Annotated in this window: 140 protein-coding genes, 1 tRNA gene and 1 pseudogene (2 of these 142 only partly in view); 88 read left to right on the forward strand and 54 right to left on the reverse strand. The window is 64.0% G+C overall.

The genetic code is table 11. The annotated features are described in order from the left end of the window. The 6 genes from AB4061_RS00355 to AB4061_RS00380 all read left to right on the forward strand — a co-directional run. A protein-coding gene (locus tag AB4061_RS00355) for a hypothetical protein (RefSeq protein ID WP_441629892.1) crosses the window boundary here: on the forward strand, nucleotides 1–105 show its 3' portion. It extends 120 nt beyond the left edge of the window; the window shows 105 of its 225 coding nt (coding positions 121–225); its start codon lies off the left edge, out of view; the stop codon is at nucleotides 103–105. Between the two features lie 89 nt (nucleotides 106–194). Then, complete coding sequence (locus AB4061_RS00360) at nucleotides 195–659, forward strand: hypothetical protein (protein WP_441629894.1); 465 nt, start codon at nucleotides 195–197, stop codon at nucleotides 657–659. Next, nucleotides 659–1120, forward strand: coding sequence for a lysozyme (locus AB4061_RS00365; protein WP_441629896.1), 462 nt, complete (start codon nucleotides 659–661; stop codon nucleotides 1118–1120). Before AB4061_RS00360 ends, AB4061_RS00365 begins: the two co-directional genes overlap by 1 nt. 235 nt (nucleotides 1121–1355) lie before the next feature. After that, nucleotides 1356–1820 (forward strand): pilin, encoded by a 465-nt coding sequence (locus AB4061_RS00370; protein WP_441629898.1) that lies wholly within the window; start codon nucleotides 1356–1358, stop codon nucleotides 1818–1820. A gap of 35 nt (nucleotides 1821–1855) precedes the next feature. Then, nucleotides 1856–2326, forward strand: a complete 471-nt coding sequence (locus tag AB4061_RS00375) for a pilin (protein ID WP_441629900.1) — start codon at nucleotides 1856–1858, stop codon at nucleotides 2324–2326. A 99-nt stretch (nucleotides 2327–2425) separates the two neighbouring features. Further along, the gene (locus AB4061_RS00380) at nucleotides 2426–2662 is read left to right on the forward strand and encodes a hypothetical protein (RefSeq protein WP_441629902.1); all 237 of its coding nucleotides are present in this window, start codon (nucleotides 2426–2428) and stop codon (nucleotides 2660–2662) included. A gap of 250 nt (nucleotides 2663–2912) precedes the next feature. Here the strand turns inward: AB4061_RS00380 and AB4061_RS00385 are convergent, their stop codons facing one another. From AB4061_RS00385 to AB4061_RS00415, 7 genes are all read right to left on the reverse strand, one after another. After that, on the reverse strand, nucleotides 2913–3188 hold the full coding sequence (locus AB4061_RS00385) for a hypothetical protein (RefSeq protein WP_441629903.1): 276 nt from the start codon (nucleotides 3186–3188) through the stop codon (nucleotides 2913–2915). Nucleotides 3189–3305: 117 nt separating this feature from the next. After that, the gene (locus tag AB4061_RS00390) at nucleotides 3306–3584 is read right to left on the reverse strand and encodes a hypothetical protein (RefSeq protein WP_441629905.1); all 279 of its coding nucleotides are present in this window, start codon (nucleotides 3582–3584) and stop codon (nucleotides 3306–3308) included. Further along, on the reverse strand, nucleotides 3574–3876 hold the full coding sequence (locus AB4061_RS00395) for a DUF2471 family protein (protein ID WP_441629907.1): 303 nt from the start codon (nucleotides 3874–3876) through the stop codon (nucleotides 3574–3576). Before AB4061_RS00395 ends, AB4061_RS00390 begins: the two co-directional genes overlap by 11 nt. Nucleotides 3877–4302: 426 nt before the next feature. Beyond that, entirely contained in the window at nucleotides 4303–5400 is a 1098-nt protein-coding gene (locus AB4061_RS00400; protein WP_441629909.1) for a hypothetical protein, read from the reverse strand. After that, complete coding sequence (locus AB4061_RS00405) at nucleotides 5397–5630, reverse strand: DUF4224 domain-containing protein (RefSeq protein ID WP_170302025.1); 234 nt, start codon at nucleotides 5628–5630, stop codon at nucleotides 5397–5399. Before AB4061_RS00405 ends, AB4061_RS00400 begins: the two co-directional genes overlap by 4 nt. Before the next feature lie 130 nt (nucleotides 5631–5760). Beyond that, a complete protein-coding gene (locus AB4061_RS00410; RefSeq protein ID WP_441629912.1) occupies nucleotides 5761–6285 on the reverse strand; it encodes a DUF1643 domain-containing protein in 525 nt (174 codons plus the stop codon). 1 nt (nucleotide 6286) lies between these two features. Beyond that, nucleotides 6287–6520 carry a hypothetical protein gene (locus AB4061_RS00415; protein WP_441629914.1) on the reverse strand — a complete coding sequence of 78 codons (234 nt, stop codon included), beginning with the start codon at nucleotides 6518–6520 and terminating at the stop codon, nucleotides 6287–6289. Nucleotides 6521–6603: 83 nt separating this feature from the next. On the opposite strand from AB4061_RS00415, the gene AB4061_RS00420 reads away from it, so the two are divergent. Continuing rightward, nucleotides 6604–6840: a hypothetical protein gene (locus AB4061_RS00420; protein ID WP_441629916.1), complete on the forward strand. Its 237-nt coding sequence runs from the start codon at nucleotides 6604–6606 to the stop codon at nucleotides 6838–6840. A gap of 14 nt (nucleotides 6841–6854) precedes the next feature. On the opposite strand, the gene AB4061_RS00425 is transcribed toward AB4061_RS00420, so the two are convergent. Together AB4061_RS00425 and AB4061_RS00430 are read right to left on the reverse strand one after the other, a co-directional pair. Next, nucleotides 6855–7862 (reverse strand): phage Gp37/Gp68 family protein, encoded by a 1008-nt coding sequence (locus AB4061_RS00425; protein WP_441629918.1) that lies wholly within the window; start codon nucleotides 7860–7862, stop codon nucleotides 6855–6857. Further along, nucleotides 7859–8284 carry a hypothetical protein gene (locus AB4061_RS00430; RefSeq protein WP_441629920.1) on the reverse strand — a complete coding sequence of 142 codons (426 nt, stop codon included), beginning with the start codon at nucleotides 8282–8284 and terminating at the stop codon, nucleotides 7859–7861. Before AB4061_RS00430 ends, AB4061_RS00425 begins: the two co-directional genes overlap by 4 nt. Nucleotides 8285–8340: 56 nt before the next feature. Here AB4061_RS00430 and AB4061_RS00435 point away from each other — a divergent pair, with 56 nt between their 5' ends. Beyond that, nucleotides 8341–8616 (forward strand): hypothetical protein, encoded by a 276-nt coding sequence (locus tag AB4061_RS00435; RefSeq protein WP_441629922.1) that lies wholly within the window; start codon nucleotides 8341–8343, stop codon nucleotides 8614–8616. A gap of 50 nt (nucleotides 8617–8666) precedes the next feature. Further along, nucleotides 8667–8981, forward strand: a complete 315-nt coding sequence (locus AB4061_RS00440; protein WP_441629924.1) for a hypothetical protein — start codon at nucleotides 8667–8669, stop codon at nucleotides 8979–8981. Between the two features lie 158 nt (nucleotides 8982–9139). Here AB4061_RS00440 and AB4061_RS00445 read toward each other — a convergent pair whose 3' ends face one another. From AB4061_RS00445 to AB4061_RS00455, 3 genes and pseudogenes are all read right to left on the reverse strand, one after another. After that, nucleotides 9140–9898 (reverse strand): hypothetical protein, encoded by a 759-nt coding sequence (locus AB4061_RS00445; protein ID WP_441629926.1) that lies wholly within the window; start codon nucleotides 9896–9898, stop codon nucleotides 9140–9142. 13 nt (nucleotides 9899–9911) lie between these two features. Further along, the gene (locus tag AB4061_RS00450; protein ID WP_441630458.1) at nucleotides 9912–10568 is read right to left on the reverse strand and encodes a hypothetical protein; all 657 of its coding nucleotides are present in this window, start codon (nucleotides 10566–10568) and stop codon (nucleotides 9912–9914) included. A gap of 142 nt (nucleotides 10569–10710) precedes the next feature. Then, a pseudogene (locus tag AB4061_RS00455) lies at nucleotides 10711–11157 on the reverse strand (DNA cytosine methyltransferase); the annotation flags it as partial. A 32-nt stretch (nucleotides 11158–11189) separates the two neighbouring features. Between AB4061_RS00455 and AB4061_RS00460 the strand changes: the two are divergent. Next, complete coding sequence (locus AB4061_RS00460) at nucleotides 11190–11780, forward strand: hypothetical protein (RefSeq protein WP_441629927.1); 591 nt, start codon at nucleotides 11190–11192, stop codon at nucleotides 11778–11780. Between the two features lie 230 nt (nucleotides 11781–12010). Here the strand turns inward: AB4061_RS00460 and AB4061_RS00465 are convergent, their stop codons facing one another. From AB4061_RS00465 to AB4061_RS00550, 18 genes are all read right to left on the reverse strand, one after another. Continuing rightward, a complete protein-coding gene (locus tag AB4061_RS00465) occupies nucleotides 12011–12355 on the reverse strand; it encodes a hypothetical protein (protein WP_441629929.1) in 345 nt (114 codons plus the stop codon). Further along, nucleotides 12352–13695: a DUF7181 domain-containing protein gene (locus AB4061_RS00470; protein WP_441629931.1), complete on the reverse strand. Its 1344-nt coding sequence runs from the start codon at nucleotides 13693–13695 to the stop codon at nucleotides 12352–12354. The genes AB4061_RS00465 and AB4061_RS00470 overlap by 4 nt, the downstream gene beginning before the upstream one ends. Then, on the reverse strand, nucleotides 13692–13814 hold the full coding sequence (locus tag AB4061_RS00475; protein WP_441629933.1) for a hypothetical protein: 123 nt from the start codon (nucleotides 13812–13814) through the stop codon (nucleotides 13692–13694). Before AB4061_RS00475 ends, AB4061_RS00470 begins: the two co-directional genes overlap by 4 nt. After that, nucleotides 13811–14428 carry a 3'-5' exonuclease gene (locus tag AB4061_RS00480; protein WP_441629934.1) on the reverse strand — a complete coding sequence of 206 codons (618 nt, stop codon included), beginning with the start codon at nucleotides 14426–14428 and terminating at the stop codon, nucleotides 13811–13813. The genes AB4061_RS00475 and AB4061_RS00480 overlap by 4 nt, the downstream gene beginning before the upstream one ends. 53 nt (nucleotides 14429–14481) lie before the next feature. Beyond that, nucleotides 14482–15003 carry a hypothetical protein gene (locus tag AB4061_RS00485; protein ID WP_441629936.1) on the reverse strand — a complete coding sequence of 174 codons (522 nt, stop codon included), beginning with the start codon at nucleotides 15001–15003 and terminating at the stop codon, nucleotides 14482–14484. Nucleotides 15004–15052: 49 nt separating this feature from the next. Beyond that, complete coding sequence (locus tag AB4061_RS00490) at nucleotides 15053–15367, reverse strand: hypothetical protein (RefSeq protein ID WP_441629938.1); 315 nt, start codon at nucleotides 15365–15367, stop codon at nucleotides 15053–15055. Beyond that, entirely contained in the window at nucleotides 15367–15570 is a 204-nt protein-coding gene (locus tag AB4061_RS00495; protein WP_045239601.1) for a helix-turn-helix transcriptional regulator, read from the reverse strand. The genes AB4061_RS00490 and AB4061_RS00495 overlap by 1 nt, the downstream gene beginning before the upstream one ends. Further along, nucleotides 15567–15749 (reverse strand): hypothetical protein, encoded by a 183-nt coding sequence (locus AB4061_RS00500; RefSeq protein ID WP_416048991.1) that lies wholly within the window; start codon nucleotides 15747–15749, stop codon nucleotides 15567–15569. Before AB4061_RS00500 ends, AB4061_RS00495 begins: the two co-directional genes overlap by 4 nt. Continuing rightward, complete coding sequence (locus tag AB4061_RS00505) at nucleotides 15749–17494, reverse strand: AAA family ATPase (RefSeq protein ID WP_441629941.1); 1746 nt, start codon at nucleotides 17492–17494, stop codon at nucleotides 15749–15751. The genes AB4061_RS00500 and AB4061_RS00505 overlap by 1 nt, the downstream gene beginning before the upstream one ends. A gap of 6 nt (nucleotides 17495–17500) precedes the next feature. Continuing rightward, a complete protein-coding gene (locus AB4061_RS00510; RefSeq protein WP_441629943.1) occupies nucleotides 17501–18388 on the reverse strand; it encodes a DNA translocase FtsK in 888 nt (295 codons plus the stop codon). Nucleotides 18389–18500: 112 nt separating this feature from the next. Next, on the reverse strand, nucleotides 18501–19679 hold the full coding sequence (locus tag AB4061_RS00515; protein ID WP_441629945.1) for a hypothetical protein: 1179 nt from the start codon (nucleotides 19677–19679) through the stop codon (nucleotides 18501–18503). Nucleotides 19680–19706: 27 nt separating this feature from the next. Continuing rightward, entirely contained in the window at nucleotides 19707–20501 is a 795-nt protein-coding gene (locus AB4061_RS00520; protein ID WP_441629947.1) for a RecB family exonuclease, read from the reverse strand. 29 nt (nucleotides 20502–20530) lie between these two features. Then, a complete protein-coding gene (locus AB4061_RS00525) occupies nucleotides 20531–20674 on the reverse strand; it encodes a hypothetical protein (protein WP_253927196.1) in 144 nt (47 codons plus the stop codon). Beyond that, nucleotides 20671–20829 (reverse strand): hypothetical protein, encoded by a 159-nt coding sequence (locus AB4061_RS00530; RefSeq protein ID WP_441629949.1) that lies wholly within the window; start codon nucleotides 20827–20829, stop codon nucleotides 20671–20673. Before AB4061_RS00530 ends, AB4061_RS00525 begins: the two co-directional genes overlap by 4 nt. Beyond that, nucleotides 20826–21089 (reverse strand): hypothetical protein, encoded by a 264-nt coding sequence (locus AB4061_RS00535; protein ID WP_441629951.1) that lies wholly within the window; start codon nucleotides 21087–21089, stop codon nucleotides 20826–20828. Before AB4061_RS00535 ends, AB4061_RS00530 begins: the two co-directional genes overlap by 4 nt. Then, the gene (locus AB4061_RS00540) at nucleotides 21086–21538 is read right to left on the reverse strand and encodes a zinc-finger-containing protein (RefSeq protein ID WP_441629953.1); all 453 of its coding nucleotides are present in this window, start codon (nucleotides 21536–21538) and stop codon (nucleotides 21086–21088) included. Before AB4061_RS00540 ends, AB4061_RS00535 begins: the two co-directional genes overlap by 4 nt. After that, nucleotides 21535–21810 (reverse strand): hypothetical protein, encoded by a 276-nt coding sequence (locus AB4061_RS00545; protein ID WP_441629955.1) that lies wholly within the window; start codon nucleotides 21808–21810, stop codon nucleotides 21535–21537. The genes AB4061_RS00540 and AB4061_RS00545 overlap by 4 nt, the downstream gene beginning before the upstream one ends. Nucleotides 21811–21824: 14 nt before the next feature. Further along, entirely contained in the window at nucleotides 21825–22055 is a 231-nt protein-coding gene (locus AB4061_RS00550; RefSeq protein WP_441629956.1) for a hypothetical protein, read from the reverse strand. Nucleotides 22056–22283: 228 nt separating this feature from the next. On the opposite strand from AB4061_RS00550, the gene AB4061_RS00555 reads away from it, so the two are divergent. Then, nucleotides 22284–22493 (forward strand): hypothetical protein, encoded by a 210-nt coding sequence (locus AB4061_RS00555; RefSeq protein WP_441629958.1) that lies wholly within the window; start codon nucleotides 22284–22286, stop codon nucleotides 22491–22493. A 657-nt stretch (nucleotides 22494–23150) separates the two neighbouring features. Here AB4061_RS00555 and AB4061_RS00560 read toward each other — a convergent pair. From AB4061_RS00560 to AB4061_RS00570, 3 genes are all read right to left on the reverse strand, one after another. Further along, a complete protein-coding gene (locus tag AB4061_RS00560) occupies nucleotides 23151–23486 on the reverse strand; it encodes an STAS-like domain-containing protein (protein WP_441629960.1) in 336 nt (111 codons plus the stop codon). Further along, complete coding sequence (locus tag AB4061_RS00565; protein ID WP_441629962.1) at nucleotides 23483–24265, reverse strand: hypothetical protein; 783 nt, start codon at nucleotides 24263–24265, stop codon at nucleotides 23483–23485. Before AB4061_RS00565 ends, AB4061_RS00560 begins: the two co-directional genes overlap by 4 nt. A gap of 245 nt (nucleotides 24266–24510) precedes the next feature. Then, nucleotides 24511–25557: a S24 family peptidase gene (locus AB4061_RS00570; protein ID WP_441629964.1), complete on the reverse strand. Its 1047-nt coding sequence runs from the start codon at nucleotides 25555–25557 to the stop codon at nucleotides 24511–24513. A 40-nt stretch (nucleotides 25558–25597) separates the two neighbouring features. Here AB4061_RS00570 and AB4061_RS00575 point away from each other — a divergent pair, with 40 nt between their 5' ends. From AB4061_RS00575 to AB4061_RS00610, 8 genes are all read left to right on the forward strand, one after another. Continuing rightward, nucleotides 25598–25897, forward strand: coding sequence for a helix-turn-helix domain-containing protein (locus AB4061_RS00575; RefSeq protein WP_441629965.1), 300 nt, complete (start codon nucleotides 25598–25600; stop codon nucleotides 25895–25897). 280 nt (nucleotides 25898–26177) lie between these two features. Continuing rightward, nucleotides 26178–26444, forward strand: a complete 267-nt coding sequence (locus AB4061_RS00580; protein WP_150990572.1) for a CII family transcriptional regulator — start codon at nucleotides 26178–26180, stop codon at nucleotides 26442–26444. 79 nt (nucleotides 26445–26523) lie between these two features. Beyond that, the gene (locus AB4061_RS00585; protein WP_441629967.1) at nucleotides 26524–27009 is read left to right on the forward strand and encodes an HAD domain-containing protein; all 486 of its coding nucleotides are present in this window, start codon (nucleotides 26524–26526) and stop codon (nucleotides 27007–27009) included. A gap of 91 nt (nucleotides 27010–27100) precedes the next feature. Beyond that, nucleotides 27101–27382 (forward strand): hypothetical protein, encoded by a 282-nt coding sequence (locus AB4061_RS00590; RefSeq protein ID WP_441629969.1) that lies wholly within the window; start codon nucleotides 27101–27103, stop codon nucleotides 27380–27382. Continuing rightward, nucleotides 27379–27504 carry a hypothetical protein gene (locus AB4061_RS00595; RefSeq protein WP_441629971.1) on the forward strand — a complete coding sequence of 42 codons (126 nt, stop codon included), beginning with the start codon at nucleotides 27379–27381 and terminating at the stop codon, nucleotides 27502–27504. The genes AB4061_RS00590 and AB4061_RS00595 overlap by 4 nt, the downstream gene beginning before the upstream one ends. Next, nucleotides 27505–27957, forward strand: coding sequence for a hypothetical protein (locus AB4061_RS00600; RefSeq protein ID WP_441629973.1), 453 nt, complete (start codon nucleotides 27505–27507; stop codon nucleotides 27955–27957). Further along, entirely contained in the window at nucleotides 27954–28349 is a 396-nt protein-coding gene (locus tag AB4061_RS00605; protein WP_441629975.1) for a phage protein NinX family protein, read from the forward strand. The genes AB4061_RS00600 and AB4061_RS00605 overlap by 4 nt, the downstream gene beginning before the upstream one ends. Further along, nucleotides 28346–28627 carry a hypothetical protein gene (locus AB4061_RS00610; protein WP_441629976.1) on the forward strand — a complete coding sequence of 94 codons (282 nt, stop codon included), beginning with the start codon at nucleotides 28346–28348 and terminating at the stop codon, nucleotides 28625–28627. Before AB4061_RS00605 ends, AB4061_RS00610 begins: the two co-directional genes overlap by 4 nt. A gap of 8 nt (nucleotides 28628–28635) precedes the next feature. Here the strand turns inward: AB4061_RS00610 and AB4061_RS00615 are convergent, their stop codons facing one another. Then, nucleotides 28636–28854 (reverse strand): hypothetical protein, encoded by a 219-nt coding sequence (locus AB4061_RS00615; RefSeq protein ID WP_441629978.1) that lies wholly within the window; start codon nucleotides 28852–28854, stop codon nucleotides 28636–28638. 35 nt (nucleotides 28855–28889) lie between these two features. Between AB4061_RS00615 and AB4061_RS00620 the strand changes: the two genes are divergently transcribed. The 6 genes from AB4061_RS00620 to AB4061_RS00645 are packed head-to-tail and all read left to right on the forward strand — an operon-like array spanning nucleotide 28890 to nucleotide 33158. Continuing rightward, the gene (locus AB4061_RS00620) at nucleotides 28890–29858 is read left to right on the forward strand and encodes a DNA-methyltransferase (RefSeq protein WP_441629980.1); all 969 of its coding nucleotides are present in this window, start codon (nucleotides 28890–28892) and stop codon (nucleotides 29856–29858) included. Further along, entirely contained in the window at nucleotides 29855–30709 is an 855-nt protein-coding gene (locus AB4061_RS00625) for a hypothetical protein (RefSeq protein WP_441629981.1), read from the forward strand. Before AB4061_RS00620 ends, AB4061_RS00625 begins: the two co-directional genes overlap by 4 nt. Next, nucleotides 30706–31845, forward strand: a complete 1140-nt coding sequence (locus AB4061_RS00630) for a DUF1376 domain-containing protein (RefSeq protein ID WP_441629983.1) — start codon at nucleotides 30706–30708, stop codon at nucleotides 31843–31845. The genes AB4061_RS00625 and AB4061_RS00630 overlap by 4 nt, the downstream gene beginning before the upstream one ends. Further along, nucleotides 31842–32057: a hypothetical protein gene (locus AB4061_RS00635; protein WP_416048964.1), complete on the forward strand. Its 216-nt coding sequence runs from the start codon at nucleotides 31842–31844 to the stop codon at nucleotides 32055–32057. Before AB4061_RS00630 ends, AB4061_RS00635 begins: the two co-directional genes overlap by 4 nt. Beyond that, nucleotides 32054–32521: a RusA family crossover junction endodeoxyribonuclease gene (locus AB4061_RS00640; RefSeq protein ID WP_441629986.1), complete on the forward strand. Its 468-nt coding sequence runs from the start codon at nucleotides 32054–32056 to the stop codon at nucleotides 32519–32521. Before AB4061_RS00635 ends, AB4061_RS00640 begins: the two co-directional genes overlap by 4 nt. A gap of 25 nt (nucleotides 32522–32546) precedes the next feature. Beyond that, nucleotides 32547–33158, forward strand: coding sequence for a DNA-binding protein (locus tag AB4061_RS00645; protein WP_416048963.1), 612 nt, complete (start codon nucleotides 32547–32549; stop codon nucleotides 33156–33158). 582 nt (nucleotides 33159–33740) lie between these two features. Here the strand turns inward: AB4061_RS00645 and AB4061_RS00650 are convergent. Further along, nucleotides 33741–34172 carry a type II toxin-antitoxin system HicB family antitoxin gene (locus tag AB4061_RS00650; RefSeq protein WP_441629988.1) on the reverse strand — a complete coding sequence of 144 codons (432 nt, stop codon included), beginning with the start codon at nucleotides 34170–34172 and terminating at the stop codon, nucleotides 33741–33743. A 60-nt stretch (nucleotides 34173–34232) separates the two neighbouring features. Continuing rightward, a complete protein-coding gene (locus AB4061_RS00655; RefSeq protein WP_416048961.1) occupies nucleotides 34233–34403 on the reverse strand; it encodes a type II toxin-antitoxin system HicA family toxin in 171 nt (56 codons plus the stop codon). Nucleotides 34404–34744: 341 nt separating this feature from the next. Here AB4061_RS00655 and AB4061_RS00660 point away from each other — a divergent pair, with 341 nt between their 5' ends. Further along, a complete protein-coding gene (locus tag AB4061_RS00660; RefSeq protein ID WP_441629990.1) occupies nucleotides 34745–36130 on the forward strand; it encodes a DNA methyltransferase in 1386 nt (461 codons plus the stop codon). Here AB4061_RS00660 and AB4061_RS00665 read toward each other — a convergent pair. Continuing rightward, entirely contained in the window at nucleotides 36127–36624 is a 498-nt protein-coding gene (locus AB4061_RS00665; protein ID WP_441629992.1) for a hypothetical protein, read from the reverse strand. The genes AB4061_RS00660 and AB4061_RS00665 overlap by 4 nt on opposite strands. An 87-nt stretch (nucleotides 36625–36711) precedes the next feature. Between AB4061_RS00665 and AB4061_RS00670 the strand changes: the two genes are divergently transcribed. The 27 genes from AB4061_RS00670 to AB4061_RS00800 all read left to right on the forward strand — a co-directional run bounded on the left by AB4061_RS00670 (nucleotide 36712) and on the right by AB4061_RS00800 (nucleotide 59273). Beyond that, a complete protein-coding gene (locus tag AB4061_RS00670) occupies nucleotides 36712–37110 on the forward strand; it encodes a hypothetical protein (protein ID WP_441629993.1) in 399 nt (132 codons plus the stop codon). Continuing rightward, entirely contained in the window at nucleotides 37097–38383 is a 1287-nt protein-coding gene (locus AB4061_RS00675; RefSeq protein WP_441629995.1) for a terminase large subunit domain-containing protein, read from the forward strand. The genes AB4061_RS00670 and AB4061_RS00675 overlap by 14 nt, the downstream gene beginning before the upstream one ends. A gap of 27 nt (nucleotides 38384–38410) precedes the next feature. After that, nucleotides 38411–39796 (forward strand): DUF4055 domain-containing protein, encoded by a 1386-nt coding sequence (locus AB4061_RS00680; protein ID WP_441629997.1) that lies wholly within the window; start codon nucleotides 38411–38413, stop codon nucleotides 39794–39796. A gap of 133 nt (nucleotides 39797–39929) precedes the next feature. Beyond that, nucleotides 39930–40727: a DUF6651 domain-containing protein gene (locus AB4061_RS00685; RefSeq protein ID WP_441629999.1), complete on the forward strand. Its 798-nt coding sequence runs from the start codon at nucleotides 39930–39932 to the stop codon at nucleotides 40725–40727. Nucleotides 40728–40862: 135 nt separating this feature from the next. Next, complete coding sequence (locus tag AB4061_RS00690) at nucleotides 40863–42029, forward strand: P22 coat - protein 5 family protein (RefSeq protein WP_416048953.1); 1167 nt, start codon at nucleotides 40863–40865, stop codon at nucleotides 42027–42029. A gap of 51 nt (nucleotides 42030–42080) precedes the next feature. Next, nucleotides 42081–42488, forward strand: a complete 408-nt coding sequence (locus AB4061_RS00695) for a HeH/LEM domain-containing protein (RefSeq protein ID WP_441630001.1) — start codon at nucleotides 42081–42083, stop codon at nucleotides 42486–42488. Nucleotides 42489–42491: 3 nt separating this feature from the next. Continuing rightward, a complete protein-coding gene (locus tag AB4061_RS00700) occupies nucleotides 42492–42887 on the forward strand; it encodes a hypothetical protein (RefSeq protein ID WP_441630003.1) in 396 nt (131 codons plus the stop codon). Nucleotides 42888–42896: 9 nt separating this feature from the next. Continuing rightward, a complete protein-coding gene (locus AB4061_RS00705; protein WP_441630004.1) occupies nucleotides 42897–43340 on the forward strand; it encodes a hypothetical protein in 444 nt (147 codons plus the stop codon). Next, a complete protein-coding gene (locus AB4061_RS00710) occupies nucleotides 43340–43990 on the forward strand; it encodes a hypothetical protein (protein WP_441630005.1) in 651 nt (216 codons plus the stop codon). Before AB4061_RS00705 ends, AB4061_RS00710 begins: the two co-directional genes overlap by 1 nt. After that, nucleotides 43987–44166 (forward strand): hypothetical protein, encoded by a 180-nt coding sequence (locus AB4061_RS00715; protein WP_441630007.1) that lies wholly within the window; start codon nucleotides 43987–43989, stop codon nucleotides 44164–44166. The genes AB4061_RS00710 and AB4061_RS00715 overlap by 4 nt, the downstream gene beginning before the upstream one ends. Next, entirely contained in the window at nucleotides 44159–45064 is a 906-nt protein-coding gene (locus tag AB4061_RS00720) for a hypothetical protein (protein WP_441630009.1), read from the forward strand. The genes AB4061_RS00715 and AB4061_RS00720 overlap by 8 nt, the downstream gene beginning before the upstream one ends. 8 nt (nucleotides 45065–45072) lie before the next feature. After that, nucleotides 45073–45216, forward strand: coding sequence for a hypothetical protein (locus tag AB4061_RS00725; RefSeq protein WP_416048947.1), 144 nt, complete (start codon nucleotides 45073–45075; stop codon nucleotides 45214–45216). Between the two features lie 59 nt (nucleotides 45217–45275). Beyond that, nucleotides 45276–46793: a phage tail protein gene (locus AB4061_RS00730; protein WP_441630011.1), complete on the forward strand. Its 1518-nt coding sequence runs from the start codon at nucleotides 45276–45278 to the stop codon at nucleotides 46791–46793. Nucleotides 46794–46846: 53 nt separating this feature from the next. Then, nucleotides 46847–47278, forward strand: coding sequence for a hypothetical protein (locus AB4061_RS00735; protein WP_441630013.1), 432 nt, complete (start codon nucleotides 46847–46849; stop codon nucleotides 47276–47278). 4 nt (nucleotides 47279–47282) lie between these two features. Next, on the forward strand, nucleotides 47283–47651 hold the full coding sequence (locus tag AB4061_RS00740) for a hypothetical protein (RefSeq protein WP_441630015.1): 369 nt from the start codon (nucleotides 47283–47285) through the stop codon (nucleotides 47649–47651). Nucleotides 47652–47677: 26 nt separating this feature from the next. Continuing rightward, the gene (locus tag AB4061_RS00745) at nucleotides 47678–47821 is read left to right on the forward strand and encodes a hypothetical protein (protein ID WP_441630017.1); all 144 of its coding nucleotides are present in this window, start codon (nucleotides 47678–47680) and stop codon (nucleotides 47819–47821) included. Continuing rightward, nucleotides 47818–48291 (forward strand): hypothetical protein, encoded by a 474-nt coding sequence (locus AB4061_RS00750; RefSeq protein WP_441630019.1) that lies wholly within the window; start codon nucleotides 47818–47820, stop codon nucleotides 48289–48291. Before AB4061_RS00745 ends, AB4061_RS00750 begins: the two co-directional genes overlap by 4 nt. A gap of 239 nt (nucleotides 48292–48530) precedes the next feature. Beyond that, nucleotides 48531–50477 (forward strand): hypothetical protein, encoded by a 1947-nt coding sequence (locus AB4061_RS00755; RefSeq protein ID WP_441630021.1) that lies wholly within the window; start codon nucleotides 48531–48533, stop codon nucleotides 50475–50477. Between the two features lie 3 nt (nucleotides 50478–50480). Continuing rightward, a complete protein-coding gene (locus AB4061_RS00760) occupies nucleotides 50481–51446 on the forward strand; it encodes a hypothetical protein (protein ID WP_441630023.1) in 966 nt (321 codons plus the stop codon). Then, nucleotides 51443–52867, forward strand: a complete 1425-nt coding sequence (locus AB4061_RS00765) for a hypothetical protein (RefSeq protein WP_441630025.1) — start codon at nucleotides 51443–51445, stop codon at nucleotides 52865–52867. The genes AB4061_RS00760 and AB4061_RS00765 overlap by 4 nt, the downstream gene beginning before the upstream one ends. Continuing rightward, nucleotides 52864–53529, forward strand: a complete 666-nt coding sequence (locus AB4061_RS00770) for a phage baseplate assembly protein V (RefSeq protein WP_441630027.1) — start codon at nucleotides 52864–52866, stop codon at nucleotides 53527–53529. The genes AB4061_RS00765 and AB4061_RS00770 overlap by 4 nt, the downstream gene beginning before the upstream one ends. Beyond that, nucleotides 53526–53906, forward strand: a complete 381-nt coding sequence (locus tag AB4061_RS00775) for a phage tail protein (RefSeq protein WP_441630029.1) — start codon at nucleotides 53526–53528, stop codon at nucleotides 53904–53906. The genes AB4061_RS00770 and AB4061_RS00775 overlap by 4 nt, the downstream gene beginning before the upstream one ends. Nucleotide 53907: 1 nt before the next feature. Beyond that, nucleotides 53908–55047: a baseplate J/gp47 family protein gene (locus AB4061_RS00780; protein WP_441630031.1), complete on the forward strand. Its 1140-nt coding sequence runs from the start codon at nucleotides 53908–53910 to the stop codon at nucleotides 55045–55047. Then, nucleotides 55048–55716: a hypothetical protein gene (locus tag AB4061_RS00785; protein WP_441630033.1), complete on the forward strand. Its 669-nt coding sequence runs from the start codon at nucleotides 55048–55050 to the stop codon at nucleotides 55714–55716. A 62-nt stretch (nucleotides 55717–55778) separates the two neighbouring features. Next, entirely contained in the window at nucleotides 55779–57518 is a 1740-nt protein-coding gene (locus AB4061_RS00790) for a hypothetical protein (protein ID WP_441630035.1), read from the forward strand. A 13-nt stretch (nucleotides 57519–57531) separates the two neighbouring features. After that, nucleotides 57532–57720 (forward strand): hypothetical protein, encoded by a 189-nt coding sequence (locus AB4061_RS00795; RefSeq protein WP_416048933.1) that lies wholly within the window; start codon nucleotides 57532–57534, stop codon nucleotides 57718–57720. A 341-nt stretch (nucleotides 57721–58061) separates the two neighbouring features. Next, entirely contained in the window at nucleotides 58062–59273 is a 1212-nt protein-coding gene (locus AB4061_RS00800) for a hypothetical protein (RefSeq protein ID WP_441630037.1), read from the forward strand. Nucleotides 59274–59325: 52 nt separating this feature from the next. On the opposite strand, the gene AB4061_RS00805 is transcribed toward AB4061_RS00800, so the two are convergent. Continuing rightward, nucleotides 59326–61278 (reverse strand): acyltransferase family protein, encoded by a 1953-nt coding sequence (locus AB4061_RS00805; protein ID WP_441630038.1) that lies wholly within the window; start codon nucleotides 61276–61278, stop codon nucleotides 59326–59328. 427 nt (nucleotides 61279–61705) lie between these two features. Here AB4061_RS00805 and AB4061_RS00810 point away from each other — a divergent pair, with 427 nt between their 5' ends. The 8 genes from AB4061_RS00810 to AB4061_RS00845 all read left to right on the forward strand — a co-directional run bounded on the left by AB4061_RS00810 (nucleotide 61706) and on the right by AB4061_RS00845 (nucleotide 66668). Next, nucleotides 61706–62116 (forward strand): hypothetical protein, encoded by a 411-nt coding sequence (locus AB4061_RS00810; protein WP_416048930.1) that lies wholly within the window; start codon nucleotides 61706–61708, stop codon nucleotides 62114–62116. 33 nt (nucleotides 62117–62149) lie between these two features. Continuing rightward, nucleotides 62150–62404 carry a hypothetical protein gene (locus tag AB4061_RS00815; protein ID WP_441630040.1) on the forward strand — a complete coding sequence of 85 codons (255 nt, stop codon included), beginning with the start codon at nucleotides 62150–62152 and terminating at the stop codon, nucleotides 62402–62404. A 451-nt stretch (nucleotides 62405–62855) separates the two neighbouring features. Next, nucleotides 62856–63440: a glycoside hydrolase family 19 protein gene (locus tag AB4061_RS00820; protein ID WP_441630042.1), complete on the forward strand. Its 585-nt coding sequence runs from the start codon at nucleotides 62856–62858 to the stop codon at nucleotides 63438–63440. Next, nucleotides 63437–63823, forward strand: coding sequence for a DUF6527 family protein (locus tag AB4061_RS00825; protein WP_441630044.1), 387 nt, complete (start codon nucleotides 63437–63439; stop codon nucleotides 63821–63823). Before AB4061_RS00820 ends, AB4061_RS00825 begins: the two co-directional genes overlap by 4 nt. An 83-nt stretch (nucleotides 63824–63906) precedes the next feature. Continuing rightward, the gene (locus AB4061_RS00830; RefSeq protein ID WP_441630046.1) at nucleotides 63907–64398 is read left to right on the forward strand and encodes a hypothetical protein; all 492 of its coding nucleotides are present in this window, start codon (nucleotides 63907–63909) and stop codon (nucleotides 64396–64398) included. Continuing rightward, a complete protein-coding gene (locus AB4061_RS00835) occupies nucleotides 64385–64810 on the forward strand; it encodes a hypothetical protein (RefSeq protein WP_441630047.1) in 426 nt (141 codons plus the stop codon). The genes AB4061_RS00830 and AB4061_RS00835 overlap by 14 nt, the downstream gene beginning before the upstream one ends. Further along, nucleotides 64807–65124 carry a hypothetical protein gene (locus AB4061_RS00840; RefSeq protein ID WP_441630049.1) on the forward strand — a complete coding sequence of 106 codons (318 nt, stop codon included), beginning with the start codon at nucleotides 64807–64809 and terminating at the stop codon, nucleotides 65122–65124. The genes AB4061_RS00835 and AB4061_RS00840 overlap by 4 nt, the downstream gene beginning before the upstream one ends. 1349 nt (nucleotides 65125–66473) lie before the next feature. Then, entirely contained in the window at nucleotides 66474–66668 is a 195-nt protein-coding gene (locus tag AB4061_RS00845; protein WP_441630051.1) for a hypothetical protein, read from the forward strand. Nucleotides 66669–67761: 1093 nt separating this feature from the next. On the opposite strand, the gene AB4061_RS00850 is transcribed toward AB4061_RS00845, so the two are convergent. The 8 genes from AB4061_RS00850 to lexA form a co-directional block, all read right to left on the reverse strand. After that, a complete protein-coding gene (locus AB4061_RS00850) occupies nucleotides 67762–68403 on the reverse strand; it encodes an SOS response-associated peptidase (protein WP_441630053.1) in 642 nt (213 codons plus the stop codon). Continuing rightward, a complete protein-coding gene (locus tag AB4061_RS00855; RefSeq protein ID WP_441630055.1) occupies nucleotides 68393–68815 on the reverse strand; it encodes a hypothetical protein in 423 nt (140 codons plus the stop codon). The genes AB4061_RS00850 and AB4061_RS00855 overlap by 11 nt, the downstream gene beginning before the upstream one ends. Nucleotides 68816–68835: 20 nt before the next feature. Continuing rightward, a complete protein-coding gene (locus AB4061_RS00860) occupies nucleotides 68836–69102 on the reverse strand; it encodes a hypothetical protein (RefSeq protein ID WP_441630057.1) in 267 nt (88 codons plus the stop codon). Then, on the reverse strand, nucleotides 69090–69452 hold the full coding sequence (locus AB4061_RS00865; RefSeq protein WP_441630059.1) for a hypothetical protein: 363 nt from the start codon (nucleotides 69450–69452) through the stop codon (nucleotides 69090–69092). Before AB4061_RS00865 ends, AB4061_RS00860 begins: the two co-directional genes overlap by 13 nt. A gap of 560 nt (nucleotides 69453–70012) precedes the next feature. Continuing rightward, nucleotides 70013–70543: a hypothetical protein gene (locus tag AB4061_RS00870; protein ID WP_441630061.1), complete on the reverse strand. Its 531-nt coding sequence runs from the start codon at nucleotides 70541–70543 to the stop codon at nucleotides 70013–70015. Nucleotides 70544–70755: 212 nt separating this feature from the next. Next, a tRNA-His gene (locus tag AB4061_RS00875) sits at nucleotides 70756–70831 on the reverse strand. 105 nt (nucleotides 70832–70936) lie between these two features. Beyond that, nucleotides 70937–71107, reverse strand: a complete 171-nt coding sequence (locus tag AB4061_RS00880) for a hypothetical protein (RefSeq protein ID WP_170301734.1) — start codon at nucleotides 71105–71107, stop codon at nucleotides 70937–70939. A gap of 108 nt (nucleotides 71108–71215) precedes the next feature. Further along, nucleotides 71216–71872, reverse strand: a complete 657-nt coding sequence (lexA, locus tag AB4061_RS00885) for a transcriptional repressor LexA (RefSeq protein WP_441630064.1) — start codon at nucleotides 71870–71872, stop codon at nucleotides 71216–71218. Nucleotides 71873–72106: 234 nt separating this feature from the next. Here lexA and AB4061_RS00890 point away from each other — a divergent pair, with 234 nt between their 5' ends. The 8 genes from AB4061_RS00890 to AB4061_RS00925 all read left to right on the forward strand — a co-directional run bounded on the left by AB4061_RS00890 (nucleotide 72107) and on the right by AB4061_RS00925 (nucleotide 78239). Continuing rightward, nucleotides 72107–73105 carry an asparaginase gene (locus tag AB4061_RS00890; protein ID WP_441630066.1) on the forward strand — a complete coding sequence of 333 codons (999 nt, stop codon included), beginning with the start codon at nucleotides 72107–72109 and terminating at the stop codon, nucleotides 73103–73105. 101 nt (nucleotides 73106–73206) lie between these two features. Further along, entirely contained in the window at nucleotides 73207–73581 is a 375-nt protein-coding gene (gene rpsF, locus AB4061_RS00895) for a 30S ribosomal protein S6 (RefSeq protein ID WP_006163598.1), read from the forward strand. A gap of 74 nt (nucleotides 73582–73655) precedes the next feature. Continuing rightward, a complete protein-coding gene (gene priB, locus AB4061_RS00900; protein ID WP_043352030.1) occupies nucleotides 73656–73955 on the forward strand; it encodes a primosomal replication protein N in 300 nt (99 codons plus the stop codon). A gap of 3 nt (nucleotides 73956–73958) precedes the next feature. Beyond that, complete coding sequence (gene rpsR / locus AB4061_RS00905) at nucleotides 73959–74237, forward strand: 30S ribosomal protein S18 (RefSeq protein WP_006163606.1); 279 nt, start codon at nucleotides 73959–73961, stop codon at nucleotides 74235–74237. A 31-nt stretch (nucleotides 74238–74268) separates the two neighbouring features. Further along, on the forward strand, nucleotides 74269–74721 hold the full coding sequence (rplI, locus tag AB4061_RS00910; RefSeq protein ID WP_150983655.1) for a 50S ribosomal protein L9: 453 nt from the start codon (nucleotides 74269–74271) through the stop codon (nucleotides 74719–74721). 264 nt (nucleotides 74722–74985) lie between these two features. Then, complete coding sequence (locus tag AB4061_RS00915) at nucleotides 74986–76377, forward strand: replicative DNA helicase (protein ID WP_043347242.1); 1392 nt, start codon at nucleotides 74986–74988, stop codon at nucleotides 76375–76377. 211 nt (nucleotides 76378–76588) lie between these two features. Beyond that, nucleotides 76589–77215 (forward strand): DUF47 domain-containing protein, encoded by a 627-nt coding sequence (locus AB4061_RS00920; protein WP_043347240.1) that lies wholly within the window; start codon nucleotides 76589–76591, stop codon nucleotides 77213–77215. A 13-nt stretch (nucleotides 77216–77228) separates the two neighbouring features. Beyond that, entirely contained in the window at nucleotides 77229–78239 is a 1011-nt protein-coding gene (locus tag AB4061_RS00925) for an inorganic phosphate transporter (RefSeq protein ID WP_416048916.1), read from the forward strand. A gap of 93 nt (nucleotides 78240–78332) precedes the next feature. Here AB4061_RS00925 and AB4061_RS00930 read toward each other — a convergent pair whose 3' ends face one another. The 5 genes from AB4061_RS00930 to AB4061_RS00950 form a co-directional block, all read right to left on the reverse strand. Then, the gene (locus tag AB4061_RS00930) at nucleotides 78333–78992 is read right to left on the reverse strand and encodes a C40 family peptidase (RefSeq protein ID WP_441630070.1); all 660 of its coding nucleotides are present in this window, start codon (nucleotides 78990–78992) and stop codon (nucleotides 78333–78335) included. 71 nt (nucleotides 78993–79063) lie between these two features. Continuing rightward, nucleotides 79064–79486, reverse strand: a complete 423-nt coding sequence (locus AB4061_RS00935; protein WP_441630072.1) for a hypothetical protein — start codon at nucleotides 79484–79486, stop codon at nucleotides 79064–79066. 203 nt (nucleotides 79487–79689) lie between these two features. Beyond that, a complete protein-coding gene (locus tag AB4061_RS00940) occupies nucleotides 79690–81411 on the reverse strand; it encodes a PhoH family protein (RefSeq protein WP_441630074.1) in 1722 nt (573 codons plus the stop codon). A gap of 371 nt (nucleotides 81412–81782) precedes the next feature. Continuing rightward, entirely contained in the window at nucleotides 81783–82247 is a 465-nt protein-coding gene (locus AB4061_RS00945) for a peroxiredoxin (protein ID WP_441630076.1), read from the reverse strand. A gap of 145 nt (nucleotides 82248–82392) precedes the next feature. Continuing rightward, the gene (locus tag AB4061_RS00950) at nucleotides 82393–82773 is read right to left on the reverse strand and encodes an Mth938-like domain-containing protein (protein WP_441630077.1); all 381 of its coding nucleotides are present in this window, start codon (nucleotides 82771–82773) and stop codon (nucleotides 82393–82395) included. A 318-nt stretch (nucleotides 82774–83091) separates the two neighbouring features. On the opposite strand from AB4061_RS00950, the gene AB4061_RS00955 reads away from it, so the two are divergent. The 7 genes from AB4061_RS00955 to crcB all read left to right on the forward strand — a co-directional run bounded on the left by AB4061_RS00955 (nucleotide 83092) and on the right by crcB (nucleotide 89768). Next, on the forward strand, nucleotides 83092–84324 hold the full coding sequence (locus AB4061_RS00955) for a pyridoxal phosphate-dependent aminotransferase (RefSeq protein WP_441630079.1): 1233 nt from the start codon (nucleotides 83092–83094) through the stop codon (nucleotides 84322–84324). A gap of 54 nt (nucleotides 84325–84378) precedes the next feature. Further along, nucleotides 84379–85689: a homoserine dehydrogenase gene (locus AB4061_RS00960; protein ID WP_267603511.1), complete on the forward strand. Its 1311-nt coding sequence runs from the start codon at nucleotides 84379–84381 to the stop codon at nucleotides 85687–85689. Between the two features lie 8 nt (nucleotides 85690–85697). Continuing rightward, nucleotides 85698–87146: a threonine synthase gene (gene thrC / locus AB4061_RS00965; RefSeq protein WP_441630082.1), complete on the forward strand. Its 1449-nt coding sequence runs from the start codon at nucleotides 85698–85700 to the stop codon at nucleotides 87144–87146. 217 nt (nucleotides 87147–87363) lie between these two features. Continuing rightward, complete coding sequence (locus AB4061_RS00970; RefSeq protein ID WP_441630084.1) at nucleotides 87364–88605, forward strand: molybdopterin molybdotransferase MoeA; 1242 nt, start codon at nucleotides 87364–87366, stop codon at nucleotides 88603–88605. A 14-nt stretch (nucleotides 88606–88619) separates the two neighbouring features. Beyond that, complete coding sequence (gene moaD, locus AB4061_RS00975) at nucleotides 88620–88877, forward strand: molybdopterin converting factor subunit 1 (protein WP_441630086.1); 258 nt, start codon at nucleotides 88620–88622, stop codon at nucleotides 88875–88877. A gap of 1 nt (nucleotide 88878) precedes the next feature. Beyond that, complete coding sequence (gene moaE, locus AB4061_RS00980; protein ID WP_441630088.1) at nucleotides 88879–89388, forward strand: molybdopterin synthase catalytic subunit MoaE; 510 nt, start codon at nucleotides 88879–88881, stop codon at nucleotides 89386–89388. Next, the gene (crcB, locus tag AB4061_RS00985) at nucleotides 89388–89768 is read left to right on the forward strand and encodes a fluoride efflux transporter CrcB (protein WP_441630090.1); all 381 of its coding nucleotides are present in this window, start codon (nucleotides 89388–89390) and stop codon (nucleotides 89766–89768) included. Before moaE ends, crcB begins: the two co-directional genes overlap by 1 nt. Here the strand turns inward: crcB and AB4061_RS00990 are convergent. Further along, nucleotides 89750–90637 carry an alpha/beta fold hydrolase gene (locus AB4061_RS00990; protein ID WP_441630092.1) on the reverse strand — a complete coding sequence of 296 codons (888 nt, stop codon included), beginning with the start codon at nucleotides 90635–90637 and terminating at the stop codon, nucleotides 89750–89752. The two genes, crcB and AB4061_RS00990, sit on opposite strands and share 19 nt — an antisense overlap. 229 nt (nucleotides 90638–90866) lie before the next feature. Between AB4061_RS00990 and AB4061_RS00995 the strand changes: the two genes are divergently transcribed. From AB4061_RS00995 to clpB, 11 genes are all read left to right on the forward strand, one after another. Further along, on the forward strand, nucleotides 90867–91472 hold the full coding sequence (locus AB4061_RS00995; RefSeq protein WP_441630094.1) for a TetR/AcrR family transcriptional regulator: 606 nt from the start codon (nucleotides 90867–90869) through the stop codon (nucleotides 91470–91472). After that, nucleotides 91469–92245 (forward strand): enoyl-CoA hydratase/isomerase family protein, encoded by a 777-nt coding sequence (locus tag AB4061_RS01000; RefSeq protein ID WP_441630096.1) that lies wholly within the window; start codon nucleotides 91469–91471, stop codon nucleotides 92243–92245. The genes AB4061_RS00995 and AB4061_RS01000 overlap by 4 nt, the downstream gene beginning before the upstream one ends. Before the next feature lie 124 nt (nucleotides 92246–92369). After that, nucleotides 92370–93554, forward strand: a complete 1185-nt coding sequence (locus AB4061_RS01005) for a substrate-binding domain-containing protein (protein ID WP_441630098.1) — start codon at nucleotides 92370–92372, stop codon at nucleotides 93552–93554. A gap of 20 nt (nucleotides 93555–93574) precedes the next feature. After that, nucleotides 93575–94399 carry an ABC transporter ATP-binding protein gene (locus AB4061_RS01010; protein ID WP_441630438.1) on the forward strand — a complete coding sequence of 275 codons (825 nt, stop codon included), beginning with the start codon at nucleotides 93575–93577 and terminating at the stop codon, nucleotides 94397–94399. After that, entirely contained in the window at nucleotides 94392–95138 is a 747-nt protein-coding gene (locus tag AB4061_RS01015) for an ABC transporter ATP-binding protein (RefSeq protein ID WP_441630100.1), read from the forward strand. Before AB4061_RS01010 ends, AB4061_RS01015 begins: the two co-directional genes overlap by 8 nt. Before the next feature lie 76 nt (nucleotides 95139–95214). Continuing rightward, complete coding sequence (locus AB4061_RS01020) at nucleotides 95215–96246, forward strand: branched-chain amino acid ABC transporter permease (RefSeq protein ID WP_441630102.1); 1032 nt, start codon at nucleotides 95215–95217, stop codon at nucleotides 96244–96246. Nucleotides 96247–96263: 17 nt separating this feature from the next. Beyond that, nucleotides 96264–97340 (forward strand): branched-chain amino acid ABC transporter permease, encoded by a 1077-nt coding sequence (locus tag AB4061_RS01025; RefSeq protein ID WP_043347191.1) that lies wholly within the window; start codon nucleotides 96264–96266, stop codon nucleotides 97338–97340. Between the two features lie 62 nt (nucleotides 97341–97402). Next, nucleotides 97403–98950 carry an acyl-CoA synthetase gene (locus tag AB4061_RS01030; RefSeq protein ID WP_441630104.1) on the forward strand — a complete coding sequence of 516 codons (1548 nt, stop codon included), beginning with the start codon at nucleotides 97403–97405 and terminating at the stop codon, nucleotides 98948–98950. A gap of 88 nt (nucleotides 98951–99038) precedes the next feature. Beyond that, nucleotides 99039–101237 (forward strand): D-(-)-3-hydroxybutyrate oligomer hydrolase, encoded by a 2199-nt coding sequence (locus AB4061_RS01035; protein WP_441630106.1) that lies wholly within the window; start codon nucleotides 99039–99041, stop codon nucleotides 101235–101237. After that, the gene (locus tag AB4061_RS01040) at nucleotides 101237–102166 is read left to right on the forward strand and encodes a MaoC/PaaZ C-terminal domain-containing protein (protein WP_441630108.1); all 930 of its coding nucleotides are present in this window, start codon (nucleotides 101237–101239) and stop codon (nucleotides 102164–102166) included. Before AB4061_RS01035 ends, AB4061_RS01040 begins: the two co-directional genes overlap by 1 nt. Nucleotides 102167–102362: 196 nt before the next feature. Then, nucleotides 102363–104951, forward strand: a complete 2589-nt coding sequence (gene clpB, locus AB4061_RS01045; protein ID WP_441630110.1) for an ATP-dependent chaperone ClpB — start codon at nucleotides 102363–102365, stop codon at nucleotides 104949–104951. A 213-nt stretch (nucleotides 104952–105164) separates the two neighbouring features. On the opposite strand, the gene AB4061_RS01050 is transcribed toward clpB, so the two are convergent. Both AB4061_RS01050 and AB4061_RS01055 read right to left on the reverse strand, forming a co-directional pair. Further along, the gene (locus tag AB4061_RS01050; RefSeq protein ID WP_441630112.1) at nucleotides 105165–105479 is read right to left on the reverse strand and encodes a hypothetical protein; all 315 of its coding nucleotides are present in this window, start codon (nucleotides 105477–105479) and stop codon (nucleotides 105165–105167) included. A gap of 108 nt (nucleotides 105480–105587) precedes the next feature. Continuing rightward, nucleotides 105588–106229 (reverse strand): hypothetical protein, encoded by a 642-nt coding sequence (locus tag AB4061_RS01055; RefSeq protein WP_441630114.1) that lies wholly within the window; start codon nucleotides 106227–106229, stop codon nucleotides 105588–105590. Nucleotides 106230–106782: 553 nt separating this feature from the next. Between AB4061_RS01055 and AB4061_RS01060 the strand changes: the two genes are divergently transcribed. Beyond that, nucleotides 106783–106900, forward strand: the start of a protein-coding gene (locus tag AB4061_RS01060; RefSeq protein WP_441630116.1) for an RNA ligase family protein. Its footprint extends 587 nt past the window's final position; the window shows 118 of its 705 coding nt (coding positions 1–118); the start codon lies at nucleotides 106783–106785; the stop codon falls past the right edge of the window.

Consider the following 106900-nt stretch of genomic DNA (forward strand, 5'->3'; position numbering starts at 1 on the left):
GCGCAGGCCCGCGGCAACGCGGCAGTCAACGACCATGTGTTCTTTCGCAACGGGGTCATTGAGGGGCCCGCCCCAAGCCTCCCCATCACACTCATTGATGTCTGAGGCGATAGCGCAATTGCCCCGCAGGCGAGGTAATACCGGGAGGCGGTACGGTGCACTCCGGAAAGACCTGAAACCTGAAAGGAGGGCACATGCTATCGGCAATCGTATCGTTTCTCGGCGGATCGGTATTCCGCATGATTTGGGGCGAGGTGAGCTCATGGCTTACCGCGCGACAGGAACACCAGCAGGAGCTCGATCGCATGCGCCTGCAGGGCGAGCTAGACGCGGCGCAGCACGCACGCAACATGGAGGCGATCAAAGTTCAGGCGGATCTCGGTGTGAAGACGATCGCGGTGCAGGCGGAAGCCGATCTAGGGAAGATCGAAGCTAACGGCTGGCTCGAAGCGGTCAAATCAACCGGGCGCGCGATCGGCGTGGCCTGGGTTGATGCGTGGAACGCCTGCATCCGGCCGGCGGTGGCCACCTGGTCGGTTCTCATGATCTCGGGCAATTACTTCGAGTGGTGGAAGCTGGACGAGAACGGCTGGTCGGTGTGCGGCGCAGCGCTCGGTATCTACCTGGCCGACCGCGCGCTGTTCAAGCGGGGCAAGTGATGACGGGCGCCGAGTTCCGCGCGCTGGCAGTCAAGGTCGCCGCGGCGCTCGCCCGGCGCTTCGAGGGACTGTACCTGCGCCCCTACCTGTGCCCGGCCGGCGTGCCGACGATCGGGTACGGGGCGACCTACTACCTGGACGGGCGCCGGGTGACGCTCAGCGACCCCGCGATCACGCGGGCCACCGCCGAGGTGATGCTGCTGGACATGGTGCGGCGCGTCTACCTGCCGGCCGTGCTGAAACTGTGCCAGGGGGTCGATACGCCGGAGCGCCTGGCCGCGCTCATCGACTTCGCCTTCAACCTCGGCGCCGGCAACCTGCGCGCGAGCACGCTCCGCAGGCGGGTCAACGCGGGACGGTGGGACGATGTGCCGGCTGAGTTCCGCAAGTGGGTCCGCGGCGGCGGGCGCGTGCTGCGGGGCCTAGTGCGGCGGCGGGAGGCCGAGGTCGCTCTGATCTAGCTCGGCCAGGGCGCGATATTAAACCAGATACTATCTGACATAAAAGTGCCTTACTGCGCATGCCGGAATTCGTCACCAGGCTGACAAATTCTGTCACGCACACGGCGACACATTTGGTTACAGGTGACAAGATCTGTCACATATTCCATTGAATGTGGCACTTTGCGCACTGGCACGCAGCTTGCGTATTGGTTCAGTACAGCACATACGCTGTCCAAACATAAAGGGGTCAATCATGAAAGCAGCGCGGATGGGAATGAAAAAACGGGTACAGAAGGGCTTCACGCTGATCGAACTGATGATCGTGGTCGCGATCATCGGTATCTTGGCCGCAATCGCAATTCCTCAGTATCAGGACTATACGCAACGAAGCAAGGCTAATGGCGCTCTAGCCGGGTTGGAAAGTTTCAAAATGGCCATCGCGATGTGCTCACAGGAGATCGGTACGGTTACGGGGTGCAATGCCGGAACGAACAACATTCCTGCGATTCCGGCCGGCACTGCGGCGGACCCGCTGCCTAAGTATGTCACGGCCATTGCATCGGTGACCAATGGCGTCATCACGGCTACGCTGGAGGCTACCGATTCTGCTGGTGYTGCGGACGGCCTGGTTTTGACCCCTACGGTTTCTGCGACTAACGTAACTTGGGTCGCAACCGGAACTGCGTGCGACACAGGCAAGCGCGGTCTTAAGTGCTGATCCTGCTCTGAGCTAGATAGTACCGGGAGCGCGACATGCAACTAATACGTCATCATGCATTCACGCAATCCAGTAAGGGCTTCACGCTGATCGAGTTAATGATCGTGGTGGCAATTATCGGGATTCTGACGGCGATCGCGCTCCCCCAATATCAAGATTATTCGCAGCGAAGCAAAGCTCAAGGCGCCTTCAGTGCACTTGGTAGTTTCACGGCCGCCATCGCGATGTGCTCTCAGGAACTCGGTACGGTTACGGGATGCAGTGCTGGTACGAACAACATTCCCGCGATTCCAGCGGGTACCGCGGCGGACCCGCTTCCGAAGTATGTTACGGCCATTGCGTCGATTACCAACGGTGTCATCACTGCGACGCTAGAGGCAACGGATTCCACTGGCACGGCAGAGGCTTTGGTTCTGACCCCCGTTTCTGGTGCAAGCGGGAGCAATTTAACTTGGGTTGGAAGCGGCACCGCTTGCGATGGCGGTCTTCGTGGGCTCAAATGCTGAACCGGTGTTAAGTGCCCAAGAAATCACGATTGATTTTTTGGCGCACAATTGGTGCTAGAGTGGCAACATTGGTTGCCACATTTTATTTTGAGGTGATAGTTGTCCCTGCCCACCACCACAGAGATGATCGCATCGCTTGATGCAGAACTGGTGGATTTGCTTGGCGAGCGCATGCGGCTCGCAGCAACGCTGGCGACTGCACGCACGCAGGATGAGATAGAACAGGAAGTGCAACGGATGCGAACCCTATCGACGATCTACCGTGCGCCCCCCGATCTCGTGGAACAGATCGCTCGATTGCTCTTCGCGGCGGAGGCGCCGGCAGGCAAGGGCTGAATGCAAAAAGGCCCGCCATTGCATCACATACCTTCGAGGGGTTACGTTTTGCGGCGAGCCGCCGACGAATCGGCGCATGAAGTATCTCAAATGCGCGACAACCAGGCAAGCGTCAACCGGTCGATTGTGGCGCGGCGCACACAAGGTTAGGCGCAACAGGCGCGCTGGGAGGCGCCGGTTCCGCATCCATCAGCTCGGCCGGGTAGGGCCGCATGAAGCTGCGCGCCATAGACATCGCGCAGCAGCTCTCCTATCCGTTACGCCGGCGGCGCGCCTCGCGCTTCGACATCGGTGGCGCTCTGTCGAAGATCTCTTCCTGCCTGGCCGCGTCGTCCACCAGCCACGATTCCTTTTCCAGATCCCGACGCAGCGCAGCAAGGATGATGTGGAAGGCTGTCGCGGTCAGTTGGCTATCGTACAGCGGGAAGCAAGAGGCGAACTGGTTGGCGCGCCGGGCCAGCGCCTGCAGTCGCGCCACTTCCCACAATAGCCGACGGACCTCAGGCGTCCGGTTGCTCTCGTACATGGCGCGCATCTCCGCTTCGGTGAGCGCCGGCGGGTATCGAGGGTTGGCCTGCCGCGGTGCAGGATCGTTGAGGCCTCGTGCCCAGTCCCGGGGGACGTCTCGGGGATGCATGGCGCATCAGACCCGGGGGAAGCGAGCCCGCAGTGGAGGCTTCGTGACCGGCCGGGCCACTCTGAACCGATGGTGCTGCCCATCGGCGTCGAACGACAAGTACTCCGCGAGCCAGACCATTGCCTGGATGTGCCGCGTCTCAATGCCTTGGACGGTCACAGCGTCAGGTGTTACGGTAACGCTCTCGCAGTGCAGGCGCATCTCGGCGACGTCACCAGGCAGAAACTCGGATTCCAGGAAGATGGTTTCCGGCTGGTAGCCGGCCGGGGATGGCTTAGTGGACATGTTGCCATGCGGCCATGACAGCACTGAAAGCTACCGGGCACACCTCATGTTTGCTGACGTCGGCGATCCTATCGTCCTTCGGGTATCCCATGGAGGGTGACGATTTGAGCATTCGGAGAATCATTGGATCGTAGCGCCCGCTTACCCCTATCGCGGCGAACACTTCTTCTTCGATTTGATGCAGGAGGCGCCAGGTCAGGAGTCCTGCTTCGCGATGGCGGGAAACGATTGGCGGCAATGCATCGACGATGGCTTTTTCAATGGCGGCGAAGGGGAGCATATCGGCTTTCATGGGACTGTATGGATATCCAGTATAAGAGCCGTTCTAAGCCGAGCGTGGGTAGTTGAGTTAACTGTATGGATATACAGTGCGTTGGCGATCGGTTGACGTGATGTATTCGACGCGGTGCAGCGTGAGCGCGTGGGAGGACTGACGGTGCGGGCGTGAGGACGAGGATGCAGAGTATTCCCACCGTGGGAATATGGTGGGAATAGAACGCCGCTTTGGGGCGCACAAACAAAAACAGCGACTTGGCTAAGTCGCTGTTTTGTAAAGCAAATTCTTGGGGTGGCTGATGGGACTCGAACCCACGACGACAGGAATCACAATCCTTGTTCAATTTTCATTGAAATCAATGGGTTAGGTTGTTTCATTGGAATTTGACCCACCCTGAAACCCGCGTCGCTTCGTGGTCATTTTCGTCAAGTTCCAACAAATTCAGGCTGTCGGCCGCACTTTTCTGACCCGCCGCCGGTCGTAGATTTTGGCCACCATCTTGCCGTCGGCGTGGCCGGTGGCATCCGTAATCCGGTCGTCGCCTTCCTCCATCCGATCGGTCACCGCGCTGGGTCGCATGTCCGCCAGCGTGAAGCTGCTGAACATGACACCACGCTCTTCCGCGGCCTTTCCACAGTACCCCATCAGGCGTTTCCAGATCGTGTTCCAGCCGCTGCGGCTGTACACCTGGCCGGAGGTGTTGCCGAACACGTAGACGCTCGCCGTGCGCTGGAGCGCCAGGGCTTCGTCGACTGCATGGCGCAAAGCCGGGGACCAGCGTACGACCTTGGTCCGTTGCATCTGCCCGGCCTTGCGCTTGCCTACGGGCACCAGCAGGCCGTCAGGCGTGATGGCCTGGCGCACAAGGCTGCGCATCTCCTCCGGCCGGCTGACCGTCAGGTAGGCCGTCTGCACGCACAGGGCGAGGATCAGGTAGCTGCCGCCGCGCACCCGCGCGATCTCGACGGCCAGCGCCACTTCTTCTGGCCTCACGTACTTCTGCCGCGGCTTGGTCGGGTTGTACTTGATGCCGGTGCACGGGTTCCTCTCCAGTTCGCCTAGCCGGCGCCCATACTCGAGCGTGGCCGACAGCAGAGCGACTTCCTTGTTGGCTTTGGCCGGTGCCCCCTGTTTCGCCCGCAGGTCCAGGTATCGGTAGATGTGATGCGGCTTGATCGCCGCCGGCTTCACCTTGCCGAACACCTTGCAAACGGTCTTGGCCTCGACCCGGTTCTCGGTCAGCGTTACCGCGGCCTTCTTCCTTTCGTCCGCCTCGGGCAGCCCTTCTTGCCAGCTGAAGTAGGCATCGAAAAGAGCCTGAGTGGTGCCCGCCAAGACAGCATCACCGTTCAGCTCGTCTGCGCGCCGGCGCGCCTCGCGATCGATCTCGGCCACGGCCTCGGCGTTGTTCCTCTGCGCGGACAGGCGGAAGGCCCATTTCCCGTCGGGCAGCTTGTAGCCATAGCTGACCTTGAACTTGCCCTCGCGGCGGTAGAGCCGGAAGGGCAGGCCGTCAGGTGTCTTGCGTCTCGAAATCATGCGGCTAGCGCTTCAAAGTTGGGTTCTTGTTCAGGTTCGTCGGTGCCGGTGGCCGACGCAAGGCCGGAGAGGCGCGCCTGGAAATATGCGCGGCTCACCTGCGGCACGCCGGCGATGTTCACCGCGAACGGCCAGCCGTGTTTCTTGAGCCAGCGCTTCATGCAGGTGTGGCTGCGAGGCTGGCAGCCAACGAGTTCGGCGAGTTCATTCACCGTGAGATACGTGCTCACCTCGGTCTCCAATCCGCCAAGCCTGGCGGGTCAATTCGATGATTCGTTTTGCGGCGACTTCCACTGCTTTCCTATTTCTACTCATCACATGGGTAAATGCGATTTACCCATGTGGTTGGTGTTTGATGGTCTATGGCATGAATGGCTGCGGCCGGACCCTGGCCGCGATATAGAGGGGATGCTTTGGACTGCCGTCCTGATTTAGCCCGAGCTGGTAGAGCAAGGGGCCGCGCCCACACATGCGGATGATGCGCAGCACCTCCGCCGCGCGTACCGGCGCCGCCTTGTGTGCGCCCCAGGCGCAGATCACGAGCGAGCAGCGATCAAGCGCGTCCATGATCGCGCCGTCGTTCCGGTCAGCCCGGTCGCCCAGCGGTGCCGGATGGGCCAGCAGGCCGTCCGGGTCAGTCGAGCGCAGCGGGAACAGATTCACCACTTCCAGGCGGCCATAGCGCCCGGCCAGCGCGCGCTGCAGGCAGCGGGTGATCGTCGGGTCGTTGACCTGGTGGTCTGCGGTCGACGGGTTGAGCATGATGAAGCCTAGGGCCGACCGGCTGCGATCCCACTCGCGCCAGAGGCGGTAGCGGTACTGCTCACAGTCGGAGAGGATGCAGCCTGCTTCGCCGTCGAGGGTCTGGGTGGTCAGGTGCTTCATGCTAGTTCCTCCCGGATTGCTCTAACGCGTGCGCCAGGTGGCGGGCGTAGGTGGAGACGGCGCGCCAATAGGCCGCCATCGGGCCTTTGCGACGACGCCAGGCCTGTTCGGCTTCCATGTTTGCCTCTTCGCGAAGTTCCCGGAAGACCGCGCTAACCGCGCGCCGCTGTTCCGGAGGAAGGCTCATGAGCTTCTTCGCTGCGGGGAGTTTCAGCAGCGGGTTGAGGTAGCCCATTACGCAACCCCCGTCGCGCTGGTAAAGAGGGCGGGGCGTCGTTTGGCCATGCTAGGATTTAGAAAGACCAACCGGAGTTGCGCATGGCTGCTAAACCGAGTCTCACGCGAGTTGAATATATCGAGATGGTGAACGAACGCATGCGAGAGCATCCGGAGTACACCAAAGAGATGTACGTCCACTTTTATCCGCCGGGGGTCGAACCTGAGAAGGCCAGCGGAATTTATATTGCTGGGCCCATCGCTGCGAGAGGGGTTGTGGCGGCAACGGACGCGAAGATCTTTGCCGAGTTCGATTTCGAGGGACTGCCGGCTCAGTAGCGCGGTTCTCGTTTTCACGACGCGCTCCCCGGGTAACCATCGTGCTGCACGCCGTCGAGCAGGCGGCCGGCGGCCTTCTTGCCGATCCTCTCGGCATAGTGAACGCGCTCGCCGTGGAAGCCGTGGCCGCCGGCTAGGTTGATCCAGCGACCCGTCTTCCGGTCCATCTCCGCGCAGCGCCGCCAATCAGGGTCGTCTCGGTCGCGGTCGTAGTTCATCGCGTGCTCGCCCCATTGCTTGAATAGGAACGGCACGCCAGCCGCCGTGCACTGATCGCGCAGGCTCCGCGCCCAATCCGGATGCATCGGGCGCGCGCCGGGGCCGCTCTCGCCGCCGACGATCACCCAGTCGACTCCCGGATAGCGTTCGTTGCGGCTGCAGTGCGGCTGGTGGTGCCACCGCAGCGCGTCGCCGAAGTAGCCGGGACTCGTCGTGTACTGGACTGCGGTCAGATCCACTGGCCCCAGCAGCGGCTCCATGCTGAGGAATCGTACGCGCGCCGGCACCGCCAGCAGCTTCGGGATGTCGCGGTCGGCCTCCTCCTGGTTGCAGACCGTGGCGCCGATCCAGACGTTGGGCAGGTAGTTGTCGCGCCATCCCTCGCGGCCAACTGTGAGCGCGCGCATGGCCTGCTCCAGCATCTCCGCAGCGTTGCCGATGCGCTTCGTCAGCAGCAGCCAATCCAAGTTGGGCGTCTCGATGATCAACCGGAGCAGGTCAAAGCGCCATTGCGCACTGACGGCGTTATCGAACACATCTGCCAGGCTGGCGCAGAAGACGCGCCGGCGGCGCCCATGCGCGGCGAAGAACTCGTCGTGCTGCGCATTCCAGCGTAGCGGCAGCTTCCAGTTGGCGGCGGACGTGCGGTGCCGGTCTTCTTTGGCGCCCCAGGTCACGCCCAGCGCACGGGCCGGCGTCGACACCTCCGCATAGCAGTGGTCGCATGCGGGCGAGACCTTGGCGCAGCCGATCCATGGATTGAAGGTGGCATCGGTCCACTCAATTTTGGTGTTTTCGCTCACGTCCTGGCCCTCCATGTTGATACCCCGCTAAAGAGGGTGTGGTAAGAACGGCGCACGGTCAGCGCGACATGGCGTTGCATACTAGGCTTGATATGGCAGCCGTTGAATTGCAGCGCACTCAGGTTTCGATAGGAGAAGAATTCCCCATGTCCATCGAAAAGTACCGTGGTTACGTAGTTGAGGGTTTTGCAAAGCCTGTGGAAGGCGGAATGTTTGAATCCCTGGGCCGGGTGAGTAGGGGCGACAACGTGATTGCCGAGTCCGACGTGCTTGAGTCTTGCGCGAGGTATGGGGACGCTCAGGCGCGGGCCATCCAATGGGCTCAAGAGTACGTCGATCGCCTGGAAGACCCGCGTTGAGTTCACGGCGGCGCTGCTTCGCACTATGGTGGCGCTGAAGAGGATGGGGCGTTCCTTGGTCATACTGTTTCCTCGAATTTGATTTGCCCAAACATGGTTAATGCGAGGCGACAGTGCTTATGGAAAAATTCGCCAATCTTTGGGAGGCGCGCATGTCGAACGAATGGGATTTCGAAGAGAATCACCACCGGTTTTGGACCGAAGCAAAGCAAGAAGCCGACGGCACTTTCACGGGGCGTGTGCATCTGGTCGAGATAGCGGATCTCAAGCGCCGGTTTGATCCGGCATGGACGATTCCTTTGCCCAGTACGACAGCACGTGCTGAAGATGCACTGGCGCAGGCGAAGGATTTCGCCATTCTGTTGGCGAAGTCCGGGGCGTTGCGGTTCTTGTAGGCGATTCACGTCGATACCTCCAGCATTCCTCCACCATTCAAGGAGACGCGATGACACCCGCCACCATTTTCTCCATCATTGAGCAGCCAGAAGACGGTTTCGACGGTATACGCTTTGTTGTTCGCGTTACCCAGCCTCTCGTTAAACAACGAACCTACCGTGGCATGGCCACGCGAAATGCTCTTCTTGAACTCGGCAAGGGCAACAGCGAAATTGCTGGCAACTACCAAGCAATCTTCGCCTTTCACAAGAAGAAATTTGAGCAACGGGCTGAAGAGCTTTGGAATAATCAGGAAGAGACCGTTGAATACGTCATTGATCAGACGAATGCCTCTGACGGCGGTGGATTCGTGAACAACGGCTAGGCTCATGGTGCCACCTCCGGCTGGACCACAGACAACGCCACTGCCACCGGCCGCACCCACACCGGCGTGGCCGACAGCCTGAACGTCTTCCCGGTCTCTGCTAGCAGCAGCGTGGTGTCCATCACCTAGGTTATGGCGCCATGGTGTCTTGGGAGCGCTCATGCCGCTTCTCCAAATAGTGATTCCTGAATGGGATGTGCCTTCCGTTCCCAGAAGACCAACGACTGGCGTGACTCGATCCGCTCGCGCATGACCTGCGCACGGGATTCCTTGCTGGCCGGTGTATAGGTGCCACGCCAGGCGCTATCGATGCCCACGTTCTGCGCGATGTTCGTGCTGTCGGCGCTGGCGAACGGGAAGCGGCTGAACACCTCGGGATCGAGCATACGCAGGCCGTGGAGCTTGCAGACCGGTCGGCCGCTGCGATCGCAGACCACGTCCATGGCCTCAGCCATGCGTGTCCACCACCGCGGTGTTCCGATCGTCGCGAACTCGCCCGAACTACCGAGGCAGACGCGCGGCCACTCGAGCGCGATGCGCTCTAGGCGGTCTAGGCTTTCATGCAGGTGCCAGACAGGCGCGCCCACGCCCGGCGCACGATCGCGCCAAGGCCACTCGGCCAGCAGCGCGTCGTTTGCGGGCTCGTCGCCATCGATCACATCCGGGATCACCGCGAAGTCGAACGAAGGATAGCGATGCAACTCGGCCACCCATTCGTAATAGGGCTGCCAGTCCGTAACCGGCGCGCCAGAGCGCCAGGCCGAGAAGGCGCCGTTGTCCACCGCGAACGATTGGGCCACGTCCAGGACTATGCCGAGTTGCTCCGGGTACCGAAACGACACGAAGGCATGGCCGGAGAAGATGGCCTTGGCCGCCGCGGTCGTCGGGGTGATGGGCATGCCATGGTAGTGGATCATCGGATGCTTTCCATCACGCTTTCGATGAAGACGCGCGCCGCTTCAGCATTGATGGCGTTTCCATAGGCGCGCAGTCGTCCCACTCGGCTGGCAGCCCCATGAGCCAGCGGCTGTGTGCCGGGTTCAACTGGCCGCCACTTTCCATCTCGGCACAGGAGCCAGTCAGCATCTCGCCAGAGGCCGTTAGTCGGGCCGGGCAGTCCTTGAGGAAATAGCCGGCCTGCATGCCAAGGTCCGTCACCGTTGCGTGCGTCCGCCCCATGGACCGCAGCTTGCGTTCCACATGCGCCTCCGGTGTCCCGCCCGGTTGATTCGCCGTCGGCGTGGCCCAGCCGGCCAGATGCACCGCTACGTCCGCTAGGCCAATCTGCGGGTCCGTCGGCTTTCGTCCGCTCGTGATCGGCGGACGCGGCTTGGCGTCCACTATCGTCGCGTTCGGCGTTGGCCAGCCCGACAGCACCACCGCATGATTGAGCGTGATGTTTGTGGTCGTGAAATTCTGTGAGGGCTGGCGCACGCTGTCCATCTGCGTGGGGGTAGGCCAACCCGCGATCTGTACCTGATCGTTCAAGTTCGCCATGCCGTGGCCCTGCGCCTTCTTCTCTGCGATGTACTCCGGCGAGTGCGCCGGGAAGTGATCCCGCGCGCAGGGCGTCGCCCAGCCGGCCATTGCTGAGGCCGTGTGCAACGAATGCCCGCGCGTGCCGCGCTCCAGCGCCCCCCTTCCGCCGGCCTGCTCCGAGTCCTGCCAGGTTGGCGTGGGCCACCCAGTAGGCTCGGTCTCGGATGTGCGGCGCACCGACGCCCGCAGACGGGAACGGCTGCGCCCCGAAGGCGTAGTCCACGGCTTCCATGTCATCGTGTACAAGGTCGATCCAAGGGTCAGCATCCTTGCTCGCAACCTGCTCTCCAAAGACGACTGCAGGGCGGCACTCGCTGATGAGGTGGTACCAGAACGGCCAGAGGTGCCGCTCGTCAGCAAAGCCAAGTCCTGCGCCTGCCGCGGAGAAAGGTTGGCACGGACAGGAACCAGTCCAAACAGGTCTGTCATCGGCCCAGTCGGCGCGGCGGAGCGCGAGCGACCAGACGCCCACACCGGCGAAGAAGTGGCACTGTGCGTATCCGCGTAGGTCGTCAGGTCGAACATCCCTCATATCCCTTTCGTCGACGTCACCGGCGGCGATGTGGCCAGCGGCAATCAGGTTGCGCAGCCACTGGGCTGCGTATGGCTCGATCTCGTTGTAGTAGGCGGGGGTCATGCTAGGATGCCTGCCAAAAAAGGGGGGGCGAAATGACGGAAATCAGGTATCGCTACTACGTAGTCACGTTGATAGCGATCTCGGTCACTGCTCTTCTTGGGTGGTTGTTCAGCCTGTGGAAGCCGAAGGACAGTGCAGAGGTGGCGAGCTGGGTTCAGGCAGTTGGCAGCATACTTGCGGTCGCCGTGGCCGCGCTCATACCGTTCATTCATACCCGCCTGATGGAAAGAAGGCTGCAAGCATCTCGAATGGAGTCGTTGCGGATATTGGCGAATCTCGCGGTGCACTTGATGTCGGATCTTCGAGCCGCGTTTGCGACTGAGGTGGCAATGTGGAACTACACCGCTTCGCGAAACCTCCTCGATTGGGATGAAGCCGCCGGCACACTCGCCACGTTCCCAGTTTGGGATGTCGCCGATGTCGATGTTGTGAAATACCTCGGGCCCATTCGTGATGCACTGAGAGTTTGCCGCGAGATTGCGCATATGCTGCCGCTGGAGGTGAACAGCCCGGCGTTCGGCAAGGCTCAGCTCGACGTGGGAGGGTCCCTTGTGAGCGCGCAAATTTGTGCCGACTGGATAGCGGAATTGGCTGGATTCGCATCCTATCGCGAAGGGAAATAGAGAGTCTTGATCGGGCCTGCTTACCGCGAGTGTCGTGTATAGATCCATGACCGTGCACTTCACACCCACAAGCCGCTCGAAGGTGCGCACGGCGGCCGGGTCCACGTCGATGCCGCCGATGCACTTCCAGGTGGCCACCATGTTGCCCACCTGGGAAGCGGCCTTCTTGAAGCCCTTGGCGCCGCCGCCGAGGCCGCAGCAGAAACCGAACGTCTTGTATTCGCGGCGGATCATGCGCGTGCCTCGTTGTAGGAGAAATTCTCGTTGTAGGAGAGCCCATTTCCTACATCCGACCTGCAACCCAATGCGTATCCTGAAGGAAGGCGAAAGTTGAATAGGAGAGCCTTATGAAGCCCATTCTTTTGCTGCTGGCCGCTTCCGTTGCGCTGCTGAGCGGCTGCGTTGTGGCCCCCTATGGAGATGAGCACCGAGGCGGCGGCGGATACTACGGCGGTGATGGCCGAGGGGACCACGACCGCGACCACGGCGATCGCCGGGACTACGGTGGTGATCGAGATCGGTGGCAGGGCGGGCCGCGCTACTAACGCCGAGTCAGTGAGGGCATGGGCAGTCATGCGCGGTCCTTTTTGTTGAGTGAGTAGGCCACGCACGCGCACGGCGGCGTGGTGTGCATCATGGTCGGCTGCTCGGCCATTTCGGCGCGGTCGATGCGCTCAATCTCGGCGAGGATCAGCGCACCAGCCTTCACGAGGTCGCGGCGGGGCGTGGTCGGCTTCCACCATGCCTGCGTCCACGGGAAGAAAGACGGCACCTCGTCTGCCCATGCTGCGCCACCGGCGTTTGCTGCATAGCAGCCGGCTGCGAGTGCCATCTCGCCATTGCCATGCTTGTCGTCGTGCTCTGGCGTCCAGCCTTCTGCCTCAACCTGACGGCCGCGCTCGGCCAGCACGTCGCGCGCCGCTGCGGTGCTGTCGTGTTTGTCCGCGCTGGGCTGCTCCTCGCCGCCAAGCGTGGCATTGGCGCGGTCAACCATTCGGACCGCCCAGCTATAGCCCGCCGGGTCGGACTTCTTGACCCAGTTCGCCATGACCCGCATAGCATCGCGCGATTCGAACAGCGCCTTGCGCAGTTGCTCAACGCGAGTCAGTACTTCCTTGCTGGGCTGCTCTGCGGCCAGGAGGGCGCGGGCTTGCCATACGATCCACGCATCTGCCTCGTTTAGGTCGTCAGTAACACTCTTTGGGGTCTGCTGCGCATACCAGTGGTTAAACGCGTCTCGCTCGTCATCGCTGGGCTGCTCTGCGGCCAATTTCGTCACGTCGCGAGAATGGTCGGCCAGGAGGGCGCGGACACGATGCATGTCTTCGATAGCGAACCAGCCGTCGAAATCAAAATCGAGATCGCCAGACAACAGGTGGACGCCATACAGATCGTGCAGTAGTGCCAACGTCTTGACGCTCGGTTGCGGGGCGGCAGGCGATGCTGCGAGCAGGCGACGATAGTTGTCGATGCTGCCATAGAACGGAATATCATCTTCATCGAACCCGAATCCTGCTGCCTTCGCCTGCCGGATTACCTCTGCGTTGGTAAGCACAGGCGATGCGCTCGGTTGCGGGGCGGCCTGGGCGAAGATGTCGTGCACGCAAGCCAGAAAGTTCTTTTCGGCCGCCACGGTATGCCCGGGCTTGAAATGACCCATCGCAATTTCCAGAATGCGCGCATCTGAAAGCCTCAGCGCCATCGGCTCGCTTTCCGGCTGCTCGTTGCGGAGGGCAGCGTCAAAGTTGACAGCCATCTCTTGCGCCTCGTTCAGCATGGCTACGCTAACCTCTTTGCCCCAGGCGTTCTTGATCGGATTCGAGCAGCACTGAGCGAACAGCGAGGTATGAGCTTTCTCAACGGCCGCGATCAGCTTGCGCAGCATTTCGCTGGCGGTTTCGGTTTGCTGGCTCACTTCGGTTCCTTGTTGTCGCCGGCCATCTTCTTGAGCAGGCGGTAATGGGCGTAGCCACCGATCACCAGGCAGATGAGCATGCCGGCGACGGTGACGACCAATGCAACTTGGCAGTTCATGCTGCCGTGGCGAGATGCCGCTTGATGCCGTAGTACACGGTGCGGCAGCCGGCCAGGTCGACGGCGGCGTTGTGCGCGCCCACCAGGTCGGTGCCGGTGAAGTGCCGGAAGGCTTCGCCCAGGTTCGGCGACTTGGGCGTGCGGCGGCCGGCAGCCAGCATCTTCTCGGTCGGCGGCAGGTTGATGATCTTGGTGCTCTTCGACTGCGTGCAGAAGGCGGGGGCGGTCTTCCATTGCTCGTGGAATCCCTCGTCGTGGTCGAGCTGGCGCATCAGCTCAATGCGCACCATCCGCATATCGAAGGACTCGTTGTGGGCGACGCGCAACTGCGACTTCTTCCACATGTCGATGAAGAGGGTGAGCGCCTGCTCGATGGGTACGCCGAACTGCGCGGCCTTCTCGTTGGTGATGCCGGTCAGCGCTTCGAGCTCTTCGGGGATGGTCCAGCCGTCGGGCCGGATCAACAGGTCCATGAAGGCCAGCGTGGTGCCGGTGTCTTCGTCGTGCAGCTCGGCCGCGATCTGCGTGATGTGCGGCTGGCTCGGGTCTTCGCTAGGCAGGCTCCATTGCGGCAGGCCGGAGGTCTCAGTGTCGTAGAAGAGGATGGGCGTCATGATGTCGTTCCTGTGGGGGTAGCGGTGGTGGGTGCTTCGATCAGGGCGGCTGGTCAGTGGAATGAGACGGCACCGTTCTGTGCGGCCATGTCGAAGGCGTTGCGCCATTCGGCGTATTTCTCGCGGAAGTACTCCGACTCGTGCGCATCGGCGCGCGCCTGGAAATTGGCGAAGTCCTTTGCGAGCTTGGCGCTCACCACCGGGCCGATGGTGCCTTCGCAGTCCGAGAAATTGATCAGCTCGTAGAAGGGGCCAGCGCCGGCTTTCCATGCACCAGCATCGTGGCGTTGCTCGACCGTGCCGAAGGATTCATAGCCCACGGCGGGGTAGCCGGCCAACTTCGCAAGGTCCTCGCGCCAGCGGTTGTATCTGCTGTACGCGCCACAGCAGAAGCCGTCGCATTCCTCTGCGCTATAGACGGTGCCGGCTTCGATGCCCTCCATGCGCCCCGGGAAATCGGGGTTCTCGCGGAACATGCGCTCGCCGTCGTCGTCGTGCTCTGGCTGGCCGTCGGCGTCCAGTTCCGGGTTCTCCACCTTCGTTAACCCGCGATATACAGTGATGTCCAGTCCCACAATTTCTCCTTTGCGCCGGATCTCGGCTAGTTGGTTGGCAGGCGCTGTCTCAGCGCCGCGCGGTCATGCAAAGCGCCTCAAAGCGGCGCAGGCCGGCTTCCCAGCCGCGCAGCTCGCCGCGGCCAACGATGCGTTCTGGGCGGGGCTCGCTGCTGCCCGGCGCGGCGACGAAGAACACACGGGTGGTGCCGTCGACGCCGCTGCGGATCAGCTCGTTTGCGTGCAGGTCGTCCAGCACCTCGCGCGCCTCGGCGTTGCTGCGCTTAAAGTTGTTCGCGATCTGCGTCGGCGTGAAACGCTGGCCGGTGCGCTCTTGCAGATAGGCCAGCACCGACTTGCGAGTGAATTTCATTGCGCGCGGCATCAGTGGCCCCCGCGTGTGGCTGTGATCTGGGTTTCGACCCACTTTTGAACCTCTTCCTCAATCCAGCCGCTGGCGCGGCCAAGCTTGATCGGGGAGGGGAACGTGTGTTCCTTGATGCGCTCGTAGATCGCGGTCTTGCCCAGGCCGACCAACTGGCTGACCTCGGGCAGTCGGATGATCCGGCGTTGTGCTTCGGTGTTCACGAGAAGTGCCTCCCATGCAGTTCGTCCAGCTTGTCGACCTGGTTGCCGGTGAGCTTCGTCACTTGGCCGGCATGCATGTGCTCGGCCAGCTTGCGCACGAAACCCTGTTCCCAGTCGTTCAGGTCCTTGGTGCCCAGCAGCCCTTCCAGGCGTTGGATCATCACGGTCGTGCTCACCATCACGCGGCCTCCCGCACGGTGCCCACCTCGCGGTCGGCGATCCAGAACGAGGCGATCGATTCCGGCAGCGCGCCCGGGGGCGACTTGAGGCTCATGAAGATCAGCGCGGTGTCGATCGCGTCGGCGGCGGCCAGGTCGTCGAGCCAATACAGCAGGCGATCGCGCTCGGGCCCGATCAGCACGTCCGCGCGATCCAGCACCAGCAGACGAAGGCCGGTCAGGCGCGAGATGGCCTCGGCGATCATCGCGTCGGCGCGCCAACGCTCGGACTCAGACAGCAGCGCATACGGGCGGCCGCCAGCGGCGGTGATGGTCATGTCCGCCTCGATGCCGATGCGCATCCACTCGGATTCGTTCGCGGCGGCGGCCAGACGCTCGTTGATTGGGTCCAGCGCCTCGGACAGCAGATCGGCGGGGATGCCGCTGGGGCCAAGGGCTTCCGCGAGCGCGTCCCATGCGGCCACGTCGGCGTGGTGTTGGCCGGCCCGCTTGGTGAGCTCACCAGCCTGGGCGGCGGCACGCTGCGACGCGCGGGCGGCGTCCAGATCCTTGCCGAACTGGGTGATGCTGCCCTGGATGGCTTCCAGGCGGCTCGCGATAGCCTGGCGTTCCACGTCGTCGGCGCTGTCGGTGGCCTCGCCAGCTGCCTGGTCCTGCAGCAGGCGCAGCTGCTTTGCCGCGGTGTCGGCGGCGTCGCGCTCGGCGGTGCGGCTCTTCAGCGCGTTTTCCAGCACCGTCAGGCTGCGCTCGTACTCGGGCAGGYGGCCAGCGGCCTCCGGATCGACCTTCGCCGACTCGTACTTGGCCAGCTGGCCGGCCAGGAAGAGCAGCATGGCGCCGCAGTCCGGGCAGGTGCAGGGCATGCCCGCCACTTTGCCGCCGGCGGCGTCGCGCAGGGCGGCCACCTTGGGCAGGAAGGCATCGCGCTCGGCCAGCGCGCGGGCGGCGGTGTCCTGTGCCTTGGGCAGCAGCTCGGCCTTGGCGCGCAGGTCTGCGATCTGGTTGGCACGCTGTGCGCGCTGGCGTGCCGCGGCGTCGATCTCGCCCAGCTGGCGCTGCAGCTCGCCGGCCTCGGTGGACAGGACCTTGATGGTTTCCTCGGACTCGGAGATCAGGCTGGCGAGTTCCTCGGGGTCCTCGGCGTCAGCCGGCAGCGGGGCGACCCAGCTGGCCGCCTTGACGCTGCCATAGGTCTCGCCGGTCAGCTCGCGCCAGGCGCCCTTCGCAGCGGTGGCCTTGCCGCCGGCTTCCTTGGCGGCGGCGTCGAAGCCGGCGCGCACCAGCGGCAGGACGGCTTCGATCTTCTTAGCGTTGCATTTGCGTGCCAGCAGGCGCTCCCGCACCTGGTCGGTGCCGATCTTCAGACCCATCAGGTCGAACAGGAACGCTCGGCGCTCTTTCACATCCATGCGGGCGAAGCGCTGGGCATCCAGCACGAACGGCGTGCGCGCGTCGGTGGGAATGCCCTTGGTGGCCTTGCCGGAGGGCAGCACGATGCTGTTTGCCTGTGGGCCGACAGAAACCACAATCGAACCAGATTCGGTTCCATCGCGCAGCAGCTTGGCGTATTCCTTCTTCAGGCCGACGCGGACGGTCTCCTCGGTGAGCGCCATGCGGACGGCTTCCTGAATCGAGCTTTTGCCGGCGCCGTTGGGGCCGCAGATCAGCGAGACCGGCGTGGCCGGGATGATGTCGGCTGCCCGGATGCCGAGGAAGTTACGGGCGTGGATGGCGGTAATGCGCATGGCGAGTTACTCCTGTTCCTCGGTGCTCTTCAGCACGTTGCGGTGGCCTTCGAGGTCGGGCATGCTCACGACGCCTTCGGCTTCCAGGTGCTCGATCAGGCGGCCGGCGCGGTTGTAGCCGATCTTGAAATGGCGTTGGATGAGGGTGATGCTCACCTTCTGCTTTTCGACCACGAAGGCCACGACCTGGTCGTACAGCGGATCGGCGCCGGTCTGCTCTTCGTGCCAACGCTTCCAGCCCTTGACCCAGGCGATGCAGAGTTGGCCGGCGATCTTCGGGCAATCGGATTCGGGCTTGCCTTCACCGGCGGCCTTGTGACCGGCCTCGTGCGCGGCTTCCAGTTCTTCCTGCAGGGGCTGTTGCTCAATCGTCAGCGGCGTCTCGGTGAAGGTGGCGTCGACCACGTTGTCGTCGGCAGGGGCGCCGTCGGTACCGGGCATGCCGTCACCATCGCCGTCGGTGTATTCCTTGCCGAGGTCAAAGGCGCGCTGGTCGGATTCGCCGCGGACTTCATCCATGCCGTCGGTGAACTCGTTGTCGCCACTCAGGACCAGCATCACGGCTTGGCCCTCGGCATCGACCAGGCCATGCAGGTTGGGCGCCGACTTTCCGATCTTGATCGTTGCTTGCGCGCCGCCCTTGAAAGTCACCTTGTCCAGGTCGCCCACCACCACGGTGCGGCCCTGGCTGGCGATCAGGTGGACGGCCATCTTCACGGATGTGTCGACGCGGTTGCGCAGGCGATCGAGGATGTCGTCTTGCTTCTTCTGCGACAGCTTCACCCAGGTGTCGGGCATCATCTTCATTTCCAACACAAGAGCGGACAGCAGATCCTTGCCCAGCGTGCCGGCGGTCATGTTCAGGGTGTTCTTGAATTCAGGCGATTGGTTCATTTCTGTGTCCTGTCAGGTGTTGGGGTGGGGTACTCGCTGCATCCGCCGGCCTTGCTACGCCGCCTTCCGGTCGGCGGCAGACTCCGTGGCATCCGCTTTCCCCCCTGATCGTTCAGTCGGCGTTGATTGGCGCGCGTGCGCGGCGGGCGGGCTGCGCGGCGGCGGCCTCATCCGGCGGCGCCAGCTCGCGCATACGGCGTGCCGCTACCGAGTTCAGCGTGGCCTTGGCCTTCTCGTCGGAGATCTGCTTGATGAGGCTGCGCGCATAGTCCAGGTCATCGATGGTCCTGGCGGTCAGCAGCTCGCGGTTCACATCCTGGAAAGTGAGGGCGGCTTCGCCGTCGCCGGTGCCTTCCTGGCCGACCTGTTGGCCTTCGTCCAGCGGCAGTTCGCGATCTGCCGCATCGTCGCCGGGGACATCCGCCACCTCGGGCTCGGCTGCAGYGGTGGCAACCGGATCGGRCTGGCGCTTGACCACGTCGGCGGGCTGTGTCGGCTGGGCGCGCGCGGTGTTACCGCGAAGGTCGTCTACCGAGGTGCTGGCCACCGTGTACGAGCCGTCCGGGTTCAGATCGATGATGTCCTGCGCTTCCTCGACGGATTGCAGGCCCATCAGCAGCTCGGGCGCATAGAGCTTCCCGAAGAAGCTGGCAGTGCGGTAGCGCAGCATGACCTCGTCCATGGTCTGCCACTTGCTGCCGTTCTTCGTGTACCAGCCTTCCTTGACGGCCATCTCGATCGTCACCGGCGGCGATTCCAGGCGCTCTTTGGTTTCGCGCTCTACCGCCCAGGCGATGGCGATCTTGTCGATGATGGTCACCTTCTTCGTGACGACATTGCGGTTGCCGTTCTCCCACACGGTTTCCACGCGCTCGACGGTCTTCTCGCCGAGCACCTTGATGTCGAAGCGCAGCGGCGAGAAGCGGCCGCAACCGTTCACGGCGGCGATGATCCACTGCGACGACCAGGACGGACGGCCCTCGACGATGTAGAGGTTCTGCATCACCATGAGTGGGTCGGCGCCCATGCGCTGCGCCATGTTGAGCGCCACCACGCTGTTCGCAATTGCGTTCGGGTTATCGCGCGATTCCTTCACGTTGCCGAACTTGTCGAGCTTCTCGATGACTTTGCGATAGGCGGCCGGCACCAGGGTGGACGACGACAGCAGGTTGGCGGCGCGTTGCATCAGCTCGAAGGATTGCGACGAGCCGAAGCCCATGGTGACGATGGGGGCGGGCTCGCGCACGGCGGGTGCGCGCATTTGTTCGAGGGTGGCGGTTGCTGTGTTCATGGTCGTGGTCTCGGTCAGCAGTAGGGGTCAGGACTTGTAGTGGCAGGTTGCGTGCCGCGGGCAGTACTTCGCCGAGCACAGGACGGATTTGCCGTTGCCGTAGAAGGCGCCGGAATGAATTAGGCGAGAGGCGTGCTGCAGTAGGCCGGGCTGCTCCTCGGTGCCCAGCAGCGCCGTGCGCGGCGACTCGATTTCGCCCACCCCCACGCGCTGCGCGGCGGCCGTCTTGCCGGTGTTCAGCCCGACGATCTGCGCGGGCGCGGTGATGGGGATGCCGACCGCGTGTTCGGCGAGCAGCTCGTAGACGCCCAGCTGCGGGCCGTGGCCGGCCGTGACCGCAATGCCGTCGGCGCCCACGGCGCGCCCGCCTGATTTGAGGTCGGAGATGCCCGCGCCAGCGGCGGTGGTGCGCACGCGGTCGGTGGTGCCGGTCAGCGCGATGCCCAGTTCGGGGATCTCCAGGCGCTCGCAAGCCACCTCGACGCCGATGTAGTGCTGGAGCGGCGCGATCTCGGCGCAGTAGCGCGAGTGCAGCGCCAGCCCGATGCGCTCGGCATCGTCCGGGTTGGTGTCTTCCCAGTCCACCTCGGCGCTCTTGTCCCGCAGCGTGGAGACCAGCGCGCTGGCGGCGTCGTCAGCGGTGATCGGCTGGCCGTCCAGTTCCGCCTGGTCGAACGCGGCCGTGCCGGCATGGATCGACGTGCCTAGGTGAGCTGCCGGGCCGGAAGGCATGCGCATGCCCAGCAGGTGCTTGGCTTCCCAGCGCGCGGGGCAATCAAACAACTCGGCCAACGAGCTGGCGCGGATGGTGACGATCTTCATGGCGTGTTCTCAGCAGTTGTGGATGCGGGTCAAACGGCGCCGGCGCGGATCGCGACGGTCAGGTACCAGATGAAGCCGATGGCCAGGCCGTAGCCGATGGCGCCGGCCCACTGGCGGGCGCGCGAGCATTTCGCAACGGCCAACAGGGCGTTGGATTGGGGGTCGTAAGTCATGTCAGCTTCCGGTGGGCGGTGGGCTTGATGGGGCTGCTCTTGGCCTGGGCCGCGTCGTAGACGCAGAACAGGGCGGTCATGGCCACGGTGGTGCCGATCCATAGGGCGATCAGCTGGGCGACCGGGTGGCGCACGAGCTTGCGCAGGCGGCTCACGATTGCTGCTCCAGTGCGGCCAGCATGGCGTCGGCAATCTCAATGGCGCGCCGCGAGGCGAGCTCCGTAGTGCCGTTGCTGAACACGTCCACCAGCGCCGGGTTCGAGACGATGGCCTGCATGGCCTTGGTCGCGATGTAGGCACGCTGGGTCAAGCCGGTGCTGTCCAGATACATGCTGCCGACGAGCTGGCTCGTCTGCTCGTCGGGGGCGAGGGCGCTGTAGGGGAACGCCGAGTTGTCGCCTTTGCGCGTGCTCATGCTGCTTCCTTTGCGAGTTGAAGGCAGGCGGCCACGACGCGCCGGCACGTCTGCACATCACACCATCCGATGTGGCATTCCCCGACGTTCGCGATACCGAGCGCGCCGGCCAGCCAGGTGTAGGCTTCCGTGCGTGACATACGACTGCTTTTCCACAGTGGGTTGAAAGCCGCCTTGGCCTGCTTCCGGGCTTCCCGTGTGGGCGCATCGGCGAGCGTGCCCAAGGGGATGCCCGTGAAGGGATGCATGCCTACGTAGGCGCCGCAGTCATCGCCCATGCAGAGGTAGGCCCACGGCCATTCGCCGTACTCGCGGCCGTAGATCATCTCGTTGCTCACGATCTCGACAGGCTCACCGCAATGGCAGCACTTGGTCGGCGCCGGCAGCGGGTTGAGCACGCGCGCAATGGCGCGGCGCGAGGGATTCCAGGGTGTCTTTGCTTCGCTCACGCTGCAACCCCAGTGCCGTTGAACAGAAGGCGGTTCGGCGTGGCCTGGCGCATCACGCGTGCTTCGGCGGCGCGGTCGCGATCCATCTCGACGCTGGCGCGCGCCTTGGTGACCAGTTCGTCGTGCAGGTCGGTGTAGTGCCCGAGCTGGACGATGTCGTGGTCTTCGCGCGTCATGCCCGAGTAGTCGAAGTTCTCGATCTGCAGGAATTTCGCCAGCGCGTCGGTCCGCTCTTGCGGAGACAGGTGGCTGAGGATTTCGGCGGGGCCCATATGTGCGGCCCCGATCAGTAGCCGAGCAGGTCGCGGGCGGCGGCCACGGTGGCCGGGATGGTTTCCTTCACCTCATGGGCGACGCCGTTGTGGCACTCGATGCTGGTGACCGTCAGCGTGCCGTCGGCGGTGTTGAAGGTCGTCAGGGCCGGACGGTCGTGCAGATCAATCCAGGCCATCAGGCGGACTACCTGGGGTGCGGCGATACCATGGCATTCGTTGTGCGTAAGGCGGGTGGCGGTCATTTCTGTCTCCGGCGAACCGCTGTGAACGTCAGCGGTGTATGAATACTAGCGATGCTAGTCATTCATTTCAATAGCTAAGCTAGTCGCGTTTGATTGTTTGTTTTAATAGCTGTGCTAGTTTTGATAGCGGGCGCCTGAATCCCGTGGTGCGCGAGGCGAAAAAAAACCGCCTCGCGGCGGTCTTGCTGGCGGCCTAGACTGGTCTGGGGCGACCTTGGGGGAGGTGGGATGGAACCGGATGACGTGATACGCCAGTTCGAGCAGCTGGCGCTGGATGAGGAAATCGAGCTACCGATCGACGATGCGATAGCCGGCCTGGCGGTGCTGCTGGCCGATCCAGCTATTCAGGGGAAGGAGAGGGTATTGCTGACAGATGTGGGGGCGACCCTATACCGGCTGGGGCTTGATGCGGGAGTGAGGGCGGTGCTGGGGCGGTGATGCCGGATCGTCTCAGGGCACGAGTGGCGCACTGAAGTTTTCTCGGGCGGGGGACGCAAAAAGCCGCCTGAATGGCGGCTTGCGGGAGGGCTTTGAGGAAGGGGGCGCCTGTGGCAGATCGGCGACAGGAAGTCGCTCTAAATCCTTCTGGTACGGGTTAGGACGAGCGAATCTCAGTCCTCCGAATCCTACGATAGTAGGGGAATTGACTTGGATAACGGTCTCGAAAACACTGCTCTAGGAGGTCAATCAGCTCCTCTGTCGCCCACGAAATACCTTCGAGGATGTCACTCTCAGCCGATTGCCGATGGAAGGCGCTCTTGGTGAAATTCTCTAGGGAAATCGATTGGCGAAGCCTAACTATGCCCGGGGCAAACTCCTGGTCATCAAAAAAGCGGAGACGCAACAAGCGCCGCTCCAGAGAGTCCAACAAAGACAAAGTGCTCCGAGCTAAATTTCCATCAAAGCGGCGAGCGCAGTGGAAGCTGTGTGCAATAACTTCTAATTCGTGTAGTGCTTTATAGGTCGCATCGAGCTCTGTTCGGACCTCTTTTTTCCGTTCGCGGGCCTCACCCAAAAAGTGAACGACCACCCACCCAGCTATGACTAGCAGCCATGTTATGAACTGGGGCCAAACCGGAGCTTGGCTAACTGGCACTATCTTGGGCCACCCGAAAGTCTTGGTTTTGCGTCGGAGATATAACCGAGAATCTCAGTGACCAAACTTGCACGTTTAGAGTGCAATTTTAGGACTTTGAGTGCCCTCTCTTTCGTAGTTCGACACTCCCGGATCAGGCCCCCAAATGCTTCTTCGAGAAAAGAGGAGCCATAGGCTCGTGCGCCATCAAGTTCGATGACGATGTCGTCCTCGACGTTGATGATAGGGACCAGCATTTCCTCGCGGAAACGCTCGCCGCTGTAGGGGCCATCGGATAGGTAGCGGCCGGCCGGGTATCTTGAGAACTCGTCGGCGACGCGGATCGTTTTCATCATGCTTGCCTCAACGGTATCCGCCATTGGATCAGTGTTCCGAGGATGCTATCACGGAAATTATAGGTGCCAGTCTTGGCTCGTTGCTTGTAGTAAACCCCTGAATTGCTATGGATCGTGAGGTGACTGTCTTCTAGTTGGTTCACAAAGTCCAGGAGCTGCCAGAGCCCGCGACCACGACCATCTTGGCCGGTGCGCGTGGCCCCGAGTTTTACTGCTTCGGTCAACACATCGGCGTCCTTAGTCTTACCCAGGGAGGTTAGCCAGTTCCAGATCGTGGGGTGTTTGAACGGGAACGTGCGAGGAATTCCAACGCCGAGGTCACATAGCACCACATTGAGATAGCCCTCTTTTGCCGTAGAGAACATCCACCACTGCTTCTGCGAGATCGGAATCAAACCGTCATCACGGGCCCCATCGTATGCATGGTGTATGACATTTGTCATTGCCTCCGTCATGCCCACGTAGAGTGCCTCGTGAAGGGGCTGTGCCAAGCTCCCCTCGAACGGAATCCCCACGACATCCTCGTAGCGCTCGCCATCTACCGAACTACCTGTTGCAAAGTTCCAGTGGATTACGTCCGCACGTGACGGCGTGATCTTTTTTCCGCAACCCAGCAGGTCGAGCAAACCAATCTGTTTGAGTACCTCTGCGACTTTCGAGTTCGCTGGGAGTCGGCATTTGATCTTCACCTGCGGATAGTCAAAGCGAAGCCGCCGGACCTCCGCGTAGAGAAGCAGCATGCCATCGGCAAATGCCTTTCGCGTGCGGCTGAAATCCAAGACTGTGTGCTTGCCCTCCGTGCCAACGGTTTGCCGGAGGGATGCTATCGCAGAGAGCAGGCCCGCCCTCATCTCCTCATGATTAATCCGAAGCACCTCCGGAACTTCGACGGATGGCCACGCCCTTGGCTTTGCCTTTGGCGTCGCCTTTAGCTGGTGGCGGAGAGGGGCAATGGACTTCGAGGGGAGGCGGGAATGCCGATCAAGAAATAGCTTTCTTTTGTAAGGGAGAAGCTTCATAGGTTTCAGTCTGGCCGCCAGGCCGACGTCTTCACAATGCCCGCGACATAGTGCATCCGCTCGATCTGGTCCTGAGGGACCCGCAGCATGCCATGGCGCTCGTTGACCGACGAGAGGCTGACCACCCCATCGCGCACGTAGGCCAGTTCCTTCACCATGACGCGGCCGTCCTGTGACTTCACCAGGACCTCGTCGCCGTTGGTCACAGTGCGGTTCGGCTCGATCACGACAAATTCGTTGTGCTTGATGCGCGGGCGCATGGAATCGCCATTGCATCGAAGAGCGTAGGCATCGGGATCGTTCGAGGGGAACGTGAGAAAGCCATCGCCGTGCCCAACTGGATACTCGATGTCCGAGAAGTGGCCGTTGTCGCCAAGTTGTGCCATGCCAACAACTGGAATGCGCCGGAAGCTGTTTGGGGGGATTTCAACGATGTCGAAGGCGAGGCTAGGTTCGTCGAGCTCTGGCTCGACTTGGCCGGAAAGCTTGCTATCGCCCTTGCCGTTCGCTAGCCATTTCGGGCTGTAGCCGTACGTCTCCTGCAACTTCACGATGTGGTGAAGTGGCAGTTTAGTGCCATCGCCCTCGAGCCATGCACGAACGACGGCCGCCTCGACGCCCAGTACCTTGGCGAGGGCCGCGGGGTCGAGCTGCTGCTCAGCCATTACAAGAGTCAGCCGGTCGACAGGGCGCCCGGAATCCCCTGAGGTAGGCGCAGGTACGGGCACTGCTTCGGTGATCGAATTGGACGCCCGCCGGATTTCCTCCGCCAGGCGCGGGCTGAACGTGTCGACGTCAACCCCCAAGCCCCGGGCAAAGCCGGTCGCGGCCTTGATGTTCAGCGGGCGGCGCGCATTCAGGTACTGCCAGACCATGCCTTGACTGCCGATTTCAAACCGGCTGCCGAACTCCTCCTGGCTCATCCCGCCCTTGCGTTCGTTGTATAGCGCCTTCAGTCGAACGGAGTCTTCGACTTGCCACTGCTCCAGGGAGTTACTTGCTCGCGTCATGCGCGCGAGTTTAGCAATGCTATTAGATTCCACAACGAGCATAGCTATTCCTTTTTTCACTAGCTATGCTAGTATTGTGTTTATGAAACTCGCCGAATACCTCGACTCGACCAAGACCAGCCAGGCGGCCTTTGCCAAGCTGCTCGGGGTCTCCCAAGGGCTCGTCTATCAATGGATCGCCGGGAAGCGCCCGATTTCTGCCGAGCAATGCCCGGTGATCGAGCGCATTACTGGCGGGGCAGTGACGTGCGAGGAATTGAACGGCAGGGTCGACTGGGCCTTCGTGCGAGCCTCGCGCGTCGGCGCGCCGAGGGATGCGCCGTCGAAACGGTCGCGAAAGCCAAAGGCCGCCACCCACGAATCCCATCCCGAGGCCGCTTAAAAGCGACCCGACCAATACGACCTTTGCCGCGCCTCTCGGCGCGCCACAACTGAACGGGCTGCGGCCCGACCGGGGGATCACCATGCTGCGACGTACGCAGATGGCTGCACATGACCGAAGCAGGCGCGACCGCGCCGGCCGGGCCGCATCCTGCAGGGGCGCTCGGTGATGGCATCCGTTTCCCATGTTTCCCTTTTCCTGCCGGCGGCCTCGGCACGCCAGCTGCGTTGTCTTGTTGGATTGAATCTTATGGAACGGTTAATGCACACGGGAGCACCGCATGCCTAGCCTGGAATCGATGGTTTTGAACCGCGTTGCTCCCATGACCCAGAAGCGCGTCGCCGAGCTGATCGGCGTCGAGCCGACGAACTTCTCGCGCTTCCTGAACAACAACGGGCACAGCCTGCCGTTCGCGAAGATCTGCCAGCTGTTCGAAGTACTCGAGCTGGACGTGGTCGCGCCCGGAGACGGCAGCACGGTCTGCCTGCCGCGCGCCGAGTACGAGGCGCTGCGCTGCCTGGCCAAGAAGGGATTGGAGGGCGTGTGATGGACGACCTGATGATGGGCTGGGTGGCGCTGGTGATCGTCCTCGTGGGCGGCCTGGTCCTGTGGACGTGGGGAAACAAATGAAAGTCCTTTTTCTCGACATCGATGGCGTGCTGAACAGCCGGCGCACGCTGATCGCGCACAACGGACTCCCACACGGGTTCACGCCTGACGATATGGGGATGTTCGACCACGCAGCCATCGGCCTAGTCCGCGACCTGTGCAAGCACTCCGGTGCGGTGGTCGTCCTCTCGTCGGCTTGGCGCACGCACCATCTCGTCGAGGAGGTTGCGGTTGGACTTGGTCTTCCGGTTATCGACCGCACACCGAGCCTCGCGGGCAATCGAGGGCAGGAGATTGCGGCTTGGCTCGCCGAGCATTCCGCAGTGATGGTCTACGCGATCGTCGACGACAACAGCGACATGCTGGAGTCGCAGCGTGCGCATTTTGTTCAGACGAGCGAGGAAGAGGGGCTTTCGTACCGTGACTACGTGGCCCTGAAGCGGATTCTGAGTGGCGAGGATGCCGGCTATTCGCACAAGGCGTTGTTCTGGGAGGAAGCATGAACCCGAGCCTGTACTGCACCAACTGCTCTGCGACTGACCATACGCTCTCGCGGTGCCCCTGGCTCCGCGGCGTGCGGATTGCAAGGCCGGCATGAAACGCAATATGAGCCGATGGGAAGTCAGGCGCATCGTGCTGAATGTGATCGTCGACGGCCCATTCGAGCGCCGTCAGTTTGAGGATCTCGTGGAGTTCGCATGGATGACAGTGCTTGGGCCAATCGGCCTTTGGGCATGCGTCATTCGCTGGGCCTACAGGTTGGCAAGGCTCATTGCCGTCCCCGTGGCTTTCCCGGCGACAGTGTTCTATTTCCGACGTAAGCGCGTGAAGCAGATCAAGGCAAACCGCGCAGCCCGGATCGCGAGGCCCCAATGACGTTCACCTTAGACGCATGGCAGATCCTGGCGATTGTGCTGCTGTCCGGCGTCTCGGGCGCGGCGGCGACGGTGATGTTTGTGGCGTGCTACGCGGCGCGTCGGCAGGCTCTGGAGGGATAGATGACACCACATAAGCAACTGATCTCGCACGACCCCGAGCACGGGTTTTGGGGCGACTGCTGGCGGACCTGCATTGCCTGCCTGCTCGACATGGCGCCGGCAGAGGTGCCGAACTTCGCGGCGGGCGGCGACCAGGAGGCGGCGGACGTGGCGTGCCGCGCCTGGCTCAAGGCGCGCGGCTACAACCTGGTCAAGTTCTGCATGTTGGCGGAACACGCGCACGCAGCGGCCGATTGGTTCGACGACACGCTGTACATCCTCTGCGGCGCGAGCCCGAACATCCCTGGCGTGGCGCACTGCGTGATTGGGCGTGGGGCTTTCGAAGTGGTATGGGACGTCGCGCGGAGCGGTGCAGGTCTCGCCGGTCCGTGGGAGGACGAAATCGGCCAGCGGGTTTACTGGGTCGAGTTCATTGTGCCGCTGCAACAAGCGGCGCTTCGGGAGGCCGCATGAAGGTAGCGGATCTGGAAGGGGTGATGTTGGACTACTGGGTAGGGAAGGCTGAACGCATCGTCCCGGCCAGCCTGCGGATCGCCCAGCCGCAGAATGTTTGCGAGTGGCGGGAACCCCATAGCGGAACGTGGCGGCGGTGGACCCCGGCCACGAAATGGGCGCAGGGCGGCCCGCTCATCGAGCGCGAGCGCATCACGTTCGCGCAAAGCGGCTTGCGGTGGTCGGAGGAGAAGCAAGACCTAGAGGCGATCGTGCCGCCGCTTTATGTCGCCGCAATCGGGAGGGATGGCCGAATCGTTGGTGAAGGCAGGGGGCTGACACACCTTGTCGCCGCAATGCGCGCCTACGTCGCATCGAAGTTTGGCGAAGAAGTCCCGGAGGTGTCCCTGTGAACTGCAAGCCCGGCGATCTTGCCTATATCGCGCGCGACGACTTCCCCGAGAACATCGGCCGCGTCGTCGAGATACTGCGCCCCGCGATGCTCGACGGTACCGAAGCGCCAGGGTTCTGGTGGGAGGTTCGCGCAATCGGTGCGCCGATGCCCACCCTGTACCACGGCGAGGAGGAGTTCGCGGGATATGTGAACGAGATGGAATCCTTGGATGCCGACCTGCGCCCGATCAGCGGCGTGCCGGTTGAGGATGAGGTTTGCGACGAGGTGACGGCGTGACGGACTGCCTATTTCGAGCCCTGAACCGAACCATGGCCGAGGGCGTTAGACAGGGCTTTGTATTTCCGGTACGCATCCGAGTATTGCAGGTTCAATTGCTGAAGATGCGTGCCGTCTACGCCGCCCAGCCTGTACCGCTCCTTCTCTATCTCAAGGAGCCGCAGCGCCTCATCGCACTCTTTTTTCAGCGCATCAAGGAGCTTTTTATCTCGGTTCGCACGGCTCATGTCAGTCTCTCTGGTCGTTGGTCGGAAATCCTAGCATGTTGACCAACTACTGCTACCAAGGCGACTGCTGCGCCGTCATGCGCGACCTGGTCGCCGCTGGCGTGCGCGTGCAGTGCATCGTCACCAGCCCGCCGTACTGGGGCCTGCGCGACTATGGCGTGGCCGGCCAGCTCGGGTTGGAGCCGACGCTGCGCGAGTTCCTGGACAGCATGGTCGAGGTGTTCGACCTGTGTCGCGAGCTGCTGGCGGACGATGGCACGCTGTGGCTGAACATGGGCGACGGCTACGTGCCATGCCGCGCGGCTGGCGTAAAACCCAAGGACGTCACGGGCCAGCCGTGGCGTCTCGCCCTTGCGCTACAGGACGCGGGCTGGTGGCTGCGCCAGGACATCGTCTGGCACAAGCCGAACCCGATGCCTGAGAGCGTGCGCGATCGCTGCACGAAGGCCCACGAATACGTGTTCTTGCTCACGAAGTCCGAGCGCTATTTCTGCGACTTTGCCGCCATGCAAGAGCCGGTCAGCGGCGGCGCGCACTCGCGCGGCGCGGGCGTGAATCCGAAGGCCGATATCCCGAGTGGCTGGGACACGTCCGCCGGTGGCCACCGCGCGCTGAAGGGCAGGTATGCCGGTACCGGCGTTGGCTTCGGCCGCGGCTATGACAAGGTCGCGAAGCCGCGCGCCAAACAGAATGCCTCTTTCGCAGCGGCTGTGGCGCCGCTGGTCGACACCCGCAACCGCCGCAGCGTCTGGACCATCCCGACGCAGTCCTATAGCGAAGCCCACTTCGCCACATTCCCTGAGGCGCTGGTCGAGCCCTGCGTGCTCGCCGGCAGCCGCCCCGGCGACATCGTTCTCGATCCCTTCATGGGCTCGGGCACGGTGGCCAGCGTGGCGCAGCGCCTGGGCCGCCGCTGGCTTGGCGCCGAGCTGAACCCCGAATACATCGCGCTGCAGGCCGAGCGCACGCGCCAGCCTGGGCTGGTGCTGGAGGTTGCTGCATGACATGGACCCACGACGCCCTGCAGGAAGACCTGGCGCAGTACCTGCGCGACAAGACTCAGCGCATGGTCTGGACGAACATGCAGATGGGCCCGGTCGGCTCGCCGCGGCCCGACGCTTACAGCCTGCCGTTCAGCTTCACCCGCTTCATGCCGCTGGCCTACGAGGTGAAGGTCTCCGTGGCCGATTTTCGCCGGGACGTGACCGCCGGCAAGTGGCAGAGCTATCTGCGCTATGCCGCCGGCGTGACCTTCGCCGCGCCGGCGGGCCTGATCACCAAGGGCGACATTCCCGAGGGTTGCGGCCTGCTGTTGCGCAGCGAGGCAGGCTGGCGTGCTGCCAAGGCGCCCACGCTGCGCCCTGTCGAGAACCTGCCGCTGGAGGCCTGGATCAAGCTGCTCGTCGATGGGCTGGAACGCCAGGCGAAGCTGCGCTATCCGCAGGCGGCGGACGAATATGGGCTGATCCATCGCGTCGAGCAACGCCTCGGCAAGGAAGTGTCTCGGCTGTTGCACGACCGGCGCGCCGCGCGGTACCGCTACGAGTCCGCCACCGAGAGCCTGAACAAGAGCGCAAAGGCGGCAGAAGCCGAATACCGCAAGACCCTGGACGAGGCGCGCAAGAACGCCGAGCGCGACGCAGCGCGGATTGATGGCGCACGCGCCGAGCTGGCGCAGGCATTGGGCCTTCCGTCGGACGCCAGGACGTTTGAGATTACCAACGCCGCGCAGGCAGCAGCGCGGCGGCTGGACGCGGATGCTGAGGTGCAGCGGCTGAGAAGCCTGTTTGAGCGCGTTGAGAGCGCCATAGCGAGCGTGGACCGGCCGCTGCCGGAGATTGCGAGGGCAGTATGAATCATGAACACCAACCGTTAACACCATCCGACTGCGACTTGCGAGATTTCCAGTTTATGCCGCTCGACGTGGTACGCCTGCGCGACAGCGACTTGGCCGCGCTAGAGGACCCGGCCGCGTGCTGGGCCGCTGTGCTGCTGTGGTGCGCCGCGTGGCACCAGTTGCCGGCGGCGTCGTTACCCGATGACGACCGCGTGCTGTCGCAGCTCGCTGGCTTCGGCCGCGTTGTGAGGGAATGGCAGAAGGTCCGAGAGGGGGCGCTGCGCGGCTGGATCAAATGTAGTGATGGCAGGCTCTATCACCCCGTTGTGGCCGAGAAGGCGCGCGAGGCCTGGCATAGCAAGGTAGAGCAGCGCTGGAAGACCGAGTGCGCCCGCATCAAGAAGCACAACCAGAGACATGGGACATCGGTTCCTTTCCCCACGTTGGAGCAGTTCATGTCCTCGGGACGTTCTCGTATTGTCCCTAGGGACAAGCCCGATATGTCCACCGGGACAGAGGATGATTGTCCCGGTTTTGTCCCTCGGGAAACGTCATCCAAGGGACAGGGAGAGGGACAGGGACAGTTAACTAAAAGCAATAGCGGCGGCGTAGGTAGTTCGAACGTGGTGGACCCTGTGGATAACTCGGCATCGCCGCCGCCGCTTTCCGCCGATGAAATCGGCAACCACCTGTTGCAGCTGGAAGCCGAGCGGGGCAAATCCCTCGCCCTGTCCTCGCGCGCGCACGAGGCGTTGCTCCGGCTTGCGGGCCGCCACATCGCCATGCCCGTGTTGCTCCGGGCTCATGCTCTCGCGTGCGCGCGACGGGCTGCCGACCAGGACGCGTCCCCGGTGAACCCGGGGTTCCTTGAGCCGTTCGTGGACGAGGCGCTGGCCGAGCTGCGCAGCGCGCCGCCGGCGGCCGGCTGGGACGAGACTCGCGATGGCGTTCGCGCCAAGGCCGCAGAGCTTGACGTCCCTCCGCAGCCCGATGAAGAGCCGTGGCACTGGTTCCGGCTGCGCGTCATCAAGGCCGCGGGCGACCCGCACCTGATCGAGCGCGAGGTCAGCAAAGCCGAGCGGATGAACCCGAACGAGCACGAGCGGGTGTACCGGCTCATGTACGGCGTCGCGCCGGGGCAGAGGGCCGCATGAGCCCGCTCGAGCAGTGCGACCTGTGCCGCCGGCAGGGCGGCCGCCTCGACTTCAACCACGTCTGCTGCCGCGTGCGCTTCCTGCTGAAAATGCCCCACGTCGAGATCCGGCGCGCATGGATCGACTACTGGCGCAAGCGCGACGGCGACACCATGGCGACGGAGATCGAGAACGAGGTCAAGGCCCGTTGGGCGGAAAGGAACCGAGCATGACGACATCGCTGTTCGACGGCGCGCCGCAGCTGCGCCGTGTTGAGTTCTCGGTGCCCGGGCAGCCGGTGGCCAAGGGCCGGCCCAAGTTCTCGCGCCAGGGCGGCTTCGTGCGGACCTACACGCCCGAGCCGACCGCGCGCTACGAGAACCTGGTCAAGCTGGCCGCTACCGCCGCCATGGCCGRTAAGCCCCCCATCGAGGGACCGGTGGAGCTGTGGCTCGACATCAACCTGCAGATCCCGAGCAGCTGGTCGAAGAAGCGCCAGCAACTGGCCGCCGCGGGCCAGGTCGCAGCAACGAAGAAGCCGGACGCCGACAACGTGCTCAAGGCCGTCAAGGACGGGATGAACGGCATCGTCTGGGTCGACGACGCCCAGGCGGTCGAGTACCGCATCAGCAAGCGCTACAGCACCGCGCCCGGTGTGTGCGTCAGCGTGGAACAACTGCCGCTGCAAGCGGCTTGAAGGAATGAAATTGACTGGGGAAACCATGACCGAAGAACGCCTGTTCGACAGTTCTCACGCGGCGCTCGTGTTCGCGTTCAACTTTTCCGGGCAGCAGTACCAGGCGTCGGCGATGAACAAGGCTATGACGCCGCAGATCGGTTCCGGCAAGGGGCTGGTCGGTGTCGACGGCGCGGCGCAGGCCGGCATGATCCGTCGAGAATTGGGTACGCTGCCGCAATTGCACCAGGCCGTGCTGACCGCGCGCGTTGCGCCGCGCGACGTGCCGTGCGAGTGCGGCCGTGCCTGCTGCGTGGGGAAGCAGCTCAATGCCGAGTGGGCTGACGCCATTGTCTGGCTGACCGAGCGCGCCATGCAGCAGCTGTCCGGGTCGTTCTCGCACTACCGCGTGCGTCGGTCGATCCTGGAAAAGATCTTCGGGGTGAAGGTCAATCTGGCCGACATCGCCGAGGCCTGCGGCGCGCACCGCAACACGGTCAGCGACCAGAACGCGAAGCTGAAGCTGTGGATCGAAGGGGAGAGGGCGAAGAAGGGCGGCCAGTTGAATGCCGCGCCCGGGGTCGAGGCGGTCGCCTGGATGGCGATTGACGGTCGCCTGAAGGCCGCGCGGATGGTCGGCGTCGAGGAGGCTGCGTAGGGCCGTTTTCCGAGTTTTTCTTGACAATGTGCAAATCGTGCACAAAAATGGCTCGTATTCGATACACCTGCGAATTACGTCCAAGGCCCGCGCAAGCGGGCTTTTTGCTTTTTTGGAGCCCGCCAGGTTCAGCCTCGCGGGCCTTTTGCTTTGGGCACTTAGGCGTACTTGCTACGCGTAATCGCCAAAGCGATCAGGGTCGTCTGGCATCGTCCACTTGATGGCTTCTTCTTTGACGTCTACCGCCTGTTTCGGTGGTGGCAACGTCGTGTGAGGTGCGAACGCCAAGATTAGCGCGGACTGTGGCACGTTGAGGACTTCCTCGCCGTCTTCAGACCAGCACCTGAGACTGACAGACATAGTGCCTCCGGTATGTGATTCCAGAAATCCCTGCTGCATTGGGAATGCAGAGGGGGTGAACTCTTACCTTAGACCCGCTTTATGACAGTTTGCTGACGTCAATGGCGACAGGAAACTGGATGCAGACCTGGAGCCAGCCATGTTCCTGCCGACCCATTGGTTCCTGCTCTGGGGCGTGTGGTTTCAGGCGCCCTGGCGAATGCCGGACGCCTGATCCATCCGCTACGCGACGCTCAGCTCAAGGCGTTTGCCGAGGGCGGCCATCGCTTCCGCGATGCGGTCGATTTTGGTCGTATGGCCGAGATCGATCAGCCGATTCACTTCCTGCTTCGTGGTGCCCAGGCGCGTGGCCAGGTCGCTGGGGCGCACCTGCTGCGCCAGCATCTCGTTGAGCAGCAAAACCTTGGCCGCCGCGCTGAGGGGAAGGGCAACAAGCCGTTCCCCTTCCTCTGCCTTCGAAGGTGGCGGAACAGGGCGCTTGTCCTCGAAGTAAAAATCCATCGCGGTGAGAAGCGCGTCGGCGGCCATCTCGCAGGCCTCGACCTCCGTATCGCCCTGGGTGATGGCTTCCGGGATGTCGCGGAAGGAAACGACGAAGCCAGCCGGACGACCGTCTTCGGTAACGTCCGGCGTAAAGATGGCGGGATATTGCATGCTGGTCCTTTCGATCAGTGCGGTGAAGCGTCGCGGGACAAGCCCCTTTCGGGGCCGCCCTCACTTTAGGTTCAGTTGTTTTTTGATCCCTTCTACCGTTCCCTTCTTCAGTTCGGTGTGTCTCGGGATCACCGTTTGCTTTCCGTTCAGGTAGACCTTCAAGTGGTTGCTGCCTTGCTTGAAGGTCGCCCCCTGTTGGGAGAGCCACCGGACAAACTCACTTTGCTTCACCGCACCTCCGTTGTTTGTTGCGATGGATGTATAGTAATCAAAAATGTTTACCAACACAAGAGGTTGAGTAAATATTTTTGTGTACTCCGCAGCGAGTGGGGTGGCTCAACGTGTCGCAGGCGAATCAATAAGCTCGTGCAGGCGTTTAATGTGCCAAATACGGTGCAGCGCCGCACCGCGTAGCGTATGCGCTTGCAGTTGCTATGCCTCCGCACCACGATCTCCATGGCTATGAGCTTCGCTCGTAGCCGATACCAGTGTCTCCTCCACCCACCCCGTGGTGGATTGCCCGGCTCCCCGTCGGGCTATTTTCTTCCCCATCCCGCGCATTGTTGTCGTCTATGAAAGCAGCCAATCAGCTCGCCATTGCCTACCGCGCGGTGGATGACTTGGTCCGGTACGACAGGAATGCGCGGACGCACAGCGCGGCCCAGATCGAGCAGATCAAGGCCTCGCTGCGCAAGTTCGGTTGGACGAACCCGGCGCTGATCGCCGGCGACGACCTGCTGGCCGGGCACGGCCGGATCGAGGCCGCGACGCTGATGTGGGCAGCCGGCGAGACCATCCACCACTGCCCGGCGCCCGGCCAGGTGCCCACGGTCGACCTGTCGCACCTGTCGGCGGACGAGCGTCGCGCCTACATCCTGGCGGACAACAAGCTGCCCGAGAACGCCGGCTGGAATGTGGACCTGTTGGCGGTCGAGCTGGCGGACCTGCGCGACGCTGACTTCGACCTGTCGGTGATCGGTTTCGACGCGGGCGAGCTGGCCGAGCTGCTGGACTCGCCGCAGCCCGGGCCAGGCCCCGGTGGTGGTCGCTCGCTGGCCGAGCAGTTCATGGTGCCGCCGTTCAGCACGCTCAACGCGCGCGACACGGCCTGGCAAGACCGCAAGAAGGCCTGGCTGGCGCTGGGCATGCAGTCCGAGCTGGGCCGCGATGCACCGGCGTTCTCGTCGGCGTCCGACCAGCAGAAGGCGGATCGCGGCGCGCCCGCGCAGCACCGCACCAGCATCTTCGACCCGGTGCTGTGCGAGCTGGCATACCGCTGGTTCTGCCCAGCCGACGGCCTCGTGCTGGACCCGTTTGCGGGTGGCAGCGTGCGCGGCCTCGTCGCGGCGCGCCTGGGGCGCCAGTACATCGGCATGGACCTACGGGCCGAGCAGGTGCAGGCCAACCGTGCGCAGCTGGATCTGCTGCACGCCGGCGACCCGGCACCAGCCTGGCACGTGGGTGACAGCCGCAAGATCGGCCAGCACCTGGCGGACGTCGAGGCCGATTTCGTGTTCTCGTGCCCGCCGTACGCGAACCTGGAACGGTACTCAGACGACCCGGCGGACCTGTCCACGATGGACTATCCGGCGTTCGTGACGGCCTACCGCGAGGTGATCTCTGGCGCGTTGGGGCAGCTCAAGCCGGACCGCTTCGCTTGCTTTGTGGTCGGCGACGTGCGCGAGAAGCGCGGCACCGGCTGCTACCGCAACTTCGTGGCCGACACTATCGAGGCGTTTCTGGATGCCGGCATGCAGCTGTACAACGAGGCCATCCTGCTGACCGCGCTGGGCAGCCTGCCCATCCGCGCGGCCAAGCAGTTCAGCGCCAGCCGGAAGCTCGGGAAGGCGCATCAGAACGTGTTGGTGTTCGTGAAGGGCGACTGGAAGCGGGCGGTGGCCGCGTGTGGCGATGTGGAGGTGTCCGACGATCTGTTTTCCGAAGCGGCAGACGACTAGCGGAGGGATTGGACAAGCCAGCCTGATCCGAACATGAAGCAAGCGAGGGATGTGCTGCCAAGCCATTTGAACCAGCTCGACTCCTTTGTATCCAGCATTTCAGGGTGGACGTTGTCATTGCTGGCAATGGCCTGTATTTGGCCGTTCCGGTAACGGTGGAGAGTCTGGCTACCCATGAACACCCCGAGTGTTGCTGCATAAAGACCGACAGTGAAGAGCCAGATCCAGCCACCAATGACCACTTGCTTGCCTTGCATCATGCTTGCGCCAGCTAAGGTCGCGGCGGCAGTTATGCCGAAGCCATTCAGGATGATCACGTGCTTGAGTGATTCCAGCTTCCAAGTCCAGTACTGACTGAACACGTTCGCGTAGACAGCAAGCTTCTCCGCTCGCAGATGGGATGTTGTGGCCGGTGTCTCCAGCGTCCAGGCTGGGGGTGCTTCCTTCAGGGTGTTGCTGCTGGGGCGTCTCAGGGTCTTTCGTGGCTGTGCCATGCTCGTTCCTTGGGGGTTGGTATCTCATTTGTCGGAAGCCGCACGGATTTTTAGACCCATCGGAAGTCGGGTATCGATGAGATTGATATGGCCGGACGCAAACCTTTTGAGCCGACAACGGCAGACTGCAAGTTGGTAGAGAGCGCCGCGGCCTTTGGCATCCCCCAGGATGAGATCGCTCGGTTGATCATCAACCCGCAGACGGGCAAGCCGTTGGCGGCCGTGTCCCTGCGCAAGCATTTCCGCACGGAGCTGGAAACTGGCGCCACGAAAGCCAACATCGCGGTGGCGAATTCGCTCTTCCGCGCGGCCACGGGCAGCGGCAAGGGCGCGGTGACGGCGGCTATCTGGTGGACGAAGTCGCGGATGCGCTGGCGCGGCGACGGCACGGACCCCGAGGACGATACCCCGCCGGCGGCGCAGAACTTCACGTTTGTAGTGCAGGATGCCCGGCGCAACGTCGGCGAGCCCGATGGTAGCGATTAGCCCGACCCTGAACATCCCGCAGGCCGAGTTCCTGCGCATGCCACACAAGTTCCGGGCCTATGTTGCCGGTTTCGGGTCCGGCAAGACCTGGGTGGGCTGCACCAGCATCTGCCAGCACTTCTGGCGGTGGCCGAAGATCAATCAGGGGTACTTCGCACCGACTTACCCCCAGATCCGCGACATCTTCTATCCGACGATGGAGGAGGTGGCGGCCACGATGGGCCTGCGGGTCAAGGTCAACCAGAGTAACCACGAGGTCCACGTCTACGAGGGCCGGCGGTACCGCGGCACGATCATCTGCCGGTCGATGGAGAAGCCGGAGACCATCGTGGGCTTCAAGATCGGCCACGCGCTGATCGACGAGTTGGACGTGATGAACCTGATCAAGGCCCAGACGGCCTGGCGGAAGATCATCGCGCGCATGCGCTACAACGTGCCGGGGCTGCGCAACGGCATCGACGTGACGACGACCCCGGAGGGGTTCAAGTTCGTCTACCAGCAGTTCGTCAAGGCCATTACGGAGAAGCCGTCACTGGCGAGCCTGTACGGGCTGATCCAGGCCAGCACGTTCGACAACGAGCTGAACCTGCCGGATGACTACATCCCGTCTCTTCGGGAGAGCTATCCGCCGCAGCTGATCGAGGCGTACCTGCGGGGGAAGTTCGTCAACCTTGCAGCCGGGTCGGTGTACCCGAACTTCAGCCGGAAGCTGAACCACACCGACGACGCCACGGCGGCCGGCGAGCCGCTGCACGTCGGCATGGACTTCAACGTACTGAAGATGGCCTCGGTGATCTACGTGGTGCGCGACGGCACGCCGCGCGCGGTCGGCGAGCTGACCAAGGTGCGAGACACGCCCGAGATGGCGCGGATGCTGAAGGAGCGGTTCAAGGACAAGGGCCATGCCGTCTTGATCTATCCCGACGCGAGCGGCCAGAACACCAGCAGCAAGAGCGCCAGCGAGTCGGATCTGTCGATCCTTCGGAGCGCTGGGTTCCAGCTGCAGGTCAACCCGACGAACCCGGCCGTCAAGGATCGGGTGAACTCTGTCAACGCCCTGATCCTGAACGACAAGGGCGAGCGCCGGCTGAAGGTCAACACGCACCTGTGCCCGGAGTTCACCGAGGCGCTCGAGCAGCAGCCCTACGACAAGAACGGCGAGCCGGATAAGTCGACCGGCCACGACCACGTCAACGATGCCGGCGGCTACCCGCTGGTGAAGCTGTGGCCGATTGTGAAGCGCACCGCGACCGTCCGCCCCATGAGCATGTAGGCGGCGCATATCACCGAGCAATCTTGCATGACATCGACCGTCCGAGAGCAAACAGCCGCCGTGAAGGCGATGGCGGAGAACTATCCGCTCATCACCGCGCTACTGGGCGGCACGACGGCCATGCGCGCTGCGGGCATCAAGCACCTTCCGCAGTGGCCCAATGAGGCCTCCGATGCGTACAAAGCACGCCTGGCTTCGGCCACGCTGTTCCCAGCCTTTGGCCGCACGTGCGAGGTGCTGACCGGCAAGCCGTTTTCCAAGCCGATTACGATTGGCAAGGACGTGCCGGGGCGCATTGCCAAGTGGTGCGAGAACATCGACCTGCAGGGCCACAATCTGCACGCGTTCGCTGCGGCGGTGTGCTTTCACGCCATTTCCTATGGCCTCTGCGGCATCCTGGTCGACTTCCCCAATGCCGGCGGCATTCGGACGAAGGCCGAGGAAGAGGCCGCCGGCGTGCGCCCGTACTTCGTCCACATCCACGCGCAGAGCATCCTCGGTTGGCGTGCGGAGCGGATCAACGGGGTTCAGACGCTGACGCAACTGCGGTTCCTGGAGGCGGTCGCCGAGCCTGACGGCCAATTCGGCGAGCGGGAGATCGAGCAGGTGCGGGTGCTTTACCCGGGGCGCTGGGAGGTGTGGCGCGAAGCCGAGAAGGCCAACTCGACGGAAAAGGAGTGGATCCTTCACGACGAAGGCGCCACGACGCTGCAGAAGATCCCGTTCGTGCCGGTCTATGGTCGGCGCATTGGATTCATGCAGGGCGTTCCGCCGCTTGTCGAGCTGGCGCACATGAACGTTGAGCACTGGCAGTCGAAGAGCGATCAGCAGACGATTCTGCACGTCGCGCGCGTGCCGATCCTGTTCGCGAAGCTGCTGGGGGATTCGCCGATCACAGTGGGTGCATCGTCCGCGGTCAATGCCGACCATCCGGATGCGGACCTTCGGTTTGTCGAGCACGGCGGCAAGGCGATCGAGGCGGGCAGCAGGGAGCTGGCGGCGCTTGAGGACCGGATGCGCCAGGTCGGCGCCGAGCTGCTGGTAATCAAGCCAGGCAACCTGACCGTCGCGCAGACCGTCTCCGATAACGAGGCCGGCATGTGCACGCTGCAGCGGATCATTCAGGACGAAGAGGACGCGATCGACGCGGCCCTGCAGCTGGCTGCCGAATGGGTGAAGGAATCCGAGGGCGGCCACATCCAGATCTTCAACGATTTCGGCGTGGCGTCGCTGGCGGAGGCCTCGATGGAGATTCTGCGCGATATGAACGTCGACGGCACCTTCTCCGACGAGTCGCTCTTCAACGAAGCGAAGCGGCGCGGCCTCGTTAGCCCGGAACTGACCTGGGAAGACGAGAAGAAGCGCATCGCGCTGAACGCTCCCAAGCCCGGTAAGGCGAACATCAACGACTAGGCGAACCAAATTCTTTTCTGCAGCCGCACGGCCTCTTCGGGCCCTGCGGCTGTTTTTTTGCCGGCCCGCGGATGCGGAACGGCGCGTGGGTCGGATGACCCGGTTCACTGGCTGGATAGCCAAAGGAATGAGCATGAAGCTGAAGATCGACGAGCATGGCCACGTGGTGGTCCAGGACGGCAAGCCGGTGTATGTGCATGACGACGGCCGAGAGATCCCTCACGACGCAGCCGGGACGGTAGCCACGATCTCGCGTTTGAACGGCGAGGCAAAGTCGCATCGTGAGCGCGCCGAGGCCGCCGAGGGCCGGGCAAAGCTGTTCGAGGGCATTGACGACGCTGACGCGGCGCGCAAGGCACTGGAAACCGTCCGCAACATCAAGGATGGCGAGCTGATCACGGCCGGCAAGGTTGAGGAAATCCGGGCGGCTGCCAAGAAGGCCGCCGAAGAGCAGGTCGCCGCCGCCAGCAAGTCGCACGTCGAGGAACTCGCGCGCGTGAAGACCGAGCGCGACACCCTCCAGAGCACGCTCTACGACGAGCGCATCGGCGGCAGCTTCGACCGTTCCAAGTTCATCGCCGAAAAGCTGGCCATTCCCGGCGACATCGCCAAGGCCGCGTTCGGTAAGGCATTCAAGATCGAGGACGGCAAGACGGTTGCCTACGACGCGACCGGAAACAAGATCTTTTCCCGTGTGCGCCCCGGTGATATCGCCGACTTCGACGAGGCGCTCGAAACGCTCGTCGAGAACTACCCGCATCGCGACCAGATCCTGAAAGGGTCTGGCGCCAGCGGTGGTGGTGCGAGCGGCGGTGGCTCGTCGGGCGGAAAGCGCGCCTACACCCGAGCCGAGTTCAACACCTTCGATCCGGCCAAGCAGCAATCGGTGTCCGCCGAAGTTCGCGCCGGCAAAGCAACCCTCAACGACTAAGCGGTGGCGGCCCTTCCTGGGCCGCTCTGCGGATCACGCGGTATCTAGCCAAGCCTTGGATGAGGCGCGGCGCTATGGGCTGGATGGCCCGATCAATCTCAAATCGTACCAACCACCCATATTTGGAGTATCCAAGTGGCAAACACTCTGACTGGCCTTATCCCGACGATGTACGAGGCACTCGATGTGGTGTCTCGCGAGCAGGTCGGCTTCATTCCCGCGGTGTCGCGCAACAGCTCGGGCGAGCGCGCTGCGCTGAACCAGTCGATCCTGATCCCGATCGCGCCCCCGGGCACCATGGCCGACAACACGCCGGCCGTCACCGCCCCGAACACGGGCGACTCGAACATCGGCAACGTGTCGATGACGATCAGCAAGTCCAAGCACGTGCCGATTCGCTGGAACGGCGAAGAGCAGACCGGCATGATCAATGCGGGCAGCTACGGCGGCGTGCTGATGAACCAGTTCGCGCAGGCTTTCCGCACGCTGTGCAACGCGATCGAGGTCGACCTGTTCACGACCACCTACCAGAACGCGTCTCGCGCCTACGGCACGCCGGGCACGGCGCCGTTTGGCACTGCCGGCGATCTGTCGGACATCGCCCAGCAACGCAAGATCCTGGACGATAACGGCGCGCCGCAGACCGACCTGCAACTGGTGCTGGGCTCGGCGGCGATCGCCAACCTGCGCGGCAAGCAGAACGTGCTGTTCAAGGTGAACGAAGCTGGTACCGATGACCTGCTGCGCCGCGGCATCATCGGCGAGCTGGAAGGCCAGATGCTGCACAACTCGAATGCCGTTCAGGCGGTGACGAAGGGTACGGGCGCGAGCTACACCACTGACACGGCCGGCTATGCGGTCGGTGCGACGGCGATCAACCTGATCACCGGTACCGGCACCGTGCTGGCCGGCGACACGGTGACCTTTGCGGGCGACACCAACAAGTATGTGGTGGTGTCGGGCACCGCTGCCCCGGGCGCGATCACGCTGGCGGCGCCCGGTCTGAAGCAGGCCATCGCCGCTTCGGCGACCGCGGTGACGGTGGGCGCAAGCGCAACGCCGAACGTTGGCTTCAGCCGCTCCGCAGTGCAGCTGATCACGCGCGCGCCGAAGATGCCGATCGGCCCCGATGGCAAGGCGATGGACATGGCCGACGACGTGGTGCAGATCACGGACCCCGTCTCGGGCCTGGTGTTTGACGTCGCTGTGTACCGCCAGTTCATGCAGCTGGTTTACCACGTGCGCCTGGCGTGGGGCACGCAGGCCATCAAGAGCAACCACATCGCCGTGCTGCTGGGCTAAACGCCGCGGGGCGGCGCTGTGCCGGCCGCCCCGGCTTCCAAAGGAATCATCATGCAATGCGAAACTGTCAAGGTGGTCTCCCCGGTGTCGGAGGGGAACCCGCTGGGCTTCATCGTCATCAACAAGTCCGACCTGACCAACGAGCACGAGCTGTTCGAGGCCAAGCGGCAGCCTGTCGCCGCGCGAATCGATCTCGATACGGCACTGGCCAGTCTGCCTGGCGAGTACACCGACGCGGAATATGTGGTGACGCAGATGCGTGCCCACTTCGGCGACATCTTCACTGCCGACGACGAAAGCAAGGTGCGCTCGCTGGTCAAGTCGAAGGACAAGAGTCCGTCCGACGGTCTGAACGTTGAGCAGCTCAAGGCAGCGCTGACCGAGAAGGGTATCGAGATCCCGGACGGCGCCAAGAAGGCGGACCTGCAGGCCCTGCTGGATGCCTCGGCTCAGGGGTAACCGATGCTGACAGACGCGCAACTGACCGATGTCCGGCGATTCATGGGCTACCCGCTCACCGGGCTGACGATGCCCATCACGGACTACCAGGACGTGGTCTACGGCACGTTCGGCATGGTTGTGATGTCGCTGCACCAGCGCCTGACGACCCTGTCCGCGAGCGAAGAGGCCGTTCTGATCAATACCTACCTGACGAACCTGGCCACGCTCGAGAGCGCCATTCCGGCGGTCAGCGACAACCTCGACACCGACCAGGCGGCAGTCTGGAAGCACAACGCACGCGAGCAGGCCGACCGGGACCGGTTGTTCGACTCGTGGCGCCGGCGCTTGTGCGAGTTCATCGGGTTCGCGCCTGGGCCGGTGTTGGGCCGCGGTGGGATTTCCATCGCAAGGGGATAGGAGAGCGCTGTGACAACGATCGCATGGGACGGAACGACGCTCGCCGCCGACCGCTGCTCTTGGTCCGGCGGCGTGCGCCGGCGCGTCCGCAAAATCTACCGGGTGAGGGCGCCTGGCGGCCGCGTGTTTCTCGTCGCCTTCTGCGGCAACGGCGATTTCGCCATGGCCATCCTGGCCTGGATGCGCGGCGGGGGCCGCCCCGACCCGGCGCACTTCGACGTCGACAAGACCAGCACCTGCGCCGTCGTCATCGGCGAGCGCGGCGGCGTGTGGCAGCTGTCTGGCGCGCTCTCCTACGGGTGCCGCATGCGGGAGCGGATCTTCGCCCAGGGCGCGGGCCACGAGTTCGCCTGGGGCGCGCTGGAGGCGGGCGCGACCGCGCGCCAGGCTGTTCTGATCGCGGCCAAGCGCAGCGACTATGCCGCGCTCGGTGTCGACTGCGTGAGGTTCTGATGGATGCAGCCAAACTCCAAGACCGCATCTATGCCGGCTATGCCAAGGCGGCCAAGCGGATCGGCTACGTCTACGACGTCTACCGGCCGGCCAGCGCGGCTGACCCGCTGACGGCCAAGGTGGCAAGCCTGAATGCTTCGTTCAGCGCGCAGGAATGGTCATACACGCGGCCCAACCTGCCGGACAAGCCGTACTGGTACTGCCTGCTCGACGGCCGCCAGACGCAGGTCGGCGACTACGTGGTGCGCGGGCCTGCTGCGCACTTCATCGCCGGCATGCAGCCCGAGCTGCCGATCCTGACGGTCGAGTGCAACGGCAAGGTCTGGCTGGCGCGGCCAGCTGCATCCGACGCCGTCGGCGATGTGGGCTATTCGGGCAGCTGCGGCCATGTCGACACGCCGGTGCTGGGCACGCCCGGTGGTCCGGGCTGGCCGGCGTCGATCCTGTTCGGTGGCCGCACCCGTCGGTATGAGCCGCTGCCAGCGTCCGCCGACGAGCATGGGTTCCAGGTCTTGCTGCCGTCCAGCATTCCCGTGGCGCTGCGCGCCGCTGACACGTTGACGGACGACCTTGGGCGCCGGTTCCTGGTGGTGGGCGCCGAGCGCACGGACCAGCTCTGGCGCATCGATGTGACTGAGGTGCATGCATGAAGATCGAGGCGTGCCGCGCGATGGTTGAGCGCGCAAAGAGTGACCAGGAACTGGCTGAGCTGATCGCGAAGATGCTGCACGAGGCGGACGCCGCGAAGGCGATGCTGCGGCGCGCCGGATATGGCGTGACAGGGATGGGCCTGCTCGCTACTCTCCACGAGGTGCTTGATGGCTGATCTATCCGACGCCTCGCGCGCGCTGGTGGCACTGGTCGCGCAGACCGCCTACCCAGGGGGCACCGGCCAGCCGTCCATCAGCGGGCAGCCAATCAAGGTCTACGCGGGCTGGCCGAACCCGGCGCAGCTGGCGGACGATATGGCCGCCGGGAAGGTGCACGTCAGCGTCTTCCCGCGCGCGGTGAAGCCCGTTGATAACGCGATTTCGAAGTGGCGGACCATCACCCCGCCGGTCCACACGGTCACGCTGACCGTGGCGGGGCAATCCGTCACGCTTGGCGGTGCGATGTCGACGCCGCAGAACCTGGTCGTGTTCGTCGAGGCGGTGCCCTATGTCTATTCGGCGCAGCCGGGCGACACCCTGGCAAGCGCGGCAACGGCGCTGGCGACGCTCATCGCTGCCGACTACCCTGGCACCACCAGCTCGGGACAGGTGATCACGATCGCCGGCACTCTGGTGACCACCAATGACGGCGTGAACGTCGTGCTGGCCGACGGCACGCCGGTCTACATACAGGGGCCGGTGCCGCCGGTGTTCTGCCGCGTCGGCGGCGCTGCCATACGGCTGCGAGAGGTGCGCCGGCAGGATCAGGAGTTCCTCATCACCGTCTGGGCGAACTGCTACGACGCGCGCGACCCGCTGGCCGGCGCGATCGACTCGGCGCTGGCCGGCATCAACCGGATCACGCTGCCCGATGGGTCGTTCGGGACGCTGCGCTCGCGCGCGCTGTCCAATTCGTGGGACGACCGTGGGCAAAAGGAGCGAATTTACCGCCGTGACCTGGCCTGCTGGATCGAGTACTCGACCACCGTGCAGGCGCAGCACTACGAGGTGACGCAGGGCCAGGTCGTTATCGAGAACGACGCGCCGGCCGTCATCAAAACCATCTACATGTGAGGCCCACCATGATTCTTCGCGTCATTTCGCCATTCAACGGCTACCAGATCGGCGACGAGATCACCGATGCTCAGGAAGTGGCCGCCGTCCTGGCGTCCGAGCAGTCGAACAACGTTGTCAAGGTGGCCGCCCCGCCGGCCAAGTCCAAATAACCCACATCGCATCAATGCGGGCCACCTGAGGGTGGCTCTTTTCGTTTCTGGAGCCATCCATGACCGTTGTTCAAGCAGGGCAGGTGAACCTGACGGCACAGCAGGTGCCTGGCGTCATCGTCGCCATCCAACCCCCGGGCCCGGCGCCCATCAACGGCGTGCCGAGCAACATCGGCGGAATCGTTGGCACGGCCACCTGGGGGCCGGTCGGCGTGCCCGTTCCAGTCTCCGACTATGCCGGTGGTGCTGCGGTGTTCGGCCCGATGCAGGCGCGCAAGTACGACCTGATGACGGTGCTCAACTGGGCCGGCATGCAGGGGAACGTTGGCGCTTTTGCGCTCGTGCGCGTGACCGACGGCACCGACGTGGCTGCCGCCGCGACCTTCAGTACGAACTTCGTGACCCTCACGTCGAAGTACACCGGTTCGCTGGGCAATAGCATCTCGGCGATCCTGGGCGCCGGCACCGCGGCCAGCACCACCAAGCTGACCATCACGCTGGCCGGCTACCAGCCGGAGGTCTACGACAACATCCCAGGGGCCGGCGCCACGCTGCGGGACAACATCGTCAAGGCCGTGAACTTCGGCAACAGCCAGTTTCGGGGACCGTCGACGATGTGCGTGGCCACCGCTGGTGCTGGTACCGCGCCCCCGACCCTGCCGGCCACCGTCTCGCTCATCGGTGGCACCGACGGGGCGGCCTCCATCACCGGTTCGATGCTGCTGGGCGCGGACACGGCGCCCCGCAAGGGCATGTACGCCCTGCGCAAGTCCGGGGCCAGCGTGATTGCGCTGGCCGACTGCGACGACTCGACGACCTGGTCGACGCAGGTTGCCTATGGCCTGGGCGAGGGGTCTTACATGCAGATGGTCGGGCCGGCAGGCGACACCATCGGCAATGCCGCGACGACGAAGGGAGCTGCCGGCATCGACACATACGCGGGCAAGGTGATCTTCGGCGACTGGGTGTACGTGAACGACACGACCATCAACCAAGTGCGCCTCATCTCTCCGCAAGCGTTCGCGCTGGGCCTGATGGTCAACCAGTCACCCGAGAAGAGCACGCTGAACAAGCAGTTGCAGGGCATCGTCGCTACCCAGCGGACCTACAACAACCAGCCTTACTCGACCGCCGAGCTGCTGCAGCTGGTGCAGGCCGGCATCGACGTGCTGACCAACCCGTCCCCGGGCGGCAAGTACTTTTCATTCGTGCTGGGCCTGAATTCGAGCAGCGACCAGGCATTGCGCGAAGACAGCTACACGCGCCTGACGAACTACATCGCGTACAGCATCGATGCCTGGGGCGGGAAGTTCACTGGTGAGCTGCAAGGCTTCGACGACGAGGACGATACCCGTTCGAATGCGTTTGCCGGGCTGGATCAGTTCATGTCGAACATGGCAGACGTGAGGCCCAAGATGATCGACGCCTACAAGGTCGTGCTCGACAGGACCAACAACCCTGACGCGCGTATCCGCGCGGGCTGGATGCAGGCAAACGTCCAGGCGCGCTACATGGCGGTCGTCCGCAACTTCCTGGTCAACCTGCAGGGCGGCCAGACCACCGTGATCGTGCAGTAAGCACCCGATAACACCGCCCGGCTCGCCGGGCTTCTCTCTTTCTGGAGAACAACATGCCGCAACAAGGGCTTTCCGTCGGGCGCGATACCACGCTGGTCATCCAGACCCCGACCGGTCCACTGCAGATCCCGAAGCTGACCACCTTCCGGAAGAAGCAGGACACCACGCAGGAACGCGTGAAGCTGATCACCGGCCTCTCTGTGCACCTACGCTTCTTTGATGGCTGGTCCGGCTCGTTTGGCGTCAACCGGGCTGGCCCGGAGATCGAGTCGTACTTCGACCAGCTCGAAACGGACTACTACTCGGGAATCAACGAGCAGCCGTGCCAGATCTACGAGACCGTCTCGGAACCGAGTGGCGCAATTTCGCAGTGGCGCTACGACGGGGTCGTGCTGTCGCTCGACGATGGCGGCGAGGCCGCTGGAGACGCCTCGGTCAAGCTCTCCCTAACATTCATGGCCTCGCGCCGCAAACGGATCGCCTGAACTCATGAGCACCCCAACCGTTACCCTTCGCCCTTCCGAAGAAGTCGTCGCGCGCGCCGCGGCGGAAACCACCGTGTCCGATTCGACAGGGCGCCAGATCACCCTCAAGAAGCCCGGCATCCTGGCGCAATTCCGCCTGGTCGAGGCCATGGGGCCCGAGGCAGCAGAGAACAGCGTCTACCGGTACATGTGCCTGCCGGTGCTTTACGTGGCCGCGATCGATGGCGAGCCGGTTCTGCCGCCCACCAGCAAGCTGGAACTCGAAGCGCTGATCCAGCGCCTGGACGAGGCCGGTATGGTGGCCGTGCAGCAGGGCATGGCCAGGATCGATGGCGCTGCCGGCGGCGGGGGCGCGGAAGCCGCAAAAAACTAGCGCGGGCCCCGGCGTTCAGGCAGGCCATGCTGCTGATCAAGAATGGCGTGCCGTACGACGTGGCCTTTTCCTACACGGCCGAAGAGCGCTTCGCAGCCTGCGTGGTGATGCGAGAGTTTGATGGCGAGAAGTTCGACTGGGAGGCGATGGCCTTCAGGGAGCGGGGATGAAGACATTTCGCAGTATGGCCGACTTCGCCAACCACTTGACGATACTTGCCGCCGAGGCCCCCGCCGTCACGCACCACGTGACGGAGAAGGGCGCGGAGCTGATCCAGAAGATCGCCAAGTCGGAGATCGCCCATTACCAGCCGGCCGTCGGCCCGTTCGCGAAGTGGGAAGAGCTGACCGCTGAAACCGAGTTCGACAAGATCCGGAAGGGCTATCCCGTTGACGCGCCATTGCTTCGCAATGGGCAGATGCGCGACAGCATCGAGACGACTGTGATCGGCAACGAGGCGGTGGTGGGTTCGAATGACCAGAAGATGGTCTGGCACGAACTCGGAACTCGGACGATTCCCCCGCGCGCCGTGCTAGGCCCGGCGGCTATCCGTGCCGGTAAAGACATTCAGGCGAGGTTTGGCCGGACTGTCGCTGCCTGGTTGGCGGGCCGGAGCTGGCGCAACCCGCGGCTCAAGTAGGCCGGAGATCGCGCCTGCGAGAGCGGGTAGGCCAACAAGCAGGATGGCAAGCGTCACGAAAACGCGACGCACACGGCGGTCTAGGCGCGCTTGCTGCTCTTCATCGCTCAGCACCAATTCTTGTCGCACGCCAGGGTATTGCATCCATGAAGTGTGCTCTGCTAGCCACTTGTGAATGCGGATCTTCAGCGAGTGCATGGGTTCGGCAACGGACTCTGGAATGATAAGTATAGGCCACCATGATCGACGTTTATAAGATCGGCGCCACCCTGGTCCTGAACGACCTCATCGCTCCGCAGCTGCTCAAACTCGCCTCCGAATTCCGGAAAGTCGACGCGCTGGCGGCCAACGTGAACCGGCATCTGGCCCAGATGGACAGCCACGTGGCAGGTATCCGCGGCATCGCACGCGCCAGCGGCACCATGGCGAACAACATGGGTCGGGCCAATACCGAGGCCGCACAGCTCGCGCGCAGCATGAATGCCGTGCACGCCGCTGGCGTCGCGGCCTCGCGGTCGGCCTTTATTGGGCAGTTCGGTCCAGGTGGTGGGGGTGGCGGGCGCCGGCCACCCGTTCCCCCTGGGCCGGTAGGCTTCAATCCAATTCCGCCGAGGCGCCAAGGCGCCGGTGGGGCTGGTGGCGCTGCCGGTGGCGGGGGCGGCTTTGGCGGGCACGGCGGTAACGTGCATGTCGGCTCGGGTGGTTTCGGGGTGGGCGCAGTCGGCATGGGGCTGCCCGGCGGCGCGCTGGCGCCTGTGGCGGCCGGCTTCGCGGGCCTGTACGTGACGAAGGCCCTGTACGACGCGGGCAAGGAATACCAGCTGGCCGCCGCTCGATTCAGGACCATGAACCTGGGCGATGAAGTCAACAAGGACGCGGACAAGTTTGCCCGCGGCACTAAGGTCTTCGGCACGTCCAGCGCCACGCTGATGGAAACCCTTCGGGAATCCGTGGGCATGTTCGGCAATCTGGATGTTGCCAAGCAGGTCGCGCCGACGCTGGCGGCCCTGAACGCAGCCAACTCCGTGCTGTTCAGCGGCAAGGTGGGCAGCCTTGACGAGGGGGCGGTGCGCGCGGTCATGCGCTTCAACGACATGCGCGGCCTGACCAACAACAAGGAAGAGTTCATGCGCGGGCTGGATCTTGCCCAGCGCATGGTGACCGGCTCTGGCGGTGCGCTCAAGTTCACCGACCTGGAGGCCATGGCCAAGACGGGCGGCGCGGCGTTCAAGGGGCTGAGTGACCAGGGGATCATGAACCTGGCCACGCTAGCCCAAGAGCAGGGCGGTTCTCGCACCGGTACGGCGCTGATGTCGATGTATCAGAACCTGGTCGCCGGGCGCACGCCGAAGAAGACCATGGCCGCGCTCGCTGACGCCGGCCTGGCCGAGCTCACCGAGGTGACTAGCGGCAGCGTGGGTGGGAAGACCATCAAGTCGATGGCGCTGAAGAACATCGTCGACGAGAAGATGCTGCGCGAGGATCCTGCGCAATGGCTGATGACCTACGCCACTGGTGCTGCGAAGAAGGCCGGCGCCAAATCCGATTCCGAGGTGATCGCCTTTGTGAACCAAATTCTTTCGAACCGGCAGGGGTCGAACATGGGCGCCAACTTTACTACGCAGCAGGCGCAGGCACTGCGCGATGCGAAGCTGGTGAAGAATGCCAAGGGTGTCGAGGGCACGATCAAGGAAGCGAAGGAAACTGCGCCAGGCGCCGAGGCGGACTTTATCGCCGCGTGGGAATCAATGAAGTCAGAGATGGGTAAAGGCATTCTGCCCACGGTCACCAAGCTGCTGAACACAGGCGCCGACTTCTTCCGTTCGGTGAACGACTGGGGGCAGAAGAACGCTGGGCTGAGCGAGAAGCTTCAGGCCGCGGGCAGTCCGTTCTCTCTCGATCCGCGTGCCATCGGCACCGGCGGGGCGATCGGCTGGGGCTATCGGGCGATAAAGGCGTACCTCTCACCCGATGTCAGCGACCAGAACGACCGCCGACTGGCCAAGGCGGATCCAATCGGCACCCCTGCGCCGCAGATGGTCCAGGTAAATACTGCGATCAAGCTGGACAGTCGGGTGCTGGCCGAAGCCACCAGCTTCCACCAAGCCCGGGACCTCGCTCGACCCCAGACCGGCCCCGGCACCTTCGACACCGGCATGGGCATGCGCCCGCCAGCACTGAGATAAGCCATGACCGACTTTGTCATGCAGCTCGGCGACTTCCAGTTTGATCGCGAAGAGGTCCCCGAGAAGATCCCGTTTGGTGGCGAGCAGCAGCTGGCGGTCCACCGTCTGGTGGGCGGCGTGAAGGTCGTGGACGCCATGGGCGCGTTTTCTGCGCCACCAGAGTGGTCGGGCTGGTTGCGCGGTCCGAAGGCGTTGGCGCGCGCGCGGGCGCTCGATGGGATGCGGGTGGCGGGGGCGCCGGTGGTCCTCAAATGGTCTGAGCTGGTGTACGCCGTGCTGGTCCGGGAATTCCGGGCGGACTTCGAGCGCTTCTACCAGATCCCGTACCACATCACTTGCGAGGTGGTGGAAGACCTCACACTCTCCACCGCCGGCAAGGGCGGTCCCAGCATCGATAGTCTGATCAACGGAGACATCGCCTCGGCCGACAGCCTGGTCTCGGGTATCGGCAATATCTCGCTGTCGAGCATCATGGGCACCGTGAAGAACGCCGTCAGCAACGTGTCGAGCTTCGCCAACGCGGCGCAGTCCACATTAAATAGTGTGCTGCAGCCGATCGCGGCCCTGCGCAATGAGGCGCAGAGCATCGTCGCGCAGGTGAACAACACGCTGGTCAACGTGACCACGCTCGGCGGCATCCTGCCGAACAACCCCATTGCACGCCAGGTGCAGACGATTTCGGGCCAGATCCTGGCGGCGCAGCAGCTGCCGGCGCTGATCCAACTCGATCGCGTCATGGGCCGGGTGCAGTTGAACGTCGGATCGATCTACGCCAGCGCGAAGCAGGTCACTGTAGCCGGCGGCAACCTTATGGACATGGCCGCCAAAGAGTGGGGCGACGCCATGGCCTGGACGGGGCTGGCGAAGGCCAACCCGCAACTCGGCGGGGATCCGCAACTGCCGCCCTCGGTCCAGACGGTGACGATTCCGCCTTCCAAGGACCAGGTTGGCGGACTGGTGAACTCATGAGCCTGAACGAACTCCCTGTGCAGGCCACTTCCCGGCAGCCGCGCGGCATCGTCAAGGTCGCCGGCGTGCGCGTGGATGCCTGGATCGACTGGTCAGTGGACAACAACACGTTCTACCAGGCCGACACGTTCCGCGTGTCGTTCGCGGTGACCGCGCTGCCCGCCGAGACCAACGCGGCGTGGTTTGCGGCTCAGAAGGAAGCGTTCGTCGAGATCTTTGCCGGCTTCCCGGGCGATCCGTCCAACTTCAGCGAGTCCGACCTGCAAAGCCTTATTTATGGACGGGTGGACGACCTTGACTATGACCCGGTCGCTACCACCCTGGTGCTGACCGGGCGCGACCTGACAGCGGCGTTCATCGACGCCAAGACGTCCATGCAGTACCAGAACCTGACTTCGTCGGAGATCGCAATCCAGCTGGCACAGGCGCACGGCCTGACGCCAGTCGTGGCAGCGACGACGACAAAGGCCGGCAGCCTGTATGCCTATGACCACGTGCGAATGGTCGACCAGCGCAGCGAGTGGGACTTGCTCACGTGGTTGGCGTCGGAAGAGGGGTTCATCTGCTACGTGAAGGGGCAGGAGCTGCATTTCGAGCCGCGGCAGGAAGACACGCTGCCAGTGGTGCCAGAGGACAAGGCCGCCCTACAGAAGGAGTTCGATGAGGTGTCGGCAGCGTGGCGGGCCGAGCAGGAGAAGGCGAAGGCCTTGAACAAGGCGGCGCTGGCCGATTCCGATGCGAAGGATGCCGCGGTGGCCGCTGGCGACGATGCAGCGGCCGCAGCCGCGCAGCAAGCGGGGCTGGCAAAGGTGGCAGAGGCGACCGCAACCCTGGATAGGGCGCGCGGGCTGTACAAGAAGCGCTACCACGACCTGAACGAGCAACTCAGCGGCATCTCGTCCGCGCCAGTGGGTGGGCCTTCCAACGTCTATGAGCTGCGCTGGGTTGTGGATGGCCAAGGGAACCCTTCGGCCAACGTGCGGGATCTGCGGCTTTCGCGAAGCCTGACGGTTGCGAAGGGCGTCACAGTGGTGGTGCGGTCCTGGCACTTGAAGCCGGGTAACAGGATCACGGCCTATTACCCGAGCCGCGGCAAGACAATCCAACCGGGCAAGGCGTCGCCCTTTGGAAACCAGCAGATCTACACGATCAACCGCGGCGGCCTGGATCAGGACCGGGCCAACAAGCTTGCCGAGAAGACGCACCGCGAGATCACGCAGCACGAGATGAAGTTGCGCGCGCGGCTGCCGGCCGACAACGTGCTGACGCAGACCACCCTGGTGCGCCTGAACGGCACCGGGACCGCCTTCGATCAGGACTACTACGTGGACGGCATCACGCGCCAGATGAGCCTGGAAGAGGGCTACGTGATGGACATCTCGGCCAAGAACCACAATCCCGACTCGGTGCCGCCCCTATGATGCAGCGCTTTCGCAACCAGATGGCCCTTGCTGCCGAGCTGGCGCAGGCCGGGCGGGCGGAATGCTGCGTCGGCATCGTCACCAGCTACGACCCCAGTAACGCTTCAGCAAAGGTCCGCCTGGAACCCGCCGACCCGGACTTCCCCGACCGTACCCTGACAGGCTGGCTGCCTGTCGCCTCGCCATGGGTCGGCAATACCTGGGGCCTGGACGCGCCGCCCAGCCCTGGYGACCAGGTTGAGGTGAAGTTCTTTGGGGGCGAAATCGAGACTGGCTACGTGTGCGGGCGGCTGTACAGCGACGCGGCGCGGCCACCCGGCGCGCCGTCCGGCGAGTTCTGGATCGTCCATCAATCCGGGTCGGCGCTGCGGTTCAAGAACGACGGCACCGTCGAGGTGGTGGCTCAGACCACGGCCAAGTACACCGCCCAGTTGCACCACTTCGTCGGGCCCGTGCAGATGGACAACACGCTGCTGGTCGAACAGACCATCACCGGGCAGGGCGGCATGGACATCTCGGGGGACAACGGTTCGGGCGCCACCTCGACGGTGACCGGCAACCTGGACACCACCGGCACCATCCACAACAACGGCGTCGACATCGGCAGCACGCACCGCCATAGCAACGGCAACGGCGGCGCCAACACAGGCACACCGGTATGACCCAGCAGCTTCTCAACGACGTCGACCACTGGGTCGGGAACGACCTTGGCGTCTCGCCGACCGGCGATCTCGGACAGGCCAGCGGTGACACGCGCACACAGCAACGCATCGTGCGCCGATTGGTCACCAACCCAGGCGAGTACATCTTCCACCCCGAATACGGTGCGGGCCTGCCGGCCAAGATTGGCCAGAACGCCGATCTGCCTGCGCTGCGCGCGCTCATCCGCGGCCAGGTCCTGATGGAAGACGCGGTTGCCCGGCAGCCCGAGCCCGAGGTGGACCTGCAGCAGATCAATTCCGGCTTCGCCGTGACCGTCCGGTACACCAGCGCGACCACGCGCAAGCCGGTAACCCTCAGCTTTGACGTGAACCGCTGACATGGCCATTTCCACGAAGGACTTCACCACGCTGGTGCGCGAGAGCGTGACGGCCATTCAGGGCTATGCGAGCGTCCTGCTCGATCTCACGATCGGGTCGATCCTGCGTGCGGTTGTGGAGGCGAACGCCGCGGTGACGGTCTGGCTCGAAAGCCTAATCATGCAGGTCCTGGCGATCACGCGTGCGGCTACGTCCAGCGGTGCCGACCTGGACAGCTGGGTGGCCGACTTCGGCGTGAGCCGGCTGCCGGCCACCTACGCGACCGGGCAAGTCACATTCTCTCGCTTCACCGCGACGCAGCAGGCCGTGGTGCCGGTCGGCGCCACAGTCCAGACGGGCGACGGCACGCAGCAGTACGCTGTCGTCGCCGACACGACCAATCCGGCCTACAGCGCCACGCTGGGCGGCTTTGTGTTGGTGGCGGGCACGCCTAGCGTGAGTGTGCCCGTCCTGGCGGTGCTGGCCGGCGCGGCCGGCAACGCTGTAATCGGGGCGGTCTCGGTGATTGCCGGGGCGATTTCGGGCGTGGATACCGTCACGAACGGCGCCAGCTTTGCCAACGGCGCTGACGCTGAATCGGACCCAGCCTTGCGCACGCGCTTCATCGCTTACATCCGCAGCCTGTCCAAGGCCACAAAGGACGCCGTAGGCTACGCCATCACGTCCCTCAAGCAGGGCGTCACGTACGCGCTGGTCGAGAACCAGACGTACGCCGGCGCGGTGCAGATGGGTTACTTCTATGTGGTGGTAGATGACGGCACCGGCGCGCCCGGCAGCACGTTCCTCGCCACCGTGGCGAACGCGATCGACGCAGTGCGGCCGCTGTGTAGCAGCTTCGGTGTGTTCGCGCCGGCGCTGGTGAATGCCTCGGTGGCGATGACGTGCACGGTTGGTGCCGGCTACGACGGCGCTGCCACGCGGCAGCTCGTTGCGACGGCCCTGGCGAACTACATCAACGCGCTGCCGCGCGACGTGGTGGCGCAGACCATGACGCTGCCCTATAGCCGGCTGGCACAGGTGGCCTATGATGCCTCGCCGGGGGTCACCAACGTGACGGGCGTTACTCTGAATGGCGGCACGGCTGACCTGGTGGCCACGGCCAAGCAGACTGTCAAGGCCTCTACGATCTCGGTGGCATAAATGGCAGTCGGCGATCAAAACGATGTCCACCGCCGGCTGCGGGGCTACCTGCCGCGCTGGTTCCCCGATGAGAGTCAATCCCCAGTCATTACCGGCCTGCTGCAGGGTCTGGCCTACACCAGCGCCTTTATCTACAGCCTGCTGAGCTACGCCCGCCTGCAGACGCGAATCAAGTCCGCCACCGACGGCTGGCTCGACATGATCGCAGCTGACTTCTTCGGCTCGGCGCTGCTGCGCGCGGCAAACCAGTCGGATGACTCGTTTCGGGCGCGGATCCTGATCAACCTGTTCCGCGAGCGAGCGACGCGCGCGGGCCTGATCCGGGTACTGCAGGACCTGACGGGCCGCACGCCGGTGGTGATCGAGCCGACGCGGCCGGCGGACACTGGCGCATACGGCGGTCCTCTGATCGGGTACGGCGTGGCCGGGGCGTACGGCTCGATGCTGATGCCATTCCAGGCCTTCGTGACAGCGTTTCGCCCGGCCGGCACGGGGATTCCAGTCATTGCCGGCTACGGCATCTCGACCGGGGGCTATTCGCAGGCCTCCCGCGCCGCCTACGCCTCTCTCTCAATGATCCAGGGGGGCGTGACCGACGCAGACATCTACGCCGCGATCGACAGCGTCAAGCCGGTGGCCACGATCGTGTGGACGCGGATCAGCAGCTAACCCTACCTTCACAGCTTTGCTTTGCGGCGCCTACGGGCGCCGCTCTCATTTCCGGAGCCTAAATGGACCGCCAGATCGTCTACCCCGGCCAGATCCCCCTCGAGACGGATCTGCTCAACACCAACAAGTACGCCATGGTCGCGCTGGCCAAGATGGCCGCTGCGATGCTGGGTACCGCCACCGTGGTGAGTGGCCTCGGCTGCGTGCCGACCGGCCCGGCCTCGTTGCAGGTCGTCGTGAACCCCGGGGAGATCTACAGCCTTGCCAACATCGACGCGACGGCCTACTCGTCGCTGCCGGCGGACACCGCGCACAGCATCCTGAAGCAGGGCATTTCCCTCGACCCCGTCACGCTGAGCTGCCCCGCGCCGGCCACCGCCGGCCAGAGCGTGAACTACCTGATCCAAGCGGCATATCAGGACTCGGATACCGGCCTGATCACGCTGCCGTACTACAACGCCAGCAACCCCACGCAGGCCTGGTCCGGCCCGGGCGGCAGCGGCGCCCAGCAGGCAACCGCACGCAAGGGCATCGTTAGCATCCAGGTGAAGGCCGGCGTGGCGGCCACCACTGGCACGCAGACGACGCCCGCGCCGGATGCAGGCTACTCTGGCCTGTGGGTGGTGACGGTCGCCAACGGCCAGACCACCATCACGTCGACCAGCATCGCCCAAGCGCCCAACGCGCCAATCCTGCCGGCGGACCTGCTGCATGCGATCCAGCAGAATGCGCTGACGACGGCAGTGGACACCGGCACGGCCAATGCCTATGCCGTCAGCTACTCGCCGCCGATCACCACGCTGACCGACGGAATGGTGCTGTGGTTCAAGGCCAAGACGGCAAACAATGGCGCCTCGACGCTGAACGTCAACGGCTTGGGCGCGCAGCCGATGGTCGGTGGCGCGCACAGCGCGCTGCAGGGCGGCGAGATCGTCGCCGGCGGCAAGGCTCAGGTCGTCTGGCGCGCGGACATCAGTTCGTTTGTGCTACTGGAATGCACCGGTGGCGCGCTGCAGGTTGCGCCTGCGACACAGCCACAGCATGCGGTGCAGCTCACCCAGGCGTCCGGTATCGTGGGGTCGGCGCGCAACGCCCAGATGCTGGTCGCAGCCGCGTCCTCGACGGCCACGTTCACAGCCGACGAGCTGATTGTCGAATCGGCGCTCGGTGGGGCACGATACTGCCTCGCCGGGGTCAATCAGACGATCAACCTGGCCACCACCGGCGCAGGCGGCATGGACGGCGGGACCCCGCCCGCCAATGGCTACGTGGGGATCTACGAGATCTACAACCCTACCACCAACAGCCGTGCGCTTTTGGGGCGCGATGCGACTAGCGTGCTGCTGCCTGATGTCTATGGTGGCGCAAACATGCCAGCCGGCTACACGGCGTCGGCGCTTGTTGCCGTGTGGCCGACCGACGGCGCCGGGAAGTTGGTCTCGGCAAGCATGATCGGTCGTAGGGTTCTGATCCCCACGACGGGGGTTCTCAGTTCCAGCGCTCAACAGGCATCGCTCACGCCGCTGTCCCTTGCGGGGGCGGTCCCGAAGAATGCAAGGCATGTCAGGGGCTGGTTAAGCGCCCTATGCAATACCGTCGGAACGGCGCAGAACATGTCCCTTTCAAGCGCCGCCTCGGCGTTGGGGTCGGCATACTTCGGCGCCGCCGCCTCGTTGGCCGGCGTGAGCACCATTGGCATGGTGGAGATCGACATCGTTGTCCCCCAGACGGTCTACTACACGGCGCAGACTACAGGCGGCATCGCGACGTTCAGCATTTCCGTTATGGCATACGATTTCTAACGAGAGGCGTGCGATGAAAGACATTTGCGTGCAGTTTTTGGACGCATCGGAAGCCACGGTGGTCTCCGTGTTTGGTGCCCCGCAGGACCCGGCCGCATGGTCGAACTTGGGCCGGGTTCCGAGTGATGATCCGAGGTATGCCGCCTATTACGACTCGCTTCCCGAGATGTCGCGGCAGTTCATGGTCGCGTCTGGCGCCTGAGTTGTGCCGGTGGTTCTCTACGGCACCAAGCCGAGCGGCGCCGTTAGCGTGAGGGTTTAGAATGCGAAGGGATAAAGATCCAAGCAATTCGGGGAAGGAAATTGGACAAAAGCAGAAGACGGCTCATAGCCAGCATCTGGGGTGCTAGCTTGCTAGTCGGCGGCGTTGGCATTCGGTCGCTAAGTGTCAATCGCTTGCATCGAGTGCGCCCGGTCGGATTTGAGTACGTGCCGGGAAGCATTCTCGGATGCGCTGGGCCTGGCCGCGCTCGGCATGACATCGATCTGCAGGCGCTCTTCGACCAGCGGTTCAGGTCCGAACAGGGGGCGACGGAGGTATGGGTGGACCCCGTCAACGGCTCTGACTCCAACAAGGGCGGCCAGAGCCACCCCTACCGGTCAGTCGGCGCGGCTATGACAAACACTCCGTCGCTAGGCTGTATTTGGCTCAAGCCAGGCACGTATACGGATCGACTTGATCTTCGCGCTTCGCAAAACATGATAGGCAATGGGTCGATTGCGCGTGCGGTGCACATCAAGGCTTGGGGCGGTCCTGGCTCAGTGACGTGGCGCGCGCCAGGCGCCCAGCCGGGTCAGATGGAGTGGCACAGCGGCTACCCTACATCGACGCTCTTTGATGCGGTGCCGCCGGGTGGCGAATTCGTGTCGCACATCGTTTTCCACGAGCAGGACCGCGAAGTACAACTGCAGTGGTACGCGACGGCGGCCGAAGTCAACGCCGTTGGATCAGGCTGGAGCCAGAACCCCAGCACCAAACGAATCTACCTGCGGCACGAGAACCGGGATTTCACCAAGACGGCTGAGCTCGGCCGGGTCGAGATCATGTATGAGCGCCCGGCTGACCATCTGATCTACGGCGCCAAGCTCTACTTGGAGGGCATTGCGATACGGGGCGACAATCAGCTCTCCGTAATCCCCCAGAATGGCATCCGCCCCATCGTGTACGCAAAGGACTGCCGCCTTCAGTATCTGGGGTACCACAACCTACAGGTGAAAGGTGGCGAGATCTACCTGCAGAACTGCCTCACCGAACGCAGTCTCAACGGGGATGGGCTCAACTACAACGATGATGATGCCGGGCGATCATCAGAAGTTGTCGAGATCGATTGCATTGGCCGGCTGAACGGCGTCATCCAGTATCGCAAGTTCACTGGCGTACGGAACTGTCAGGGAAGTAGCGGCCACGGCAGCACCAGGGTGTGCAGGATCAACGGGGTCTATGAGGGGAACTACGGGCAGAACATCGCTGACACTGGCCACGGCAGTAAGACGTGGATGGTTGGCTCCAAGCTAGGAAATGCATCCAGCGTTCTTTCGCCTCAGCCCACACCCGCGCGCTTTTACGCCAATCTATGGACTGAGGGCGATGCGTGGCTAGACCACGTACAGGCGGTTGGCGCAATGTCCCCATACGGGCTCTGGATCGAGAATGGGTCTGCTCGCTTGTACCGATGCCCACTCTCGGGGACTGCGGCCGCCATTGGCGGCCGTGTCAAGCCGACGGAGTACAACCCGGCCGTGCCCATGCAATAGCGAGCGCCGACCTGACAGCGCCAGTTGCGCGGTTCCGGCCGTTGGGGCTCGCCTATGGCAAAGCCCCCTGGTCGGCCAGGTGTTGGGCTACGAAGGTTGCCCCCTCTGTGGTCAGGTGCCCGTAGTCCCAGCTCAGCAGCGCATCGGGTTCATTCGGGACATGCGTCAGGCAGCCACCTGTTGTGCAGAGGTACTGCACGATGGAGACGAACCGGACGCCCTCCGAACCCATCGCCTTCTTCATTTGAGCGTCGACGGTGAAGGAGGTCGGGTCCAGATTGGTCGCGAGCCGCTCTGGAATCCTGCGCGCGGGATAGCTTTGCTTCCAGTCCTGGTAGACCAGCTTGGGCAGCATATCCTTCCAGCGCGGCGCTGGCCCAAGGACGACTATCTGTTTGATGCCGGCGCTCTTGAGCGCTGTGATTGCCGCGTGTAGACCTTGCCGCGCGGGCGAATCGACGTCCCAGTTGTCCTGGTAGTGGTTCCACACGGCAAAGAGAATCACCATCTGTGGCTGTGTGCGCCGGATTGTCGCGAGCGCGTATTCGTTGCTTCGGGCGCAGGATTCATACCTGAAGTTCAGGATTGGGGGGCACGAATCACGTGTGAATTGTGATATGGCGTAGTCATCGCCGAGAAGCTTGCGCAAGCCGGGATAGAGCCGCGCAGCGTGCGAGTCGCCCCAGACGAAAATCGAGCGGCCACCGGGCACCTGCGGTGCCTGTATGCATTCTTCGCTGAACCCATCGAATGCATTCTCGGCAGCCAGCCAGCACTTGGAAGTGCGCGCGTCGATCGCGTAGTTGTACTTGAAGTCCGCAATGTGCCTCACCTCTTCCGGGAACCGCGATGGGATACCGTCGTGGGCGAACGTGATGTAGCCCACGCAACCGGCCAGCGCCGCCGTTCCGCACAGTCCAGCCAGCTTTGCGCGACTGCGGCCGCCGAAACGGAGGGGGCTTTCCACCAGCCGATACGTCAGCCAAGCCAGCGCGACGCTGGCGAGTACCGCGGCGATGCGCATTGTGATGGGTGGCGTGCCGAGCTCAAGGATGCGTGCAAAAGACAGAAGGGGCCAGTGCCACAGGTAGAGCGGAAAGCTGATGGCGCCGAACCACAGCATCGGCTTGGCGGACAGGATCTTTCGGTTCAGCCATGCATTGGGCCCGGCGTCGATCAGCAGATACGTGCCAAGCGTGGGCAGCAACGCCCACCAGCCGGGGAACGCTACGTCTTGCTTCAGCAGCACAATTGTGAGGCCGACTAAGAGCGCGCCCAGGATTGACTTCGCGTTTCCGTGCCCAGGGAAGAATGAGCCCTTGTTGAGGTGCTGGTACGCCAGCAGCGTGCCAATCAGCAGTTCCCATATGCGGCTCAGCGGAGAGTAGAAGGCGGCCGTTGGGTCACTGTGAATCGTCAGTATGTTGAGTGCAAAAGACGCAGCGCAGACCACGGTGATCGGGATCAGCGCATTCACGCGGGCGCGCCAGCACAGCCAGAGAATCAAAGGCCAGAAGATGTAGAACTGTTCTTCGATGCCGAGGGACCAGAGGTGCAGAAGCGGCTTCACCTCGGCGGCCGGGTCGAAGTAGCCGGCTTCGCTCCATAGGGCGAAGTTAGACACGAATCCGGCACCCGATGCCAAATGCTTGCCAAGTTCTTTGAGCTCGGCGGGCATAAGGCTAGACCAGCCGAACGCGAAGCACGCTATCAGCACTAGCGTCAGCGCTGGGAAAATGCGGCGTATGCGCCTGGCATAGAAGTGCGAAAAACGGAACGTGCCGGTGGCAACGCCTTGCAGGATGATTTTCCCAATCAGGTAGCCGGAAATGACGAAGAAGATGTCAACCCCAACGAATCCCCCGCGAAGCGCTTGGGGGAAAGCGTGGAACAGCACGATAGAGCAAGCGGCGACGGCACGAAGCCCATCAATGTCTGCGCGGTAATCCTTATGGCTCTGTGGGGTGCTGAGTACGGGGCCCGGCGTACTGGCTTCGATGCGCATTTTTCTGGCAGTGGTTTCTAGTTTTGAGCCGAGATTCTACGGCAGAACCGGCCCGCCTCCGGCTACAAGTGCCTGCATGATCTATTGGGCACCACCGTCAATCCTTCGTTGTTTGAACTCACGGCCACCTTCGGGTGGCTTTTTTCATGCCCGCCGTGCGCGGGTTGAAAAGGCAAAAAAAAAACCGGATTGTGCGGGGTGCCCATTCCGGTTTCGCGCAGCGTGCGCATAAGTGGTGCAGCAACGCTGCGTGCTGCCAATTTAAACATATGAAGATCTGATATAGGAGTTGCCTAATTCTCTTGTTGTTGTCGGCCAACGCTTAGAAATATTCAGGGGCGGACCAAGTGCATGCCTCTTCATTCCACGTGCGGTCTTCCGCGCACAAAGCCACCTTCGGGTGGCTTCTTCATTTCCGGGGTCACAAATGTCCGAACCAATCAGCGGCGGTGCCGCAGCCGGCGCGGCGGGCGCCGCTGCTTTCAAAGCCTTCGGCGGCCCAGCGGCGGTCGCCGCTGGCGCATCCGGTCTTGCCGCTCTTGTAGTGATGATGATGATGACTCCACGAAGCCCAAGAGAGTGGGCGGTAGGGCTGATCTCTACCGTCGTTTCCAGCGTGGCCGGCGGCGCGGCCGTCGTGCAGAAGTTCGGGCTGCAGGCCTGGACGCACGACTACATCGGTCTGGTGGCGCTGTTCGGCGTCGTATTTGCCTGCGGCCTGCCAGGCTGGGCCATCGTGCGCTGGCTGTTCAACTTCATCGAGCGTCGGCGCGACAAGGACCTGGCCGAGGTGGCGGGGGAAGTGCGTGACGCGGTGACGGGGGGCAATCATGGTTGATGCTCTGGTCATCGCCGCGCGGCTGCGCCCCTGTTGATTGAGCGCAGCGATGAGCGTCGCGAGCTGCGGCGTGTGCTTGCCGCTGGCGTCAAACTACTGACTATAGGCACGATCTATGAGGGCGGCGAGTGGGATGCCGCTGGCAACGTGCTCACGCCGCCGGTGGCCGTGCCCGGCTGGCACGTGAACCTGCGGCTGGAGCGCCCGTTGACCGCCGGCGAGGCGGCGGCGCAGGGGAGCATTGTCGTCGCGCCTGAGCCGGGGTCGCCGTATCGGGTGTGGGCTTGATGCAGGCAGCGTGCCGGACGGTAGTTACCTACCGATCACCGATATGAATCAGCCACTCGTCGCCGAATGGGCCAGGGGCGTATAGCCAGGATCCACGCACAGATTAGCGGCCCTAGGGCGGGAAAGATTGCGAGAAAAGCGATCGACGTTGGCAGATGTGTCCGCGCAAAGATCCGGCGAAGAGGGAAGATCCAGAGCAACTGGAAAGCGAAGAGGCAGGCGAGTTGAGTCATATCGGCAACTGAGGCTATCGAATCTGGGGCCGTGGACGGCCCTGGGGCCACGCTACATCCCAAAGTGTCCGAGGTCGGCGGCTCGAATGATGCGCCGATTGCTCGGAAATCGCTCCCCTCCAACGGGGGATATTCTGAGCGTCCTAGCATCTCAAGATCAGAGGCACCAGATCATTCACAGCCCGCCGCGCGCGGGCTTTTTCTATTTCGGAGTCCGCATGGACCTACAAATCTTCCGGGCTGCCGCTGGCCTATCGCCGGCGCTCGCCGCGCGCTGGTGGCCACAGGTCGAACCCGCGCTGTTCGAGTTCGGGATCCTGTCGCCGGCTCGCGTGGCCGCGTGGATCGCGCAGACCGGCCACGAGTCGCTGGGCTTCTCGCTGACCCGTGAGCTGTGGGGGCCAACGCCGGTCCAGATGCGCTACGAGCGCGACCTGTCGGCGCCGTGGCCGCCGGCGAACAAGACTAGCCGCAATCAGAAGCCATTCGAGCTCGGCAACATCCAGCCCGGGGACGGCAAGCGCTTCATGGGCCGTGGCCTCATCCAGATCACGGGGCGCGCGAACTACCGGGCATGCGGCGCCGCCCTCGGTTTCGACCTGGAGGCCACGCCGGCCATGCTCGAGGGCGACGCGTTGGCCGCGCGCTCGGCATGCTGGTTCTGGGCCAGCCGCAACCTGAACCGCTTTGCCGATGCCGGTGACTTCGTGGGGCTGACGCGGGCCATCAACGGCGGGATCAACGGTATCGCCGAGAGGCGCGCCTTCTGGGCGAAGGCCAAAACAATACTGGGGGTCGCATGAGCGCGCTATCGAAGGTCTTGCAGGACTCGCCCGGCAATGGGCTCTCCTTCTGGTGCCCGGGCTGCGGCACTTCCCACACGATTCAGCATGGCGACGGGCCTGGCCCACGTTGGGGCTGGAACGGCGATGTCGAGCGCCCGACCTTCACGCCGTCTGTGCTGGTGCGAACTGGTCATCACGTCCAGGGCTACGACGGCGGCGGGTGCTGGTGCGACTTCAACGCCGAACTGAAGGCCAAGGGCGAGGAGCCGTGCGCCTTCAATTGCGAGGTGTGTCACAGCTTCGTGACCGACGGCCGCATCCAGTTCCTGGGCGACTGCACGCATGCGCTAGCCGGCCAGACGGTGCCACTGGCCGAATTCCCTGAGGGTTGGGGCTGCTGACTCCCAGCCAAGTTTTCTCTCAGTCTTCCAAGTTTTCTCTCATGCCAGCCGCCTTTGGGCGGTTTTTTGTTTTTGAGGCCCCTATGGCTGTCACCGATACCCACGAAGAGAAAGAGGCCCTGGCCGTCGACGTACTGCTGCCCGGGCACGAGGCGCGCACCACCACACCGCTCTTCCTGCATTCCAAGAAGGCGCTGATCGAGCGCGAGGGCGGGCGCTGCTTCATCTGCGGCGAGACGGCAGAAGAGAGCGGCCATCCGCTCGAGGCGCACCACCATCCCATCGAGCGCTCGCTGGCCAACATGATCGACTGGGCCAGCGTGGCCGAATTCGCGCGCGCCGGCGCGCTGGGCCCGCACGCCGCCGCGTTTGACTGGGACGCCTTCGACACGGCCGACCCGTACACCTTCGTGGACGACATGACGGTCAACGGCCTGCTGCTCTGCAAGGCCCACCACACCGGCAAGGACGAGGGCATCCACGACATGCCGTTCCCGCTCTGGATCGCCCAGAAGTACGCGCGGGAAGGGTACCAATTCACGCCCACGGAGGTGATTCACCATGCTGATTCTTGATTCTATCGGGGCGGCCGTCAAAGCCGTCTTCGCCACGCCCGAGCGAATCTTCTTTGCTGCGGTGCTGGTGGTGCTGGCGCTGGCGGGCGGCTCGGTCTGGGTCTATCGCGGTGAGCGGGATTCGGCGCGCGCGGAGCTCGTGCAGGCAAAGGCCGATCTGGGCAAGGCCACGGAAGCCAACAAGGCGCTGGCTGGCTCGGTGGCCACCCAGAACGCCGCGGTGGCAACGATCGAGGCGCAGGCCAAGATCCGCGCCTATGCCGCCGCGAAGGCCGATGCCGAAGCGCAGGCCGCCCAGTCCAAGTACACGCTGCTGGCCGGCAAGATCCAGGCTCAGGTGCCGGGCTCGGACCAGTGCGCATCGCTGCACGGGCTGCGGCAGACCTTCACGACCGAGCGGGGGAAGCTATGAAGTGGCAACTTGCGAAATTTCGGAATTTCGCGGCGTTGGCTGCACGCAGGAATATTTTGGGAATATTCTGCGCCGCGCTTTGTAGTCTCGCCGGCTGCGCCGCCGGGCCGCAGGTGATCGAGAAGCCGGTGGAGGTGAGGGTGCCGGTGGCCGTGCCGTGCAAGACCGCCGAGATCCCCGAGCCAGACTGGCCGCTGGCGAGGGTGCCAGAGACGGCCAGCGACTTTGAGTGGTACCGCGCCGCGCTCGCGGAGCTGCTGCTGCGCGGGGGGTATGAGGTCCGGTTGAAGGCAGCGGTGGCGGCCTGCCAATGAGTTCGCCGATGGTCTACGATCAAATTCCGATCACCACGTCGGAGACCATCATGAGGATGTCAAAGCATATTGCCTGCCGTGCCGGCCAGCCGGCGCCTGCAAATCCAAACTGGCCGAGCCGGACCGGCAGCCCATCTGGGGGCGGGCGAGGCAACAACCCGCCTAGCAAGGGGAAGTAGGTGGAGACAGGCGGGGGCAATTCGGCGGCTTCTGCCCGCGGCTCGCGCGGCGCCGCGGCAGCGTCCATCAATTCGGGCAGTTAGGGGTGCAGGATCGTGGGGCGCCGTGTTAGGTTCCGGACGCGCCGGCGGCGGCCGACTATGACGCGTGGCAGGAGTGGGTTATGGGGTCGGTGCTGGGCGCGCTGGGGAATTGCGCTGCGCGGCACCGAGCGACGGTGGAGGCGTGGCCGAAGTAGCCATATGTCGTCACGGTCAGAAGAAAGAAGGGTGTAGGCAGCATGGGCCTGTCGCCTACACCCCAATGAATAGCGACCGGGGTCAATTCAATCGCCGTACCGGAGTATGTCGTGTTGTAGTAGTTTCAGTAGCCCCGCTGATGGGGGGGCGCCTAAAAGGAAGGGAAATGCCTTGCCGAGCCCGATTGGGACGGCAAGGCGAAGGCACGCAACGGCCAGAGAGATCCCGCTCGCGCAGCACGAATCCTGTTTGAGATACGGCAAAGCAACAGTTTGGTAGCGCACACTTGGACGCTTTGTGCCGACGTCTGCATAAAGGGGGCGCTAGGCGCTGGTGGAGGTGCGGCAGCGCAGCGTATGAGGCTGGAGGCGGCTTGCCAACGATGGTAGCGGATGCTTCTGGGTAAGGCTCGGGCGATTCCAAATAAAAAAACCGCTGGCTAGAGCGGGCCGAAGTGACATTGAGCGGACGCTTAAACCGCTCAACCGAAATATCTCATAATTAAGTCAATTATGATGCCACCCGTGGTGGGGGCTTTAAGAGTTTGCGCGGCGCCGGCTTTTTACGCTCCTCCCTGTTTCGGAAAACTGAGAGGTGTGTTCAATTAGGATTATGCGACCTCGCGTGACCACGCCCGGTAGGAAACCTGCGCTGAACATACAGCAGACAATAGAGCAGCCGCCAGTCGTTTTCAAGGTATAGGAAGCGCCCGCTAGTTGGCAAACCGAGGGGTTTCCCTTGGTAAGCCGGAAAGACCTTGAATATCCGAAATGAAATGTATTGAATGCATTGGCCCGGCGCGAGTAGGTAGCACCTGGCGGTCAAGATCTCATAAGAGGTTGCAAGCTACGCCGCCGAGCGATAGCGGCCTTGATGCATCGGTTGCAATCTACGCTTCCCAGCTGCCGTTCAAAAATATAAGAGGCAAGAATGCTGAGCCCACATGAAGTAGCGACCCTCATGCTAGTCCAGGGCGCACCGGATCACACTGAACTCGATCGCGCGGATTTGGAAGCGCTCCGCGAGCACCAACTTGTCAACCTGGAAGAGATCGCTTTAGGGCGCCGACCCTGCATCACGCCCAAGGGCGGCGCTGTCCTCGAGGCCATCACTCGCATACGCTGACGGTCGAGACTGCAAAAGAGTCACTCTATCGGGCCGGCCGGGATGCTCATCCGCGCGACACTGGCTGCGATAGGGCAGTCCGACCCCCGCGCGCGGAGTTCATAAAAAAGCACCCGCGGCCGGGAAGGTGCGGGTGCAGAAGGGAAATGCAGGCCAAATCCGCGTGGCCAGACGGCATTCTAGTGAATTTATGTCCGAGATAACATAACTCTTCAGAGTGGTACTTTCCGAGTTTCCCGCGGGTATTCTCATAGCCAGGCTCTACCCCTCGACCTCCTAGGCATAGAGCAGGCCGTGCAGCGGATTGGCCCCAGAGGCGCGTGGTGATAGTGGCATACGCATTGCGTTGCAACGCATTGAACTCAGACCTATCCTGAAAAAAGAGGTCTTTGTGCTTCGCAACTGTACCGGAGGCCCCCTATGAAGCCCGTGATCCACCACTTCCATACCAACCCGCCTCATCACGGTGCGCGGTACTACTTGGCGATTGCAGTCTGGTTACTGATGCCGGCACTGGCTTACCTAGTGTGGGAGGCAATCTCTGCAGGCCACTGAGATGCGGGAGTGTTTCAAGTAGTAAGCCCTATATACGAAAAGATCCCTATTGGTCACACTTGGCGCTGGCGTGCAGTCCGAGTTTTAAGGGGAGTAGCCGCATCGCAGCGGAGCCACATCATGTTACGGGTATTGGTGCTGTTTCTAATTCTTCTGGTTTTCCGAGCGATTTGGTTGCATCGGCATGTCGCCACTATGCGGTTGGTTCGACGCGACTCGTCGGGCTGGTTGAGTTATGAGTTGCGTCGGCGTGTTCGATTGGCGGCAGTTCCTGCACATATCTCGGCCTATCCCGTTCCGAGAGAGGAGCGCGTCCGTGTCGTTCGGATGGCAGGGCTGGTTCTATGGCACAAGGAACTCAGCGTCGCGCTGCCGAACGAGGCAAGTTCGCATCTGGGCGATATTTCCCCGCAGGAATTCGATGCCCGCTTTCCCAGTTGGCTGCAATTGGGTCCTCCAGGGCACGGCGCTTAGTGCGTGCCTGCATCCGATGCGAGCGAAAAGGGCTCCACCGGTACCAGGCGCTTTTCGGAGAATGTCAGGCCTTCTCTTTGAGGGGCCGTGGCGCCGGTTCTGCATCCATTCGCTCTGCCGGGTAGGGCCGCATGAAGCTGCGTGCCCGCTCTGGATCCCGGCAGGTCAGCCAGTCATCCCATTCCGCCCGCGGCACGATGACGATCATCCGTTTTTCCTTGCCCGGTGCATGGAAGCGGTTCATCAGCGGGTGCTTGTCCGAGTTGATGGTCAGCATGGTGAACGAGAAGGCGCCATCCGGCCAATCCCGCCACAGGCCGGCGATGGCGAACTCCGGGTCGTCCTTCAGCCAGATCTTCCAGCGCACGGACTTGGGTCCGGCTTCGTAGTTCGGCTCGTAGAAGCCGGTCGCCGGCACCAGGCAGAGCTGCCCCTTCTTCCACGGCCCGGAGAACGACCGCTTCTCGCCGACCGTCTCCGATCGCGCGTTGGTGGTGTCGAACTTGGCCACGCCCGGCGGGATGCGGTTTTTGGGCACCATGCCGAACGTGCCCACCAGCGCCTGCCGCGCGCCGTCAGCTTCGGTCACTACGATCGGCGCCGCATAGTCCGGCCAGGTCTCGGGCGGATAGCCCAGGGGCGGCGGCTCGACGCCGAAGACGTCGCGCAGCAGCTGGCGCTGCACCGGGGCGTAATTAGTGCACATCCTCATCTCCTGGCAAGGGCGTGAGTGGCAACACCCGCCGCGCCTTCTCCGAGACGCGCCGGTGCTTGTCCTGCGCATCTTGCCACGTCGCCGAGGTGAATATCTTGTCGATGCCGCCGCCGGCCAGGTGGGTCAGGAAAACCGGTTTGTCGCTTATCTTGTCCGACCACGGGCAGAAGCATGTCCAGACACGGGCATCCTGCTCGGGAAGGTCCGTGCGCAGCACGAAGCGTTTGAACCAGCCCCTCAGAAATTCATGATGGGCGTTCCCGTCCAGCGTCTGGACCGGCTGGCCGTGAGGGTCCAGAAGGTACAGCTGCATTCTGAATGGATCGCCATAGGCATCCGGCGTGCCGCCGCGAACGGCATGGCGCAGCGCGCGTACCCAATTCTCTGGGGTGTCGGGGGGCATGGTGGGGCGGCTGCAGCTAGTCAGCGGCGCGGGAACCGTGCGCGTAGCGGCGTTTTCACCGCCGGCCGGGCCACCTTGATCCGGTGATGCTGGCCATCCTGCTCGAACGACAGGTAATCGGCCGTCCACACCATCTTCTCGATGTGGCGCGTCTCGATGCCATGCACGGTCACCGCGCTGGCCGTGACGGTGACGCCTTCGCAGTCGAGGCGCAGCTCGGCCGTGTCGCCGGGCAGGAACTGGGTTTCCAGGAAGATCGATGCCGCCTGGTAGGTCACAGGGAACATGCCGTCTCCTGCCGGGTAGCGTAGTGGCGCTCACCGCGGGTGCGCAGCCGGATGGTGTTCGGGCCGAGGATGTCGGCGCCATCGGCGAGGCAGAAACTCAGGCGCGCACCGTCGTGTTCGAACGCCAAGCGGTCGATTGTCCACGGCAGCGCCTGGAGGGCCGCTGTATCGACACCCACCAGGTGCAGCGTGGCGCCGGCGGCCTGAGCGGCTGCCTCTACCTCCGGGTTCCATGTGTCGGCCGTGAGCAGCGGATCGTCGATCGTGAGGCTGGGGCAGCGGATGGCCAAACGCGCAGCCCCATGGGACTGGCTATATAGATAGACGGTATCGGGGGCGCAGGCGAACATGTCTCTCTCACTGGATACTGTATGGATATCCAGTATAAGAGTCGTCCTAGGCCGAACGAGGATAGTTGAGTCAACTGTATGGATATACAGCAATCTCTCTACCGCGCACTTATGACCCGAGGTTAAGTGCGCTCACATCAAGGGTCAGGCGATAGCGAACGGGGCACTCTGGATCAGGATCCTCTACGTTTTCCAAAACATAGGGGAAACCACCTAGCGGAAGCGTTTCGACGACGCACCCAACCAGCGTCACTTCCGCTAGCCCAGTCAAGAAAGGAACCAAATCCGCCATTTCTGCGCCGATCGATAAGGGTTCCTCGCCATCGAGATGCCATATTGGCTGTCTGACCTCATTGGAGGGCATTAGCTGAAAGTTGCTGACGGTCAGCTTTGGGCCCTTTGTAGTCGCACTGTGCTCCTGGCCATTCCTCAAATTGACCAGCCTTGAAACGCCTGGGCGATGCTGAGAAAGGCAGTTCAGAAGCTGACTCTCTGGGCTCAGTGCATTGATGAGTTCCTTGTCAAGCAGGTGATCGAGTGACGAATGCTGCCGGCCGAGCTTAAAAAAAATGCCCAGGTATCTGACAGATTTCTGTGACGGCGCGGCGTGCAGCAATAAGAAAGGCTGTGACCAAGCCGTCCAAATTATGGATGACGGGAAAATACGCGTGTGCCTGCGCCTGCGTCCCCTGAGGCAATCGCTTTGCCTGGAACTTTAACAACTCAGTCTGCTGCGCATCCTTGGCGTGGGCGCACTGCAGTAACGTTTCTTTGATTGCATACATCAGGGAAAGCACGTCGTCTCGAGCGCTTTTGTCCAACTGACCCGCCCGAGGAAGCATTTCGAAGGCCGTAATGAAAGTGCTTGCGACGATGGGTGACGCAGACCCGACATCGTGTGTCTTTGCGTTCACCCACATCGCATTCGGATTTGTGCGGTCTGGGTCAATCCCATCCGGGGTCTGCATGAGAAACGTTTCGTGCGGCGTGTATATCTCGAGATGGCGGCTAGGAACTTCGCAAATTAGCTTGATCGCGCCTTCCTTCGTGGAGGGAACCTGAAAGCTGCCAGCGTTGTCGCGGGGGAACATTGATTTGGTCGTCACACTTCGTCTCTCGCAAATGAACTGCGCTGTACCGCTTCTCGCCGGCCTGAGGGAGGGCGCGCGGAAGTGTTGTATTCAGAATGCAAAAAAGCCCACCGCGATGGGTGGGCTTCAATTCAAGTTCCAAATTTTGGAAGTTCTTATTCCAAAATTCTGATTAAGTTAGCAACTGCAAACCTCGCTAACCTTATAAATTCTGGGGTGGCTGATGGGACTCGAACCCACGACGACAGGAATCACAATCCTGGACTCTACCAACTGAGCTACAGCCACCGTCGATGTCGTTCTGCTTGGTGCCGAACGACGAAGAACAAGATCATACAATGCCAAGAGCCGGATGGCTAGTACTCTGCACAAATTTTTTTCAGTGCCGCCTGCTTAACCAGCCAGCTTGGAGGATTCCTCCAACTCGAGCATTCGGCAGATGGCGGCCATGCTGCCAACCATGGTGCGTCGTTGTGCGCCCTGGTAGATGCGTACGCCTTTGGACTGGCGGAAGGGCACGGGCTTGACGGGGCGGCGGGCGGAGAGGCGGTTGGCTGGCAGCATGGCTACACCTGGTGACTTGCAACAACAGTTAGCGGTACCCGCTACGCGGGTGCGTTGGCACAATCGGGTGTCGGCTTGTACGGGGTTCGCCCGTCTCAGCCGCACTCGTCAGAAGGCGCCGGGGCGGATGAGACCGACAGCGATGCCTTCTAGTGAGAACTCTTCACGGCCGGCTTGCACGATGATGCTGGGGAAGTCGGGGTTCTCGGCGATCAGCTCGATGATGTCGCCGCGGCGGTTGAGGCGTTTGACGGTGACGTCGTCGCCTAGGCGCGCTACAACGATCTTGCCGTTGGCGGCTTCGCTGGCGCGCTTGACGGCGAGCAGGTCGCCATCGAGGATGCCGGCGTCGCGCATGCTGAGACCACGCACCCGCAGGAGGTAATCGGGCTGCACGTCGAACACCGAGGCGTCGACCTGGTATTGGCGGTCGATGTGTTCGGCGGCGAGGATCGGGCTGCCGGCTGCGACGCGCCCGACCAATGGCAGGGTTAGCTGCATGACGCCGGCCATGGGCAGCGAGAACTGGTCGGGTAGCTCGGAGTCGCTGCGGGAGACCTTGAGGCGAATGCCGCGTGAGGCGCCGGGGGTGAGCTCGATCACGCCTTTGCGGGCCAGGGCACGTAAATGTTCCTCGGCTGCATTGGGTGAGGAGAAGCCGAACTTGGCGGCGATCTCTGCGCGCGTGGGCGGGAAGCCCGTGTGCTGGAGGCTGCTGCGGATCAAGTCGAAAATCTGCTGCTGTCGCGGTGTCAGGGTCGCCATGGTCGCCGGTGTTTGAAAGCACTGTATGTTTAAACAGTATGCTGTGATTTTATACAGTATCGAGTGAAGTGCAAGCGGAATTTTTGGGAGTTTGCGCATTGACAGGTGCGTCCCACGGGTCTTGGCGCGTGCCGTGGCGGGTGGGCGGAGGGTTACAATCCGCGGCACTGAAGCGTCTTGCGTTGCGTACTGTTCAACTTTTCTGGCTGCCGGCCACTTTCCCACTTTCCCGCCATGTCTCTCCTGCCTCGTGTCGTCGTGCTCGCTACCGGCGGCACCATTGCCGGTTCTTCTTCCAACCCAGCCAGCAGCGCGAAGTACCAGGCGGCGACGGTGCCGGTGACGGCGCTGCTCGACGCGGTGCCGGCGCTGGGCGCGGTGGCGCGGATCGAGGCCGAGCAGGTTGCGCAGGTGGATAGCAAGGACATGTCGTTCGCGCTCTGGTCCAGGTTGGTGGGGCGCGTGGCGTACTGGTCCGCGCAGCCCGATGTGTCGGGCATTGTCATTACGCACGGCACCGATACCCTGGAAGAGACGGCCATGCTGCTGCACCTGGCTTGCGTGGGTACGGTGCCGGTTGTGCTGACGGCTGCAATGCGGCCGTCGACCTCGTTGTCGGCGGATGGCCCGTTGAACCTGCTGGATGCGGTGCGCGTAGCGGCGGATGCCGGCGCGACGGCGAAGGGCGTGCTGCTGGTGATCAATCAGGAGATTCATGCAGGGCGCGATGTGATGAAGGCGCACACATCGGCGGTGAATGCGTTTGTGTCGCCGGTATCCGGGCCGATTGGTTTTGTTCAGGACAACCTCGTGCGCTTTGTGCGCACCCCCGGCCGCTTGCCGGCCAAGGCCTGGCCGGTTCCAGGTGCATGGCCGCAGGTCGAGATCGTGGCTAGCTATGCGGAACCGGGCCGGATCGTGGTGGATGCCTTGGCGCAGGCGGGCGTGTCAGGCCTGGTCGTGGCGGCCGCTGGCAACGGGTCGGTCCACCAGTCGCTGGCGGAGGCGCTAACTGATGCTGCCAGCGCCGGCGTGGCAGTGGTGCGCAGTTCGCGCACCGGGGCGGGGCATGTGGCGATTCCAGCACCTCCCAAGCCGGCCGCGGGCGTTTTTGTTTCGGCCGGCGACCTCAATCCTTATAAAGCGCGCGTGCTCCTGGCGCTGGCTCTGGCCGCGGAGCCAGGACTGGCAAGGGATCCGGCTGCGCTGCAGGCGCGATTCACCGAAAACTGAGGCAGCTTGCTCCCGATAGCAAAAGCACGCTATACTATAAGGCTATTCAACCTTGCTGCACCGGACATGGCGCTCGGGCAGCTTATCCAAAAGGAGCGTCAATGCGTCATTACGAAATCGTATTTATCGTCCATCCGGACCAGAGCGAACAAGTCCCGGCCATGATCGAGCGTTACAAGACGCTGGTCACGTCCCAGGAAGGCCAGATCCACCGCGTGGAAGACTGGGGTCGCCGTCAGATGGCCTACATGATCCAGAAGCTGGCCAAGGCTCATTACGTTTGCCTGAACATCGAATGCGGCAAGGAAACCCTGGCTGAACTCGAACACGCGTTCAAGTTCAACGATGCAGTGCTGCGCCACCTCATCGTTCAGACCAAGAAGGCTGAAACCGCACCGTCCCCGATGATGAAGGAAGTGCAGCGCGAAGAAGCTCGCAAGGCCGCGCAACAGACCAGCGAAGTCCAGGCCGCCTAAGTGCGGACTGTTGTGGTTGCCGCCGGCGTTGATCGCCGCGGCGGCAAGTGCGGGCATCGGTGCGGGAGAGTGCGTTGAACCAGTTAAGGCTCTGCGCAACGCTCGCGGAACGCGATGCCTTGCGTTACACCCCGGCCGGGGTCCCCGTGGTCAACTGCATCTTGCAGTACGCGGGCGAGACGGTCGAGGCGCAAACGCCCAGGCAGGTGGAGTTCGCCATCGCCGCCATGGGAATTGGTCAGATCGGCCAGCGGCTTGAGCGTACCCCGCTCGGCGCGATGCTCGACTGCGAAGGATTCCTGGCCCGCAGGCACCGCAACAGCAAGGCTCTCGTCTTTCACATCACTGGATGTAAAGCATTCGAAAAGGATTGAATCATGGCATTCGTCAAACGTGACAACAAGAACAAGAAGCGCTTCCAACAGCAAAACCCGCTGTTCAAGCGCAAGCGCTTCTGCCGCTTCACCGTGGCTGGCGTGGAACAGATCGACTACAAGGATCTGGACACCCTGAAGGATTTCATCGGCGACAACGGCAAGATCACGCCGGCCCGCCTGACCGGCACCAAGGCGCACTATCAGCGTCAGCTCGACACGGCCATCAAGCGCGCGCGTTTCCTCGCGCTGATGCCCTACACCGACCTGCACAAGAACTGATCGGCCCTAGGTCCGTTAAGGAGAAAACACGATGCAAATTATTCTGCTTGAAAAAGTCATCAACCTGGGCAACCTGGGTGACATCGTTCGCGTGAAGGACGGCTACGCCCGTAACTTCCTGATCCCGAACAAGAAGGCCCGCCGCGCTACCCAGACCGCTATCAGCGAGTTTGAAGTCAAGCGCGCCGAACTGGAAAAGGCAGCCGCTGAAAAGCTGGCAGCTTCGCAAGCCGAAGGCGAAAAGCTGAACGGCCTGACCGTGCAGATCACCCAGAAGTCGGGTGTGGACGGCCGCCTGTTCGGGTCGGTGACCAACGCCGACATCGCTGAAGCTCTGGCTGGCCAAGGCTTCAAGGTCGAGAAGGCGCAAGTGCGCCTGCCGAATGGTCCGCTGAAGGTTGTTGGCGACCACCCGGTCAGCGTCTCGCTGCACACCGACGTGCTGGTCGACGTGACGGTTTCCGTCCTGGGCGAACACGCCTAAGCATCGGCCTTGCTGCCGGTTCCCACTTGTCCTTCGGGCTGGTGGGGACCGGATGCCAGCGCCGCTTGCTTGACCAAACAAAAAGGCAGGAGCATCGCGCTCCTGCCTTTTTGTTTGGCCGCGCCCCTTGCTTGCCTGATCGGCGTATTGGCTGATTGCTACAGGGCGGGGCCGGTTGTCCCGCCGTCACATGGCAGGATGCCCCAACAGCCGGCTGCGAATTCTCCGCCGGCTCGCTGGCGCCGACCGTTATAATCCCTCCCTATGAACGCGCCTGTCGCAGACCCCCAACTAGACAATCTCAAGGTACCGCCGCATTCCATCGAGGCCGAGCAATCGGTGCTGGGTGGCCTGCTGCTGGACAACGCCGCCTGGGACCGTATCGCCGACTTCCTGAACGAAGCCGATTTCTATCGCTTCGATCACCGGATGATCTTCCAGAGCATCTCCCGCTTGATCGCCGCCACCAAGCCCGCCGACGTCATCACCGTCTACGAGTCGCTGCAAGGCGCTGGCAAGGCGGAAGAGGTGGGCGGCCTGGCCTATCTGAATTCCCTGGCGCAGAACACGCCTAGCGCGGCTAATATCCGCCGCTATGCGGAGATCGTGCGCGAGCGCTCGGTGCTGCGCAAGCTGGTGACCGTGGCCGACGATATCGCTACCGCGGCCTTCGCCCCCAAAGGGCGCGAGGTGCGGGAACTGCTCGACGAGGCGGAATCCAAGGTGTTCGCCATCGCCGAGGAAGGCTCGCGCGGGCAGAAGGGGTTCCAGGAAATCCAGCCGCTGCTGACCCAGGTGGTCGAGCGCATCGACGAGCTGTACCACCGTGACTCGAGCACCGACGTCACCGGCGTGCCTACCGGCTTTATCGACTTGGACCGCATGACCAGTGGCATGCAGGCCGGCGACCTGATCATCGTAGCGGGACGCCCCTCCATGGGTAAGACCGCTTTCTCGCTGAATATCGGCGAGCACGTGGCGGTGGAGCAGGGCCTGCCGGTGGCTGTGTTCTCGATGGAAATGGCAGGCACGCAGCTGGCCATGCGTATGCTGGGCTCGGTCGGCCGGCTTGACCAGCACCGCCTGCGTACCGGCCGCCTGCTCGACGAAGACTGGCCGCGGCTCACGCACGCCATCCAGCGCATGAACGATGCGCAATTGTTCATCGACGAAACACCGGCGTTGAGTTCGATGGAGCTGCGCGCCCGTTCGCGCCGGCTGGCGCGCCAGTGCGGCCAGCTCGGACTGATCGTCATCGACTACCTGCAGCTGATGTCGGGCTCGGGCGGCGGCGAAAACCGCGCTACCGAAATCTCGGAAATCTCGCGCTCGCTCAAGGGCTTGGCCAAGGAACTCAACTGTCCGGTGATTGCACTGTCGCAGCTGAACCGAAGCCTGGAACAGCGCCCGAACAAGCGCCCGGTGATGTCCGACTTGCGCGAATCCGGCGCTATCGAGCAGGATGCCGACGTGATCCTGTTTATTTACCGCGACGAGGTCTACAACCCCGATTCGCAGGACAAGGGCACGTCCGAGATCATCATCGGCAAGCAGCGTAATGGCCCAATTGGCACCGTGCGGCTGACGTTCCTGGGCCAGTTCACCAAGTTCGACAACTTCAGCGGTGGCCCCGCCTTCTTCGACAACGACAACTGAAGCCAGTCTTGGCGCGGCTTGCCGGGCATCGTGGCTCGGTGGCCACAGTTGATCGTGCCTGCCGTGTGTCAAAGTCCCCCGGCATCGCCGCACAAACCTGTAAAATATTGCGTTTTGATGACAGCCGCCCTCGGGCGGCTGTCGTTTAATGCGTATCCGCCTGATTCAGTAACTACCCGCGGCGCCCCCGCGCTTCGACAAGGAACATTCCATGTTCGGCCGATTCATGCCCACTGAGGGCAAGTTCTTCGAATACTTCAACCAGCATGCTGATTGCGCGGTGACCGCCGCCCGCGAGCTGGAAGTGCTGGTCAACGACCTGCCCAATGCCGAGGCCCACGCCCGCCGCGTGCAGGCCACGGAAAAGAAAGCCGATCGCATCACGCACGACACGATCGACCTGCTGCACAAGACCTTCATCACGCCGCTGGACCGCGATGAGATCCACAAGCTCATCACCACCATGGACGACATCCTCGACCTGATGGAAGACGTGGCTGAAACCATCTCACTGTACGACGTGACCAGCCTGACCGACGAGGCGCGCAAGCTGGCCTCGATCTGCGTGCAGTGTTGCGACCAGGTCAAGATCGCGGTAGGCCTGCTCGAGGACATGAGCAATGCTGGCGCCATCCTGAAGACGGCGCAGCAGATCGACCAGCTCGAGTCCGAGGCCGATCGCGTGATGCGCGCCGCCATGTCCAAGCTGTTCCGCGACGAAACGGACGTCAAGCGCCTGATCAAGCTGAAGGCGATCTACGAGCAGCTCGAAACCATTACCGACAAGTGCGAGGACGTCGCCAACATTCTCGAAGGCATCGTCCTGGAAAACGCCTGAGGCACAAATCGGCATGCAAACAATACAAATGAGCCTGTGGGTCATCGGCCTGCTGGTGGCTCTCGCCCTGCTGTTCGATTTCATGAACGGCTTTCACGATGCCGCCAACTCGATTGCCACGGTGGTGTCGACGGGCGTGCTCAAGCCGCACCACGCGGTGGCCATGGCGGCCATGTGCAACGTGGTGGCGATTTTCATCTTCCACCTGAAGGTGGCGGCAACCGTCGGCACTGGCACGATCGACGTCAACATCGTCGATCACTACGTGATCTTCGGTGCCCTGATGGGTGCCATTGCCTGGAACCTGATCACCTGGTACTACGGCATTCCCTCGTCGTCCTCGCACGCGCTGATCGGTGGCCTGGTTGGGGCCGCTGTGGCCAAGAGCGGCACCAGCGCCCTGGTGGGCGGTGGTCTTCTCAAGACCGTGGCTTTTATCGTCATTTCGCCGCTGCTGGGCTTCCTGCTTGGCTCGCTGATGATGGTGATCGTGGCCTGGACATTCTTCCGCACGCCGCCGTCGCGAGTCGATCGCTGGTTCCGCAGGCTGCAACTGGTCTCGGCATCGCTGTACAGCCTGGGCCATGGCGGCAATGACGCGCAGAAGACCATCGGCATCATCTGGATGTTGCTGATCGCCAGCGGCCACGTGGCGCAGGGCGGTGCGGAGCCGCCGATCTGGGTCATCGTTTCCTGCTACGTGGCGATCGGCATGGGCACCATGTTTGGCGGCTGGCGCATCGTGCGTACCATGGGCCAGAAGATCACCAAGCTCAAGCCGGTAGGCGGCTTCTGCGCGGAGACGGGCGGTGCCATCACGCTGTTCATCGCCTCGGCGCTGGGCGTGCCGGTGTCGACCACCCATACCATCACCGGCGCCATCGTCGGCGTGGGCTCGGTGCAGAAGATGTCGGCGGTGCGCTGGGGCGTGGCCGGCAACATCGTCTGGGCCTGGGTGCTGACGATTCCCGCATCCGCCTTCATGGCTGCCATCGCATGGTGGATTGGCCGGCAGATCCTCTAAGGCTCCGGGCTATCGGATTCTCGCTCGACAAGCCAACAAAAAGCCAGGCGCAATGCCTGGCTTTTTGTTTTTTGGGAAGGCCGGAGCCGATGGCTATCGATTGGCGAACGCGGCAATCGGATCGTCATCCACGGGGGGCGGCGGTGCTGCTGGTGCGGCCGGGGGCGCGATCGATGCTGGCGCCTGGTTGATGCCCGACGCAACCCGCCGCGCGCCGTTGTACCGGGAGGCCCAGTACGACTTGCTCATGTCTTCGAGCCGTACCGTGCCGCCGGTGGAGGGCGCATGGACAAAGCGATTCTGCCCGACATAGACGCCGACATGCGAATTGGCCCGGCCGGTGGTATTGAAGAAAACCAGGTCGCCCGAGGCTACCTGGCTGCGCTCCAGCGAGACGCCGCGGTCGCCCATGGCTTCGGTGGTGCGTGGCAGGTTGACGTTGGCGGCGCGCAGCACCACATAGCGGACCAGGCCGCTGCAGTCGAAGCCCGAGTCAGGCGTATTGCCGCCGTAGCGATAGGGCGTGCCCACCAGCGACATCGCCTGGATGGAGACTTCTTCCAGCCCGGCGCTGGGATCCACCATGGGAGTGCCTGCCGGGCGCGGCTGGGCGCTATAGCGCCCAGGCGGCGTCGAGGCGCAGGCTGCGAGCAGCAATGCCGCCACGCAAAGCAGGGGCAGGCGGGTAGTGCGGAAGACGTTGGCCCGGCTGGGCACACGTTTTCCGGCAGGGGCTATCTGGCGCAGAGGCATCCTTCTCGGTCCGATCCCGGGTCAGGAGCCGTGGCGCGAGGGGAGCCGGCGAGGGGGCTCCCCTGGGCGCCTTACCAGCGCAATTGCGCGTTGTAGGTGCCCGTACTCACGTTGACCGACTTGGCCTGTCCCTTATAAGTCGCTTCGATATTGTAGCTGCCTTGCGGGGCCTTGATCAGGCACTTGGGCCCGGAAGCGGTGAAGCTGGCCACTTCGTGGCCTTCGCGCGTCATCTTGACGGCTACGTCGGCAAGGTATTCGCCGCGCTCGCCCTGGGTAAACAGCAGGCCGATGTTGAAGTTCTTCTGCTGCGCGGCCAGTTGCTGTTGTTCGTCCGCGGCAATGCCGCCGCAGACGTAGCTGACGGGGCCCATGGTGCGGATCACCATTTCGTCGGCGGCGAGCGCGGGACCCGCAAGCAACGAGACCGCGGCAATCGCGACGCTGCTGGCCAGCGCGAGCCGCAGCGGTGTGTGATACAGGTGGTTGTCCATCAATGTCTCCATCGATCCAACAAGCCGGGAGGGGCAAAAAAAGCGCCCGCCAGGCTCCGGCACGCGAGATGCCGAAATGGCGGGCGCTCCGGATGCTTTGATGCTAGGCCACGCCGGCAGGCAAATCTGCCGGTCGTGGTCCTACAAGGCATCCGATGGTTCCAGAGGTTGCGAAGGCTTGGTCTTAACCGGTGATGCGCCCCTTAAAGGACATCCGCGGCATGGTCGGCCAGGCGCGAGCGCTCGCCGCGTGCCAGCGTCACATGGCCACTGTGGCTCCAGCCCTTGAACCGGTCGACCACGTAGGTAAGGCCGGACGATCCTTCGGTCAGGTATGGCGTGTCGATCTGCGCGATGTTGCCCAGGCAGATGATCTTGGTGCCGGGGCCGGCACGCGTTACCAGCGTCTTCATCTGCTTGGGCGTCAGGTTCTGGGCCTCGTCGATGATGACGAACTTGTTGACGAAGGTGCGTCCGCGCATGAAGTTCATGCTCTTGACCTTGATGCGCGAGCGGATCAGTTCCTGGGTGGCGGCGCGGCCCCACTCGCCGGCGCTGTCGTCGCTCTTTTGCAGCACTTCCAGGTTGTCGTCGAAGGCACCCATCCAGGGCTGCATCTTTTCTTCCTCGGTGCCCGGCAGGAAGCCGATGTCCTCGCCGACCGGCACGGTGGCGCGGGTGACGATGATCTCGTTGTAGAGCTTCTGGTCGAGCACCTGCTCCAGGCCGGCCGCCAGCGCCAGCAGGGTCTTGCCGGTACCGGCCTGGCCCAGCAAGGTGACGAAGTCGATCTCCGGATGCATCAGAAGGTTGAGCGCGAAGTTCTGTTCGCGGTTGCGGGCGGTCACGCTCCACACATTGTTCTTGTGGTGCGTGTAGTCCTTGAGCGTTTGCAGCAGCGCGGTCTTGCCGTTGATCTCCTTGACCTGGGCGTACAGCGGCAGGCTGCCGTCGCTGGGTTCCAGGAAGACAAACTGGTTGACCAGGAAGGAGGGCACCAGCGGGCCCGTCAGGCGATAGAACATCGCGCCGGACTTCGGGTCCTGCCAGCTTTCCACCCCCTTGCCATGCTTGGCCCAGAAGTCGTTGGGCAGCAGCATCACGCCCGAGTACAGCAGGTCCTTGTCCTCGAGGACCTGGTCGTTGAAGTAGTCCTCGGCTGGCAGGCCGAGCGCGCGCGCCTTGATGCGCATGTTGATGTCTTTCGACACCAGCACGACCTGGCGCTCCGGGAACTGCTGCTGCAGGGCGCTGACCACGCCCAGGATCTGGTTGTCCGCCTTGCCCTGCGGCAGGCCGTCGGGCAGCTTGATCTCATTGAGCTTGGTTTGCAGGAACAGCTTGCCCTGCGCGTCGCGGTTGCCCAGCTTGGCGAGCGGCAAGCCCTCGTCGAGCACGCCGTCGGTGCCGCCCACCAGCGCGTCGAGCGTGCGGCTGACGGTGCGGGCGTTGCGCGCGACTTCGCTCATCCCCTTCTTGTGGTTGTCCAGCTCCTCGAGCGTCATCATCGGCAGATAGACGTCGTGCTCTTCGAAGCGGAACAGCGAGGACGGGTCGTGCATCAACACATTGGTGTCCAGCACGAACAGCTTGCTGGGGCCGGTGTGTTTCTGCAGGCGACGGTTGGTCGTGCCGGGGGCCTTGGCGGGAGCCTTGGGCACGGCGGCCAGCGATGGCACGGACTTCAGCGCGGACGGCGGCGCATCCTTGGTGCGCGCTCGCGTCGAACCGCTGGCGCTGGCCACCACGGCCGGCGCATTTTCCGCTTTGCTAGTTCCGGTTTCCAGCAAGGCCACTCGCTCCAGCGCCGGCACAGGTTTCTTACCCTGCGACGCTGATTTGGCCTTAGTCAGCTTGGTCACCGGGGCGAATTCGCTCGGGTCAAGCAATTGGGCAGGCTTGGCGGGCATGGTCGGCAGCGGCATGCTAGGCTTTCCTTTCAGGGGGAGAAGACGGCTGGAAAACGGCGCAGGACACTGGCGCGGCCGCATGGCGCCGCGTACATGGGGATCGTGTCCTGTGCGTACAAAACACACAAACAAAAAAGCCGCCAACCTGGGTAGCAGGTTTGGCGGCTTTCTTTCGGACCGGAGACACGGCAGGTCCGCTACCGGCCTGTGGCAGGGTGCGCCTGGGCCGGGACGATGAAGCAGCGTGGCATCCGGATCTTGAACTCATTAAAGGCCAATGTATCCGAAGGTTTTCTCTTTTGCAATCGCTTGCCGAGAGGACTTTTGAAGGTGTTGCTGCGCCGCATTAAGGCGCCGGGCCGAATCACCGTGGATCACGCTCCGGGTCAGAGTCCGCGCACGATTTCCAGCACCTCGTCGACGTGGTTGGGCACCTTGATGCCGCGCAGCGCATGGCGCAGGATGCCCTTGCCGTCGATGATGAAGGTGCTGCGCTCGATGCCGCGCACTTCCTTGCCATACATTTTCTTCATCTTGATGACATCGAACAGATGGCACACGGCTTCATCGCCATCGGAGATCAACTCGAAGGGCAGTTCCAGCTTGGCCTTGAAGTTCTCGTGCGATTTCAAGCTGTCGCGCGAGATGCCGAAGACGACCGTGCCTGCCTTGACGAAATCGTCGTGCTGGTCGCGGAAGTTCATGGCTTCGGTGGTGCAGCCCGGGGTGTTGTCCTTGGGGTAGAAATACAGGACGACGGTCTTGCCACGCTGGGCGGCAAGGCTGAACGCGCCGCCGGTGGCGGGTGCGCTGAAATCGGGTACGGGCTGGCTGAGACTGGCTGTTGTCATTCTTATGGCTCCTGGGAGGGACAGGAAGGGGGTGGCTGCGTGAGTGCGGCCACCATGGTGGCGGCAGATGGGGGCGGGGCGGCCAACTTCAAGCGAGGCGTGTGCTTAACTTGGGCGAACCGGCCTCCCCGGCCGCCGGGCGGGCTCAGGCAGGCTCCTCCAGCAGCAGGATGGCCGCCACTTTGCGCCCTTCAGCCATCAGGATGTTGTATGTGCGGCAGGCGGCCTGCAGATCCATGGCGTCCACCCCGACATGCAGGCGTGCCAGTGAGGCGGTCAGCCGGGGGTGAGGGAAGCGCAGGCGGCTGCCGGTGCCCAGCAGCACCACCTCGGGCGAGTGCGCCAGCAGGCTCTCGAAATGCGCGGGTTCCAGGTCTTCGAAGCGTTGCACCGGCCAGGGCCGGATCTCGCCTTCGGGCATGACCAGCACGGATTCCGTGTGGCGCACCATATTGATTTCGATATAGCCCGGGCCGTACGACGTTACCGTATTAAGGGCATTGGGCTGGTCAGCGTGGAGTTTCAAGGGCGAACCTTATCTGGCGCTGCCCTTCGCGGCGCGCGCGGCGACTCGGCCGGGGCAGCGCAGGGCGGGTTGAGAGCATTTTGGGGCAGGCGGGCCGGGCGGCTTTGCTGCGGCCCCGTGGTACCGGTGGCGTACGCTGCAATGCAAGAATCCCTGCCGAAGTCTGTCATAATCCGATAAATTATAGCTTTTGCCTCCCTGCCTGCCACGTTTTGCGTTGCAACGCAGCGCACAGGCTACCCGGGTCGCTCCATTTCCACCCAGATTCCCTAGATAGCCGCCGCTACCCGGTGGCGCTTGCCTCCTGCCAACATCGCCGTGAAACCGATCCAGAAATCCAACAAGCTCAACAATGTTTGCTATGACATCCGCGGCCCGGTGCTGGAGAAGGCCAAGCAGATGGAAGAGGAAGGCCACAAGATCATCAAGCTGAACATCGGCAACCTGGCCGTCTTCGGCTTCGATGCGCCGGAAGAGATCCAGCAGGACATGATGCGCAACCTGCCCAATTCGGCTGGGTATTCGGACTCCAAGGGCATCTTCGCCGCGCGCAAGGCGATCATGCACTACACGCAGCAGAAGAATATCGAGGGCGTGGGCCTGGACGACATCTACGTCGGCAACGGTGCCTCCGAGTTGATCGTGATGTCCATGAACGCGCTGCTCAACAGCGGCGACGAAGTGCTGGTTCCAGCGCCGGACTATCCGTTGTGGACTGCGGCGGTGAGCCTGTCGGGCGGCACCCCGGTGCACTATGTGTGCGACGAGGCCAACGAGTGGATGCCCGACCTGGACGATATCCGCGCCAAGATCACGCCGAATACCAAGGCCATCGTCGTCATCAACCCGAACAACCCCACCGGCGCGCTGTATTCGGACGAGCTGCTCAAGTCCATCGTGGCGATCGCGCGCGAACACGGCCTGATCATCTTTGCCGACGAGATCTACGACAAGGTGCTGTATGACRGCCATAGCCACACGTCCATCGCCGCGTTGTCGACCGATGTGCTGACCGTGACCTTCAACGGCCTGTCCAAGAACTACCGCTCGTGCGGCTACCGCGCCGGCTGGATGGTGGTGTCGGGCGACAAGCGGCCCGCGCTGGACTATATCGAGGGGCTGAACATGCTGTCCTCGATGCGTCTGTGCGCCAACGTGCCGGCCCAGTGGGCCATCCAGACCGCGCTGGGCGGCTACCAGAGCATCAACGACCTGGTGGGCGAAGGCGGGCGCCTGCGCCGCCAGCGCGATCTTGCCCATGAGCTGATCACGCAGATCCCGGGTGTCACCTGCGTCAAGCCCAAGGCCGCGCTGTACCTGTTCCCCAAGCTCGACCTGTCGATGTACCCGATCCAGGACGACCAGGAGTTCATTTATGAGCTGCTGCAGGAGTCCAAGGTGCTGCTGGTGCAGGGCACTGGCTTCAACTGGGGCAAGCCCGACCATTTCCGTATCGTGTTCCTGCCCCACGAGGAAGACCTGCGCGAGGCCATCAGCCGCGTCGGGCGCTTCCTCGAGACCTACCGCAAACGCCACGGCCGCGCGGCCTGAGCCGGCACGCTTGCGGCGCAATCCATTTTTCAGCAACTCAGAGTCAGATCGTCCATGAATCCCATCAAAGTAGGCCTGCTTGGCATCGGTACCGTCGGTAGCGGCACGTTCAATGTGCTGCAACGTAACCAGGAAGAAATCCGCCGCCGCGCCGGGCGCGGCATCGAGATTGCCATGGTGGCCGACCTCAACACCGAGCGCGCCCGCGAGCTGACCGGTGGGCAGGTCGAGGTGGTGGCCGACGCCAACGAGGTCGTCACCCGCCCCGAGATCGACATCGTGATCGAGCTGATCGGCGGCTACGGCATTGCCCGCGAGCTGGTGCTCAAGGCCATCGAGAACGGCAAGCACGTGGTCACCGCCAACAAGGCGCTGCTGGCCGTGCATGGCAACGAGATCTTCGAAGCCGCGCGCAAGAAGGGCGTGATCGTCGCCTTCGAAGCCGCGGTGGCCGGTGGCATCCCCATCATCAAGGCGCTGCGCGAAGGCCTGACCGCCAACCGCATTGAATGGATCGCCGGCATCATCAACGGCACCACCAACTTCATCTTGTCGGAAATGCGCGACAAGGGCCTGGACTTCGACACCGTGCTCAAGCAAGCGCAAGCGCTGGGCTATGCCGAGGCCGATCCCACCTTCGACATCGAAGGCATCGACGCCGCGCACAAGATCACGTTGATGAGCTCGATCGCCTTCGGCATGCCGGTGCAGTTCGACAAGGCCTACGTGGAAGGCATCACCAAGCTGTCGGCCGTGGATATCCGCTATGCGGAAGAGCTGGGCTACCGCATCAAGCTGCTGGGCCTGACGCGCCGCCGCGAAAACGGCATCGAGCTGCGCGTGCACCCGACGCTGGTGCCGGCCAAGCGCCTGATCGCCAACGTGGAAGGCGCCATGAACGCCGTGCTGGTGCAAGGTGACGCCGTGGGCGCCACGCTGTACTACGGCAAGGGCGCTGGCGCCGAGCCGACCGCGTCGGCCGTGATCGCCGACCTGGTCGACGTGACCCGCCTGCACACCGCCGACCCCGAGCACCGCGTGCCTCACCTAGCGTTCCAGCCCGATGCGCTGTCGAGCGTGCCGGTGCTGCCGATCGAGGAAGTCACCAGCTCGTACTACCTGCGCATGCGCGTGGCGGACGAGACCGGCGTGCTGGCCGACATCACCCGCATCCTGGCTGATGCCGGCATCTCCATCGATGCCATGCTGCAGAAGGAATCGCGCGAAGGCGAGCCGCAGACCGACATCATCATGCTCTCGCACCTCACGCTCGAGAAGCAGGTCAACGCCGCCATCGCCAAGATCGAGGCGCTGCCGACCGTGCTGTCGGCCGTCACGCGCCTGCGCATGGAAGAACTGAACTGAACGCACCGATGAAATACCAGTCGACGCGCGGCCATGAGATGCCGCAAACCTTCTCCGAGATCCTGCTGGGCGGCCTGGCGCCGGACGGCGGCCTGTACCTGCCCCGGGAGTACCCGCAGGTCACGGCCGACGAGCTGGAAGCCTGGCGCAAGCTGTCATACGCCGATCTCGCCTTCGAAGTCCTGTCCCGCTTCTGCGATGACATCCCGGCCGAGGACCTGCGCGCCCTGACGCGCAAGACCTACACCGCCGAGGTGTACTGCAACGCCCGCCCCGGCGACAACACCGCCGACATCACCCCGCTGCGCACGCTGGGCGAAGAGGGCGGCACGCCGCTGCAACTGCTGGGCCTGTCCAACGGCCCCACGCTGGCCTTCAAGGACATGGCCATGCAGTTGCTCGGCAACCTGTTCGAGTACGCACTCGCGCGTGCCGGACAGGAGCTGAACATCCTGGGCGCTACCTCCGGCGATACCGGCAGCGCGGCGGAATACGCCATGCGGGGCAAGCGCGGCATTCGCGTGTTCATGCTCAGCCCGCACCGCAAGATGAGCGCGTTCCAGACCGCGCAGATGTTCAGCCTGCAGGACCCCAACATCTTCAACCTGGCGGTGGACGGAGTGTTCGACGACTGCCAGGACATCGTCAAGGCGGTCTCCAACGACCTCGGCTACAAGGCTCGCCAGAAGATCGGCACGGTCAACTCGATCAACTGGGCACGCGTGGTGGCCCAGGTGGTGTACTACTTCAAGGGCTGGCTGCTGGCTACCGACGGACCGGGCCAGAAGGTCTCGTTCTGCGTGCCGTCGGGCAATTTCGGCAACGTCTGCGCCGGCCATATCGCGCGCATGATGGGCCTGCCGATCGACAAGCTGGTGGTTGCCACCAACGAGAACGACGTGCTCGACGAGTTCTTCCGCACCGGTACCTACCGCGTGCGCAAGTCGGCCGAGACGTATCACACCTCCAGCCCGAGCATGGACATCTCGAAGGCGTCGAACTTCGAGCGCTTTGTCTTCGACCTGCTGGGCCGCGATGGCGACAAGCTGGCCAAGATGTTCCGCGAAGACGTCGACACCAAGGGCGGCTTCGACCTGTCCGGCACGCCGGAATTCGAGCGCATCCGCGCCTTCGGCTTCGTTTCGGGCCGCAGCACGCACGAAGATCGCCTCGCCACCATCCGCGACTTGTCCGAGCGTTACGGCATCACCATCGACACCCACACCGCCGATGGCATCAAGGTCGCGCGCGAGCATCTCACGCCCGGCGTGCCGATGCTGGTGCTGGAGACCGCGCTGCCGGCCAAGTTCGCCGATACCATCCGCGAGGCGCTTGGCCATGAGCCGGAGCGTCCGGCAGCCTTCGAAGGCATCGAAAACCTGCCGCAGCGCTTCGAGGTGATGCCGGCGGATGCCGACCGGATCAAGGCCTACATCGCCGGCCACACCGGCCTGTAAGCCCCGGCCGCTGCCGGCGGTGTTCCTGCCGGCAGCGCGCCAACTCGCTACAATCAGACTTGCCGAGCAGAAATCGCACGGCCCTCGCATTGCTCCGGATGTATCGGGGGCGGTACGCGGGCCGTTTCCCATGGGCGCTGCATGGTCATGGGTTCGCGGTCTGACACTGCCTACGCTGCTTACGCTGACTACGCTGTCTCACTTACCCGTTTTCCTCATGACCCAAGCCGCCGCGCCCGCCCGTCCCCCCATGTTGACCATGGCCCAGGCCCTCGAAGCCCTGCTGGCTGGCGCCCGCCCGCTCGCCGAGGCAGAGCGCATCGCCACGCTCGACGCCAATGGCCGCGTGCTGGCCGCGCCGGTGTCGAGCACGCTGGACGTGCCGCCGGCTGACAACACCTCGATGGACGGCTACGCGGTGCGCAGCGCCGACCTGGCGGCGCCCGGCACCCGCCTGCGGGTGGCCCAGCGCATCCCCGCCGGCTATGTCGGCACGGCGCTGGCGGCCGGCACGGCGGCGCGCATCTTTACCGGTGGGCTGATTCCGCAGGGGGGCGACGCGGTGGTCATGCAGGAGCAGTGCGTGGCGCAGGGTGAGGATGTGATCGTCAATCACATGCCGCTGCCGGGCGAGTGGATCCGCCGGGCCGGCGAGGACATCCGTGCCGGCAGCGTGATCCTGCCTGCCGGCACGCGGCTGACGCCGCAGGCGCTGGGTCTGGCGGCCTCGGTGGGGCAGGCGTCGCTGGACGTGGTGCGGCGCGTCAAGGTGGCTGTGTTCTTTACCGGCGACGAGCTCGCCATGCCGGGCGAGCCGCTCAAGCCGGGCGCCATCTACAACTCCAACCGATTCACGCTGCGCGGGCTGCTGGAAAACCTCGGCTGCGAGGTCAGCGATTTCGGCATCGTGCCCGACACCCTGGCTGCCACGCGAGACACGCTGCGCCGGGCCGCCGAGGGGCACGACCTGATCATCACCTCGGGCGGTGTCTCGGTGGGCGAGGAAGACCATATCAAGCCGGCAGTCGAGGCCGAAGGCCGGCTCACCTTGTGGCAGATTGCTATCAAGCCGGGTAAGCCGCTGGCGTTCGGCGAGGTGGCGCGCGGTGAGCAGGCACCGGCATTTTTCCTGGGGCTGCCGGGCAATCCGGTCTCGAGCTTCGTCACCTTCCTGCTGTTCGTGCGGCCTTTCATCCTGCGGCTGCAAGGCGTGCAGGACGTGATGCCGCGCCGGCTGCCGCTGCGTGCCGATTTCGACCTACCCAAGGGCGACCGCCGCAACGAGTTCCTGCGCGTGCGCCTGAACCAGGCCGGCGGGCTAGACCTGTTCCCCAACCAGAGCTCGGGTGTGCTCACTTCCACGGTGTGGGGCGAGGGCCTGGTCGACAACCCGCCCAACCAGCCGATCGCGCGGGGCGATACCGTGCAGTTCATCGCCTTTGACGGCCTGCTGGCATGAGGAGCGAGACCGCCATGAACATCGAACTCCGTTTTTTTGCCAGCGTGCGCGAGCAGCTGAGCCTGGGGCAGGAGCGCGTCGCGGTGCCGGCCGAGGTGGTTACCGTGGCGGACCTGCGCCGTTGGCTCGGAGCCCGCGGCGGCGCCTGGGCCGAGGTGCTGGCCGAGGGCCGTGCCTTGCGCATGGCCGTGGACCACGAGGTGGCCAGTGCGGACAGCGTGTTGGCCGAGGGCTGCGAAGTGGCGTTTTTCCCCCCCGTGACCGGAGGCTGAGATGAGCGTCAGAGTACAGCGAGAGGATTTCGACCTGGGTGCCGAGGTGGCGGCGCTGCGCCGTGATCAGCCAGGCGTGGGCGCGGTGGCCAGCTTTGTTGGCACGGTGCGCGACATGAACGACGGCAGCGCGGTCAGCGCGATGGAGCTGGAGCACTATCCCGGCATGACCGAAAAGGCGCTGGCCCGGATCGAAGCGGTGGCGCGGGAGCGCTGGGCGCTGCTTGGCGTCACCATCGTGCACCGCGTCGGCCCCTTGTTGCCGCTGGACCAGATCGTGCTGGTGGCGGTGGCCTCCGCCCATCGCGGCAATGCCTTTGCCGCTTGCGAATTCATCATGGATTACCTCAAGTCGGAGGCGCCGTTCTGGAAGAAGGAGCAGACGCCGGAGGGCGCGCGCTGGGTCGACGCGCGCGTGACCGATGCGTCCGCGCTGGCGCGCTGGGGCATTCGCTCGCTCAATGCCGGCGGCGAGGCGGAGCCGGTGGAGCCCTCGGGTCTCAAGCGCTGATGGGCGCGCTCGGTTTTGTGGCGGTCGGGGTCGGGGCCGCGGCAGGGGCTTGGCTGCGCTGGGCGTTCTCTGTGCTGTGGAATGCCGCCAACCCGGCATTGCCCTATGGGACACTGGCGGCCAACCTGGTTGGCGGTTACCTGATCGGGCTGGCGGTGGGATTCTTCGGTGCGCATGTGGAGTTGTCGCCCGAATGGCGCTTGCTGGCGGTGACTGGCTTCCTGGGCGGACTGACCACGTTTTCCACGTTCTCCAGCGAGGTCGTGGGCAACCTGATGGCTGGCGACTATGGCTGGGCAGCGGTGCACCTGCTGACGCACCTTGGCGGCTCGCTGCTGCTGACCGTGCTGGGCCTGTGGACCTACCGGCTGCTGGCCTGAGCGCCTGCTGAATCCAATGAATCCAGCCACGCAAGCATCTCCGCCAGCGCGGCGTTGAAGGCAGCCGGCCGCTCCATGTGCGGGGCATGGCCGGTGCCGTCGAGGGTGACAAGCCGGGCAGCCGGCTGCAGTGCCAGCGTGGCCTGTCCCACCGCCGGCGCGTAGAGGCGGCTGCGCTCCCCAACCAGATGGAATAAAGGCAGGCGAGCCTGGCGCAATGCCGGGCGGTAATCCTGGCGGGCCATGTCTTCCCACAACGCGGCAAGCGCATCCGGCGCGCACTGGCGCATGATGCGGGCGATCCGGCCTGTCTCGTGCGTATCGGGCTTGCTGCCGGCGGCCCATAAGCCGGCGCGCACCGAATCGATCAGGCGCGGCCAGTCCCGGCGCACGTGCGCGGCCATGTGGGCTGCCTGCGCGGTGTCGTAGTGCGCATGCAGGCCATGCGGCCAGTCCGCCGCGCTGGCCAGCCGCGGTGTCATGTCGATGGCGCCGATTGCCGCCAGGGGCAGGGCGGGGTCCCCGCGCATCAATTCCCAGGCCACCATGGCGCCCATCGACCACCCAATCACCACCACGTCCCGCAACCCCAGGTGCCCGATCAACCCGGCGGCATCGGCGGCAAGCTGCGCCAGGCTGGCTTGTCCGGCGTGCGGCAGTGCAGCAGACAAGCCATGCCCCGCATGATCCGGGGCGATGACACGATAGCCGTCACGCGCCAGCGCGCGCTGGCCGTCGAACGCCTCGCCGGATAGCGACCAGCCATGCAGCAACAGCAGTGCCCGGCCAGTGCCGGCCTCCCGCCAGCCGGGCCGCGAACCGCGAGCAGGGTGGCTATCGAAGGCGGGGGCGGGCTCGGCGTTAGTCATCGCGTGCAAAGCATCCAATGGCGAACTTGCAGTCTGGGTATCCGGCCTGGCCACGTGCGTGGCCAAGGCTCCGGGTAAGCCATGTATTGACATACGGATCGCTAACTTTATATCATGAAACATGAATCAGTTATCATGTTTTGAGGGTCGCCGGAGGAGGCAGTTTCCGCGGTGCAATACCGCTGCCTGACTGCTGTTTTCCGGCCTGACCAGCCACTGCGGAGCCCCGATGTCCCTTACCGAATCCGGCGTAAGCCAGCCCAAGACCGCGCGCGGCCAGAAGACCCGCGAAGCGCTGCTGCGCGCCGCCGAGAAAGTGTTCGGCGAGAAGGGCTACTACGTGGCTTCGATCTCCGAGATCACGCAGGAGGCAGAGGTGGCCATGGGCACCTTTTATCTCTATTTCAAGGACAAGGAAGACATCTTCCGCGCGCTGGTGCAGCACATGCTGGAACTGGTGCGGGCTCACCTGCGCAAGCACGTGGGGCCAGCGCAGACGCAGATCGAGGCCGAGCGGCTCGGGCTCAAGGCGTTCCTGTCCTTCGTCGCGCGCCACAAGAATCTGTACCGCATCGTGCTCGATTCCTACTCGGTTGACGAGACCATCTACAGCAGTTACTTCCAGGTGTTCGCCGACGTCTACAGCCGGCGCCTGGGCAAGGCCGAGGAGCAGGGCGAGATCTCGCCGGGCGACGCCGAAGTGCGGGCGTGGTGCCTGATCGGCATCAGTAATTTCCTGGGCATGCGCTACGCGCTGTGGAAACGGCCGGCGTCGATGGACAAGGTGGTCGATACGGCCTTCGACATGATCTCGCACGGGCTGGCGGCGCGATGAGCGCGTTGGTGCTGGTCGAACGTGTTGGCAGCACGGCCGTGCTTCGGCTCAATCGCGCCGAGCGGCACAACAGCCTGGTGCCGGAACTGCTCGAAGCGCTGCTGGCCGCGCTGGCGCGCACGGAGGCGGACCCGGATGTGCGCGCCGTGGTGCTGAGCCATGCGGGGCGCTCGTTTTCCACGGGCGGCGATGTCGGTGCTTTTGCCGCCTTCGTGCCGCAAAGCGCGGAGTTGGCGCAGTATGCGCAGCGCCTGCTCGGCCTGCTCAACGCAGCCATCCTGCGCCTGGCGGCGCTGCGCTGCCCGGTGATCGCGGCGGTGGAGGGCTGGCTGACGGGGGGCTCGCTGGGTTTGGTGTTGGCCTGCGACATGACGGTGCTGGGCGAGGGCACGCGCATTGCGCCTTACTACACCGTGGTGGGATTCAGCCCGGACGGTGGCTGGACGGCGATGCTGCCGCAACTGATCGGCGCCGCGCGCTCGCGGGCGATCCAGCTTGAGAACACCACGCTGACGGCCAGCCAGGCCGTGGCACTGGGCCTGGCGACGCATCTCGCGCCAGCCCGCGAGGCCGAGGCGATGGCGCTGTCGCTGGCGGCCGGCCTGAAGGACAAGGTACCCGGCAGCGTGGCGCATACGCGCGCGCTGCTGCGCTGGGATGCCGATGCGCTGGCCGCTGGGCTTGAGCGCGAGCGCGTGGCGTTCGTGGCGCAGGTGACGAGCGCCGAGGCGGCGGCAGGCATGCGCCGCTTCCTTGGCGATGGGCCAGGCTAAGGCTGCAAACGGAAAGGCAGGACGGCAGGAAGGAGCGCAGGAAAGAGTACAGGAAAGCGAAGCAGCAACAAGCAGGCAGGATCTGCACTTGCAACGACAAGCGACACCCTTAGAGGAGACAAGTATGCAATTCAAGCACCAAGCCGCTGGCGTCATCGCACTGGCCAGCCTGCTGGCCGCCGGCGGCGCCCTTGCCAAGGATATCCGCATCGCCCACGTCTACGACAAGACCGGGGCGCTCGAGGCCTATGCCAAGCAGACCCAGACCGGGCTGATGATGGGGCTGGATTACGCCACCAACGGCACCATGATGGTCAACGGCAACAAGCTGGTGGTGATGGAGAAGGACACCCAGGGCAAGCCCGACGTGGCCAAGGCCCAGCTTGCCGCGGCGTATAGCGACGATCGCGCGGACATCGCCGTGGGGCCGACGTCCTCCGGCACGGCGCTGGCGATGCTGCCGGTGGCCGAGGAGTACAAGAAGATCCTGCTGGTCGAGCCCGCCGTGGCGGATTCCATCACCGGTGAGAAGTGGAACCGCTACATCTTCCGCACGGGCCGCAATTCGTCGCAGGATGCCATCTCCAACGCCGTGGCGCTGGACAAGCCTGGCGTGCAGATCGCCACCCTGGCGCAGGACTACGCCTTCGGCCGTGACGGCGTGAAGGCCTTCAAGGGCGCGCTCAAGAACGCCAAGATCGTGCACGAGGAATACCTGCCGACCAACACGACGGACTTTACCGCCGGGGCGCAGCGCTTGTTTGATTCGCTCAAGGACAAGCCGGGCCGCAAGATCATCTTCATCATCTGGGCGGGCGCCGGCAACCCGTTCAAGATTGCCGACCTCGATCCGAAGCGCTACGGCATCGAGATCGCCACCGGCGGCAATATCCTGCCCGCCATGAGCAACTACAAGAATTTCCCTGGCATGGAAGGCGCGACGTATTACTACTTCGGCATTCCCAAGAACAAGGCCAACGAGTGGCTGGTGTCCAACCACTACACCAAGTTCAAGTCGCCACCCGATTTCTTCACCGCCGGCGGCATGACGGCTGGCATCGCGCTGGTAGAGGCGCTCAAGAAGACCAATGGCGACACCGGCACCGAGAAGCTGATCGGCGCGATGGAGGGCATGTCGTTCGAGACGCCCAAGGGCAAGATGACCTTCCGCAAGGACGATCACCAGGCGCTGCAGTCGATGTACCACTTCAAGATCAAGGTCGATCCCGCGTTCGCCTGGGGGGTGCCCGAGCTGGTCCGCGAGATCAAGCCGGAAGAAATGAACGTGCCGATCCGCAACAAGCGGTGATGACAGTGGGCGCCTCTTCCATCGATACAACGGCAGCGCTCTCGCGGGCGGTGGCGGGGCCGCCCGCGCTCGAGACGCGAGATCTCACCATCCGCTTTGGCGGCCACGTGGCGGTCAACGCGGTGTCCTGCGCGTTTCATCCCGGCGAGCTGACCTGCATCGTCGGCCCCAACGGGGCCGGCAAGACCACGTACTTCAACCTGATCTCGGGTCAGTTGCCGCCCAGCGCCGGGCAGATCCTGCTCGGCGGCGAGGACGTGACGCGCCTGCCGGTGCCGCACAAGGCGCTGCGCGGCATTGGCCGCGCCTTCCAGCTGACCAGCCTGTTTCCCAATCTGTCGGTGTTCGAGAACGTGCGCCTGGCGGTGCAGTCGCGCCGGCGCATCGGGCTGGATCTGTGGAGCGTGTGGAGCGCAAACCGCGCGGTCCGCGAGCAGGCCGAGGACTGTCTCGAACGGGTGGCCCTGGCCGACAAGCGCCACCTGCCGGTGGCCTCTTTGCCGCACGGTGACCAGCGCAAGCTGGAGGTGGGCATCCTGCTGGCGCTGCAGCCGCGCATCTTCATGTTCGACGAGCCGACCGCCGGCATGAGCGTGGACGAGGTGCCGGTGATCCTGGGCCTGATCCAGGAGATCAAGCGCGACAAGAGCAAGACGGTGCTGCTGGTGGAGCACAAGATGGATGTGGTGCGCTCGCTGGCCGACCGCATCATCGTGCTGCATAACGGCAACCTGATGGCCGACGGCGATCCGGCCGAGGTGATCGCCTCGCCGATCGTGCAACAGGCGTACCTGGGCATCGCTGCCGGCGATGAAAGCGCGCAGCAGGAGGGCAGTCATGGCTGAAGCACCGGCAGCACCCGCAGCACCCATCCTGAGCCTGGATGGCGTGCAGACGCATATCGGGCCGTATCACATCCTGCACGGCGTGAGCTTTGCCGTGCCGCGCGGCGGCGTGACCATGCTGCTGGGGCGCAACGGCGCGGGCAAGACCACCACGCTGCGCACCATCATGAACCTGTGGCAGGCTAGCGAAGGGCGGATCGTGTTCGACGGGGCCGACATCACGCGCCGCGGCACGCCCGCCATCGCGCAGGCCGGCATCGCCTATGTGCCGGAGAACATGAGCGTGTTCTCCGAGCTGACGGTGGCCGAGAACATGCGGCTGGCCGCGCGCAGCGGCGCGATCGACGGGCAGCGGCTCGACTGGGTGTTCCGCATGTTTCCCGCGTTGAAGATCTTCTGGCACCAGCGCGCCGGCGTGCTGTCCGGCGGGCAGAAGCAGATGCTGTCGGTGGCGCGCGCCATCATCGAGCCGCGCAAGCTGCTGATCGTGGACGAGCCGACCAAGGGCCTGGCGCCTGCCATCATCCAGAACATGATCACGGTGTTCCGCGAGCTCAAGCAGACGGACGTATCGATCCTGCTGGTGGAGCAGAACTTCCACATGGCAAAGTCGGTGGGGGACACCGTCGCCGTGATGGATGACGGGCGCGTGGTGCATACGGGCACGATGGCAGCGCTGGCGGGGGACGAAAGCCTGCAGCAGCGGCTACTCGGCTTGTCGCTGGCGGCGCACCAGTAGCGCGTCATCAATAGCGCGTCATCGATAGCGACCAGCAAGACAAGACACATAACAAGATATCGTCAGGACCGAGACAATGGCGAGTACAAGCTCCTTACCCACCACCCCGGCAACGCCGGCCGACCTGCCCAAGGTCCGGCTCGACTGGACCCCGCTGGCGCTGGCGCCGCTGCTGATGCTGCTGGCCTATCCCTTGATCGGCAGCGGTTCGACCTGGCTTACGCTGACCATCGCCGGCCTTGCCATGGGCATGATCGTGTTCGTGGTGTCGTCGGGCCTGACGCTGGTGTTTGGGCTGATGGACGTGCTCAACTTTGGGCACGGCGCGTTTATCGCGCTGGGGGCCTATGTGGCGGCATCCGTGCTGCTGCCGCTGGGCGCCTGGGTCGAGGCGGACAGCCTGTGGCTCAACCTGGCGGTGTTTGGCCTGGCCATCCTGGCGGCGATGGCGGCGGCGGGCGCCATCGGCTTGCTGTTCGAGCGCATCGTGGTGCGCCCGGTCTACGGCCAGCACCTCAAGCAGATCCTGATCACCATGGGCGGCATGATCGTGGCCGAGCAGCTGATCAAGGCGATCTGGGGTGCCGAGACCATCGCGCTGCAGGTGCCCACCACCTTCCGCGGCGCGGTGCTGCTGGGCGACGCGGCCATCGAGAAGTACCGGCTCATCGCCGTGGTGCTCGGGCTGGTGATCTTTATCTCCATGGTGCTGGTGCTCAACCGCACGCGCATCGGCCTGCTGATCCGCGCCGGGGTGGAGAACCGCGAGATGGTGGAGTCGCTCGGCTACCGCATCCGGCTCTTGTTCATCGGCGTGTTCGTGGTGGGGGCGGGGCTGGCCGGCATGGGCGGCGTGCTGTGGGGGCTGTACCAGCAGAACATTACCGCGTCCATCGGTGCCCAGGTCAATGTGCTGATCTTTATCGTGATCATCATCGGCGGGCTCGGCTCCACCACCGGCTGCTTTGTCGGCGCCTTGCTGGTGGGCCTGATGGCCAACTACACCGGCTTCCTGTTTCCCAAGGTGGCGCTGTTCTCGAACATCCTGCTGATGGTGATGATCCTGCTGTGGCGTCCGCAGGGCCTTTACCCGGTAGCCAAGCGCTGAGCGCCCAGGAAAAAACCATGACCCGACTGCTTTCCGGCGACCTGCCACGAAGCCGCGTGCTGACCGTGATCCTGGTCGCCATGCTGCTGGCGCTGGCGTGCGCGCCTTTCTTGTTTCCCGGTGCGCGCGCGCTCAATATGGCGGCCAAGATCTGCATCTTCGTGGTGCTGGTGGCCAGCTACGACCTGCTGCTCGGCTATACCGGCATCGTCTCCTTTGCCCACACCATGTTCTTCGGCATTGGCGGCTATGGCGTGGCGATCGCCATGTCGCGGCTGGAGCCGGGGTGGGGCGCGCTGGCGCTCGGCACGCTGGGCGCGCTGCTGGTGTCGATGCTGCTGGCCTTCCTGATCGGGCTGTTCTCGCTGCGGGTCAGGGCGATCTTCTTTGCCATGATCACGCTGGCGGTGGCCACCGCCTTTGCCACGCTGGTGTCGCAGCTCTCCGAGTGGACCGGCGGCGAGGATGGCATCAGCTTCAAGGTGCCGGAGGTGTTCACGCCGGGCTTTTCGCTGGGCGACGCCGAGTGGCTTGGCGTGCCGCTCAACGGCAAGCTGTTCTCCTATTACTTCGTGTTTGCGAGTGCGCTGGTGTTGTTCCTGTTGCTGCTGCGCGTGGTGAACTCGCCGTTCGGCCGGGTGCTGCAGGCGATCCGCGAGAACGATTTCCGGGCCGAGGCCATCGGCTACCGCACCGTGGTGTACCGTACCGTGTCCACCGTGCTGTCGGCCGGGTTTGCCACGCTGGCCGGGGTGCTGATGGCGCTCTGGCTGCGCTACAACGGCCCGGACACCTCATTGTCCTTCGAGATCATGGTCGACATCCTGCTGATCGTGGTGATCGGCGGCATGGGCACGCTGTATGGCGCGCTGATCGGCACCACGCTGTTCCTTGTGGCGCAGACCTACCTGCAGGACGTGATGAAGCTGGCGAGCGATGCCACCGCGGCGATCCCACTGCTGTCGGGGCTGCTGCATCCGGACCGCTGGCTGCTGTGGCTCGGCCTGCTGTTCATCCTCAGCGTGTATTACTTCCCGCAAGGCATTGTCGGGCGGCTGCGCGGCGACCGTGCCGAGCACGAGGTGGCGTCGTAGACCTGCATGCGATACAAAGCTAGCAAGATAACAAGAGCATCCACAAGCGGAGATTCCAGGCCATGTACGTAGTCGACTGGCTGCACAAGAATGCCCTCCATATGCCGGACAAAGTCGCGCTGGTCGACGTGGAGAGCGGCCGCACGGTAACCTACCGGCAATTCGACGAGCGCGCCAGCCGCTTCGCGGAATACCTGGGCGAGCGCCTGCGGCTGGCGCCCGGGGCCCGCGTGGCCGTGCTGGCCCACAACAGCTCGGACTATTTCGAGATGCTCTATGGCTGTGCCAAGGCCGGCATGGTGATGGTCTGCCTGAACTGGCGGCTGGCGGCGGCGGAGCTGCTGCCGATCCTGCGCGACTGCTCGCCCGACGTGCTTGTGGCCGGCGACGGCTTTCTCGCCACCGCTGCCGCGCTTGCCGGCGCCTTGCCGCTGCGCGCGGTATTGCACCTGGCCGACGACGAGAGCGCGGATGTGCCGGGCGGCTGGACCGAGTATGAGGCGATGCTGGCGGGTAGTTCCGGGCGCGTCATCGAGATGCCGTGCCGCGACGAGCACGAGGTCTGGCACCTGCTTTACACCTCGGGCACCACGGGACAGCCCAAGGGCGTGATCCAGACCTACGGCATGGTGTTCTTCAATGCCGTCAACGCCATGCTGGCCAACAAGATCACGCGCGACGACGTGTTCCTGAACGTGCTGCCGTTCTTCCATACCGGTGGGCTGAACCTGTACGCCAATCCCGTGCTGCATGCCGGCGGTACCGTGCACATCATGCGGCAGTTCGACGCCGAGGTGACGCTGCGCAAGCTCGATGCCAGTGCCGGGGAGGGCATCACCATGTTCTTCGCCGTGCCCGCGGTCTACCTGTTCCTGAGCCAGCATGCCGGCTTCGCGGCGGCGGATTTTTCCCGTGTGCGCAATATGGCCGCGGGCGGCTCCGCGGTGCCGCGGCCGCTGCTGGAGGCCTACCTGGCCAAGGGCGTGACGATCTGTTTCGGCTTTGGCATGACCGAGACCGGGCCAACCGTGTTCGTGTGCGACGAAGCCACGGCGCGCCGCAAGATCGGCACCATCGGCAAGCCGGTCGGCTCCATGCTGACGCGGGTGGTGGATCCGCAGGGCCGCGACGTGGCGCCCGGCGAGCGCGGCGAGCTGCTGATCAAGGGGCCCGGCGTCACGCCTGGCTACTGGAACCTGCCCGAGGCCACCGGCGCCGCCATCCGTGGCGGCTGGCTGCACTCGGGCGATATCGCTTACATGGACGAGGAGGGCGACTACTACATCGTCGACCGCGCCAAGGACATGTTTATCTCCGGCGGTGAGAACGTCTACCCGGCCGAAGTGGAGAATGTGCTGTTTCAGCTTGCTGCCGTCTCCGAGGCCGCCGTCATCGGCGTGGCCGATGCGCGCTGGGGCGAGGTCGGCATGGCGCTGGTGGTGGCAAAGCCCGGCATGGCGCTCGATGCCGAAGGCGTGCTCGCGCATTGCCGCGCCGCGCTGGCAAGCTACAAGGTGCCGCGCCACGTGCGGATGATCGAGGCGCTGCCGCGCACGCCGTCGGGCAAGGTGGAAAAGCACAAGCTGCGCGCGCGCTTCCAGCCGCAGTGAGGGCGGCGCGCAGCGTGAAGTCATGCAGTGGCTGTCTCGTGAACATCTTGTTTCTGCCGTTTCTGTATTGCGTTCCGATCGATCCAGCATGCCGGGCCGGCATGCAATAAGGGGGCACAACATGTTGCGCGGACTTGCAGGGCATAGCGATTTGACCAGATGCGGCGCGCGCCTGGCGCTGGCAGGAGCGGCGGGCCTGTTGCTGGCGGCGTGCGGCTCGGGCGATAACCACACCAGCAGTGGCAACACCAATCCGAATACCAAGCCGGCCAATATCGGCACGGTCACGATCAAGACCTACGACGGCAACACGGACGACCTGCTCACCGCCGGCCTCGGCAAGGATGGCCTGGGCTCCGCCACCGCGCCGTTGCCGCTGAATCCGGCCGCGCCCACCGCGGCCGAGCTGCGCCGCTACGCCATCTACACCAACTACCGCGCGCTGGTGGACACCACGGCGGGCGGTGGCTATGGCTCGCTGTATGGCCCCAATGTGGACGCGCAAGGCAACGTCACGACGGGGCAGGGCAAGGTCGCGGGGCGCGAGTACCTGGCCTTCTCGGACGATGGCAGCGGCCAGCAGAACGTAACCATGCTGGTGCAGATTCCCGACAGCTTCAATGTGGCCAAGCCGTGCCTGATCACTGCCACGTCATCCGGCTCGCGCGGCGTCTACGGCGCGATCTCCACCGGCGAGTGGGCACTCAAGCGCGGCTGCGCCGTTGCCTACACGGACAAAGGCACCGGCGCCGCGCCGCACGACCTGGACACCGACACCGTTGCGCTGATCGACGGCACGCGCGCCAGCCGCGCGGCGGCCGGCGCCAACGCGCAGTTTGCCGCGCCGTTTCCCAACACCAGCCTGGCCGCGTTCAATGCGCTGGCGCCGCACCGGCTGGCGTTCAAGCACGCGCACTCGCAGCGCAACCCCGAGAAGGACTGGGGCACGTTCACGCTGCAGGCCGCCAGTTTCGCCATCTGGGCCATCAACGACCGCTTTGGCAACGTGGCCTCGGATGGCACGCGCCAGCTCAGCCTGGGCCCGGACAAGGTCGTGGTGATCGCGTCCAGCGTGTCCAACGGCGGCGGCGCGGCGATTGCCGCGGCGGAGCAGGACACCCAGGGCCTGATCGACGGCGTGGCGGTGGGCGAGCCGAACCTCAACCTGCCCAGCAACACGGGCGTCGCCGTCACCCGTGGCGGCCTGCCGGTCAGCCTGTCCGGGCGCCCGCTGTATGACTACACCACCACGGCCAACCTGCTGCAGCTGTGCACCTCGCAGGCAGCCGCGCTGGTGAATGCGCCGGGTGTGGCGCTGTACGTGCTGCCCACCGTCGGGCTGGCGCAGCCGGCGCTCAACCGCTGCCAGTCGCTGGCCAACGCGGGCCTGGTGACCGGGCCGGATGCCGCCAGCCAGGCCGCCAGCGCGTTGCAAGCGCTGCACGCCTTTGGCTGGGAGCCCGAGTCCGATGCGCTCCATCCGTCGCTGGCCCTGTTCGAGGTGGCCAATGCGGTCTCGGTGACCTTTGCCAACGCGCTCGCGCGGGCCGGCGTGGCGGATCGCTTGTGCGGCTTCAGCTTTGCCGCGACCGGCACGGCAGTCCTGACGCCGGCGGCGATTGCGCCGGCTACGCTCAATGTGCTGTACGCGACGGGCAACGGCGTGCCGCCGGCGGCCGGCGTGCAGCTGATCAACGACAACAATCCCGGTGGCCCGCTGCGCGACATCTATTCCCAGTCGCCGAGCAGCAATGTGGCCGACGCCAACCTTGACGRCGCGCGCTGCCTGCGCGGGCTGCTCACCGGCACCGGCGCGCAGGCCCAGGCGCTGCAGGCGGGCCTGGCCCAGACGCTGCGCTCGGGCAACCTGCACGGCAAGCCGGCCATCATCGTGCATGGGCGCAGCGATGCGCTGCTGCCGGTCAACCATACGTCGCGGCCGTATCTCGGCTACAACCGGCTCCAGGAGGGCAGCACCAGCAAGCTGTCCTATATGGAAGTCACCAATGGCCAGCATTTCGACAGTTTCATCGGCGCGGTAGCGGGCTACGACAACCGCTTCATCCCGCTCCACGTCTACCTGAACCGGGCGCTCGACGCGGTCTACGACAACCTCGCCAACGGCCGCGCGCTGCCACCCTCGCAGGTGGTGCGCACGGTCGCGCGCGGCGGCACCGCGTCGCCGGCACCCACCATCTTGCCCACCAATCTGCCGCCGTTTGCCGCAACGCCCGCCGATGCGGACCGGATCACGGTCAACGGCAGCACCGTAGAGGTACCCAACTAATGAAGGCATCCCGCCCACGCGTTCTGACGCAAGAAGATTTCGACCGCTTCGCCTCGCTCTCGCGCGATGACAACCCCATCCACTGTGATCCGGCGTTCGCCCGCACGACGCATTTCGGCGCCACGGTCGCGCATGGCATGTTCCTGTTCTCGCTGCTGTGCGCGCAGATGCAGCGCAGCAACCCCCGGCCGGTGCTGCCCATCGCGCAAACGCTGATGTTCCCGCGTCCCACCTTTGTCGGCGATGGTGTGGCCGCCGTGCTGGTGTTGAATGAAACGCCCGGGCGGGACCGGATCGCGCTGGATACGTCGGTCCGCTGCGTGCAGCGCGGGCGCAATCGCATGCCCGTCACCGATGAGCAGATTACGGCGCATGGCGACGCGGTGCTGCTGGTCGATGCCAGCGCGGAATCGCTGGCCGAGGCCCAGCGCCAGGATGCCGACGAAGCTGGGCAATCCGCCGGGCACCTTGCGGGGCAGCCCGCCGGCGACCGTACGCTCTATCACCTGAGCGTCGGCCAGGAGGCTTCGGCGGTACGCAGCTTCAGTGCGGGCGATATCGATGAATACGTGGCGTTGACCGACGATGGCAATGCCTTCTATACCGACCCGGTGTTTGCCCACAGCCGCGGCTTCGAGGGCACCATCGTGCCGCTGCCGTTGCTGGCCGGCATGTTCTCGGATCTGCTGGGCACGCGCTTGCCGGGCCGCGGCACTGGCTGGATGAAGCAGTCGCTGCGGCTGCGCTCGCCCGCGCGGCTGGGCGAACTGCTGACCGCGTCGGTGCGCATCGTGCGCCTGCGCGGTGACAAGGACCTGGTCAACCTGGCCACGGTGGTCACCGGCGACGATGGCCGCGTGGTGCTGGCCGGGGAGGCGCTGGTGCTGGTGCGCAACCTGGAAGACAAACGGTCGCTGGCGGCCGCCTGAGGCCGCGTGGCGGCCAAGGCGCAACGTATTTCCTGCGCCACATCAAGGGCCGTGCAGTCAGGCCTTGAAATGCACGCGCAAAGCCTTATCTTTCGATCAGACACCAGTGTCCGGCCCGCGTGGCGGGATCGGCAGGCCGGGGCGCAAGCACCCTGCCTACCGCATCGGGCACTCATCCGAAAAAGAGGGCTCCTATATGCGACTTGACAAACTGACTACCCGATTCCAGGAAGCGCTGGCCGATGCCCAGAGCCTGGCGATCGGCAACGACAACCAATACATCGACCCGCTGCACGTGCTGCGCGCCTTGCTGGCGCAGAACGACGGCGCCGCCCGCGCGCTGCTGGCGCGTGCCGGCGTCAACGTCGGCGGCCTGACCTCCGCGCTGGATGCCGCCATCAAGCGCCTGCCGCAGGTGCAGGGCACCAGCGAGGTCCAGGTCGGGCGCGAACTCAGCGCGCTGTTCAACGCCACCGAGAAAGAGGCCATCAAGCGCGGCGACCAGTTCATCGCCAGTGAGCTGTTCCTGCTCGCGGTGGCCGATGACAAGGGCGAGGCCGGGCGCATCGCGCGTGAAAACGGCCTCTCGCGCAAATCACTCGAGACCGCCATCGAAGCCGTGCGCGGCGGCGACTCGGTCAACAGCGCCGATGCCGAAACCCAGCGCGAAGCGCTGAAGAAGTACACCGTGGACCTCACCGAGCGCGCCCGCATCGGCAAGCTCGACCCCGTGATCGGCCGTGACGACGAAATCCGCCGCACCATCCAGATCCTGCAGCGCCGCACCAAGAACAATCCCGTGCTGATCGGCGAGCCGGGCGTGGGCAAGACCGCCATCGTGGAAGGCCTGGCCCAGCGCATCGTCAACGGCGAAGTGCCGGAAAGCCTCAAGAGCAAGCGCGTGCTGGTGCTCGACATGGCGGGGCTGCTGGCCGGCGCCAAGTACCGCGGCGAGTTCGAGGAACGCCTCAAGGCCGTGCTGTCGGACATCGCGAAGGACGAAGGGCAGACCATCGTCTTTATCGATGAGCTGCACACCATGGTCGGCGCCGGCAAGGCCGAGGGCGCCATCGACGCCGGCAACATGCTCAAGCCGGCTCTCGCGCGCGGTGAGCTGCATTGCATCGGCGCCACCACGCTGGACGAGTACCGCAAGTACATCGAGAAGGACGCCGCGCTGGAGCGCCGCTTCCAGAAGGTGCTGGTCGACGAACCCAGCGTGGAGGCCACCATCGCCATCCTGCGCGGCTTGCAAGAGAAGTACGAGCTGCACCACGGCGTGGAAATCACCGACCCGGCCATCGTCGCGGCGGCGGAGCTGTCGCATCGCTATATCACCGACCGCTTCCTGCCCGACAAGGCCATCGACCTGATCGACGAAGCCGGCGCGCGCATCAAGATGGAAATCGACTCCAAGCCGGAGGTGATGGACAAGCTCGAGCGCCGCACCATCCAGCTCAAGATCGAGCGCGAGGCCGTCAAGCGGGAAACCGATGAGGCGTCGAAGAAGCGGCTCGAACTGATCGAGCAGGAAATCGGCCGCCTGGAGAAGGAGTACGCCGACCTCGAAGAGATCTGGAAGGCCGAGAAGGGTGCTGCCCAGGGCGCAGCCGCGCTCAAGGAGGAGATCGACAAGATCCGCCTGGAGATCACGCGCCTGCAGCGCGAAGGCAAGCTCGACAAGGTGGCCGAGCTGCAGTACGGCAAGCTGCCTGAACTGGAAGGCAAGCTCAAGGCCGCCACGGTTGCCGAAGCCAGCGAGCAGAAGCAGCCCAACAAGCTGCTGCGCACGCAGGTGGGCGCCGAGGAGATCGCCGAAGTGGTAAGCCGCGCGACCGGCATTCCGGTGTCCCGGATGATGCAGGGCGAGCGCGAGAAGCTGATCCAGATGGAGGACTACCTGCACCGTCGCGTGGTGGGCCAGGACGAGGCCGTGCGCCTGGTGTCGGACGCCATCCGGCGCTCGCGTGCCGGCCTGTCGGACGAGAACAAGCCCTATGGCTCGTTCCTGTTCCTCGGCCCCACCGGGGTGGGCAAGACCGAACTGTGCAAGGCGCTGGCCGAGTTCCTGTTCGATTCGCAGGACCACCTGATCCGCATCGACATGAGCGAGTTCATGGAGAAGCACAGCGTGAGCCGGCTGATCGGCGCGCCGCCGGGATACGTGGGCTATGAAGAGGGCGGTTACCTGACCGAGGCCGTGCGGCGCAAGCCGTACAGCGTGATCCTGCTCGACGAAGTCGAGAAGGCCCACCCGGACGTCTTCAACGTGCTGCTGCAAGTGCTGGACGATGGCCGCCTGACCGACGGCCAGGGCCGCACGGTGGACTTCAAGAACACGGTGATCGTGATGACCTCGAACCTGGGCTCGCACATCATCCAGGCGATGGCCGGCGAGCCGCACGAAGCGGTCAAGGGCGCTGTATGGCAGGAAGTGAAGACGCATTTCCGGCCCGAGTTCCTGAACCGTATCGACGAGGTGGTGGTGTTCCATTCGCTCGACCAGCAGCATATCGAGTCGATCGCCCGCATCCAGCTGGAGCGGTTGACGGCACGGCTGGCGCGCATGGACATGACGCTGGAGGTGAGCGAGGCAGCGCTCGCCAAGATCGCCAGCGCTGGCTACGATCCGGTGTTCGGGGCGCGTCCGCTCAAGCGCGCGATCCAGCAGCAGATCGAGAACCCTGTGGCGCGCCTCATCCTCGAAGGCAAGTTCGCCGCCAAGGATGTGGTGCCGGTGGATTACCACGATGGGGAGTACACCTTCGGCCCGAAAGGCCACTGAGGCACGGCATCACGCCAAAACGGAAAACCGCCCCTTTGCCGGGGCGGTTTTTCTTTGTAATCAACGTTAATAAATGCGGGTCGGGCCGTTGCATCCGCGCCACCCTCAGGCAACGCCTGCATCACACGCATCCCGGACATCCCGGATATCCCGGACATCCGCTCGTCAGCGCCGGTAGGGGTGATGGTAGGCATACCAGTCGCGGCGGCCCCACTAGCGCCGTCCATCCCAGTAGCGCTCACCGTGCCAACCGATCACCACCGCCGGCGCCACCACCACTGGCGGCCCATATCCGACATACCCGGGAGGCGGCCCATAGACCGGAGCCGGCGCGGGATAGGCAGCGGGCGGCGGGGGCGCGGGATAAGCGGGCGGCGCCTGATACACGGGCGCGGGGTAGGCCGGCGCGACCACTACCGGCGCAGGCACGCCGACGTTCAGGTCCACATCGACGCGTGCCAATGCGGGCTGGGCGAGCGCCAGGACAAATGCGCCAAGCCCCAGCGCGTAGAAGTTAGCTTGCTGCATGTCGATCCTCTTCTTGCAGTCGCAATAAGCTGACTCTAGCCATGCCGCCGCACTGCCGGGGATTACAACTGTAACGATATTTCACGGCGTGCCGGACGCAAGGGGGCATCAGGCCGAGCGCTCGTGGGTGAGGCGGTACAGGGGCATCAGCTCCCTGACGCAAGCGTCCGAGGCCGAGTTGCTTTCCACCCTGATTGCACGGGTCAGGGCATCCTTGACCCGGCGCAGCCCGCCCTGCTCAAGGAAGGCCTTCAATGCGGGGTTCTCCATGAAGCGGTTGAATTCGAGCAGGTCGGCCCCCGTAATGCCGGCCTCGGCCATCGTCTTGCCCGACAGCGCCGCCTCCTTGGTCTTGCGCCCGACCGGCGAGCCCAGCAAGCGCGCCAGCCGCATCGCCAGCCCGGCATCCTGGATCTCCGGTACCAGCGCGGGCCGGACTGCCGCCTCGACCACCTCGGACGAGAGCTTCGCGCGGGCGCATTGCGTGTAGCGCTCTTTGGGGATGGGTCCGATTTTCGCCGGCAGCCTGGCAAAGGCCTGGTCCAGGCCAGCCGCAAGGATGGTGCCGACGTCAAACGCACGGATCAGCGCCGTGACCGCTTCATCGTAAGTCGGGGGGAACAGCTGGGGCGGCTCTGTCGCACGCTCTTCGATGCTTAGCGTGGGCTGCTCGGCCTGGGGCGCCGCCCAGCCGTCGTGGCTGTGGCCGAGTGCCAGCGCCAGTGCGGCGGGCAGAAGTATCGCCGGCAAGATCGGCGGTTTCCCGACCGGCTTCCCGACCGGCTTCCCGATCGGTATTGGGGCCGCAACGCCATGGGTCACCTCGCCAAGGCAAGCGGCAAGCCCTGGGTGCGCGCATCGGGGACAGTCGTTCATGTTTTGCGCCGGCTCGTCTGGGTATCTCCTGCGGATTATGCCGGGATCGGGCGCGCACAGCCCGCCCGTGCCACGCTGCAAAGCGCCAATCGGGCCGCAGGTCCGGGCGCGCGTGGTGTGGAAAGCGAGCAACGCACGATTTACGCACCGGCGCCGCCTGTGTAATATCCGGCACCTGCACGCTTGTGCAGTTGATCGTTCACCCCTTGTTCCTGGAGAGTAAAGTGCCCCGCATGTCCGCCATCACCCTCTGATGCCGACGACACCTGCACATGCAGAGTGCCGATGGCGCGCCCGCGCTCTTCGCCTGCTGTGCTTGCCTCAAGCGCTTACGCTGTCCCAGGCCTGAGTTGCCTGCCGGCACCACCAATACCGCCACGCGCCATCCCATCGTCGGCTCCCATGTCTTATGGAGTTCGAAATGACGATGCAACAACCCGAAGTGCTTCGGGAAACCAACCCTGCCGACCCGGTAGCCGATCGCGTGAAATACCCGCGCACGCCGCATTTGCCGTGGTCGCCAGGGCTCAGCGACGATGACCGGA

This window comes from Cupriavidus sp. YAF13 (assembly GCF_052113425.1).
Classification (GTDB): domain Bacteria; phylum Pseudomonadota; class Gammaproteobacteria; order Burkholderiales; family Burkholderiaceae; genus Cupriavidus.

Coding starts and splice junctions, on each gene's coding strand:
- AB4061_RS00400 (WP_441629909.1), bottom strand. CDS start 5,400: ATGATTTCGAGACGCAAGACACCTGACGGCCTGCCCTTCCGGCTCTAC.
- AB4061_RS00605 (WP_441629975.1), top strand. CDS start 27,954: ATGAAGGTAGCGGATCTGGAAGGGGTGATGTTGGACTACTGGGTAGGG.
- AB4061_RS00475 (WP_441629933.1), bottom strand. CDS start 13,814: ATGAACTGCCAAGTTGCATTGGTCGTCACCGTCGCCGGCATGCTCATC.
- AB4061_RS00990 (WP_441630092.1), bottom strand. CDS start 90,637: ATGACTAACGCCGAGCCCGCCCCCGCCTTCGATAGCCACCCTGCTCGC.
- AB4061_RS01025 (WP_043347191.1), top strand. CDS start 96,264: ATGACCCGACTGCTTTCCGGCGACCTGCCACGAAGCCGCGTGCTGACC.
- AB4061_RS00720 (WP_441630009.1), top strand. CDS start 44,159: ATGGCTGATCTATCCGACGCCTCGCGCGCGCTGGTGGCACTGGTCGCG.
- AB4061_RS00460 (WP_441629927.1), top strand. CDS start 11,190: ATGACGGAAATCAGGTATCGCTACTACGTAGTCACGTTGATAGCGATC.
- AB4061_RS00780 (WP_441630031.1), top strand. CDS start 53,908: ATGGCCATTTCCACGAAGGACTTCACCACGCTGGTGCGCGAGAGCGTG.
- AB4061_RS00650 (WP_441629988.1), bottom strand. CDS start 34,172: ATGCAATATCCCGCCATCTTTACGCCGGACGTTACCGAAGACGGTCGT.
- AB4061_RS00570 (WP_441629964.1), bottom strand. CDS start 25,557: ATGCTCGTTGTGGAATCTAATAGCATTGCTAAACTCGCGCGCATGACG.
- AB4061_RS00995 (WP_441630094.1), top strand. CDS start 90,867: ATGTCCCTTACCGAATCCGGCGTAAGCCAGCCCAAGACCGCGCGCGGC.
- AB4061_RS00500 (WP_416048991.1), bottom strand. CDS start 15,749: ATGGTGAGCACGACCGTGATGATCCAACGCCTGGAAGGGCTGCTGGGC.
- AB4061_RS00685 (WP_441629999.1), top strand. CDS start 39,930: ATGAAGCTGAAGATCGACGAGCATGGCCACGTGGTGGTCCAGGACGGC.
- AB4061_RS00890 (WP_441630066.1), top strand. CDS start 72,107: ATGTCTCTCCTGCCTCGTGTCGTCGTGCTCGCTACCGGCGGCACCATT.
- AB4061_RS00775 (WP_441630029.1), top strand. CDS start 53,526: ATGACCCAGCAGCTTCTCAACGACGTCGACCACTGGGTCGGGAACGAC.
- AB4061_RS00620 (WP_441629980.1), top strand. CDS start 28,890: ATGTTGACCAACTACTGCTACCAAGGCGACTGCTGCGCCGTCATGCGC.
- AB4061_RS00935 (WP_441630072.1), bottom strand. CDS start 79,486: ATGGACAACCACCTGTATCACACACCGCTGCGGCTCGCGCTGGCCAGC.
- clpB (WP_441630110.1), top strand. CDS start 102,363: ATGCGACTTGACAAACTGACTACCCGATTCCAGGAAGCGCTGGCCGAT.
- AB4061_RS00465 (WP_441629929.1), bottom strand. CDS start 12,355: ATGACTGCCCATGCCCTCACTGACTCGGCGTTAGTAGCGCGGCCCGCC.
- AB4061_RS00680 (WP_441629997.1), top strand. CDS start 38,411: ATGACATCGACCGTCCGAGAGCAAACAGCCGCCGTGAAGGCGATGGCG.
- AB4061_RS00430 (WP_441629920.1), bottom strand. CDS start 8,284: ATGACCAAGGAACGCCCCATCCTCTTCAGCGCCACCATAGTGCGAAGC.
- AB4061_RS00700 (WP_441630003.1), top strand. CDS start 42,492: ATGCTGACAGACGCGCAACTGACCGATGTCCGGCGATTCATGGGCTAC.
- AB4061_RS00590 (WP_441629969.1), top strand. CDS start 27,101: ATGAAACGCAATATGAGCCGATGGGAAGTCAGGCGCATCGTGCTGAAT.
- AB4061_RS00365 (WP_441629896.1), top strand. CDS start 659: ATGACGGGCGCCGAGTTCCGCGCGCTGGCAGTCAAGGTCGCCGCGGCG.
- AB4061_RS00835 (WP_441630047.1), top strand. CDS start 64,385: ATGCTGATTCTTGATTCTATCGGGGCGGCCGTCAAAGCCGTCTTCGCC.
- AB4061_RS00595 (WP_441629971.1), top strand. CDS start 27,379: ATGACGTTCACCTTAGACGCATGGCAGATCCTGGCGATTGTGCTGCTG.
- AB4061_RS00760 (WP_441630023.1), top strand. CDS start 50,481: ATGACCGACTTTGTCATGCAGCTCGGCGACTTCCAGTTTGATCGCGAA.
- AB4061_RS00450 (WP_441630458.1), bottom strand. CDS start 10,568: ATGGCCGGCTGGGCGACGCCCTGCGCGCGGGATCACTTCCCGGCGCAC.
- AB4061_RS00440 (WP_441629924.1), top strand. CDS start 8,667: ATGACACCCGCCACCATTTTCTCCATCATTGAGCAGCCAGAAGACGGT.
- crcB (WP_441630090.1), top strand. CDS start 89,388: ATGGGCGCGCTCGGTTTTGTGGCGGTCGGGGTCGGGGCCGCGGCAGGG.
- AB4061_RS00360 (WP_441629894.1), top strand. CDS start 195: ATGCTATCGGCAATCGTATCGTTTCTCGGCGGATCGGTATTCCGCATG.
- moaE (WP_441630088.1), top strand. CDS start 88,879: ATGAGCGTCAGAGTACAGCGAGAGGATTTCGACCTGGGTGCCGAGGTG.
- AB4061_RS01050 (WP_441630112.1), bottom strand. CDS start 105,479: ATGCAGCAAGCTAACTTCTACGCGCTGGGGCTTGGCGCATTTGTCCTG.
- AB4061_RS00545 (WP_441629955.1), bottom strand. CDS start 21,810: ATGGGCCCCGCCGAAATCCTCAGCCACCTGTCTCCGCAAGAGCGGACC.
- AB4061_RS00810 (WP_416048930.1), top strand. CDS start 61,706: ATGTCCGAACCAATCAGCGGCGGTGCCGCAGCCGGCGCGGCGGGCGCC.
- AB4061_RS00600 (WP_441629973.1), top strand. CDS start 27,505: ATGACACCACATAAGCAACTGATCTCGCACGACCCCGAGCACGGGTTT.
- AB4061_RS00375 (WP_441629900.1), top strand. CDS start 1,856: ATGCAACTAATACGTCATCATGCATTCACGCAATCCAGTAAGGGCTTC.
- AB4061_RS00820 (WP_441630042.1), top strand. CDS start 62,856: ATGGACCTACAAATCTTCCGGGCTGCCGCTGGCCTATCGCCGGCGCTC.
- AB4061_RS00755 (WP_441630021.1), top strand. CDS start 48,531: ATGATCGACGTTTATAAGATCGGCGCCACCCTGGTCCTGAACGACCTC.
- AB4061_RS00560 (WP_441629960.1), bottom strand. CDS start 23,486: ATGATGAAAACGATCCGCGTCGCCGACGAGTTCTCAAGATACCCGGCC.
- AB4061_RS00630 (WP_441629983.1), top strand. CDS start 30,706: ATGAATCATGAACACCAACCGTTAACACCATCCGACTGCGACTTGCGA.
- AB4061_RS00445 (WP_441629926.1), bottom strand. CDS start 9,898: ATGATCCACTACCATGGCATGCCCATCACCCCGACGACCGCGGCGGCC.
- AB4061_RS00855 (WP_441630055.1), bottom strand. CDS start 68,815: ATGCCCCCCGACACCCCAGAGAATTGGGTACGCGCGCTGCGCCATGCC.
- AB4061_RS00695 (WP_441630001.1), top strand. CDS start 42,081: ATGCAATGCGAAACTGTCAAGGTGGTCTCCCCGGTGTCGGAGGGGAAC.
- AB4061_RS00510 (WP_441629943.1), bottom strand. CDS start 18,388: ATGAACCAATCGCCTGAATTCAAGAACACCCTGAACATGACCGCCGGC.
- AB4061_RS01015 (WP_441630100.1), top strand. CDS start 94,392: ATGGCTGAAGCACCGGCAGCACCCGCAGCACCCATCCTGAGCCTGGAT.
- AB4061_RS00575 (WP_441629965.1), top strand. CDS start 25,598: ATGAAACTCGCCGAATACCTCGACTCGACCAAGACCAGCCAGGCGGCC.
- AB4061_RS00480 (WP_441629934.1), bottom strand. CDS start 14,428: ATGACGCCCATCCTCTTCTACGACACTGAGACCTCCGGCCTGCCGCAA.
- AB4061_RS00915 (WP_043347242.1), top strand. CDS start 74,986: ATGAACGCGCCTGTCGCAGACCCCCAACTAGACAATCTCAAGGTACCG.
- AB4061_RS00580 (WP_150990572.1), top strand. CDS start 26,178: ATGCCTAGCCTGGAATCGATGGTTTTGAACCGCGTTGCTCCCATGACC.
- AB4061_RS00525 (WP_253927196.1), bottom strand. CDS start 20,674: ATGACTTACGACCCCCAATCCAACGCCCTGTTGGCCGTTGCGAAATGC.
- AB4061_RS00745 (WP_441630017.1), top strand. CDS start 47,678: ATGCTGCTGATCAAGAATGGCGTGCCGTACGACGTGGCCTTTTCCTAC.
- AB4061_RS00920 (WP_043347240.1), top strand. CDS start 76,589: ATGTTCGGCCGATTCATGCCCACTGAGGGCAAGTTCTTCGAATACTTC.
- AB4061_RS00940 (WP_441630074.1), bottom strand. CDS start 81,411: ATGCCGCTGCCGACCATGCCCGCCAAGCCTGCCCAATTGCTTGACCCG.
- AB4061_RS00945 (WP_441630076.1), bottom strand. CDS start 82,247: ATGACAACAGCCAGTCTCAGCCAGCCCGTACCCGATTTCAGCGCACCC.
- AB4061_RS00710 (WP_441630005.1), top strand. CDS start 43,340: ATGGATGCAGCCAAACTCCAAGACCGCATCTATGCCGGCTATGCCAAG.
- AB4061_RS01040 (WP_441630108.1), top strand. CDS start 101,237: ATGAAGGCATCCCGCCCACGCGTTCTGACGCAAGAAGATTTCGACCGC.
- AB4061_RS00850 (WP_441630053.1), bottom strand. CDS start 68,403: ATGTGCACTAATTACGCCCCGGTGCAGCGCCAGCTGCTGCGCGACGTC.
- AB4061_RS00670 (WP_441629993.1), top strand. CDS start 36,712: ATGGCCGGACGCAAACCTTTTGAGCCGACAACGGCAGACTGCAAGTTG.
- AB4061_RS00660 (WP_441629990.1), top strand. CDS start 34,745: ATGAAAGCAGCCAATCAGCTCGCCATTGCCTACCGCGCGGTGGATGAC.
- AB4061_RS00805 (WP_441630038.1), bottom strand. CDS start 61,278: ATGCGCATCGAAGCCAGTACGCCGGGCCCCGTACTCAGCACCCCACAG.
- AB4061_RS00750 (WP_441630019.1), top strand. CDS start 47,818: ATGAAGACATTTCGCAGTATGGCCGACTTCGCCAACCACTTGACGATA.
- AB4061_RS00880 (WP_170301734.1), bottom strand. CDS start 71,107: ATGCTGCCAGCCAACCGCCTCTCCGCCCGCCGCCCCGTCAAGCCCGTG.
- AB4061_RS00790 (WP_441630035.1), top strand. CDS start 55,779: ATGGACCGCCAGATCGTCTACCCCGGCCAGATCCCCCTCGAGACGGAT.
- AB4061_RS00665 (WP_441629992.1), bottom strand. CDS start 36,624: ATGGCACAGCCACGAAAGACCCTGAGACGCCCCAGCAGCAACACCCTG.
- AB4061_RS00785 (WP_441630033.1), top strand. CDS start 55,048: ATGGCAGTCGGCGATCAAAACGATGTCCACCGCCGGCTGCGGGGCTAC.
- AB4061_RS00635 (WP_416048964.1), top strand. CDS start 31,842: ATGAGCCCGCTCGAGCAGTGCGACCTGTGCCGCCGGCAGGGCGGCCGC.
- AB4061_RS00825 (WP_441630044.1), top strand. CDS start 63,437: ATGAGCGCGCTATCGAAGGTCTTGCAGGACTCGCCCGGCAATGGGCTC.
- AB4061_RS00615 (WP_441629978.1), bottom strand. CDS start 28,854: ATGAGCCGTGCGAACCGAGATAAAAAGCTCCTTGATGCGCTGAAAAAA.
- AB4061_RS00520 (WP_441629947.1), bottom strand. CDS start 20,501: ATGAAGATCGTCACCATCCGCGCCAGCTCGTTGGCCGAGTTGTTTGAT.
- AB4061_RS00730 (WP_441630011.1), top strand. CDS start 45,276: ATGACCGTTGTTCAAGCAGGGCAGGTGAACCTGACGGCACAGCAGGTG.
- AB4061_RS01030 (WP_441630104.1), top strand. CDS start 97,403: ATGTACGTAGTCGACTGGCTGCACAAGAATGCCCTCCATATGCCGGAC.
- rpsR (WP_006163606.1), top strand. CDS start 73,959: ATGGCATTCGTCAAACGTGACAACAAGAACAAGAAGCGCTTCCAACAG.
- AB4061_RS01020 (WP_441630102.1), top strand. CDS start 95,215: ATGGCGAGTACAAGCTCCTTACCCACCACCCCGGCAACGCCGGCCGAC.
- AB4061_RS00725 (WP_416048947.1), top strand. CDS start 45,073: ATGATTCTTCGCGTCATTTCGCCATTCAACGGCTACCAGATCGGCGAC.
- AB4061_RS00415 (WP_441629914.1), bottom strand. CDS start 6,520: ATGGGCTACCTCAACCCGCTGCTGAAACTCCCCGCAGCGAAGAAGCTC.
- rplI (WP_150983655.1), top strand. CDS start 74,269: ATGCAAATTATTCTGCTTGAAAAAGTCATCAACCTGGGCAACCTGGGT.
- rpsF (WP_006163598.1), top strand. CDS start 73,207: ATGCGTCATTACGAAATCGTATTTATCGTCCATCCGGACCAGAGCGAA.
- AB4061_RS00410 (WP_441629912.1), bottom strand. CDS start 6,285: ATGAAGCACCTGACCACCCAGACCCTCGACGGCGAAGCAGGCTGCATC.
- AB4061_RS00860 (WP_441630057.1), bottom strand. CDS start 69,102: ATGTTCCCTGTGACCTACCAGGCGGCATCGATCTTCCTGGAAACCCAG.
- AB4061_RS00675 (WP_441629995.1), top strand. CDS start 37,097: ATGGTAGCGATTAGCCCGACCCTGAACATCCCGCAGGCCGAGTTCCTG.
- AB4061_RS00435 (WP_441629922.1), top strand. CDS start 8,341: ATGGAAAAATTCGCCAATCTTTGGGAGGCGCGCATGTCGAACGAATGG.
- AB4061_RS00385 (WP_441629903.1), bottom strand. CDS start 3,188: ATGTACGAGAGCAACCGGACGCCTGAGGTCCGTCGGCTATTGTGGGAA.
- AB4061_RS01005 (WP_441630098.1), top strand. CDS start 92,370: ATGCAATTCAAGCACCAAGCCGCTGGCGTCATCGCACTGGCCAGCCTG.
- AB4061_RS00715 (WP_441630007.1), top strand. CDS start 43,987: ATGAAGATCGAGGCGTGCCGCGCGATGGTTGAGCGCGCAAAGAGTGAC.
- AB4061_RS00970 (WP_441630084.1), top strand. CDS start 87,364: ATGACCCAAGCCGCCGCGCCCGCCCGTCCCCCCATGTTGACCATGGCC.
- AB4061_RS00765 (WP_441630025.1), top strand. CDS start 51,443: ATGAGCCTGAACGAACTCCCTGTGCAGGCCACTTCCCGGCAGCCGCGC.
- AB4061_RS00420 (WP_441629916.1), top strand. CDS start 6,604: ATGGCTGCTAAACCGAGTCTCACGCGAGTTGAATATATCGAGATGGTG.
- AB4061_RS00960 (WP_267603511.1), top strand. CDS start 84,379: ATGAATCCCATCAAAGTAGGCCTGCTTGGCATCGGTACCGTCGGTAGC.
- AB4061_RS00490 (WP_441629938.1), bottom strand. CDS start 15,367: ATGCCGCGCGCAATGAAATTCACTCGCAAGTCGGTGCTGGCCTATCTG.
- AB4061_RS00555 (WP_441629958.1), top strand. CDS start 22,284: ATGGAACCGGATGACGTGATACGCCAGTTCGAGCAGCTGGCGCTGGAT.
- AB4061_RS00925 (WP_416048916.1), top strand. CDS start 77,229: ATGCAAACAATACAAATGAGCCTGTGGGTCATCGGCCTGCTGGTGGCT.
- AB4061_RS00840 (WP_441630049.1), top strand. CDS start 64,807: ATGAAGTGGCAACTTGCGAAATTTCGGAATTTCGCGGCGTTGGCTGCA.
- AB4061_RS00795 (WP_416048933.1), top strand. CDS start 57,532: ATGAAAGACATTTGCGTGCAGTTTTTGGACGCATCGGAAGCCACGGTG.
- AB4061_RS01000 (WP_441630096.1), top strand. CDS start 91,469: ATGAGCGCGTTGGTGCTGGTCGAACGTGTTGGCAGCACGGCCGTGCTT.
- AB4061_RS00740 (WP_441630015.1), top strand. CDS start 47,283: ATGAGCACCCCAACCGTTACCCTTCGCCCTTCCGAAGAAGTCGTCGCG.
- moaD (WP_441630086.1), top strand. CDS start 88,620: ATGAACATCGAACTCCGTTTTTTTGCCAGCGTGCGCGAGCAGCTGAGC.
- AB4061_RS00585 (WP_441629967.1), top strand. CDS start 26,524: ATGAAAGTCCTTTTTCTCGACATCGATGGCGTGCTGAACAGCCGGCGC.
- AB4061_RS00395 (WP_441629907.1), bottom strand. CDS start 3,876: ATGAAAGCCGATATGCTCCCCTTCGCCGCCATTGAAAAAGCCATCGTC.
- AB4061_RS00735 (WP_441630013.1), top strand. CDS start 46,847: ATGCCGCAACAAGGGCTTTCCGTCGGGCGCGATACCACGCTGGTCATC.
- AB4061_RS00645 (WP_416048963.1), top strand. CDS start 32,547: ATGACCGAAGAACGCCTGTTCGACAGTTCTCACGCGGCGCTCGTGTTC.
- AB4061_RS00550 (WP_441629956.1), bottom strand. CDS start 22,055: ATGACCGCCACCCGCCTTACGCACAACGAATGCCATGGTATCGCCGCA.
- thrC (WP_441630082.1), top strand. CDS start 85,698: ATGAAATACCAGTCGACGCGCGGCCATGAGATGCCGCAAACCTTCTCC.
- AB4061_RS00535 (WP_441629951.1), bottom strand. CDS start 21,089: ATGAGCACGCGCAAAGGCGACAACTCGGCGTTCCCCTACAGCGCCCTC.
- AB4061_RS00870 (WP_441630061.1), bottom strand. CDS start 70,543: ATGTTCCCCCGCGACAACGCTGGCAGCTTTCAGGTTCCCTCCACGAAG.
- AB4061_RS00845 (WP_441630051.1), top strand. CDS start 66,474: ATGCTGAGCCCACATGAAGTAGCGACCCTCATGCTAGTCCAGGGCGCA.
- AB4061_RS00390 (WP_441629905.1), bottom strand. CDS start 3,584: ATGTCCACTAAGCCATCCCCGGCCGGCTACCAGCCGGAAACCATCTTC.
- AB4061_RS00930 (WP_441630070.1), bottom strand. CDS start 78,992: ATGCCTCTGCGCCAGATAGCCCCTGCCGGAAAACGTGTGCCCAGCCGG.
- AB4061_RS00865 (WP_441630059.1), bottom strand. CDS start 69,452: ATGTTCGCCTGCGCCCCCGATACCGTCTATCTATATAGCCAGTCCCAT.
- AB4061_RS00830 (WP_441630046.1), top strand. CDS start 63,907: ATGGCTGTCACCGATACCCACGAAGAGAAAGAGGCCCTGGCCGTCGAC.
- AB4061_RS00625 (WP_441629981.1), top strand. CDS start 29,855: ATGACATGGACCCACGACGCCCTGCAGGAAGACCTGGCGCAGTACCTG.
- lexA (WP_441630064.1), bottom strand. CDS start 71,872: ATGGCGACCCTGACACCGCGACAGCAGCAGATTTTCGACTTGATCCGC.